Source organism: Microbacterium trichothecenolyticum, from assembly GCF_000956465.1.
Classification (GTDB): domain Bacteria; phylum Actinomycetota; class Actinomycetes; order Actinomycetales; family Microbacteriaceae; genus Microbacterium; species Microbacterium trichothecenolyticum.
Window position 1 is genome coordinate 230,687 of the sequence record NZ_JYJA01000039.1, and the last position, 104,319, is coordinate 335,005.

Annotated in this window: 104 protein-coding genes and 1 pseudogene (1 of these 105 running past the window's edge); 81 read left to right on the forward strand and 24 right to left on the reverse strand. The window is 69.2% G+C overall.

Translation table 11 applies throughout. From position 1 onward, the window contains the following. From RS82_RS16665 to rplQ, 41 genes are all read left to right on the forward strand, one after another. Window positions 1-404: the 3' portion of an AAA family ATPase gene (locus tag RS82_RS16665; RefSeq protein ID WP_045301465.1), read on the forward strand. The gene continues 562 nt to the left of window position 1, outside the view; only the last 404 of its 966 coding nucleotides appear in the window; its start codon lies beyond the left edge, outside the window; its stop codon occupies window positions 402-404. After that, entirely contained in the window at window positions 401-1,810 is a 1,410-nt protein-coding gene (locus RS82_RS16670; RefSeq protein ID WP_045301467.1) for a DUF58 domain-containing protein, read from the forward strand. Before RS82_RS16665 ends, RS82_RS16670 begins: the two co-directional genes overlap by 4 nt. Next, the gene (locus RS82_RS16675; protein WP_245619638.1) at window positions 1,807-4,368 is read left to right on the forward strand and encodes a transglutaminaseTgpA domain-containing protein; all 2,562 of its coding nucleotides are present in this window, start codon (window positions 1,807-1,809) and stop codon (window positions 4,366-4,368) included. The genes RS82_RS16670 and RS82_RS16675 overlap by 4 nt, the downstream gene beginning before the upstream one ends. Next, a complete protein-coding gene (locus tag RS82_RS21395; RefSeq protein ID WP_045301469.1) occupies window positions 4,365-6,002 on the forward strand; it encodes a DUF5684 domain-containing protein in 1,638 nt (545 codons plus the stop codon). Before RS82_RS16675 ends, RS82_RS21395 begins: the two co-directional genes overlap by 4 nt. Next, window positions 5,999-6,580 carry a hypothetical protein gene (locus tag RS82_RS16685; RefSeq protein ID WP_045301471.1) on the forward strand — a complete coding sequence of 194 codons (582 nt, stop codon included), beginning with the start codon at window positions 5,999-6,001 and terminating at the stop codon, window positions 6,578-6,580. The genes RS82_RS21395 and RS82_RS16685 overlap by 4 nt, the downstream gene beginning before the upstream one ends. A gap of 349 nt (window positions 6,581-6,929) precedes the next feature. Next, window positions 6,930-7,298: a 30S ribosomal protein S12 gene (gene rpsL / locus RS82_RS16690; protein WP_018171438.1), complete on the forward strand. Its 369-nt coding sequence runs from the start codon at window positions 6,930-6,932 to the stop codon at window positions 7,296-7,298. A 5-nt stretch (window positions 7,299-7,303) separates the two neighbouring features. Further along, window positions 7,304-7,774, forward strand: a complete 471-nt coding sequence (gene rpsG, locus RS82_RS16695; protein WP_042538706.1) for a 30S ribosomal protein S7 — start codon at window positions 7,304-7,306, stop codon at window positions 7,772-7,774. 94 nt (window positions 7,775-7,868) lie between these two features. After that, complete coding sequence (gene fusA / locus RS82_RS16700; RefSeq protein ID WP_045301474.1) at window positions 7,869-9,983, forward strand: elongation factor G; 2,115 nt, start codon at window positions 7,869-7,871, stop codon at window positions 9,981-9,983. Between the two features lie 158 nt (window positions 9,984-10,141). Further along, window positions 10,142-11,335 carry an elongation factor Tu gene (tuf, locus tag RS82_RS16705; protein WP_045301476.1) on the forward strand — a complete coding sequence of 398 codons (1,194 nt, stop codon included), beginning with the start codon at window positions 10,142-10,144 and terminating at the stop codon, window positions 11,333-11,335. A 175-nt stretch (window positions 11,336-11,510) separates the two neighbouring features. Continuing rightward, window positions 11,511-11,729 (forward strand): Rv0909 family putative TA system antitoxin, encoded by a 219-nt coding sequence (locus tag RS82_RS16710; RefSeq protein WP_045301478.1) that lies wholly within the window; start codon window positions 11,511-11,513, stop codon window positions 11,727-11,729. A 444-nt stretch (window positions 11,730-12,173) separates the two neighbouring features. Beyond that, entirely contained in the window at window positions 12,174-12,482 is a 309-nt protein-coding gene (gene rpsJ / locus RS82_RS16715) for a 30S ribosomal protein S10 (protein ID WP_018171443.1), read from the forward strand. Window positions 12,483-12,490: 8 nt separating this feature from the next. Next, window positions 12,491-13,150: a 50S ribosomal protein L3 gene (gene rplC / locus RS82_RS16720; RefSeq protein ID WP_045301481.1), complete on the forward strand. Its 660-nt coding sequence runs from the start codon at window positions 12,491-12,493 to the stop codon at window positions 13,148-13,150. Window positions 13,151-13,154: 4 nt separating this feature from the next. After that, the gene (rplD, locus tag RS82_RS16725; RefSeq protein WP_045301483.1) at window positions 13,155-13,817 is read left to right on the forward strand and encodes a 50S ribosomal protein L4; all 663 of its coding nucleotides are present in this window, start codon (window positions 13,155-13,157) and stop codon (window positions 13,815-13,817) included. Further along, window positions 13,814-14,113 (forward strand): 50S ribosomal protein L23, encoded by a 300-nt coding sequence (rplW, locus tag RS82_RS16730; RefSeq protein ID WP_045301485.1) that lies wholly within the window; start codon window positions 13,814-13,816, stop codon window positions 14,111-14,113. The genes rplD and rplW overlap by 4 nt, the downstream gene beginning before the upstream one ends. Before the next feature lie 24 nt (window positions 14,114-14,137). Further along, window positions 14,138-14,977 (forward strand): 50S ribosomal protein L2, encoded by an 840-nt coding sequence (gene rplB, locus RS82_RS16735; protein ID WP_045301487.1) that lies wholly within the window; start codon window positions 14,138-14,140, stop codon window positions 14,975-14,977. 12 nt (window positions 14,978-14,989) lie between these two features. Then, on the forward strand, window positions 14,990-15,271 hold the full coding sequence (gene rpsS, locus RS82_RS16740) for a 30S ribosomal protein S19 (protein WP_045275479.1): 282 nt from the start codon (window positions 14,990-14,992) through the stop codon (window positions 15,269-15,271). Window positions 15,272-15,293: 22 nt separating this feature from the next. Further along, complete coding sequence (gene rplV / locus RS82_RS16745; protein WP_045301488.1) at window positions 15,294-15,692, forward strand: 50S ribosomal protein L22; 399 nt, start codon at window positions 15,294-15,296, stop codon at window positions 15,690-15,692. Further along, entirely contained in the window at window positions 15,692-16,474 is a 783-nt protein-coding gene (rpsC, locus tag RS82_RS16750) for a 30S ribosomal protein S3 (protein WP_045301490.1), read from the forward strand. The genes rplV and rpsC overlap by 1 nt, the downstream gene beginning before the upstream one ends. Then, window positions 16,474-16,893, forward strand: a complete 420-nt coding sequence (rplP, locus tag RS82_RS16755; protein ID WP_018171451.1) for a 50S ribosomal protein L16 — start codon at window positions 16,474-16,476, stop codon at window positions 16,891-16,893. The genes rpsC and rplP overlap by 1 nt, the downstream gene beginning before the upstream one ends. Then, window positions 16,893-17,207, forward strand: coding sequence for a 50S ribosomal protein L29 (rpmC, locus tag RS82_RS16760; protein ID WP_045301493.1), 315 nt, complete (start codon window positions 16,893-16,895; stop codon window positions 17,205-17,207). Before rplP ends, rpmC begins: the two co-directional genes overlap by 1 nt. Further along, a complete protein-coding gene (rpsQ, locus tag RS82_RS21970) occupies window positions 17,207-17,539 on the forward strand; it encodes a 30S ribosomal protein S17 (protein ID WP_052676892.1) in 333 nt (110 codons plus the stop codon). The genes rpmC and rpsQ overlap by 1 nt, the downstream gene beginning before the upstream one ends. Then, the gene (gene rplN / locus RS82_RS16770) at window positions 17,536-17,904 is read left to right on the forward strand and encodes a 50S ribosomal protein L14 (protein ID WP_045301495.1); all 369 of its coding nucleotides are present in this window, start codon (window positions 17,536-17,538) and stop codon (window positions 17,902-17,904) included. Before rpsQ ends, rplN begins: the two co-directional genes overlap by 4 nt. 4 nt (window positions 17,905-17,908) lie before the next feature. After that, window positions 17,909-18,268, forward strand: a complete 360-nt coding sequence (rplX, locus tag RS82_RS16775) for a 50S ribosomal protein L24 (protein ID WP_045301497.1) — start codon at window positions 17,909-17,911, stop codon at window positions 18,266-18,268. A gap of 2 nt (window positions 18,269-18,270) precedes the next feature. After that, window positions 18,271-18,861 carry a 50S ribosomal protein L5 gene (gene rplE / locus RS82_RS16780; protein ID WP_045301499.1) on the forward strand — a complete coding sequence of 197 codons (591 nt, stop codon included), beginning with the start codon at window positions 18,271-18,273 and terminating at the stop codon, window positions 18,859-18,861. 155 nt (window positions 18,862-19,016) lie between these two features. After that, on the forward strand, window positions 19,017-19,415 hold the full coding sequence (gene rpsH / locus RS82_RS16785; RefSeq protein ID WP_045301501.1) for a 30S ribosomal protein S8: 399 nt from the start codon (window positions 19,017-19,019) through the stop codon (window positions 19,413-19,415). Window positions 19,416-19,421: 6 nt separating this feature from the next. Then, window positions 19,422-19,958, forward strand: a complete 537-nt coding sequence (gene rplF / locus RS82_RS16790; protein ID WP_045301503.1) for a 50S ribosomal protein L6 — start codon at window positions 19,422-19,424, stop codon at window positions 19,956-19,958. A gap of 2 nt (window positions 19,959-19,960) precedes the next feature. Beyond that, entirely contained in the window at window positions 19,961-20,320 is a 360-nt protein-coding gene (gene rplR, locus RS82_RS16795; protein ID WP_045301506.1) for a 50S ribosomal protein L18, read from the forward strand. Between the two features lie 20 nt (window positions 20,321-20,340). Continuing rightward, complete coding sequence (rpsE, locus tag RS82_RS16800) at window positions 20,341-21,006, forward strand: 30S ribosomal protein S5 (protein WP_045301693.1); 666 nt, start codon at window positions 20,341-20,343, stop codon at window positions 21,004-21,006. Continuing rightward, window positions 21,006-21,191: a 50S ribosomal protein L30 gene (gene rpmD / locus RS82_RS16805; RefSeq protein ID WP_018171461.1), complete on the forward strand. Its 186-nt coding sequence runs from the start codon at window positions 21,006-21,008 to the stop codon at window positions 21,189-21,191. The genes rpsE and rpmD overlap by 1 nt, the downstream gene beginning before the upstream one ends. Then, the gene (gene rplO, locus RS82_RS16810) at window positions 21,191-21,802 is read left to right on the forward strand and encodes a 50S ribosomal protein L15 (protein ID WP_052676893.1); all 612 of its coding nucleotides are present in this window, start codon (window positions 21,191-21,193) and stop codon (window positions 21,800-21,802) included. Before rpmD ends, rplO begins: the two co-directional genes overlap by 1 nt. Window positions 21,803-21,901: 99 nt before the next feature. Next, on the forward strand, window positions 21,902-23,224 hold the full coding sequence (gene secY, locus RS82_RS16815) for a preprotein translocase subunit SecY (protein ID WP_045301508.1): 1,323 nt from the start codon (window positions 21,902-21,904) through the stop codon (window positions 23,222-23,224). Beyond that, window positions 23,221-23,814, forward strand: a complete 594-nt coding sequence (locus tag RS82_RS16820) for an adenylate kinase (protein WP_045301510.1) — start codon at window positions 23,221-23,223, stop codon at window positions 23,812-23,814. The genes secY and RS82_RS16820 overlap by 4 nt, the downstream gene beginning before the upstream one ends. A 4-nt stretch (window positions 23,815-23,818) precedes the next feature. Then, window positions 23,819-24,661, forward strand: coding sequence for a type I methionyl aminopeptidase (map, locus tag RS82_RS16825; RefSeq protein WP_084695720.1), 843 nt, complete (start codon window positions 23,819-23,821; stop codon window positions 24,659-24,661). Window positions 24,662-24,671: 10 nt separating this feature from the next. Continuing rightward, entirely contained in the window at window positions 24,672-25,370 is a 699-nt protein-coding gene (locus RS82_RS16830) for a DsbA family protein (protein ID WP_045301512.1), read from the forward strand. A 114-nt stretch (window positions 25,371-25,484) separates the two neighbouring features. Next, window positions 25,485-25,976: a hypothetical protein gene (locus RS82_RS16835; RefSeq protein ID WP_157005651.1), complete on the forward strand. Its 492-nt coding sequence runs from the start codon at window positions 25,485-25,487 to the stop codon at window positions 25,974-25,976. A gap of 136 nt (window positions 25,977-26,112) precedes the next feature. Continuing rightward, the gene (gene infA, locus RS82_RS16840; RefSeq protein WP_018171468.1) at window positions 26,113-26,334 is read left to right on the forward strand and encodes a translation initiation factor IF-1; all 222 of its coding nucleotides are present in this window, start codon (window positions 26,113-26,115) and stop codon (window positions 26,332-26,334) included. A 64-nt stretch (window positions 26,335-26,398) separates the two neighbouring features. After that, window positions 26,399-26,515: a 50S ribosomal protein L36 gene (gene rpmJ / locus RS82_RS16845; RefSeq protein ID WP_005050492.1), complete on the forward strand. Its 117-nt coding sequence runs from the start codon at window positions 26,399-26,401 to the stop codon at window positions 26,513-26,515. A gap of 158 nt (window positions 26,516-26,673) precedes the next feature. Then, entirely contained in the window at window positions 26,674-27,048 is a 375-nt protein-coding gene (gene rpsM / locus RS82_RS16850; RefSeq protein WP_045301516.1) for a 30S ribosomal protein S13, read from the forward strand. 33 nt (window positions 27,049-27,081) lie between these two features. Beyond that, window positions 27,082-27,480 (forward strand): 30S ribosomal protein S11, encoded by a 399-nt coding sequence (gene rpsK / locus RS82_RS16855; protein WP_018171470.1) that lies wholly within the window; start codon window positions 27,082-27,084, stop codon window positions 27,478-27,480. 166 nt (window positions 27,481-27,646) lie between these two features. Continuing rightward, complete coding sequence (locus RS82_RS16860) at window positions 27,647-28,636, forward strand: DNA-directed RNA polymerase subunit alpha (protein ID WP_045301523.1); 990 nt, start codon at window positions 27,647-27,649, stop codon at window positions 28,634-28,636. Window positions 28,637-28,700: 64 nt separating this feature from the next. Beyond that, window positions 28,701-29,249, forward strand: a complete 549-nt coding sequence (gene rplQ, locus RS82_RS16865) for a 50S ribosomal protein L17 (RefSeq protein WP_045301525.1) — start codon at window positions 28,701-28,703, stop codon at window positions 29,247-29,249. 200 nt (window positions 29,250-29,449) lie between these two features. Here the strand turns inward: rplQ and RS82_RS16870 are convergent, their stop codons facing one another. Further along, window positions 29,450-31,462, reverse strand: a complete 2,013-nt coding sequence (locus tag RS82_RS16870) for an acyltransferase family protein (RefSeq protein ID WP_045301527.1) — start codon at window positions 31,460-31,462, stop codon at window positions 29,450-29,452. Window positions 31,463-31,633: 171 nt separating this feature from the next. Here RS82_RS16870 and truA point away from each other — a divergent pair, with 171 nt between their 5' ends. Both truA and RS82_RS16880 read left to right on the forward strand, forming a co-directional pair. Beyond that, complete coding sequence (gene truA, locus RS82_RS16875; RefSeq protein WP_045301529.1) at window positions 31,634-32,494, forward strand: tRNA pseudouridine(38-40) synthase TruA; 861 nt, start codon at window positions 31,634-31,636, stop codon at window positions 32,492-32,494. A 51-nt stretch (window positions 32,495-32,545) separates the two neighbouring features. Next, on the forward strand, window positions 32,546-33,142 hold the full coding sequence (locus tag RS82_RS16880) for a hypothetical protein (RefSeq protein ID WP_045301531.1): 597 nt from the start codon (window positions 32,546-32,548) through the stop codon (window positions 33,140-33,142). Here RS82_RS16880 and RS82_RS16885 read toward each other — a convergent pair. Together RS82_RS16885 and RS82_RS16890 are read right to left on the reverse strand one after the other, a co-directional pair. Further along, the gene (locus tag RS82_RS16885; protein WP_045301699.1) at window positions 33,120-34,295 is read right to left on the reverse strand and encodes a hypothetical protein; all 1,176 of its coding nucleotides are present in this window, start codon (window positions 34,293-34,295) and stop codon (window positions 33,120-33,122) included. The genes RS82_RS16880 and RS82_RS16885 overlap by 23 nt on opposite strands. Continuing rightward, window positions 34,292-35,986, reverse strand: a complete 1,695-nt coding sequence (locus tag RS82_RS16890; protein WP_052676894.1) for a sensor histidine kinase — start codon at window positions 35,984-35,986, stop codon at window positions 34,292-34,294. Before RS82_RS16890 ends, RS82_RS16885 begins: the two co-directional genes overlap by 4 nt. Before the next feature lie 190 nt (window positions 35,987-36,176). On the opposite strand from RS82_RS16890, the gene RS82_RS16895 reads away from it, so the two are divergent. Further along, entirely contained in the window at window positions 36,177-37,652 is a 1,476-nt protein-coding gene (locus tag RS82_RS16895) for a glycosyltransferase family 2 protein (protein ID WP_045301535.1), read from the forward strand. Window positions 37,653-37,964: 312 nt separating this feature from the next. Here RS82_RS16895 and RS82_RS16900 read toward each other — a convergent pair whose 3' ends face one another. The 3 genes from RS82_RS16900 to RS82_RS16910 form a co-directional block, all read right to left on the reverse strand. Then, entirely contained in the window at window positions 37,965-38,873 is a 909-nt protein-coding gene (locus RS82_RS16900) for a response regulator transcription factor (protein ID WP_045301537.1), read from the reverse strand. A gap of 124 nt (window positions 38,874-38,997) precedes the next feature. Continuing rightward, complete coding sequence (locus RS82_RS16905; RefSeq protein ID WP_045301539.1) at window positions 38,998-39,996, reverse strand: glycoside hydrolase family 6 protein; 999 nt, start codon at window positions 39,994-39,996, stop codon at window positions 38,998-39,000. 53 nt (window positions 39,997-40,049) lie between these two features. After that, window positions 40,050-40,493: a hypothetical protein gene (locus RS82_RS16910; protein ID WP_045301541.1), complete on the reverse strand. Its 444-nt coding sequence runs from the start codon at window positions 40,491-40,493 to the stop codon at window positions 40,050-40,052. A gap of 148 nt (window positions 40,494-40,641) precedes the next feature. Between RS82_RS16910 and RS82_RS16915 the strand changes: the two genes are divergently transcribed. Next, window positions 40,642-41,376: an endonuclease/exonuclease/phosphatase family protein gene (locus tag RS82_RS16915; RefSeq protein ID WP_045301543.1), complete on the forward strand. Its 735-nt coding sequence runs from the start codon at window positions 40,642-40,644 to the stop codon at window positions 41,374-41,376. On the opposite strand, the gene RS82_RS16920 is transcribed toward RS82_RS16915, so the two are convergent. After that, window positions 41,373-42,212 (reverse strand): hypothetical protein, encoded by an 840-nt coding sequence (locus RS82_RS16920; RefSeq protein ID WP_045301700.1) that lies wholly within the window; start codon window positions 42,210-42,212, stop codon window positions 41,373-41,375. The two genes, RS82_RS16915 and RS82_RS16920, sit on opposite strands and share 4 nt — an antisense overlap. 46 nt (window positions 42,213-42,258) lie before the next feature. Beyond that, the gene (locus RS82_RS16925) at window positions 42,259-43,656 is read right to left on the reverse strand and encodes an HNH endonuclease (protein ID WP_084695722.1); all 1,398 of its coding nucleotides are present in this window, start codon (window positions 43,654-43,656) and stop codon (window positions 42,259-42,261) included. Between the two features lie 173 nt (window positions 43,657-43,829). Between RS82_RS16925 and RS82_RS16930 the strand changes: the two genes are divergently transcribed. The 4 genes from RS82_RS16930 (at window position 43,830) to RS82_RS16945 (ending at window position 47,356) form a co-directional block, all read left to right on the forward strand. Continuing rightward, window positions 43,830-44,354 (forward strand): VanZ family protein, encoded by a 525-nt coding sequence (locus tag RS82_RS16930; RefSeq protein WP_052676895.1) that lies wholly within the window; start codon window positions 43,830-43,832, stop codon window positions 44,352-44,354. A gap of 497 nt (window positions 44,355-44,851) precedes the next feature. Next, on the forward strand, window positions 44,852-45,634 hold the full coding sequence (locus tag RS82_RS21400) for a hypothetical protein (protein WP_157005653.1): 783 nt from the start codon (window positions 44,852-44,854) through the stop codon (window positions 45,632-45,634). Further along, window positions 45,631-46,440 (forward strand): caspase family protein, encoded by an 810-nt coding sequence (locus tag RS82_RS16940; RefSeq protein WP_045301547.1) that lies wholly within the window; start codon window positions 45,631-45,633, stop codon window positions 46,438-46,440. Before RS82_RS21400 ends, RS82_RS16940 begins: the two co-directional genes overlap by 4 nt. A gap of 61 nt (window positions 46,441-46,501) precedes the next feature. After that, complete coding sequence (locus tag RS82_RS16945) at window positions 46,502-47,356, forward strand: universal stress protein (protein WP_045301549.1); 855 nt, start codon at window positions 46,502-46,504, stop codon at window positions 47,354-47,356. A 53-nt stretch (window positions 47,357-47,409) separates the two neighbouring features. On the opposite strand, the gene RS82_RS16950 is transcribed toward RS82_RS16945, so the two are convergent. Beyond that, a complete protein-coding gene (locus RS82_RS16950; RefSeq protein WP_052676896.1) occupies window positions 47,410-47,982 on the reverse strand; it encodes a hypothetical protein in 573 nt (190 codons plus the stop codon). A gap of 130 nt (window positions 47,983-48,112) precedes the next feature. Continuing rightward, the gene (locus tag RS82_RS16955) at window positions 48,113-49,897 is read right to left on the reverse strand and encodes a DUF4012 domain-containing protein (RefSeq protein ID WP_045301708.1); all 1,785 of its coding nucleotides are present in this window, start codon (window positions 49,895-49,897) and stop codon (window positions 48,113-48,115) included. Between the two features lie 146 nt (window positions 49,898-50,043). Between RS82_RS16955 and RS82_RS16960 the strand changes: the two genes are divergently transcribed. After that, entirely contained in the window at window positions 50,044-50,307 is a 264-nt protein-coding gene (locus RS82_RS16960) for a hypothetical protein (protein ID WP_045301551.1), read from the forward strand. A gap of 54 nt (window positions 50,308-50,361) precedes the next feature. Here the strand turns inward: RS82_RS16960 and RS82_RS16965 are convergent, their stop codons facing one another. Then, window positions 50,362-51,672: a UDP-glucose dehydrogenase family protein gene (locus RS82_RS16965; RefSeq protein ID WP_045301553.1), complete on the reverse strand. Its 1,311-nt coding sequence runs from the start codon at window positions 51,670-51,672 to the stop codon at window positions 50,362-50,364. Between the two features lie 640 nt (window positions 51,673-52,312). Between RS82_RS16965 and RS82_RS21170 the strand changes: the two genes are divergently transcribed. The 5 genes from RS82_RS21170 to RS82_RS16990 all read left to right on the forward strand — a co-directional run bounded on the left by RS82_RS21170 (window position 52,313) and on the right by RS82_RS16990 (window position 58,165). Beyond that, a complete protein-coding gene (locus RS82_RS21170) occupies window positions 52,313-53,080 on the forward strand; it encodes a glycosyltransferase (RefSeq protein WP_169748720.1) in 768 nt (255 codons plus the stop codon). Further along, on the forward strand, window positions 53,077-54,183 hold the full coding sequence (locus RS82_RS20810) for a glycosyltransferase (protein ID WP_052676898.1): 1,107 nt from the start codon (window positions 53,077-53,079) through the stop codon (window positions 54,181-54,183). The genes RS82_RS21170 and RS82_RS20810 overlap by 4 nt, the downstream gene beginning before the upstream one ends. Further along, window positions 54,173-55,633: a lipopolysaccharide biosynthesis protein gene (locus tag RS82_RS16980; protein WP_045301555.1), complete on the forward strand. Its 1,461-nt coding sequence runs from the start codon at window positions 54,173-54,175 to the stop codon at window positions 55,631-55,633. The genes RS82_RS20810 and RS82_RS16980 overlap by 11 nt, the downstream gene beginning before the upstream one ends. Before the next feature lie 78 nt (window positions 55,634-55,711). Next, the gene (locus tag RS82_RS16985) at window positions 55,712-56,746 is read left to right on the forward strand and encodes a polysaccharide pyruvyl transferase family protein (RefSeq protein ID WP_084695726.1); all 1,035 of its coding nucleotides are present in this window, start codon (window positions 55,712-55,714) and stop codon (window positions 56,744-56,746) included. Window positions 56,747-56,836: 90 nt separating this feature from the next. Continuing rightward, the gene (locus RS82_RS16990; RefSeq protein WP_045301557.1) at window positions 56,837-58,165 is read left to right on the forward strand and encodes a hypothetical protein; all 1,329 of its coding nucleotides are present in this window, start codon (window positions 56,837-56,839) and stop codon (window positions 58,163-58,165) included. A gap of 415 nt (window positions 58,166-58,580) precedes the next feature. Here the strand turns inward: RS82_RS16990 and RS82_RS16995 are convergent, their stop codons facing one another. The 5 genes from RS82_RS16995 to RS82_RS17015 form a co-directional block, all read right to left on the reverse strand. Then, window positions 58,581-60,767, reverse strand: coding sequence for an acyltransferase family protein (locus tag RS82_RS16995; RefSeq protein WP_045301559.1), 2,187 nt, complete (start codon window positions 60,765-60,767; stop codon window positions 58,581-58,583). Beyond that, a complete protein-coding gene (locus RS82_RS17000) occupies window positions 60,748-61,854 on the reverse strand; it encodes a glycosyltransferase (RefSeq protein WP_045301561.1) in 1,107 nt (368 codons plus the stop codon). Before RS82_RS17000 ends, RS82_RS16995 begins: the two co-directional genes overlap by 20 nt. After that, window positions 61,854-63,410, reverse strand: coding sequence for a sugar transferase (locus RS82_RS17005; RefSeq protein WP_045301563.1), 1,557 nt, complete (start codon window positions 63,408-63,410; stop codon window positions 61,854-61,856). Before RS82_RS17005 ends, RS82_RS17000 begins: the two co-directional genes overlap by 1 nt. A gap of 143 nt (window positions 63,411-63,553) precedes the next feature. Further along, window positions 63,554-65,017 (reverse strand): tyrosine-protein kinase domain-containing protein, encoded by a 1,464-nt coding sequence (locus RS82_RS17010; RefSeq protein ID WP_045301565.1) that lies wholly within the window; start codon window positions 65,015-65,017, stop codon window positions 63,554-63,556. A gap of 121 nt (window positions 65,018-65,138) precedes the next feature. Next, window positions 65,139-65,741 carry an arsenate reductase/protein-tyrosine-phosphatase family protein gene (locus tag RS82_RS17015; protein WP_045301566.1) on the reverse strand — a complete coding sequence of 201 codons (603 nt, stop codon included), beginning with the start codon at window positions 65,739-65,741 and terminating at the stop codon, window positions 65,139-65,141. Between the two features lie 32 nt (window positions 65,742-65,773). Between RS82_RS17015 and RS82_RS17020 the strand changes: the two genes are divergently transcribed. Then, window positions 65,774-66,538, forward strand: a complete 765-nt coding sequence (locus RS82_RS17020) for a CPBP family intramembrane glutamic endopeptidase (protein ID WP_245619639.1) — start codon at window positions 65,774-65,776, stop codon at window positions 66,536-66,538. Between the two features lie 47 nt (window positions 66,539-66,585). On the opposite strand, the gene galU is transcribed toward RS82_RS17020, so the two are convergent. Further along, complete coding sequence (gene galU / locus RS82_RS17025; RefSeq protein ID WP_045301567.1) at window positions 66,586-67,479, reverse strand: UTP--glucose-1-phosphate uridylyltransferase GalU; 894 nt, start codon at window positions 67,477-67,479, stop codon at window positions 66,586-66,588. 304 nt (window positions 67,480-67,783) lie between these two features. Here galU and rplM point away from each other — a divergent pair, with 304 nt between their 5' ends. The 4 genes from rplM (at window position 67,784) to RS82_RS17045 (ending at window position 71,368) form a co-directional block, all read left to right on the forward strand. Next, a complete protein-coding gene (gene rplM / locus RS82_RS17030; protein WP_045301568.1) occupies window positions 67,784-68,230 on the forward strand; it encodes a 50S ribosomal protein L13 in 447 nt (148 codons plus the stop codon). Between the two features lie 25 nt (window positions 68,231-68,255). Further along, entirely contained in the window at window positions 68,256-68,732 is a 477-nt protein-coding gene (rpsI, locus tag RS82_RS17035; protein ID WP_045301569.1) for a 30S ribosomal protein S9, read from the forward strand. 16 nt (window positions 68,733-68,748) lie between these two features. After that, entirely contained in the window at window positions 68,749-70,107 is a 1,359-nt protein-coding gene (glmM, locus tag RS82_RS17040) for a phosphoglucosamine mutase (RefSeq protein WP_045301571.1), read from the forward strand. 160 nt (window positions 70,108-70,267) lie between these two features. Continuing rightward, window positions 70,268-71,368 carry a LacI family DNA-binding transcriptional regulator gene (locus tag RS82_RS17045; RefSeq protein WP_045301573.1) on the forward strand — a complete coding sequence of 367 codons (1,101 nt, stop codon included), beginning with the start codon at window positions 70,268-70,270 and terminating at the stop codon, window positions 71,366-71,368. On the opposite strand, the gene RS82_RS17050 is transcribed toward RS82_RS17045, so the two are convergent. Both RS82_RS17050 and RS82_RS17055 read right to left on the reverse strand, forming a co-directional pair. Beyond that, window positions 71,328-72,965 (reverse strand): glycoside hydrolase family 32 protein, encoded by a 1,638-nt coding sequence (locus RS82_RS17050; RefSeq protein WP_045301575.1) that lies wholly within the window; start codon window positions 72,963-72,965, stop codon window positions 71,328-71,330. The two genes, RS82_RS17045 and RS82_RS17050, sit on opposite strands and share 41 nt — an antisense overlap. Before the next feature lie 85 nt (window positions 72,966-73,050). Then, window positions 73,051-74,664: a glycoside hydrolase family 68 protein gene (locus tag RS82_RS17055; protein WP_045301577.1), complete on the reverse strand. Its 1,614-nt coding sequence runs from the start codon at window positions 74,662-74,664 to the stop codon at window positions 73,051-73,053. 221 nt (window positions 74,665-74,885) lie between these two features. Between RS82_RS17055 and RS82_RS17060 the strand changes: the two genes are divergently transcribed. From RS82_RS17060 to RS82_RS17095, 8 genes are all read left to right on the forward strand, one after another. Beyond that, window positions 74,886-75,950, forward strand: a complete 1,065-nt coding sequence (locus RS82_RS17060; protein WP_245619640.1) for a LacI family DNA-binding transcriptional regulator — start codon at window positions 74,886-74,888, stop codon at window positions 75,948-75,950. 41 nt (window positions 75,951-75,991) lie between these two features. Next, on the forward strand, window positions 75,992-77,281 hold the full coding sequence (locus tag RS82_RS17065; protein WP_045301582.1) for a sugar ABC transporter substrate-binding protein: 1,290 nt from the start codon (window positions 75,992-75,994) through the stop codon (window positions 77,279-77,281). 58 nt (window positions 77,282-77,339) lie between these two features. Then, entirely contained in the window at window positions 77,340-78,281 is a 942-nt protein-coding gene (locus RS82_RS17070; RefSeq protein WP_084695727.1) for a carbohydrate ABC transporter permease, read from the forward strand. Window position 78,282: 1 nt separating this feature from the next. Continuing rightward, window positions 78,283-79,236: a carbohydrate ABC transporter permease gene (locus RS82_RS17075; RefSeq protein ID WP_084695728.1), complete on the forward strand. Its 954-nt coding sequence runs from the start codon at window positions 78,283-78,285 to the stop codon at window positions 79,234-79,236. After that, window positions 79,233-80,240, forward strand: a complete 1,008-nt coding sequence (locus RS82_RS17080; protein WP_045301584.1) for a carbohydrate kinase family protein — start codon at window positions 79,233-79,235, stop codon at window positions 80,238-80,240. Before RS82_RS17075 ends, RS82_RS17080 begins: the two co-directional genes overlap by 4 nt. A gap of 89 nt (window positions 80,241-80,329) precedes the next feature. After that, window positions 80,330-81,295: a glycoside hydrolase family protein gene (locus RS82_RS17085; RefSeq protein ID WP_045301586.1), complete on the forward strand. Its 966-nt coding sequence runs from the start codon at window positions 80,330-80,332 to the stop codon at window positions 81,293-81,295. Between the two features lie 82 nt (window positions 81,296-81,377). Then, entirely contained in the window at window positions 81,378-83,399 is a 2,022-nt protein-coding gene (locus tag RS82_RS17090) for a glycoside hydrolase family 32 protein (protein WP_045301588.1), read from the forward strand. A 230-nt stretch (window positions 83,400-83,629) separates the two neighbouring features. Continuing rightward, window positions 83,630-84,388, forward strand: coding sequence for a hypothetical protein (locus tag RS82_RS17095; protein ID WP_245619641.1), 759 nt, complete (start codon window positions 83,630-83,632; stop codon window positions 84,386-84,388). An 8-nt stretch (window positions 84,389-84,396) separates the two neighbouring features. On the opposite strand, the gene RS82_RS17100 is transcribed toward RS82_RS17095, so the two are convergent. After that, the gene (locus tag RS82_RS17100) at window positions 84,397-85,341 is read right to left on the reverse strand and encodes a Ppx/GppA phosphatase family protein (protein WP_045301722.1); all 945 of its coding nucleotides are present in this window, start codon (window positions 85,339-85,341) and stop codon (window positions 84,397-84,399) included. Window positions 85,342-85,443: 102 nt separating this feature from the next. On the opposite strand from RS82_RS17100, the gene coaA reads away from it, so the two are divergent. The 9 genes and pseudogenes from coaA (at window position 85,444) to RS82_RS17145 (ending at window position 93,492) form a co-directional block, all read left to right on the forward strand. Next, window positions 85,444-86,397 (forward strand): type I pantothenate kinase, encoded by a 954-nt coding sequence (coaA, locus tag RS82_RS17105; RefSeq protein ID WP_045301592.1) that lies wholly within the window; start codon window positions 85,444-85,446, stop codon window positions 86,395-86,397. A 92-nt stretch (window positions 86,398-86,489) separates the two neighbouring features. After that, the gene (gene glmS / locus RS82_RS17110; protein ID WP_045301594.1) at window positions 86,490-88,340 is read left to right on the forward strand and encodes a glutamine--fructose-6-phosphate transaminase (isomerizing); all 1,851 of its coding nucleotides are present in this window, start codon (window positions 86,490-86,492) and stop codon (window positions 88,338-88,340) included. Window positions 88,341-88,557: 217 nt separating this feature from the next. Further along, a pseudogene (locus tag RS82_RS17115) lies at window positions 88,558-88,911 on the forward strand (holo-ACP synthase); the annotation flags it as partial. A 104-nt stretch (window positions 88,912-89,015) separates the two neighbouring features. Beyond that, window positions 89,016-90,140: an alanine racemase gene (gene alr, locus RS82_RS17120; protein ID WP_211255955.1), complete on the forward strand. Its 1,125-nt coding sequence runs from the start codon at window positions 89,016-89,018 to the stop codon at window positions 90,138-90,140. 104 nt (window positions 90,141-90,244) lie between these two features. After that, on the forward strand, window positions 90,245-90,712 hold the full coding sequence (tsaE, locus tag RS82_RS17125; RefSeq protein ID WP_045301728.1) for a tRNA (adenosine(37)-N6)-threonylcarbamoyltransferase complex ATPase subunit type 1 TsaE: 468 nt from the start codon (window positions 90,245-90,247) through the stop codon (window positions 90,710-90,712). Then, window positions 90,709-91,368, forward strand: coding sequence for a tRNA (adenosine(37)-N6)-threonylcarbamoyltransferase complex dimerization subunit type 1 TsaB (gene tsaB, locus RS82_RS17130; RefSeq protein ID WP_045301596.1), 660 nt, complete (start codon window positions 90,709-90,711; stop codon window positions 91,366-91,368). Before tsaE ends, tsaB begins: the two co-directional genes overlap by 4 nt. Then, the gene (gene rimI / locus RS82_RS17135; protein ID WP_045301598.1) at window positions 91,365-91,868 is read left to right on the forward strand and encodes a ribosomal protein S18-alanine N-acetyltransferase; all 504 of its coding nucleotides are present in this window, start codon (window positions 91,365-91,367) and stop codon (window positions 91,866-91,868) included. Before tsaB ends, rimI begins: the two co-directional genes overlap by 4 nt. After that, window positions 91,865-92,932, forward strand: coding sequence for a tRNA (adenosine(37)-N6)-threonylcarbamoyltransferase complex transferase subunit TsaD (tsaD, locus tag RS82_RS17140; protein WP_157005655.1), 1,068 nt, complete (start codon window positions 91,865-91,867; stop codon window positions 92,930-92,932). Before rimI ends, tsaD begins: the two co-directional genes overlap by 4 nt. Next, window positions 92,929-93,492 carry a hypothetical protein gene (locus RS82_RS17145; RefSeq protein ID WP_052676902.1) on the forward strand — a complete coding sequence of 188 codons (564 nt, stop codon included), beginning with the start codon at window positions 92,929-92,931 and terminating at the stop codon, window positions 93,490-93,492. The genes tsaD and RS82_RS17145 overlap by 4 nt, the downstream gene beginning before the upstream one ends. Before the next feature lie 108 nt (window positions 93,493-93,600). On the opposite strand, the gene RS82_RS17150 is transcribed toward RS82_RS17145, so the two are convergent. Beyond that, the gene (locus RS82_RS17150; RefSeq protein ID WP_045301602.1) at window positions 93,601-94,788 is read right to left on the reverse strand and encodes a THUMP-like domain-containing protein; all 1,188 of its coding nucleotides are present in this window, start codon (window positions 94,786-94,788) and stop codon (window positions 93,601-93,603) included. A gap of 164 nt (window positions 94,789-94,952) precedes the next feature. On the opposite strand from RS82_RS17150, the gene RS82_RS17155 reads away from it, so the two are divergent. The 4 genes from RS82_RS17155 (at window position 94,953) to RS82_RS17170 (ending at window position 100,063) form a co-directional block, all read left to right on the forward strand. Beyond that, a complete protein-coding gene (locus RS82_RS17155) occupies window positions 94,953-96,119 on the forward strand; it encodes a hypothetical protein (RefSeq protein ID WP_052676903.1) in 1,167 nt (388 codons plus the stop codon). Between the two features lie 181 nt (window positions 96,120-96,300). Beyond that, on the forward strand, window positions 96,301-96,570 hold the full coding sequence (locus tag RS82_RS17160; RefSeq protein WP_045301604.1) for a hypothetical protein: 270 nt from the start codon (window positions 96,301-96,303) through the stop codon (window positions 96,568-96,570). Between the two features lie 57 nt (window positions 96,571-96,627). Continuing rightward, window positions 96,628-98,517: a dynamin family protein gene (locus RS82_RS17165; RefSeq protein ID WP_045301606.1), complete on the forward strand. Its 1,890-nt coding sequence runs from the start codon at window positions 96,628-96,630 to the stop codon at window positions 98,515-98,517. Between the two features lie 16 nt (window positions 98,518-98,533). Continuing rightward, the gene (locus RS82_RS17170) at window positions 98,534-100,063 is read left to right on the forward strand and encodes a dynamin family protein (protein ID WP_084695731.1); all 1,530 of its coding nucleotides are present in this window, start codon (window positions 98,534-98,536) and stop codon (window positions 100,061-100,063) included. On the opposite strand, the gene RS82_RS17175 is transcribed toward RS82_RS17170, so the two are convergent. The 3 genes from RS82_RS17175 to RS82_RS20820 all read right to left on the reverse strand — a co-directional run bounded on the left by RS82_RS17175 (window position 100,007) and on the right by RS82_RS20820 (window position 104,147). Next, window positions 100,007-100,639 carry a hypothetical protein gene (locus RS82_RS17175; RefSeq protein ID WP_157005657.1) on the reverse strand — a complete coding sequence of 211 codons (633 nt, stop codon included), beginning with the start codon at window positions 100,637-100,639 and terminating at the stop codon, window positions 100,007-100,009. The two genes, RS82_RS17170 and RS82_RS17175, sit on opposite strands and share 57 nt — an antisense overlap. A gap of 6 nt (window positions 100,640-100,645) precedes the next feature. After that, window positions 100,646-101,476: an IniB N-terminal domain-containing protein gene (locus RS82_RS20815; protein WP_052676904.1), complete on the reverse strand. Its 831-nt coding sequence runs from the start codon at window positions 101,474-101,476 to the stop codon at window positions 100,646-100,648. Between the two features lie 106 nt (window positions 101,477-101,582). Further along, entirely contained in the window at window positions 101,583-104,147 is a 2,565-nt protein-coding gene (locus RS82_RS20820; RefSeq protein ID WP_052676905.1) for a LuxR C-terminal-related transcriptional regulator, read from the reverse strand. Window positions 104,148-104,319: the final 172 nt, after the last annotated feature.

The following is a 104,319-nucleotide window of genomic DNA, read 5'->3' on the forward strand; positions in this document are numbered from 1 at the left end:
TCCGCATCCTGGACGGCGCCGCTGTCGCGACCGCCGAGCTGACGCCGATCATCACGCCTCAGGCGCTCGTCGGCATGGCCGATCTCGCCGCCGCCGTCTACGTCGACGCGCTCGTGCTCGACTACATCGCCCGCCTCGTCGACAGCACGCGCACGGCCGACGAGGTGCGCCTGGGTGTCAGCATCCGTGGCGCCCTCGCCCTCACGCGCGCCGCCCGGACGCGCGCCGCGTCGCAGGGCCGCACCTACGCGACCCCTGACGACGTCAAGACGCTCGCGGTGCCCGTGCTGTCGCACCGGCTGATCCTGCACCCCGAAGCCGAGTTCGACGGCGTCACGCCCGAGACCGTGGTCGGCCAGGTGCTGCTCGACGTGGCACCGCCCTCGAGGCGCGAAGCGGTATGAGCAGCCCCGAGCGCCGCGGCGGCGTCACCGCAACGGTGGAGCCGCGCATCACGCGCACCGTCCAGTCCACCGGCACGGCCGGCCGTACGCACGTGACCGCCACGGCCACGAGCGTCGGTGCGTCGCGCCGCGGACGCGCCTTCGTGCGCGCCGCCGTGTGGTGGACAGGTGCGTGGCGGGCGGCGGGCTCGGGTATCACGACGGCCGCCGAATGGGCGGCGCAGACGATCCGGCCGGCAGGAGCCCTCGTGGCCGTCGCCGCGACCGTGGGGCTCGTGCTCGGGATCGTCTTCGGCTGGGTGGAGTTCATGGTCGCGGGCGCGGCATCCGTCGTCCTCATCGTCGCCGCTGTGCCGTTCCTGTTCGGCGCCCGCGCGTACGACGTCGACCTGTCGCTGACGCACGAGCGGATCGTGTCGGGCGAGGGCGTCACCGGGCGCATCGACGTGCGCAACGACGGGCACCGCACGGCGCTGCCGGGCCGCATCGACATCCCGGTCGGGGCCGGCCTCGTCGAGTTCGGCGTGCCGCTGCTGCGACCGGGCCACGCCGTCGCGCAGCCGCTCGAGATCCCCGGCCTCCCGCGCGGCATCGTGAGGGTCGGTCCGGCGACGACGGTGCGCAGCGACCCGGTCGGGATGCTGCGCCGCGAGCACTCCTTCCAGGATGTGCACGACCTCTACGTCCACCCGCGCACGGTCTCGCTCCCGTCCACGAGCGCGGGGCTCATCCGCGATCTCGAGGGCGCGCCGACGCGCCGCCTGGTCGACGCCGACATGTCGTTCCACGCCATCCGCGAGTACGCTCCCGGCGATTCGCGCCGCCAGATCCACTGGCGGTCGACGGCCAAGACCGGGCGGCTGATGGTGCGCCAGTACGAGGAATCGCGGCGCTCGCGCATGGCGGTGGTCCTCGCGGTCGCCGAGCCCGAGTACGCGGACGCCGACGAGTTCGAGCTGGCCGTGTCGTGCGCGGCGTCGTTGGGCCTGCGCGCCGTCCACGACGCACGCGACGTGCAGATCGTGACCGGATCCGAGATCCCGCGGGTGGTGCGAGGGCGCCTGCGCGCGATCCGGCACATCCCCGCTGCGGCGCCGCGTCCCATGCTGGACGGCTTCAGCGGCGTCGATCTGCTCGAGAGCACGATGCCGGTCGGCGAGGTGTGCCGCCTGGCCGCGGAATCCGGCGAGCGGCTGTCGATCGCCTTCGTCGTGGTCGGCTCGCGCGTGCCGCTCACGAGACTGCAGCAGGCGGCGCTCGCATTCCCGTCGGACACCGCGGTCGTCGGCCTCATCTGCGACGAGCGCGCGCACCCGCGCATGCAGCCGCTGTCGGGCATGACGGTGCTCACCGTCGGCACCCTCGAAGACCTCTCGGGCCTGCTGCTGCGGGGGGCGACCTCGTGAGCGGGCCGATCCCGGTGATGGAGCGGATGGATGCCGCACCCCGCGGCGCTGCCGACACCATCGCCATGCGTACGCCCCGGTTGGGCGCTCGCGTGTGGGTCGGAGCGGCGTTCGCCGCGGTGATCGCCGTCGTCGCGGCCGCCGCCGCGTGGCCGGTCTACCGCTCGGGCACCTTCGCGCTCCTCGTGGTGGTCGGCACTCTGGCCGGTGGCGGGATCGCCGCCGCCGCGTGGTGGCGCCGCTGGAGCGGATGGACCGCGGCCGGCGCGCTGGCGCTCGCGCTGCTGATCCTCGGGGTGCCGCTCGCTGTGCCCTCGCGCCTCGGCACGCCCGAAGACGTCGTGCGCGGGCTGGGGGAGCTGGCGAGCGGACTGGTGCTCGCCTGGAAGGACCTCGTCACCGTCGAGCTCCCGGTGGGCTCGTACCGCAACCTGCTCGTGCCCGCGCTGGTCGTGTTCCTCGTCGGCACATGTACGGTGCTGCTGCTCGCCTGGCGGGAGGATCGCGCGGCCTACGCCGCGGTTCCGGTGGCGCTCGGCATGGTGACGTTCGGGCTGTTCTTCGGCCGCACGACCGTGAGCTCCCCGCTCGAGATCGGTCCGGTGTTCCTGTACGCGCCCGTCGAGACCGCGGTCGGGGTAACCGCCCTCGTCGCGTGCCTGCTGTGGCTGGCCTGGCGCACCCATGACGAGCGGGTCCGCGCGCTGCAGCGGGCCGCGGCATCCAGCGGCGTCCGCATCTCGCGCCGCCCCTCCGCGGCCGATCGTCGTCGCACGGCGCTCGGTGCGGGCATGGTCGCGGTGGCGCTCGTGCTCGCGGTGGCGGTCGTTCCGTTCGTCGCGCGCGGCGCGGAGCGCGAGGTGCTGCGCTCGGCCGTCGGTCCCGACATCGACCTCTCGGCAGAGGTGAGTCCGCTCTCGCAGTACCGCGCGCTGTTCGCCGACGCCCGCGCCGACGACGTGCTGTTCACGGTCGAGCCGGTGGTGACCGACGGCGTCGTCGGTGCGCTCCCCGAACGCGTGCGCCTGGCGACCCTCGACGCCTACGATGGCGAGATCTTCCGATCGGGCGGCGAGGGCGCCGTCGACGCCGGCCGGTTCGTCCGGGTGCCGTCGGCCCTCGACGCCGGCGAGGGCACAGAGGTCGCGGCCCGGATCGAGATCGACGCGTGGGACGGCATCTGGATGCCGACCGCCGGCCGACTCGAGGCGGTGGCATTCGACGGCGACCGCTCCGCTTCGCTGGCGGACCGGTTCTACTACAACTCCTCGGCCTCGGCCGGGGTTCAGACCGCCGGGGGAGGATTCGAGTCCGGCGACGCATTCGTCGTGCGCGGCGTCGAGCCCCCGGCTCCGGAACTCGCCGAGCTCGACGCGCCGGGAAGCCCGGGCGGCGTCGCCGCGCCCGACAGCCTCCGGACGTGGATGGACGAGCACGCGGTGGGGTCGGCCGGCTCGGCCCTCGCCGCCCTGGTCGCACTGCTGCGCGAGCGCGGCTACCTCAGCCACGGCCTCGACGAGGGTGAACAGGTGCCGGCCTGGGCGGCGGCGCTGCCCGACTACGCGTTCCAGCCCAGCGCCTCGGGCCACTCGCTCGCCCGCGTCGACACGATGTTCGCGCGCCTGCTCGAACGGGAGACGGACCCCAGGGCCGTGGCGTCCGGCAACTACGTCGCTGCGATCGGCGATGACGAGCAGTTCGCCGTCGCGGTGGCCCTCATGGCCCGCGAGCTCGGATTCCCGTCGAGGGTCGTGCTGGGAGCGCGGCTCTCGGCCGCCGACCCCGGCCTCGCGACGTGCGACGAGGGCGCCTGCCACGCGCAGGACCTCACCGCGTGGGCCGAGGTGCAGTCGGCCGCGGGCGACTGGGTCGCGGTCGACGTGACGCCGCAGCATGCGCAGTCCCCGAGCCTCGACACGACCGAGCAGCGCGACCCCGAGAACGTCACCGAGGTGCGCCCCGACTCCGTCGAGGAGGTCGTGCCGCCGGACCCCACGCAGGAGGACTCGGCGGCGGACCGCCCGGCCGACGAGGACACCGGCGCCGACCTGGCGTGGCTCTGGCCGATGCTGCGGATGGGCGGCATCGCGCTCCTCGTGCTCGTGCTCGCGCTCGGCCCCTTCCTCATCGTGATCGGCACCAAGGCCGCTCGCCGCCGGTCGCGCCGTCGCACCGGCACACCGGCGGCCCGCATCGCGGGCGGCTGGGACGAGTACGTCGACGCGGCTCTGGACAGCGGCCGCGCGGCATCCCGGGCCGCCACGCGCAGCGAGCTCGCCGCCGCCTTCGCGACGCCCGCGGGCGCCGCGCTCGCGCGGGACGCCGACCGCGCCGTGTTCTCGCACACGGAGCAGCCCGCCGACGCCGCGCGCCGCTACTGGGAGGCCGTCGATGCGGAGCGACGCGCCCTGCGCCGTGAACACGGGTTCTGGCGCGGAGCGCTCGCGACCGTATCGTTGAGATCGTTGTTCCGTCCGATGGCGCCCGAACCGGGCGGCCGCACGCGATTCGCCGAGAGGGGGAGACGACGGGCCGAGCCCGTGCGTCCCACGCCATGAACGCCACAGATGCCACTGCAGCCGTCGTCGGCACCCTGATCAGCCTGCTGCTGTTCGCGGGTCTCTACGTCTGGACCGCGCTCGCACTGTCTGCCGTGTTCCGCAAGTCGGGCGTCGAGGCCTGGAAGGCGTGGGTGCCGGTCCTCAACACCATCGTGCTCCTGCAGCTCGCGGGCCTCTCACCGTGGCTCGTCGTGCTCGCGTTCATCCCGTTCGTGGGCATCGCGTTCCTGGCGGTCTGGGCGATCGCGCTGTTCCGCGTCAACGTCGCCTTCGGCTTCGGCGCCGGCATGACAGTCCTCGGCTTCCTGCTGTTCCCGGTCTGGGCGTCGATCGTCGGCTGGGGGAGTGCGCGCTGGGTCGGCCGGGAGACGGATGCTGCCACCCGTGCCCCCTTCGGCGCCGGCGTGCGGCGCACTTCGGGCGAGACCGCGACGCTTCCCCCGCTGCCGCCGTTCCCGACTGCCGGTGCACGGACCGAGGAGGCTGCGTATCCGCCGGCGCCGACGGCCGTCCCGCCTGCGCCGACGAGTGCCGGCGCAGGCTTCGCGCCGCCGCCCGCCTACGCTCCGCCCGCACCTGCGGCTCCTGCTCCTGCTCCTGCTCCGGCGGCAGCATCGCCTGCGCCTGCGCCTGCGCCTGCGCCCGCGCCTGCGCCCGCGCAGGCGGCCGCCGCATCCGCCCCGGCCGCCGCCGCGCCGGTGGCGCCTCAGGAGTCCGCCGCCGCGGCTGACGTCGCGCCGCCCGCCGCGGGCTGGACGCCCCCGGCGCTCCCGGGGCGCCCCGTCTCCGCGGCGCCCGCCGAGGCGGGCGGCAACGGCTCCGGCGACGCGGACCCGTGGCAGGGCTTCGCGCTCGACGGGATCGACCTGAGCGCCGAGGTCACCGGGGCTGTGCCCGGTGCTCCGGCGCCGATCTCCGCCGTGCCCGCCACGCCGCTCGCATCCCTCCCGTCTGCCGCCGCGCCGCTCGCGCCTGCCGGGGCCGCCCGCACCGCCGCGGAGCCGTTCACGGCGCCCGACGCCGCGACGACCGGGGAGGAGGGCATCACCCGGCCGCCGGTCACGCGCGTGCCCGCGGCTCCCTCGACGGGCGACCAGCGTGAGCCGTGGGCTCCCGCACGCTCTCCGATGAGCGACGCCGACGCCTTCCCCGAGACCTCCGGTCCGGTGTCGGCGATCTACGGCGCGCCCGACGCCGGCTCCCCGCGATCGGCGCGGTCGTCGGTGTCGGCGTTCCACGGCAAGCCCGAGATCCCGGACGAGCAGGACATCCTCGAAGAGACGATCATCGCCCGCCGCAAGCGGACCGACTGGGCGCTCGTGCCGCCGGCCGGCGAGCCCGTCGCGCTCTCGTCGGAGGTCGTCATCCTCGGCCGCCGGCCCGCCGCCGACCCGGATCACCCGAGCGCGCAGCTCGTCTCGATCCAGGACGGCACGGTGTCGAAGACGCACGCGCGCCTTCAGCTGCGCGACGACAAGTGGTACGTGACGGACCTCCACTCCACCAACGGCGTGCTGTTCGCGACGGTGATGGGCACCGAGGTCGAGGCCCCTCCAGGTGAGGAGGTCGAGGCCGGCGACCGGTTCCTGCTGGGCGACGCCGAGGTCCGGCTGCGCCGGAGCGACGGGTGATCGATCCCGACGACGAGCGCACCGCGTTCTCCCGACGCAAGGCCGCGGCGCCCGCGCCGGACGACCACGACGCGGTGGACGAGCGGACCCACCCGTCGCAGCGCTTCTCGGTCGGAGCCGACGCGGTCGACGACACCGTCGTCTCGGCGAGATCTGCTGTCGCCTCCGACTCCGAGGTTCCCACGCAGGCCGCGACCGAGTCGGCGCCGGCCGGCCCGCGACGGACCGGCCAACCGCCGACACCCGAACCCGCGGATGCCTCCGTGGGCGTACGGCGCGCTGCATCCGGGTCGCGGCTGGACCCGGAGCCCGCCGGCGAGACAGCGGCGGTGCGCGGCCGGGTCGCCGCTGCGCCCGCACCGGCGGCGGACGCCTACCGCGCCCGCGCCGTCCCTCCGGCGACCGCGGTGCGTGCCGAGCCGGCTCGCCGCACCCCGCAGGAGCACGTCGACACGGCTGCCGTCGAGGCGATCCGCGGGCGTCGCCGACGGCGGCGGATGATCGCGGTCGCGGCTGCGGCATCCGTCCTCGTCATCGTCGTCGCGCTCGCGCTCGTCGTCCTGCTGACGACCGGCTGACGCGGACGCCCGAGGGCGATCTGGGCCGTATCGCGGCGTGTCGTCGTCCGGTTGGGGCTGCGACGTGCTTCCGCGTTTGCCCGACCCCCGAAACCCACGTATCATGGATCGGGTGTGCGCTCACGCGCGCCGTCGACCGTGCCTCGGTGCGGGAACCGGTGCGAGCGCCGCATCTCAGGGAACGGCCTGCGAACAGGCCACCCCCACGGCATACCCACCAACAAAGGCGCGACAGTCATTCTGGCGCGTCGATGGGTCAGCGTGAGCCCGCAGCGTCACGAATCGCAAGATCCGGATGCCGCGGGGGAGACCACGACGCTGTCACCGTGCAGCACAACAAGGAGAGAACGTGCCAACCATTCAGCAGTTGGTTCGCAAGGGTCGCTCGCCCAAGGTCTCGAAGACCAAGGCGCCGGCGCTCAAGGCGAACCCGCAGCAGGCGGGTGTCTGCACCCGCGTGTACACGACCACCCCGAAGAAGCCGAACTCGGCGATGCGCAAGGTCGCCCGTGTCAAGCTCCGCAACGGCACCGAGGTCACCGCGTACATCCCCGGCGAGGGCCACAACCTGCAGGAGCACTCGCTCGTGCTGGTCCGCGGCGGTCGTGTGAAGGACCTCCCCGGTGTCCGCTACAAGATCGTCCGCGGTGCGCTCGACACCCAGGCAGTCAAGAACCGTAAGCAGGCTCGCAGCCGCTACGGCGCGAAGAAGGGCTGAGAAAGATGCCTCGTAAGGGACCCGCCCCGAAGCGCCCCGTCGTCAACGACCCGGTCTACGGCGCACCGATCGTCAGCCAGCTCGTTAACAAGATCCTCGTCGACGGCAAGAAGTCGCTCGCCGAGTCGATCGTGTACAACGCCCTCAAGGGCGTCGAGGCGAAGAACGGCCAGGACGCCGTCGCCACGCTCAAGAAGGCGCTCGACAACGTGCGCCCGACCCTCGAGGTCAAGTCGCGCCGCGTCGGCGGCTCGACCTACCAGGTGCCGGTCGAGGTCAAGCCTCACCGCGCCAACACGCTCGCCCTCCGCTGGCTCGTGAGCTACGCGAAGGGTCGTCGCGAGAAGACGATGACCGAGCGCCTCCAGAACGAGATCCTGGACGCCTCGAACGGCCTCGGTGCCGCGGTCAAGCGCCGCGAAGACACCCACAAGATGGCCGAGTCGAACCGCGCCTTCGCGCACTACCGCTGGTAAGCCGCTTCGACGGGCTCAGCGACCGGCGGCCCGGTCGCTGAGCCCGTCGAAGGGCCACCCGCCCAGAACCACCTTCAACAGCTAAGGACACCCCGTGGCACAAGAAGTGCTCACCGACCTCAACAAGGTCCGCAACATCGGCATCATGGCGCACATCGATGCCGGCAAGACGACGACGACCGAGCGCATCCTGTTCTACACGGGCGTCAACCACAAGATCGGCGAGACGCACGACGGCGCTGCCACCACCGACTGGATGGAGCAGGAGCAGGAGCGCGGCATCACGATCACGTCGGCCGCCGTCACGTGCTTCTGGAACAAGAACCAGATCAACATCATCGACACCCCCGGCCACGTCGACTTCACGGTCGAGGTCGAGCGGTCGCTCCGCGTCCTCGACGGCGCTGTCGCCGTCTTCGACGGCAAGGAGGGCGTCGAGCCCCAGTCCGAGACCGTGTGGCGTCAGGCCGACAAGTACGACGTGCCCCGCATCTGCTTCGTCAACAAGATGGACAAGCTGGGCGCCGACTTCTACTTCACGGTCGACACCATCGTCAACCGTCTGAAGGCCAAGCCGCTCGTGCTCCAGCTGCCCATCGGCTCTGAGAGCGACTTCGTGGGCGTCATCGACCTCGTCGAGATGCGCGCACTGGTGTGGCCCGGCGACGCCAAGGGCGACGTGACCATGGGCGCCAAGTACGAGATCCAGGAGATCCCGGCCGACCTCGCCGACAAGGCCGCGGAGTACCGCGAGATCCTCCTCGAGACGGTCGCCGAGTCCGACGAGGAGCTTCTCGAGAAGCACTTCGGCGGCGAGGAGCTCACGGTCGCCGAGATCAAGGCCGCGATCCGCAAGCTCACCATCGCCTCGGAGCTCTACCCCGTGCTCTGCGGCTCGGCGTTCAAGAACCGCGGCGTGCAGCCGATGCTCGACGCCGTCGTGGACTACCTCCCGTCCCCCCTCGACGTCCCCGCCATCGAGGCGAAGGACCCGAAGGACGAAGAGGTCATCATCGAGCGTCACGCCGACCGCGACGAGCCGTTCGCGGCGCTCGCGTTCAAGATCGTCACGCACCCCTTCTTCGGTCGCCTGACCTACATCCGCGTCTACTCGGGTCACCTCGACTCGGGCGCCCAGGTCGTCAACGCGACCAAGGGCAAGAAGGAGCGCATCGGGAAGATCTTCCAGATGCACGCCAACAAGGAGATGCCGGTCGACTCGGTCACCGCCGGTCACATCTACGCGGTCATCGGCCTCAAGGACACCACCACCGGTGACACCCTTGCCGACAGCGCCAACCAGGTCGTCCTCGAGTCGATGACGTTCCCGGAGCCGGTCATCGAGGTCGCCATCGAGCCCAAGACCAAGGCCGACCAGGAGAAGCTGGGTCTCGCGATCCAGAAGCTCGCCGAAGAGGACCCGACGTTCCGCGTCGAGCAGAACGCCGAGACCGGCCAGACGGTCATCAAGGGCATGGGCGAGCTGCACCTCGACATCCTCGTTGACCGCATGAAGCGCGAGTTCAAGGTCGAGGCCAACGTCGGAAAGCCCCAGGTGGCGTACCGCGAGACGATCAAGAAGACCGTCGAGCGTCACGACTACACGCACAAGAAGCAGACCGGTGGTTCGGGTCAGTTCGCGAAGATCCAGTTCGCGCTCGAGCCGCTCGAGGTCACGGCCGACAAGACGTACGAGTTCGAGAACAAGGTCACCGGTGGCCGCATCCCGCGCGAGTACATCGAGCCGACCAACCAGGGCTTCCAGGACGCCATGAACGTCGGCGTGCTCGCCGGCTACCCCATGGTGGGCGTGAAGGCCATCCTCATGGACGGCGCGTCGCACGACGTCGACTCGTCCGAGATGGCGTTCAAGATCGCCGGCTCCATGGGCTTCAAGGAGGCCGTCCGCAAGGCGAACCCCGTCATCCTCGAGCCGCTCATGGCGGTCGAGGTGCGTACTCCCGAGGAGTACATGGGCGACGTCATCGGCGACCTGAACTCGCGTCGTGGCCAGATCCAGTCGATGGAGGACGCCCAGGGCGTCAAGGTCGTCCGCGCGCTGGTCCCGCTGTCCGAGATGTTCGGCTACATCGGCGACCTGCGCTCGAAGACCTCGGGCCGCGCCGTGTACTCGATGGAGTTCGACAGCTACGCCGAGGTTCCTCGCAACGTGGCCGACGAGATCGTCCAGAAGGTCAAGGGCGAGTAACCCTTTTCCGTCGGGATGCCTCGGTGACGCGGCATCCCGACGGCACAACTTCACACAGAATCACCAGAACCGTCTCTACTAAGGTGGAGATATCCCCGTAGACGACCGGCGCACACCAGCGCCCGGAACCTCTACACGAACGTCCTGAGGAGGACCCAGTGGCTAAGGCCAAGTTCGAGCGCACCAAGCCGCACGTGAACATCGGAACGATCGGTCACGTCGACCACGGCAAGACCACGCTCACCGCCGCCATCTCGAAGGTGCTCGCCGACACGTACCCGTCGGCCACCAACGTGCAGCGCGACTTCGCGTCGATCGACTCGGCTCCCGAGGAGCGTCAGCGCGGTATCACGATCAACATCTCGCACGTCGAGTACGAGACCCCGAAGCGTCACTACGCGCACGTCGACGCCCCGGGTCACGCCGACTACATCAAGAACATGATCACCGGTGCCGCTCAGATGGACGGCGCGATCCTCGTGGTCGCCGCCACCGACGGCCCGATGGCTCAGACGCGCGAGCACGTGCTGCTCGCCAAGCAGGTCGGCGTCCCCTACCTGCTCGTCGCGCTGAACAAGTCGGACATGGTCGACGACGAGGAGATCCTGGAGCTCGTCGAGCTCGAGGTCCGCGAGCTCCTCTCGTCGCAGGACTTCGACGGTGACAACGCTCCCGTCGTCCGCGTCTCGGGCCTCAAGGCTCTCGAGGGCGACGCCGAGTGGACCGCGAAGATCCTCGAGCTCATGGAGGCGGTCGACGCGTCGATCCCCGACCCGGTGCGTGACAAGGACAAGCCGTTCCTCATGCCCATCGAGGACGTCTTCACCATCACCGGCCGTGGCACGGTCGTCACGGGTCGCGCCGAGCGTGGCACGCTGGCGATCAACTCCGAGGTCGAGATCGTGGGTCTGCGTCCGACGCAGAAGACGATCGTCACCGGTATCGAGATGTTCCACAAGCAGCTCGACGAGGCCTGGGCCGGCGAGAACTGTGGTCTGCTCCTGCGCGGCACCAAGCGTGACGACGTCGAGCGCGGCCAGGTCGTCGTGAAGCCCGGTTCGGTCACCCCGCACACCAACTTCGAGGGCACGGCGTACATCCTGTCCAAGGAGGAGGGCGGCCGTCACAACCCGTTCTTCACGAACTACCGTCCGCAGTTCTACTTCCGCACCACCGACGTCACCGGCGTCATCACGCTGCCCGAGGGCACCGAGATGGTCATGCCCGGCGACACCACCGACATGACGGTCGAGCTGATCCAGCCGATCGCCATGGAGGAGGGCCTCGGCTACGCCATCCGTGAGGGTGGCCGCACCGTCGGCGCCGGCACGGTCACGAAGATCATCAAGTAAGTTCTTCGCACTGCGCAGTGAGAAGCCCCCGGGAGTGATCCCGGGGGCTTCTCCGCGTTCGCGGGCGTCTGAGGGTGCGTTCGGGCGCCGGCAGATCCGCAGGGGTACCGTCGCAGCATCCGTCCCGACAATATGGGTCGTGACGCCTCGCCGGGGGGCGATCGAAGGAGTGAGCATGGGCGGTTTCGACGACCTCGTCAACCAGGGCAAGGACCTGTACGACCAGAACAAGGACAAGATCGGCGAGTTCCTGAAGTCCGAACAGGCCGAGGACATCAGCGACAAGGTGCTCGACGGCGCCTCAGGTCTCGCCAAGAAGGTCGTGCCGGAGGAGCACCACGACACGGTGGACGACATCCGCGGGAATGTCGACGGAGCAGTCGGCAACCAGTAACGGGATCATCGAGAAGCGGCCCGGGGAGACCCGGGCCGCTTTCGCGTTCGCCTCCTGAGAAACGCCCGAGCATACCCGCGTCGCGACACGCCCGAGTTTGCGACACGCCCGGGCTGCACGTAGACTAGTGAGGTTCCACATTCCGACGCCCCTCTTGGCGTGCGTCGGATCACTGCCAGGGCAGTGCATAGGCAGCGCAACGCGCAGGGTCCTAGGCCGCGGGCAGCAGAACCACCACATCACGATTCCACCTCGGGCGGAGCTCTGCTTCGCGCGCGGGGGAGGACTGGTGCCGGGACGCGGCGCTTCGGTGCGGCACCCGGATTGACAGCAGAACAGCGGTGCAGCACGCACTGCGTAAGCGGTGCAGAAGTGCCATGGCGCTTTGCGCCACGTGCGTCCAATGCCACAGGGGTATGACGCGAGAAAGAGAGTGAGCAGACAATGGCGGGACAGAAGATCCGCATTCGCCTGAAGTCGTACGACCACGAGGTCATCGACTCGTCGGCGCGCAAGATCGTCGACACCGTGACCCGTGCGGGCGCGACGGTCGTGGGCCCCGTGCCCCTTCCGACGGAGAAGAACGTGATCGCAGTGATCCGTTCTCCCCACAAGTACAAGGACAGCCGCGAGCACTTCGAGATGCGCACCCACAAGCGTCTGATCGACATCATCGATCCGACGCCCAAGGCTGTCGACTCGCTCATGCGTCTCGACCTCCCGGCCGATGTCAACATCGAGATCAAGCTCTGAGGTTCGACATGGCTGACATCAACAACAAGGTTTCCAAGGGCCTGCTGGGCACGAAGCTCGGCATGACCCAGGTCTGGGATGAGAACGGCAAGCTCGTTCCCGTCACCGTCATCGAGATCGCCCCGAACGTGGTCACCCAGGTTCGCACCCCCGAGAAGGACGGCTACAAGGCCGTGCAGATCGGGTACGGGCAGATCGACCCCCGCAAGGTGAACCAGCCCCTCACGGCCCACTTCGAGGCCGCGGGTGTCACCCCGCGCCGTCACCTCACCGAGATCCGCACCGCGGACGCCGCTGACTACTCACTCGGTCAGGAGCTCACGGTGGACGGCACGTTCGAGGCCGGCCAGCTGGTCGACGTCGTCGGCACCAGCAAGGGCAAGGGCACCGCGGGTGTCATGAAGCGTCACAACTTCAAGGGCGTCTCCGCTTCGCACGGTGCGCACCGCAACCACCGCAAGCCCGGCTCGATCGGCGCCTCGTCGACCCCGAGCCGCGTCTTCAAGGGCATGCGCATGGCCGGCCGTATGGGTGGCGAGCGTGTGACCGTCCTCAACCTCAAGGTGCACGCCATCGACGCCGAGAAGGGTCTGCTGCTCGTCAAGGGCGCCGTCCCCGGTGCTCGCGGCCGCATCGTCTACGTCCGCAACGCAGTGAAGGGTGCCTGATCTCATGGCTGACTCGACTCTCGCGCTCGACGTCGTGAAGGCAGACGGCAAGAAGGCTGGTTCCGTCCAGCTGCCCGCCGATCTCTTCGACGTCAAGACGAACATCCCGCTCATCCACCAGGTCGTCGTCGCGCAGCTCGCGGCGGCTCGCCAGGGCACCCACTCGACCAAGCGTCGCGGTGAGGTCTCGGGCGCCGGCCGCAAGCCCTTCAAGCAGAAGGGCACGGGTAACGCCCGCCAGGGCTCGATCCGCGCGCCGCACATGACCGGTGGTGGCATCGTCCACGGTCCGAAGCCGCGTGACTACGCGCAGCGCACCCCCAAGAAGATGATCGCGGCCGCCCTGCTCGGCGCGCTCAGCGACCGCGCTCGCGGTGAGCGCCTCCACGTCGTGGAGTCGTTCGGCATCGAGGGTGCTCCGTCGACCAAGGCCGCTGCTGCGGTCCTGACCGGTCTCGGCGCCACCAAGAACGTGCTCGTTGTCGTGGACCGCTCGGACGACATCAGCGTCCTCAGCGTCCGCAACATCGCGTTCGCCCACGTGCTGCCGGCTGACCAGCTCAACGCCTACGACGTGCTCGTCTCGGACGACATCGTCTTCACCAAGGCCGCTTACGACGCGTTCGTCGCGTCGAAGAGCGCCGTCACCGAGGAGGCCTCGGCATGACCGCCGTCAACAAGGACCCGCGCGACATCATCCTGAAGCCGGTCGTTTCGGAGAAGAGCTACGGGCTCATCGACGAGGGCAAGTACACCTTCCTCGTCGACCCCCGCGCCTCGAAGACCGAGATCAAGCTCGCCATCGAGAAGATCTTCGGCGTCAAGGTCGCAGCGGTCAACACGCTCAACCGCACGGGCAAGGCCCGTCGCACCCGCTTCGGCACGGGCAAGCGCAAGGACACCAAGCGCGCCATCGTGACCCTGAAGTCGGGCACCATCGACATCTTCACGGCAGTCGGCTGACGGTCGGGATAGAGGACTAGAGATATGGCTATTCGCAAGTACAAGCCCACGACCCCGGGTCGCCGCGGCTCGTCGGTGGCCGACTTCGCCGAGATCACCCGATCGACGCCCGAGAAGTCGCTCCTCCGCCCGCTCAGCAAGACCGGTGGCCGCAACAACCAGGGCCGCATCACCACGCGTCACATCGGTGGTGGCCACAAGCGTCAGTACCGCGTCATCGACTTCCGTCGTAACGACAAGGACGGCATCAACGCCAAGGTCGCTCACATCGAGTACGACCCCAACCGCACCGCGCGCATCGCGCTCCTGCACTACTTCGACGGCGAGAAGCGCTACATCATCGCGCCGAACAAGCTGTCGCAGGGCGACATCGTCGAGTCGGGTCCCTCGGCCGACATCAAGCCGGGCAACAACCTGCCGCTGAAGAACATCCCCACCGGTACCGTGATCCACGCGATCGAGCTCCGCCCCGGCGGCGGCGCGAAGCTGGCCCGCTCGGCCGGTGCGTCGGTTCGCCTCGTGGCGAAGGACGGCCCCTACGCCCAGCTGCGTCTGCCCTCGGGCGAGATCCGCAACGTCGACGCGCGCTGCCGCGCGACCGTCGGCGAGGTGGGCAACGCCGAGCAGTCGAACATCAACTGGGGCAAGGCCGGCCGCAACCGCTGGAAGGGCATCCGCCCGACCGTCCGCGGTGTCGCCATGAACCCGGTCGACCACCCGCACGGTGGTGGTGAGGGTAAGACCTCCGGTGGTCGTCACCCGGTTTCGCCGTGGGGTCAGGCCGAGGGCCGCACCCGTCACGCGAACAAGGAAAGCGACAAGTACATCGTCCGTCGTCGCAACGCCGGCAAGAAGCGGAAGTAGGAGTAGAGGAAGATGCCTCGCAGCCTTAAGAAGGGCCCCTTCGTCGACGAGCACCTGCTTCGCAAGGTCGTCGTCCAGAACGAAGCCGGCACCAAGAACGTCATCAAGACCTGGTCGCGCCGTTCGATGATCATCCCGGCCATGCTGGGTCACACCATCGCCGTGCACGACGGACGCAAGCACATCCCCGTGTTCGTGTCCGAGACCATGGTCGGCCACAAGCTGGGCGAGTTCGCGCCCACCCGCACCTTCCGCGGCCACGTGAAGGACGACAAGAAGGGCCGCCGCCGCTGACGCGGGGGCAGAGGAGAGAGAAATGGTGGAGTCCATCGCACGCGTGCGACACATCCGCGTGACCCCTCAGAAGGCTCGTCGTGTCGTTGCGCTCATCAAGGGCAAGCAGGCTGAGGAGGCCCTGGCCATCCTCAAGTTCGCACCGCAGGGTGCGAGCGAGCCGATCTACAAGCTCGTCGCCGCCGCGATCGCGAACGCTCGCGTCAAGGCGGACAAGGACGGCGAGTACCTGGACGAGCAGGACCTGTACGTGAAGAACGCGTACGTCGACGAGGGCACGACGCTCAAGCGTTTCCAGCCCCGCGCGCAGGGTCGTGCCTTCCAGATCAAGAAGCGCACCAGCCACATCACCGTCGTGCTCTCGACCCCCGAGGTCGCGGAGACGGCGCCGGCTGCCAAGAGCAAGAAGGCGAGCAAGTAATGGGACAGAAGGTCCACCCCTACGGCTTCCGCCTCGGCATCACGACCGACCACGTGTCGCGTTGGTTCTCGGACTCGACGAAGCCCGGCCAGCGTTACGCCGACTACGTCGCCGAGGACATCCGCATCCGCAAGCTCCTGCAGACCCAGCTCGACCGGGCCGGCGTGAGCAACATCGAGATCGAGCGCACCCGTGACCGCGTTCGCGTCGACATCCACACGGCCCGTCCGGGCATCGTGATCGGTCGCCGCGGCGCCGAGGCCGAGCGCATCCGCGCCGACCTCGAGAAGCTCACCGGCAAGCAGATCCAGCTGAACATCCTCGAGGTCAAGAACCCCGAGGCCGATGCGCAGCTCGTCGCGCAGGGCATCGCCGAGCAGCTCACCGCTCGCGTGGCGTTCCGCCGCGCGATGCGCAAGGGTCTGCAGGGTGCTCAGCGCGCCGGCGCCAAGGGCGTCCGCATCCAGGTCTCCGGCCGCCTCGGCGGCGCCGAGATGAGCCGCTCGGAGTTCTACCGCGAGGGTCGTGTGCCGCTGCACACGCTGCGCGCGAACATCGACTACGGCTTCTACGAGGCGAAGACCACCTTCGGCCGCATCGGCGTGAAGGTCTGGATCTACAAGGGCGACCTCACCAACAAGGAGCTCGCTCGCGAGCAGGCCAACGCGCCGAAGTCGGACCGTCGTCGTGACGACCGTCGTGGCGGCCCGCGTGGCGACCGCGGCGAGCGTGGCGGCGACCGCCGCAACGAGGCCCCCGTGGCAGAAGGAGCGTCGGCGTAATGCTCATCCCCCGCAAGGTCAAGTACCGCAAGCAGCACCACCCCGGCCGTTCGGGCCAGGCCACCGGTGGCACGAAGGTGTCGTTCGGTGAGTTCGGCATCCAGGCCCTCACGCCCGCTTACGTGACGAACCGTCAGATCGAGTCCGCTCGTATCGCGATGACCCGTCACATCAAGCGTGGCGGCAAGGTGTGGATCAACATCTACCCCGACCGTCCGCTCACGAAGAAGCCGGCCGAGACCCGCATGGGTTCCGGTAAGGGTTCGCCCGAGTGGTGGGTCGCAAACGTCAAGCCGGGTCGCGTCCTCTTCGAGGTCGCCGGCGTCAACGAGGAACTCGCTCGTGAGGCCCTGACCCGTGCCATCCACAAGCTGCCTCTCAAGGCACGCATCATCAAGCGCGAGGAGGGCGACGCGTAATGGCGATCGGCACCAAGACGCTCGCCCCGAGCGAGCTCGACACGTTCGAAGACCAGCGCCTCGTCGAGGAGCTGCGCAAGGCCAAGGAAGAGCTGTTCAACCTGCGCTTCCAGTCGGCGACCGGCCAGCTCGAGAGCCACGGCCGCATCCGTGCGGTCAAGCGCGACATCGCGCGGCTCTACACCGTGATCCGTGAGCGCGAGCTCGGCATCCGTGCCACGCCCGCGCCGCTGGAGACCGCGACGAAGGCGAAGAAGACGAAGGCCAAGAAGGCGGATGCCGCTGACGAGGCCGCGAAGGAAGAGGCCGAGTGATGGCTGACACGAAGAAGGCCGCTGACGCGGTCGAGACCAAGGGCCACGAGTCGAGCGAGCACGATGTGCGCGACGTCGACGCCCGCGGTTACCGCAAGGCCCGCCGTGGCTACGTCGTCAGCGACAAGATGGACAAGACCATCGTCGTCGAGGTCGAGGACCGCGTGAAGCACCCGCTCTACGGCAAGGTCATCCGCCGCACCTCCAAGGTGAAGGCGCACGACGAGACCAACTCCGCCGGCATCGGCGACCTCGTCCTCATCAACGAGACCCGCCCGCTGAGCGCCACCAAGCGCTGGCGTCTGGTCGAGATCCTGGAGAAGGCCAAGTGATTCAGAACGAGTCCCGCCTCAAGGTCGCCGACAACACGGGCGCCAAGGAGCTGCTCACCATCCGCGTTCTCGGTGGCTCGAACCGCCGTTACGCGGGTCTCGGTGACATCATCGTGGCCACCGTCAAGGACGCGATCCCGGGCGGCAACGTCAAGAAGGGCGACGTGGTCAAGGCCGTCGTCGTCCGCACCGTCAAGCAGACCCGTCGCGCCGACGGTTCGTACATCAAGTTCGACGAGAACGCCGCCGTCATCCTGAAGAACGACGGGGAGCCCCGCGGCACCCGCATCTTCGGACCGGTCGGTCGTGAGCTTCGCGACAAGAAGTTCATGAAGATCGTCTCGCTCGCACCGGAGGTGATCTGACCCCATGGCCAAGATCAAGAAGGGTGACCTGGTTCAGGTCATCACGGGCAAGAAGCAGGACAAGGGCGGCGACCGCGGCAAGCAGGGCAAGGTCCTCGAGGTCCTGTCCGAGCAGAACCGCGTCATCGTCGAGGGCGTGAACTACGTCACGAAGCACAACCGTGTCGGTCAGTCGCAGCGCGGCACCAAGACGGGCGGCATCGAGACGATGGAAGCCCCCATCCACATCTCCAACGTCCAGGTCGTCGACCCCTCGACCAAGAAGCCGACCCGCGTCGGCCACCGTGTCGAGGAGCAGACCAAGGACGGCGTGAAGCGCACCGTCCGCGTGCGTTACGCGAAGAAGTCAGGCAAGGACCTCTGAACATGAGCACCACCACTGCCGTGGAGGCTGGCAAGATCCAGCCCCGCCTGAAGCAGAAGTACAACGCCGAGATCAAGAAGGCGCTGCAGGACGAGTTCGGCTACGAGAACGTCATGCAGATCCCGGGCCTGGTCAAGGTCGTCGTGAACACCGGTGTCGGCGAGGCCGCTCGCGACAGCAAGGTGATCGATGGTGCGGTCGACGACCTCACCAAGATCACCGGTCAGAAGCCGGTCGTGACCAAGGCCCGCAAGTCCATCGCGCAGTTCAAGCTGCGTGAGGGCCAGGCCATCGGCGCGCACGTCACCCTCCGTGGCGACCGCGCGTGGGAGTTCATCGACCGTCTCGTCAACCTGGCGCTGCCCCGCATCCGCGACTTCCGCGGCCTCTCGGGCGCCCAGTTCGACGGTCACGGCAACTACACCTTCGGTCTCCAGGAGCAGTCCGTGTTCCACGAGATCAACCAGGACAAGATCGACCGCGTCCGCGGCTTCGACATCACCATCGTGACGACGGCGAAGACGGACGCCGAGGGCCGCGCACTCCTGCGCGCCCTGGGCTTCCCGTTCAAGTCGGACGACGCGCAGGCGTAATTCCTGAATCGGATGCCTCGACCCGGGCGCATGCGCGCGGGTCGAGGCATCCCCAGAACCAGCAATTGAAAACTGGCACAACTGAACATGGCAATCATGGAAGGTCGTCTGCCGTGTAACGGCAGCCGATACCTCGTGAACAAAGGAATCAAGAAATGACAATGACAGACCCGGTCGCAGACATGCTGACCCGTCTGCGCAACGCGAACTCGGCGCACCACGACTCCGTGTCGCTGCCGAGCTCCAAGCTCAAGACCCACATCGCCGAGATCCTCAAGCAGGAGGGCTACATCTCCGCGTGGGAGGTCAGCGACGCCCGCGTCGGCTCGACCCTCACCCTGACGCTCAAGTACGGCCCGAACCGCGAGCGGTCGATCGCCGGCATCAAGCGCGTCTCGAAGCCCGGCCTCCGCGTGTACGCGAAGTCCACCGAGATCCCCCGCGTCCTCGGCGGCCTCGGCGTCGCGATCCTGTCCACCTCCTCCGGTCTCCTCACGGACCGTCAGGCAGAGCAGAAGGGCGTGGGTGGGGAAGTCCTCGCCTACGTGTGGTGATCTGACATGTCGAGAATCGGTCGTCTTCCGATCGACATCCCCGCCGGCGTGACCGTTTCGGTCGATGGCCAGGATGTCGCCGTCAAGGGCCCGAAGGGCGAGCTCCTGCTCACCGTGGCCCGTCCCATCGAAGTCAAGGTCGAGGACAGCCAGGTCGTCGTGACCCGTCCCGACGACGAGCGCGCCTCGCGTTCGCTGCACGGCCTGACCCGCACGCTCATCAACAACAACATCATCGGTGTCACCCAGGGCTACACCAAGGGTCTCGAGGTCGTCGGCACGGGTTACCGCGTCGCGCAGAAGGGCACGGCGGTCGAGTTCGCTCTCGGCTTCTCGCACCCCGTCCTCGTCGAGGCGCCCGAGGGCATCACCCTGACCGTCGAGGGCAACAACAAGCTCACGGTCGCGGGCATCGACAAGCAGGCCGTCGGCGAGGCCGCGGCCAACATCCGCAAGATCCGCAAGCCCGAGCCGTACAAGGGCAAGGGTGTGCGCTACGCCGGCGAGGTCGTTCGGCGCAAGGCCGGAAAGGCTGGTAAGTAACCATGGCTGTGAAGTCGAAGTCCGACGCGCGCGCGCGTCGTCACGCCCGCCTTCGCAAGAAGGTCGTCGGCACCACCGAGCGTCCCCGCCTGGTCGTCACGCGTTCGTCGCGTCACGTGTTCGTGCAGCTCGTCGACGACAGCAAGGGCCACACCGTGGCCTCTGCCTCGACCCTCGAGACCGACCTGCGTGCGTCCGACGCTGACAAGACCGCCAAGGCCCGCAAGGTCGGCGAGCTTCTCGCCGAGCGTGCGAAGGCCGCCGGCGTCTCGGACGTCGTGTTCGACCGTGGCGGCAACCGCTACGCCGGCCGTGTCGCGGCGATCGCCGACGGCGCCCGTGAGGGAGGTCTGAACCTGTGAGTGACAACAAGGAGAACATCGTGACCGAGCAGGCTGCTGCCGAGGCCCAGGCCCCGGCTGCTGATGCGCCCGCCGAGCGCGAGCGCGAGCCGCGCCGCGGTGGTCGCGAGCGCAACCAGACCCGCGGTGACCGCGGTGGTCGCGACCGCAACGAGAGCCAGTTCCTCGAGCGCGTCGTCACCATCAACCGCGTGTCGAAGGTCGTCAAGGGTGGTCGTCGCTTCAGCTTCACCGCGCTCGTCGTCGTCGGCGACGGCAACGGTGTGGTGGGCGTCGGCTACGGCAAGGCCCGCGAGGTGCCCCTGGCGATCTCGAAGGGTGTCGAAGAGGCCAAGCGCAACTTCTTCCGCGTGCCGCGCGTCGGCTCGACCATCCCGCACCCGGTGCAGGGTGAGGCCGCGGCCGGTGTGGTGCTGCTGCGCCCCGCCGCCGCCGGTACCGGTGTCATCGCCGGTGGCCCGGTGCGTGCCGTCCTCGAGTGCGCCGGTATCCACGACGTGCTGTCGAAGTCGCTCGGCTCGTCGAACACGATCAACATCGTCCACGCGACGGTGGAGGCCCTGAAGCAGCTCGAGGAGCCCCGTGCGGTCGCCGCGCGTCGCGGTCTCGACTTCGACCAGGTCGCCCCCGCCCGTCTCGTCCGTGCCGAGGCTGAGGCCGCGGCCGCTGCGAAGGCAGGTGTCTGATGGCTGCGCGCCTGAAGGTTACGCAGGTCAAGTCCAAGGTAAGCGAGAAGCAGAACCAGCGTGACACGCTGCGTTCGCTCGGTCTGAAGCGGATCGGCGACTCGGTCGTCCGCCCCGACGACGCGCAGACGCGCGGCTACGTCCGGACCGTCGCGCACCTCGTGAAGGTTGAGGAGATCGACTGATGGCTGAGAAGAACGACGCCGTCGAGGCCGAGAAGGCCCCGAAGAAGGCTGCTGCTCCCAAGGCTGCCGCCGAGAAGAAGGCCCCCGCGAAGGCTGCCGCCGCCAAGGCCGACAAGGCTGAGAAGGCGCCCGCCAAGAAGGCCGCCGCCAAGAAGGACGTCCCGGCCTCGCGCCCGGGCGTGCTGAAGGTGCACCACCTGCGTCCGGTCCCGGGCTCGAACACCGCCAAGACCCGCGTGGGTCGCGGTGAGGGCTCCAAGGGCAAGACGGCGGGTCGCGGTACCAAGGGTACGAAGGCCCGCTACCAGGTCAAGGTCGGCTTCGAGGGTGGGCAGATGCCGCTGCACATGCGCACCCCGAAGCTCCGCGGCTTCAAGAACCCGTTCCGCGTCGAGTACCAGGTCGTGAACCTGGACAAGCTCGCGGAGCTGTACCCGGCTGGTGGCGACGTCACCATCGGCGACCTGGTCGCCAAGGGTGCAGTGCGCAAGAACGAGAAGGTCAAGGTGCTGGGCACCGGCGACATCTCGGTGAAGCTCAACGTGTCGGTCGACAAGGTCTCGGCTTCCGCCGAGCAGAAGATCGTCGCCGCGGGCGGCGCCGTCAAGTAATACGCACACAGTGGGGGTCGGAGCTTGCTCCGGCCCCCACTGGGTTACCCTGGACGTCGGTACGTCTGCCGTGCCGATGCCCCCTCTGGAGGAATCCTCTTGTTCAGCGCCATCGCGCGGATCTTCCGCACCCCCGACCTTCGGCGGAAGATCGCATTCACCCTGGCGATCATCGCCCTGTACCGCTTCGGCGCGCACGTTCCTGCGCCCTTCGTCGACTTCCCGAACGTGCAGTCGTGTCTGCGGCAGTCCGCCGGCACCGAGGGCCTCCTCTCGCTGGTGAACCTCTTCTCCGGCGGCGCCCTCCTGCAGCTGTCGATCTTCGCCCTCGGCGTCATGCCGTACATCACGGCGACGATCATCGTGCAGCTGCTGCGCGTCGTCATCCCGCACTTCGAAACCCTCTACAAGGAGGGCCAGGCGGGCCAGGCCAAGCTCACGCAGTACACGCGCTACCTCACGATCGCGCTCGCGCTCCTGCAGTCGACGACGCTCGTCACCGTCGCGCGCAGCGGCCAGCTCTTCGGGACCACCGGTGTTCCCGAGTGCGAGAACCTCCTCACGAACGACGTGTGGTGGGCTCAGCTGCTCATGATCATCACGATGACCGCCGGCACCGGCCTCATCATGTGGTTCGCCGAACTCGTCACCGAGCGCGGCATCGGCAACGGCATGTCGCTGCTGATCTTCACCTCGATCGCCGCCGCGTTCCCCGCCTCGATGTGGGCGATCTGGCAGTCCAAGGGCTTCGAGGTCTTCCTGCTCGTCCTGGCCGTCGGCATCGTCGTCGTCGCGCTCGTCGTCTTCGTCGAGCAGTCCCAGCGCCGCATCCCCGTGCAGTACGCCAAGCGCATGGTCGGCCGGCGCACCTACGGCGGCACGAACACGTACATCCCGATCAAGGTCAACATGGCCGGCGTCGTGCCCGTGATCTTCGCCTCGTCGCTCCTGTACATCCCGGCGCTCATCGCGCAGTTCAACCAGCCGCAGGCGGGCGAAGAGGTTCCGGCCTGGGTCGCATGGATCCAGCTGTACCTCGTGCGCGGCGACCACCCGCTGTACATGGCGCTGTACTTCCTCCTCATCGTCGGCTTCACGTACTTCTACGTCGCGATCACGTTCAACCCGGTCGAGGTCGCCGACAACATGAAGAAGTACGGCGGCTTCATCCCCGGCATCCGTGCCGGTCGCCCCACGGCGGAGTACCTGGACTACGTGCTCACGCGCATCACGCTCCCGGGCTCGATCTACCTCGGTCTGATCGCGCTCCTGCCGCTCATCGCCCTCGCGACGGTCGGCGCCAACCAGAACTTCCCGTTCGGCGGCGCCTCGATCCTCATCATCGTCGGTGTGGGTCTCGAGACGGTGAAGCAGATCGACGCACAGCTGCAGCAGCGCCACTACGAAGGGCTCCTCCGATGACGCGACTTCTTATCGTCGGCCCGCAGGGGTCGGGCAAGGGCACGCAGGGCATCCGCATCGCCGAGGCCTTCGGCGTCCCGGCCATCTCGACGGGCGACGTGTTCCGCGCCGCCGTCGCGGACGGCTCGGACCTCGGCAGCCAGGTCAAGGCCATCATCGAAGCGGGAGACCTGGTCCCCGACGAGCTGACCAGCGCCGTGGTGCGCGAGCGCCTGTCGCAAGCGGACGCCGAGGGCGGGTTCCTGCTCGACGGCTACCCTCGCAACGTCGCACAGGTCATGCACCTCGACGAATTCCTCGAAGGACGCGACGAGGAGCTCGACGCCGTGATCCTGCTCGACGTCCCGCGCGACGAGAGCATCTCGCGCATCGCGCTGCGCGCACAGGAGCAGGGCCGCACAGACGACACCGAAGAGGTGATCGCGAACCGCCTGTCGATCTACGAGCGTGAGACCGCTCCGATCCTCGGCGTGTACGAGGCGCGCGACCTCGTGGTGCACATCGATGGCATGGGCACTCTCGACGAGATCACCGAGCGGATCGTGTCCGCCCTCGAGGCGCGCGGGCTCGTCCGCGTCCCCGTCGCCTGATCCCGTGTCGCTTCGCCGTTCGATCTACAAGTCGCCCGCCCAGCTGCGGGCGATGGTGGAGCCCGGGCTCATCACGGCCGCGGCGCTCGACGCGGCCCGCAGCCTGATCGCTCCGGGCGTGACGACGGCGGAGCTGGATGCCGCGGCATCCGCTCTCATCACCGGCCGAGGCGCGAAGTCCAACTTCCAGATGGTGCGCGGGTACCGCCACACCATCTGCGCCTCAGTCAACGAAGAGGTCGTTCACGGCATCCCCGGCGACCGGGTGCTCGCGCCCGGCGACATCCTCTCGATCGACGCCGGAGCGGAGTACAAGGGCTGGAACGGGGACTCCGCGTTCACGTTCGTCCTCCCGGACGACAGTCGACCCGAGGTGGTCGCTGCGCGGCAGCGCCTCTCGGACGTGACCGAGGGGTCGCTGTGGGCGGGAATCGCCGCGCTCGCGACCGCGAAGCACATCGGCGAGGTCGGCACTGCGATCCAGGAGCACATCGAGGCGAACTCACCGGACTCCGGCACGTACGGCATCCTGCGCGAGTACGTCGGGCACGGCATCGGCCGCAAGATGCACGAGTCGCCCTCGGTGTTCAACTACCGCGTCGCCGATCCGGGCCCCGAGGTGCGGCCTGGACTGGTGCTCGCCATCGAGCCCATGGTCGTGATCGGCGACCAGGCCACGTTCGTCGAGGACGACGGATGGACGGTCTCCACGATCGACGGCACCGCCGGCTCCCACTGGGAGCACAGCGTCGCCGTTCACGAAGACGGAATCTGGGTGCTCACCGCACCCGACGGCGGCGCCGCGGGCCTTGCGCCCTTCGGCGTGACCCCGCGCGAGATCGCCTAGGAGGCTCCACATGGCGCAGACGGCACGCAAGACCAACTGGTTCGCGATCTGGGTGACCCTGGGCGTCGTGGTGGCGCTCGTCCTCGTCACCGTGCTCGTGGTCACCTTGAACAACGCGGCCACGCCCAAGCCACTGCCGACCGAGGTGACCACGCCGTCCGCGTCGAACATCGACAGCGAGACCGGCGCGATCACCGTCGGCACCGGCGAGGACACCCTCGGCACCTACGTCGACTTCATGTGCCCCGTCTGCAACCAGTTCGAGCAGGTCTACGGCGCCGAGATCCAGAGCATGGTCGACGACGGCAGCATCACGCTCGAGATCCACCCGATCTCGATCCTCGACGTCCAGTCGAGCGGCACCCAGTACTCGACGCGCGCCGCGAATGCCGCCTACTGCGTCGCCGTCGCCGACGCCGACGCGTCGCTGCCCTTCCTGCAGGCGATGTTCGAGAACCAGCCCTCCGAGGGCTCGAAGGGCCTCACGAACAGCGAGATCCTCGACATCGCGTCGGGCGTCGGCGTCACGGGGATCGACGCCTGCGTCAACGACGGCACCTACGCCGGCTACGTCACGGCCATGACCGCCGAGACCCCGATCCAGCCGGGCTCTTCGGGCATCGGCACCCCGACCATCACCGTCAACGGACAGGTCATCGCGAACTCGTCGCTTCCGCCCGCGGGTTCGCTCGCGACGCTGTTCGAATAGGCGACGGGGTACCGGATGCCGCGGCCGGCGGCATCCGGTGCTCCGCTGTCGTCTCTGCCGACGCTTCCGGCGCGCCACCCCCGCCACTACGCTTCGGCTAGGAAGGCGGGTGGGATGAGCGGAACCAGGCGGAGGTCGTTGTTGCGCGCCGCTCTGATCGCGGCGCCCGGTGTCGAAGGCCTCGTGATCGTCCAGGGGGACGCCGACTTCACCAAGTCACCGGGTGGCACCTTCAACGTCGGCTGGGTCGGCGTCGGGTCGGGTGTGGTTCCGACGCCGGGCGAAGTGATGCTCGCGGTCGGAGGCGATCTGTCGGTCGGAGCCGGCACCGTGCTCGATGTCGGCGCCAACGCCAGGGACGCCTCGGACGAGCTCCTCGGCGGCAACGTCGACGTCGGCGGGATCACCACGCCCGACTACGAGACGGACGGCTCTCGCTACAGGCTCAACAACGGGGCGCTGCAGCAGGAACTGGGCGCCGCGGCCACGGCTCCGTGGTCGACGTGGGGCGGGCGATCGCGATGGGCGGGGGGCTGCTCATCGGAGGAGCCGTGGTCGTGCTCATCACCGTGGTGCGTCGCCGGCGATCCTGAGTGCGAGCCGTGACCGCACCGCGGCCATTTGCCGCGGCATCCACTATCACGTATGCTTGATCTTTGGTGCGTTGCGCCTTTATTGGCGTGTCGTTGCACCGATCCCATCCACCGCAGATCGACCGGTCTGCACAAGTGTTAGCGAGCGTATGGCGAAGAAAGACGGTGTCATCGAGATCGAGGGCGTCGTGTCCGAGGCGCTGCCCAACGCGATGTTCCGCGTTGAGCTCAGCAACGGCCACAAGGTCCTCGCGACGATCTCCGGCAAGATGCGGCAGAACTACATCCGCATCATCCCCGAGGACCGTGTCGTCGTGGAGCTGTCGCCCTACGACCTCACCCGCGGGCGAATCGTCTACCGCTACCGCTAGACCGGTCGAGAAGTAACACCCCAGGCTCCGGCCTGCCCGGTGAAGACAGCGAAGAGAAGAAATCATGAAGGTCAACCCCTCCGTCAAGCCCATCTGCGACCACTGCAAGGTCATCCGTCGCCACGGTCGCGTCATGGTGATCTGCAAGAGCAACCCGCGTCACAAGCAGCGCCAGGGCTGACATCAGGTCTGGACGGATGCTGCGGCTCGCGGCATCCGTCATCCCACAACTGAATACGACTACAGGCAGCGTCAGAACCTCTCCGGAGGGGACACCTCGGGCTGGGGGCCCGGGCACCGACACTGCTCCACACCTCCACCAACTCTCAGGAGAACCGCATGGCACGTCTTGCCGGCGTTGACATCCCGCGCGACAAGCGCGTGGTGATCGCCCTCACGTACATCTACGGCGTCGGCCGTACCCGCTCGAACGAGATCCTCGCTGCGACGGAGATCGACGAGAACATCCGCGTCAAGGACCTCAGCGACGACCAGCTGATCGCGCTCCGCGACTACATCGAAGGCAACTACAAGGTCGAGGGTGATCTGCGCCGCGAGGTCGCCGCCGACATCCGCCGCAAGGTCGAGATCGGCTCCTACGAGGGTCTGCGCCACCGTCGCGGCCTTCCGGTGCGCGGTCAGCGCACGAAGACGAACGCCCGTACCCGCAAGGGCCCGAAGCGCACCGTCGCCGGCAAGAAGAAGGCGCGCTAAGGCGCGGCCCCCAGGGTTTAGGAGAGCAAAGCAATGGCACAGGCCAAGTCCGCAGCGCGCAAGCCGCGCCGCAAGGAGAAGAAGAACATCGCGCTGGGCCAGGCCCACATCAAGTCGACGTTCAACAACACGATCGTCTCGATCACCGACCCGTCGGGCGCCGTCATCAGCTGGGCGTCGTCGGGTGGCGTGGGCTTCAAGGGCTCGCGCAAGTCGACGCCGTACGCCGCCGGCATGGCCGCGGAGTCCGCTGCCCGCCAGGCGCAGGAGCACGGCGTCAAGAAGGTCGACGTCTTCGTGAAGGGCCCGGGCTCGGGTCGCGAGACCGCGATCCGTTCGCTCACGGCCGCCGGCCTCGAGGTCGGCTCGATCCAGGACGTGACGCCGCAGGCCCACAACGGCTGCCGTCCGCCCAAGCGCCGCCGCGTCTGACATCCCGTAAGCCGGGGCACCGTTCGTCGGTGCCCCGGCTCCGGCACGTTTCCCACGGATGCCGCGACCGCTCGCCTGCGCGTCGGCCGCAGCATCCCGAGTAAAACTCAACACCTCACCCACCGCACGTGTCATATAGCGGGCACGTGATCGAAAGGAACACATAGTGCTCATCGCACAGCGTCCCACTCTGACCGAGGAGAAGATCGGGGAGTTCCGCAGCCGTTTCGTCATCGAGCCGCTGGAGCCCGGCTTCGGTTACACGATCGGCAACGCGCTGCGTCGCAGCCTCCTGTCGTCCATCCCCGGCGCAGCCGTGACGTCGATCCGCATCGACGGCGTCCTCCACGAGTTCAGCACCATTCCCGGTGTCAAGGAGGATGTCACCGAGATCATCCTCAACATCAAGCAGCTGGTCGTCTCCAGCGAGCGCGACGAGCCCATCACCGCGTACCTGCGCAAGACCGGCGCCGGTGAGGTCACCGCCGCCGACATCTCGGCGCCGGCCGGTGTCGAGGTGCACAACCCCGAGCTCGTCATCGCGACGCTCAACGACACCGCCAAGTTCGAGCTCGAGCTCACCATCGAGCGCGGCCGCGGCTACGTCTCGGCGACGCAGAACCGCAACGAGTACGCCGAGGCCGGCCAGATCCCGGTCGACTCGATCTACTCGCCGGTCCTCAAGGTCTCGTACCGCGTCGACGCGACGCGTGCCGGTGAGCGCACCGACTTCGACAAGCTCGTGCTGGACGTCGAGTCGAAGTCCTCGATCGCCCCGCGCGACGCCGTCGCTTCCGCCGGTCGCACGCTGACGGAGCTGTTCGGCCTGGCCCGCGAGCTCAACGTCGAGGCCGAAGGCATCGAGATCGGCCCGGCGCCGGTCGAGACCGTCCTCTCGAACGAGCTGTCGATGCCCATCGAGGACCTCGACCTCTCCGTGCGTTCGTACAACTGCCTCAAGCGTGAGGGCATCAACACCGTGTCGGAGCTCGTCGCCCTCTCGGAGACGCAGCTCATGAACATCCGCAACTTCGGTCAGAAGTCGGTCGACGAGGTGCGCGACAAGCTCGTCTCGCTCGGCCTGTCGCTGAAGGACTCGGTCCCCGGGTTCGACGGTGCGCACTTCTACGGCGGCTACGACGACGAGACCGTGTGATCGGATGCCGGGGCTCCCGGCATCCCGTATCCCCTGACCGAATTTCATCCTGGAGTAACTGAGAATGCCCAAGCCCACCAAGGGTCCCCGCCTCGGAGGCGGCCCCGCCCACGAGCGCCTGCTGCTTGCGAACCTGGCCGCCGCGCTGTTCACCCACAAGTCGATCAAGACGACCGAGACCAAGGCCAAGCGCCTGCGTCCGCTCGCCGAGCGTCTCATCACGTTCGCGAAGCGCGGCGACCTGCACGCGCGTCGTCGCGTGCTGTCGGTCATCGGTGACAAGGAAGTCGTGCACGTCCTCTTCACCGAGATCGCTCCGCTGGTCGCGGACCGTGACGGCGGCTACACCCGCATCACCAAGGTCGGCAACCGCAAGGGCGACAACGCTCCCATGGCCGTCATCGAGCTCGTTCTCGAGCCCGTGACGAAGAAGCCGTCGGCCAAGAAGGCTGCCGCCGCGAAGGCTGCTCCGGCCGAAGAGGCTCCCGCCGAGGAGACCCCTGCCGCCGACGAGGCCGCCGAGGCCGGCGCCGAATCGCAGGAGGAGGGCGCCGCCGCCGAGGCTGCTGCCGAGGAGGCCGTCGAGGCTCCCGCCGAGGAGAAGTCCGAGTAAATCGGATCCCGCCGGGCGCAGCAGCCCGGCACCCCTTGCACCGCGAGGCCCGTCACCCACTGGGTGACGGGCCTTGCTGCGTCTGCCGTCTCGTTCGTCCGTCACCTGCGCACGCCAGATCCGCCGGTCCGCGCGCACAGGTGACGAACGAACAGCGGAGGAAGGGGACGGATGCTGCGGCCCGCGCCCCGACCGGAAGCTCAGGGGGTGAGATCGGCGCTGAGGATCTCGGCGAGGCGGTCGGCGCGGGCGGCGGCGTACTCGCGGCGCTCGTCGGCGATCTCGTCCACGGCGGCCGCGACGGTGTCGGCGAAGATGCGCCCGCCGGCGGCGCCGGGGTGGATCCTGTCGGCGGCCAGGAGGTCCTCGTGGGGCGCGATGGCGCCCGACCAGTCGGCGACGATGACGTTGCGGTGGTCCTCGGCGAACGCGGCGAGCTCGGCGTTGACGCCGGGGATCCAGTCGCGCGGCGCGTACGCGTTCACGAGAACGAGGTTGCGCTTCGGTCCGACGGTGTCGGCGAGCTGCTCCAGCGTCGACGGGTCGACCGCGCCGTTCGTGCCGAGGGCGACGACGACGTACGGCCGCAGCCGGCCGGTGGCGTCGAGGTCGTCGACGATCTCGGGCGCGGCCCACATCGAGCGCGAGACCTCGGCGTCGACGTCGATGCCCGGCAGGCGCTCCACGAGCCCGCCGGCGGACGCCAGCATGACGGAGTCGCCCACGGCGCTGATCTGGTCGCCGGTGATGTCGGTCGCAGCGGGGGTGGCCGTGTCTGTCGCCGAAGGGGTCGGGGCGATCGGCGCGGGAGCCTCGCGCAGCGCCTTCTCGAGGGCTGCCCGTCCCGCCTCGACGGCGGCCTCGGCGCTGGTCTCGTCGGGCGAGACCGCGATCGCGGCGCCCGCCCCGGCGAGCACGAGCGCGCCGCTCAGCGCGACGCCGACGGTGCGCAGCCGTGCGCCGGGCCCGCCCTGCAGGCGTGTGGCGAGCATGCGCATCGAGGCGCGGAAACCATGCCGGCGCACGGGTGTCTCGACGTAGCGCAACGACAGGGCGGATGCTGCGGCCGTCGCCGCGAGGACTCCCAGGCCGATCCAGACCGGCGCCGTGGCGACGGTCGCGTCGGGCGCGAACGCCGCGACCGCCAGCACGAGCAGCGGCCAATGCCACAGGTAGATGCCGTAGGAGCGGTCGCCGATCCAGCGCATCGGCCGCACATCGATCGCGCGTCCGAACCACGAGCCCGGCCAGACGCCCGCCACGATCGCGATGGCGCTGAGCAGGCTGGCGGCCAGGAGCGCGCCGGGGAACGTCGCGGTCGAGGCGGTCTGCGGCACCATGGCGAGCGCGACCAGGCCTGCGAGCGCGAGCACCCCGGCTGCCCCGGTCACGCGTCGCGCGACCCGCGAATCGACCCAGCGAGGCCGCGCCGCCGCGAGCGGCGCACCGCCAGGCACCGTGCGCCAGTGCGGCCCGCGCGCCCCGTCGCTGGTGGTCGCCACGAGCGCGGCGGGCGCAGCATCCGTCACCCGGAGCAGGGGAGCCAGCAGGAATGCGAGGCCGACGCCGAGCAGCAGACCGAACGCGTGCGTGTCGGTGCCGAAGTAGGCGCGCGTGACGTCGCCCCCGCCCGCGACCACGACGCCCATCCACACGGCCGACGCGGCCGCCAGGGCGAACGCCGCGGCCGTGCGCGCCCGCGCCCGCGGCAGCAGCAGGAACAGCGGGAAGATCAGCGGCCAGAGCACATAGAACTGCTCCTCGACCGCGAGCGACCAGAAGTTGCGGAACAGCTCGGGCGTGGCCGCGGCGAAGTACCCGCCGCCGCCCGCGACCGAGACCCAGTTGTAGCTGAAGGTCGCGGCACCCAGCACCTGGTCGTCGAGGTCGACGAGGACGTCGCCGCCGACGATCCAGGCCAGTGCCGAGCAGACCGCGACCACCACCGCGAGCGCGGGCACGAGCCGCCGTGCGCGCCTCTGCCAGAAGTGGCCGAGCGCGACGCGTCCGGTCGAGATGTGCTCCCGCAACAGCAGGCTCGTGATGAGGAACCCGCTGATCACGAAGAACACGTCGACCCCGACGAAGCCGCCCGGCAGCACCGCCGGGGGGAACAGGTGGTAGACGACCACGAGCAGCACGGCGATCGCCCGCATGCCGTCCAGCCCGGCCAAGCGGGCGGGAGGGCGTGGGGAGGGCGCAGTCGACGTCATGGGTTCTCGCGAACGAAGGAGGGGGAACCGCAATCATACGTGGCCTCCCTGGGCATATCACGGCGCGCGGCCCGGCTCCGCCTGGCCGATGCGGCGCTCGCCGCGATCGGCGAGACGCTGCCTCGCGGCGGCTTCGTCGTCGGGTGAGGGTGCCTCGGTAGGCTGGAGCCCGTGCGGATCCGCCTCGACATCGCCTACGACGGCACGCATTTCCGCGGGTGGGCGCGTCAGCCCGGGCTGCGCACCGTGCAGGAGACTCTCGAATCCTCCCTCGCGCGGGTCCTCGGCGGCGATCCGCGGCTCGTGGTCGCCGGACGCACCGATGCCGGCGTGCACGCCACCGGCCAGGCCGCCCACGTCGACCTCGAAGAGGCGCAGCAGCAGCGCATGCTCGCACGGCACGCGCGTCCGGCCGCAGGCGTCCCCACTGCCGAAGACCGCGCCGCAGCGCTCGCTGCGCGCATGACCGGCGTGGTCGGCGCGTACTCCGACGTCGCGGTCACGGGCTCGCGCATCGCGCCCGAGGGCTTCGATGCGCGGTTCTCGGCGGTGTGGCGCCGGTACGAGTACCGCATCGGCGACACGGTGACCGGCTACGACCCTCTCGAGCGTCATCGCACCACCTCGGTGCGGGCATCCCTCGACGTGGAGGCGATGGATGCCGCCGCTCGCGCTCTCATCGGACTCCACGACTTCGCCGCGTACTGCAAGCCGCGTGAAGAGGCCACGACGATCCGCACGCTGCTCGAGTTCGACTGGCACCGCGACGCCGCCGGCGTGCTGGTCGCGAACGTCAAGGCCGACGCGTTCTGCCACAGCATGGTGCGCGCGCTCGTCGGCGCGTGCGTCGCCGTCGGTGAGGGGCGCCTCGACGTCGGCGACGTCGTCGACATCCGCGACGCGCAGGAGCGTGTGCCCGAGGTCAAGGTGCTCGCGGCGCGCGGGCTCACGCTCACCGAGGTGGGCTATCCGGCCGACGATCTGCTCGCCCAGCGTGCCGAGCAGACCCGCGCGCGGCGCGACCGCGAGTGACAAGGCCCCGCTAGACTGACCGGACGTTTTCCGGCGCGACTCGGGGGTTCTATGCGCAGGTGGGACCGGTTCGCCGGCGTCGTGATGATCTCGCTCGTCGGCATGGCGGCGCTCGCCGGCTGCGGGCCCGCACCGTGGGAGGAGGGCGCCGGCGGGAGCACGCCGACGCCCACGTCGACCACGGTTCCGACCCCGGTGCCCAACGACCTCTCCGGTGGGGCCACGCAGCGCCAGCTCGCTGCGGGCGCAGTCACCGCAACGATCGACTACTGGTCGACGCTGTCGATGGACGAATGGACCGCCGAGGCGATCAAACCTGTGAGCATCTCGCTGATCACGACGGTCACCCCTGACGACGGGCAGAAGGTCTACCTGCAGCGCGCGACGATGACCGCCGTGCCGTCGTCCCCGACGGGTGCGCTGGATGCGCTCGCTCCGCAGGTCGACTCGTCGACGGTGAGCCCCGGCTACCTCGTGCTGGATCCGTACAGCTACTCGCAGACGTTCAACGTCGGCCCGGTGCCGGCCGAGGCGACGTACGTGACGCTGCAGTTCAGCTACGACTTCCTGGTGCAGACGACGCCGACCTCGAGCGAGTACGCCAAGCAGACGGCGACCGACACGCTCACGGTAGCTCTGACTGACTGATCAGGCGGTTGACGATGGTGGCGCCGACGCGCTCCCATCGGTCGCCGCCCTTGCCGCTCGCGACCCGCGCGGCCTCGCGGCCGGTGTACACGAGAGTGTCGAGGTCGTACCCGAGCACCGAGACCGGCGCCCAGCCGGCGCTCGCCGTGGGTCGGATGGGGAGCGCGCCATGCACGTCGAGCACGGTCACGCGCTCGAGCGTCGCGCGCAGCAGATCGCGCACCACCGCATCCGGTCGGGGCACGAGCACCACGACGGCGCCCGCCGAGGGCGATCCGACGTCGGATTCGGCCGGGAAGGCGGCGCGCACCTCGTCCTCGAGACGTTCCGACAGGGTCGCGAACGCGGCTGCCCCCGCGGTCTGGCGGATGTCGGCGGCGTCATCGAGCCCGAGATAGACGACGGACCACGGCTCCGAGGTCTTCTGCGCCCGCGCGAGGCGGTCGCCGGCGGTCCGCTCGAACTGCTGCCACGCCGTCGAGACGGCCGCGGTGCGGCCGAGCCCGCTGTCGCGAGCCGTCGTGCCGACCACCGCGACCAGAGCGCAGGCCACGTACACCAGCATCCCCACCGATGCGATCAGCCGCACCAGCTCGAAATCGTCGCCGCCCGATGGCGGGTACACGAAGCCCGCGATCAAGGTGCCGACCCCGGTGACGAAGAACGCGATCGAAACGATCACGAGCGGCAGCAGCAGCCGATCGTGACGCCGCGACGAGGCGCGCGCCCAGTCGAGCACGAACAGGCCCGCGAACACGGATGCTGCGAAGAACACCGTGCGGTACGCCACGGTGAACCATGCGAGGTCGTCGACGATCGCGAGCGAGAACGCGGACACCGCGGCCATGGCCGCTCCCGCCCACACGTGCGGGCGCAGCCCCCATGCCGCGCGGAAGCCCGACCACAGGAACGCCGGCGCGCCCATGAGTGCGCCCAGCGACGCGCGACGGAGCTGCTCGATGCCGGCGATGTCCCCCGCGACGACGCCGTAGGTGGCGAGCATCGCGAGGGCGAAGGCGATGCTCCAGGAGAGCGTCGGGAGACCGGGCCGCACGAGGAACGCGATGCCGATGGTGAGCATCGTCGCCAGGGTGGTGATCACCGCCTGGGCGATGCCGAGGTCCACGCCGGCTCCGGCGATGAGATCGGTCATGCTCGTCCTTCTTTGTCGCGCCGGTCCTCCGGCCGCGCGGCCGGACGACCGGCCCGCTCGCCCGCCAGCTCGCCCGCCAGCGGCAGGCGGATCGTGATGGTCGTGCCCGTGCCCGGCTCGCTGTCGATCGACAGCGAGCCCCCGTGGGCGAGCACGATGTCGTTGCTGATGCCGAGTCCGAGCCCGGTGCCGCCGGACTTCTTCTTGGCCTCTTCGGTGCGGAAGTACGGGGTCAAGATGTTCGGGAGGTCGTCTGCGGCGATGCCGATGCCGGTGTCGGCGACCGACAGCACGACCTGGTGGTCCTCGACGGCACCGGTGATGCGGACGCGGCCGTCGCGCGGGGTGTACTTGATCGCGTTGCTCACGACGTTGTCGACGACCTGCCGCAGCCGGAACCCGTCCGCGGTGATCGGAAGGGCCTCGTCGGCGCGCACGTCGATCGAGATGTCGCCGGAGACCGCGGTCGGGCGGAACGAGGCGACCGACTCGACCAGGATCTGACGCAGGTCGATGTCGTCGACCTCGTCGCGGGCTGAGAAGCCGCGCTTCGAGGTCGTGCCCAGGCTCTGGATCATCGTCAGCATGCGGTCGCTCGCTGCGACGATCGACTCGAACCGCTCGCGCGTGCGCGGGGTGAGGTCGTCGAGTTCGAGAGCGAGTTCCGCATTGCCGATCATCACGGTGAGCGGGTGCTTCAGCTCGTGCGACGCCATGGCCGTGAACCGCTCCCGCTCGCGCTGCGCGTACGTGAGGGCGGTCACGTCGTGGACGAGGAGAAGGATGCTGGATCCCTCGTCGCCGCCGGCCGCGAGGCGCTTGGCGGTCACCGAGAGCGCGCGCCACTCTCCTTCCGCGGTGAACAGCCAGACCGAGGCATCCGTGAAGGTCTCTCCGCGTGCGGCACGCGCGAAGGGTCGCTCGGAGAACGGCACCGGCATGCCGCGGCGCCCGGTGTACTCGACGGAGCGGGCGGGCAGCGTCGGGTCGAGGGGGTCGAGGCCGTACAGGCGCGAGTAGGCGTCGTTCACGGCGAGCACGGAGCCGTCGTCGGAGATGCGCGCGATGCCGGTGTCGACGCCGTTGAGGATCTCGCTGGTGCGGCGCTCCTGGTCGGCGCGGCGCATGTACGTCGCGGTGAGGCGGCTTGCCTGACGGCGCAGCAGGCGGCGCAGCGCACGGGTCCGGCGGAGGGCGATATGCGCCGTGATGCCGATGAAGGTCAGCGACAGCAGGACGACGAACACCCGCAGCGCCGCGAGGTTGCTCGAGGTGATCGCCGAGTCGACGAGGAGGATCAGCCCGATCAACGCGAGCATCGCGGCGAGGGCGGTTGCCCGGAAATGCATCGCGACCCACATCACCGGGAACGCCCAGAGGTAGCCCAGGCGCAGCTCGGTCCCGCTGGACATCAGGCCGATGGCGATCGCGTCCGCGAACGGCACCGCCAGCACCGCCCACGCGGGCAATCGCGACCACGGCAGACACAGGGTGGCCAGCGTGAGGATGACCACCAGCAGCGTGCCGACCAGGAAGTTCCAGCGGCCGAACATCGCCGGCTGCAGAACCATCACGAGGATCGCCGTGATGAGCACGCTGGCGGCGAGCACCAGCTGCGTGAGCCAGATCGACCGGGTGCGGCCGTCGGGCGTGCCCACGACGAGTGTCGATCGTGCAGCCCCGGTAGCCATAGCCCGATTCTATTGACCCGGCCACCTGGCATTTCGACGCCGGGCCGACAGCGGGCAAACGCTCTCTCTTGCGGATGTCTTGCGGAAACCTTGCGGTTGTGTTCGCGGTGTCTCGGAGGGGCCTTGCGGTCGGTGGGAGAAGCTCTTGTTGTGCCGGAGACACCGGCCGAGAATCCGAAAGGCGACGAACGTGAGCGAGATCGTCCCCCTCACCCGCAGCCAGCGCACGCACCGCGCGGAGCCGGCCGCTGCACTTGAGGACGTCACGACCGTCCACGGATTCGCCGAGGACTTCGAGGCCGTGCTCGACGACACCTCTGTGCACCGTTCGACGATCGGCTGCGTCATCCCCGCGTACAACGAGGAGGAATCGATCGCCCAGGTGATCGAGTCGCTGCTCGGCCAGACCCGCGTGCCGGATGTCATCCACGTCGTCGTCAACAACACGTCCGACGCCACCGTCAAGCTCGCGTCGCAGTACGCCGGCCCGCACGAGGTCGTCACCGAGCTCGGTGAGCAGTTCACCGAGGTCTTCGTCCACGACATCGGCAAGAACCCCGACAAGAAGGTCGGCGCGCTCAACTACGGCTACACGCTGGTCGAGGGCTACGACTACCTGCTCGGCGTCGACGGCGACACCGTCGCCGACGCGAAGGCCGTCGAGTACCTCGAGGCCGAGGCCACCAGCGACACCCGCATCGGCGGCATCTCGGCGATCTACTCGATCGACGACAAGCCGATCAAGGGCTCGCTGGCGAAGTTCCTCACGACCGGCCAGCGCTCGCAGTTCGCGGCTTTCAACCTGCACAACCTGCTCCGCGGCCGCAACATGGCGGTTCTCGGCGGCCAGTTCTCGATCTTCTCGACGCACGCCCTGCGCGACGTCATGAAGGAGAACCACCAGTCGACGCCGTGGGTCAAGGACTCCGAGGTCGAGGACTCGCTCCTCTCCCTCCAGATCAAGAGCGCCGGCTACCTCACCAAGATCAGCCCGTTCGCCCGCGCCGACGTCGGCGGCATGACGACGCTCCGGGCGCTGGACGCGCAGCAGGTCAAGTGGACCTACGGCGCCATCGAGCTCATGTGGCCGGGTCAGCGCGGCGACACCAAGGGGCAGCCGTTCCACCCGAACCTGCGCGTCCGCTGGCTCGAGCACTTCGACATGCTCATGAACATGTTCGTGCGCATCGCGTTCGTCACGCTGCTCGCGGCGTCGCTGTCGATCGGGGCCTTCGTCTTCTCGTACTGGTGGCTCATCCCGCCGGTGGTCGCGATCGCGCTCAACACGCGTATGGCGCTCACGATGCACAACCGCAACACACGCGATGTTCTCTTCGGGCTGACGCTGCTGCCGGCCGAGATCTACATGTGGATCCGCTGCAGCCACTTCGTTCGCTCGTGGACGCGGTTCCTGTCGCGCAAGAAGGTCGACAACTGGGCGATGCAGGCCAAGGCCGAGCGCGGCGGCGGCTTCGGCCACTGGACACCGCTCATCCTCGCCGTCGCCGTCATCGTGGCGATGGTCGCGATCTGGATGATGCTGCCCGTGATGGTGCAGTCCACCGTCCTGTGGATCGGCTGGCCGATCGTCGGCGTCGTCACCGTGCTGCAGACGCTGTCCATGTTCTTCAAGCTCATCCGTCGCCATCACGGATACAAGGTCTGACCCGAACCCGAATCGGGTCAGAACTGGGGAAGCGCCGCGGCTGGGGAGCGCGGCGCGGGGGAGGAGGTGAGGGGTCCGCCTTTGGGGGAAGGCGGGCCCCCTCACCGACACAAGCACGGCGGAGAGATCCGCTCGTCCGACACGTACCCGAAGCGTGTCACCGCTGGGGAGAGCGCCGCGGCTGGGGAGCACGGTGCGGGGGAGGAGGTGAGGGGCCCGCTTTGGGGAGAGGCGGAGACACCCTCGCCGAAAGTGAAGGAGGCATCCGCTCACGTGGGGCGAGCGGATGCCTCCTTCGCTGTTCCGGGAAGGTCAGCCCTCCGAGGTCAGCCGGTACCCGACGCCGCGCACGGTCTCGATGTAGCGCGGGTTCGCGGCGCTCTCGCCGAGCTTTCGTCGCAGGTTCGTCATGTGCGCCTCGACCGCGCGTTTGTCGGCCTCGCCGACGAAATAGCTCGTCACATACGACTCCCCGCGCAGCACCAGCGTCAGGTCGGCCTTGCTGCGCACGCGCCGCTTCGACTCGAGCAGGGTCGCGAGCAGGTCGAACTCGGTGCGCGTGAGATCGAGCTCCTCGCCGCCGATGAGCACGATGCGGTTCTCGGGGTGCAGCCGCAGGTCGCGGTGCGTCAGCCACTCGCCGTTCGTGTCGACGGTGGCGGGGACGGATGCCGCACCCGCCGGCACGATCACGGTCGCGGGTGTCGCGAGGTCGCGCTCCTCGATCGCGGGGGCGGTGGGCACGGCGGTGGTCGTCGGCCGCATGCCCGGGAACGACGGACCGACGCTACCCTGCGAGGGGGCGGCGGGAGCCGGCGGCACGGCCCGCTCGGCGTCGGCGCTGCGGCGCCGCATGAGCGCTTCGACACGCGCGCGCAGTTCGCGCGGCCGGAAGGGCTTGAGGAGGTAGTCGTCGGCGCCGGCGCCGAGCCCGGCGATCACGTCGGCCTCGTCGTTCATGCCGGTGAGCATGATGATGTACGTGTCGGACTGCGCGCGGATCCGCTTGGCAGCCTCGATGCCGTCGATGCCGGGCATGTTGACGTCGATGGTCGTGAGCACCGGCTTGTAGGTGAGCACCGCCCGAACGCCGTCGATGCCGTTGCCGACCGAGACCGTCGAGAACCCCGACGATTCGAGGACCTCGGCCAGGACGTGGCGGATCTCTTTGTCGTCCTCGATGATGACCGCTGTCTTCAGCTCGTCAGAAGGGGTGCTCATTCGTGCGATCTTTCTCGGACGGTGGAACCGGTAGATGCGCCGGTTACCGACCCCAGCCGCGGCCCCCGACGCATGCGCAAAGTACTCCCGATGCTACACAACACCGGGAATGCCTGGTCGGAGATCAATCCGCGACTACGTCCCGGGTGAGCTCCACGGCGGCCTCCGGCCACCACTGCCCGGCCGCAGGCCCGCCGTTGCAGTCGCCGTCGCTCTCGCCGGGCGGCTTGATCCAGAGGTTCGTGTCGACGACGTCGTCGCCGATCGTGCCGCCAGGTTCTCCGACGAGACGCCCGGGCGGATTGCACCACTCGCCGTTCGAGCCCGCGCCGCTGCGGCCGGTGTCGATGATCGCGTGCAGTCCGTCGAGGCGTCCGGCGACGTCGTGGGCGTACGCCACCTCGTCGTCGGTCGCCTGGAAGTTCGACACGTTCGTGACGAAGCCGCGGATGCCTCGCTCCCCGTCGCCGCGGGACGCACGGTCGACGCTGTCGATGAGGTCGGCCATCTCAGCCGGGGCCAGCCAGTTCGAGTGGCCGCCGTCGACATAGATCCAGGTGCTGTCGCCGGCGAGAGTCTCGATCGCGGCGCTCAACTGCTCGACGCGCTCGTCGACGTTTCCGCACTCGGGCGCGAGGGCGAGGCTGTCGGGCTCGAGGATCACGAGGGGGGACGTGTCGGCGGCCTCGTGCAGCGCATCGCCGATCGCGCGCGTCCACTCGAGATACGCATCCCCGTCGAGACCGCCCGCGGAGTGCCCGCCGCAATCGCGTTCCGGCAGGCCGTAAACGACCACCGCGATGCGCGCGGACTGATCGCGCGCCTCCGCGGCGAGCCCGGCGATGCGCTCGCCCACGACGTCGGTGGGATCGCCCTCCGGCGTGAGCCAGACGGCCGTGGGCTGTGCGCTCAGATACTTCGCCGCGGCCTGCTCGGGGCTGCCGTCGGCGGCACGGGTCGCAGCATCCGCCGCCTTCGAGAGGTCGGAGGCGACGATCTTCGTGCCGCGACCGGGCGGCTCGGGAGCCTGCCCGACCAGGAGCACGACGGCGGCGACCACTGCGATGACGGCGACGGCGCCCGTGATCGCGAGGATCGTGATGGTCCGTCGCGAGGTGGGCACGAAGGCGAGCCTACGAGAAGTGAGCCCGAGGGCGGGCGCTCCGGCGTGTCGCGTCAGGCCGTGCGGGGCCGCGGACTGCGCACGCGTGCGGCGGGCGCGGTGCGTCCGGACGCGAGTGCGCCGTGCCGGGCCGTGCCGCCGCGCTTCGAGCCGACGAGCTGCAGCAGGGCGGCCGCGAGCGGGCTCGCGGAGGTCGCCTCGGCCTCGAAGGCGCGGGCGACGACGGATGCTGCGCGCTCGAACTCCTGCCGCTTCTCGAAGACCGCGCGGCGCTCGGCGACCACGTGGTCGGCGGCGGCGTACTCGGCGCGCAAGCGGGCGCGCTCGGACTCGTCGAGTCCGGGTCGACGCGCGGTGCGCTCGAGGGCCTCGGCGGCCCGGGAGCGCAGGGCGATGCTGCGGTGCAGCTCGCGCTCGGCGGTCTCACGGGCGATGCGGCTCGCGTCGAGCGCGTCGGCGAGCTCGGCGCGGACGGTCTTCGGGGATGCGGTGGTCATGGGGTCCTCCAGGATCGGGGTGCGGGTTCACGCTCGGATGCCGTGAACCGGCACACCACTCAAGAGCCGCAGCATCCGGTTTTCGTACATACGAGCTTCCTGTCAAGGCCATCCGCTCGCCACGTCGGCGGCATAGGCTGTGGTCGTCATGAAGGTCATCTCGTACAACCTGCGCAAGCACCGGGCGGCGGGGGAGCTCGCCCACCTGGTCGAGCGCCATGGCGCGGACGTGCTGTGCCTCCAGGAAGCGGACACGTCCGACATCCCCGAAGAGATCTCGGGGCTGCGGCTCGCGGACTCCACGCAGCGCAACCGTCTCGGGCTCGCGGTGTACTACCGCGAGAACACCTACCGCGCGGTCGAGGTGCGGGCGCTCGCGCTGAAGAAGTCGTTGCATGACCGCGTGCTCAAGCCCGCGGAGGAGCGGCTGCTGGGAGTCCGGCTGCACGACATCGACGAGAACACCGATCTCATCGTGGCCTCGTTCCACGCCGCGCCGCTGACGGCGCTGAACTCGCTGCGCCGCCACCAGATCCGCACGGCGCTCGGCGAGCTGCAGCAGCTCGGCGAGGGGCTGCCGGCGCTCATGGTCGGCGACTACAACTACCCGGTGTTCAAGGAGCGGCTGGGCCAGCACATCCGCGAGCAGGGGTACGAGCTGAACCTGTCGGACTCGCGCACGTACACGCGCTACCGCTTCTTCCGCGGTCACTACGACTTCGCGACCTCGATCGGCTTCGAGATCGACCGCGTGCGGACGCTGCCGCAGGGCCTGAGCGATCATCTGCCGATCCTCGTGACCGCCCACCCCGCCGCGGGTGTGCGCCGCGTGGTCGAGATCGGCGACCCCGAGACGGCGGCGGCAGGCAGCGGCGCTGCCTAGAGGAGCGACGGGTCGGGGTCACTCCATTTCTCGATCCCCTGCACCACCCAGAACACGAAGAACAGCGTGAGCGCGATCGCCTCGACGATGAGGACGATGGGGATGCCGGAGCCGCCCGCCTGCGGGAGCAGCACGACAAACGCCACGAGCACCAGCACGAGCCCCACCGCGATCGCGGTGTACAGCACACGGAACACCGGGGCAGGGGGCGGGCCCTGCCGAGGGAACGCGCCTCGCACGGCGACCGCCGCGAACAGTGCGAAGAAGGCCGTCGTCGCGATGAAGTGCGCGTTCTGCAGGAACGCGTCTCGCGCGAATGCCCACGTGAGCCCCGTCGCGGCGATCACGACGGCCGCGATCAGCAGCGACGGCCACACCGCTGCGAGCGAGACCTGGCCGAGCGCGCCGAGCACCAGCGCGACGAGGAGCAGCAGAATCCCGAGCACGAGGTAGACGACCACGCCGTTCGCGACGTCCGCCTCATACGCGGGCGGGAAGCAGCGTCCCGTGCACGGGACGCTGACGCCGGGCACGGCGTCGGGTGCGAGAGTCGTCGGCACCAGGGCGATCAGCGGCGCGAACAGTGCGGCGGCATCGAGGAGAGCCCGCTCCGCTCCGCGTCCCGACAGGGCGAACAGCGCGAGGGAGACTGCGATCAGCGCCCCGACGAACACATCGCGGGCGGGCGTGTAGAAGTAGTCGCTGACGGAGGTCAGCCAGCCGTACGTCGTCGCCGCCTGGGCGATCGCGACGAAGATCGCGATGACGGTGCCGGCCAGCCCGATCCGCAGGTAGCGGTAGGTGCGCTCGAGCGACGTCGACCCAGCGGATGCCATGGCGATCACGATAGCGGCCTGCCCCGACGACCGTGCCCCGCCTGGGTCAGGCGGCTGCGAAGTCGTAGCGGGCGCGTCCGCCCAGGCGTGGAGTGCGCGCGGGGTCGACGTAGACGGGTGGGATGAGCCACACCCTGGCCTTTCGACCGGTGCCTTCGACCTGTATGTCCCACCCGTTGTCATGTATCCGGTGGTGGCACGATTCGCAGAGCAGCACGCCATTGTCGAGGTCGGTGGGGCCGGCGTCTCGCCTCCACCAGCGGATGTGATGCACCTTCGTGAATTGGGGCGGAAGCCCGCACCCGGTGCACCCACCGTCGCGCTCGCCGAGGGCGAGTTTCTGGGACCTGGAGTAGAGCCGCCGCTCGCGACCCCAGTCGAGGATCTCGCTGTCGCCGCCGAGCACGCAGGGGATCACGGAGGCGCTGGACGCGAGCTTGCGGGCCGCCGAGGCCGAGATGGGAGCGTCTATGCCGTCGATCTCGGCCGTGCCGGTGCCCTGGCGAAGGGTCTCGAGGTCCATGCGCACGACCACCGTCACCCCGTTCAGGGGGAGGTCCTTCTCGTCACAGCCGAGGGCGTGCTCGCAGATGCTCACGAGCGCGTCGGCCTGCATCTGCGGGATCGTGCGGCGCTCAGCATCCGTCGTCTCATCGAGCAGGGGCGTCGCGGGCGCATCGGGCGCGGGCGTGGCGCGGGCGTTCTCGACGTCGCGCTGGGCGCGGAGCTTCGCAGTGACCATGCCTTCGAGCGCGGTCACGACCGGCGCGCCGCTCACCGGGTCGAACTTGCCGTTGATGATGATCACGCCGGAGCGATCGCGGCGGATGGTCAGCCCCGTCTCGGCCGCCAGGTCCGCTTCGCGGGGCTCGACACCGTCGGGGTCGAGCCAGGCCTCGGCGCGGAGAATGAGCTTCGACAGGGCGTCGAGGGGGAGCCCGGCAGCCTGCGACACGAGGAGCTTCTCGGCTTCGTCGACCTTCTCAGCTCCGGCGCGGATCGCGACGCGGTCGAGCATCGCGATGATCGCCGACGCCGCCTGCGCTCCGATGCGGCCGTCGCTCAGACCCTGCCCGACGTGCGGATGCCGGGCAGGTGCCTTGTCGCCGGAGAGCAGCATGCGCGGAGTCGTGGCCTCGCCGACCTTCACGAGCCGGGCGGCGTCGCCGGTGGTCGTGCCCATCGTCGCCGCGATGAACTGCGTGGGGTTGCGGAAGCCCTGGATCTTCGCGAGGCTGTCGGGCCCGAGCTCGGGCCGTGACTGCCGCTGGATCTCGGATGCCACCAGCGCTTGAACGCTCTCGGCAAGACGTTTGCCGCGCCCGATCTGCTCGTTGAGAGCGATCAGCTCGGCCGGCGAGAGCGACGCGATGTCGCGCTCGTCGGGCAGGATTCCCCGCGCAACGTCGATCGCCTCGGCGAGGGACGACAGTGCGCTGGTCATGCATTCAGCGTAGCGGAGGCGAGCACGAATGTCAAAGATTTGTTCGAATAATTAAGACCACCGCTCGCGAAATCGCCCCTGATTCTCGGCCATCGCCGATCTTCAGGTTGAATCCCTATCGTTACCATCGAACATCTGTTCCCTACGCCGGTGCGCACTCTCGCTCGAACGCGGTGCCGAGTAGAATCGCCGCACTGCGCGGCAGCGTCGCGGCGCCCGACCGAGGGGAGCCCGCCATCACCGACGCACCCGCTGTCGCGCCCGCGCAGCCCTCCACCGCGGCCGTCGCCACCTTCCACCTGCGTCGCACGCAGGGGCGAGGCATCCGTCTGCTCGTCGTCTATGGCGTGATGCTCGCGCTCATCGCGTTCTGGCCGACCCCCGTGGATCGCGGAGCGTCAGCCCCTCTCCACGCGATCACGCGCGCCGTTCCCTGGCTGACCTACGAACTCATCGAGACGACGGCGAACGTCGCGCTGTTCGTGCCGTTCGGGGTGCTGCTGGCGCTCGTCCTTCCGCTGCACCGCGGACTCGTCGTGCCGATCGCCCTCGCGACGACGCTCGTGATCGAGTCGGGGCAGGGGCTGCTCCTCTCCGAGCGCACGCCGAGCCTGCGCGACATCGTCGCCAACGTGCTGGGCGCCACCATCGGCCTTGCGATCGTGCACCTGATGGAGCGGCGCAGGATTCCGGATTGACGGATGCTGCGCCCCGCCCCGCGTCCGGTCGGACGGCGCCGTTGCGGCCCCTTGTGCGGCGGTATCCGCAGCGCTAGCATCCGGGCATCGGTTGCCGGGGGGAACGCGCAATCGGTTCGGGTCCAGCGCGAAGGCGCGGCTGTTTCGCCGTGCCGGTTCGACCGGGGGGCGAGACCATGAACGACGCTCAGAACAACGAGCCTGCAGCAAACGGCGCCGATGCGGATGCTGCGGCAGCAGCTCCCCCAGCGCCGGTGGCGAATGCGCCCGAAGGGGAGAAACCGCCCGTGCCGCCGCGAGGGGATGGCGAACCGGTGGCGCCCGCGCCACCCGACCAGGCTCCGGCGCCGGCCCCAGCGCCCGCGCCGGCCCCAGCGCCCGCGCCGGGCCCGGCCCCCGCGCCCGGAAAGCCGGTGCTGACCCTCGCCGCAGTCGTGGCTCCGAAGCAGCCGGTAACCGCGCCCGCGCCGCTCGCAGCAGTGCCGCCGGGGGCGCCCGTGAGGTTCACCGTGACGTCGACGGTGGCGATCCCCGCTCCATCCCTGAAGTCGGGCACAGTGCCGATCGCAGCGACGTTCGCCAACGCGGCCCGCTCCGCCACGGCCACCGAATGGAACGCGAACGTTGTGTTCACCGCGCAGCCGGCCGCCGAGGTGCATGCCTCGGTCGGCGCAGGAGCCGACGAGGTCGTGTCGGCGCCGATGCGGATCACCCTCACCATGGGCCCCGTCACGGGGCAGCCTCCCGGCAACGGAGGCGGCGGGGACATCGTCGGCCCTGCCGAGGTCGCAGTCGGCGAGTACGACGCCGACTTCGCCCGCCGCACGGGCAAGGTGTTCCGGGGGCTCGCCTTCGTGTTCGCGGGTCTCGCCGCCTGGATGCTCCTGTGGATCCTGCCGATGGGCGGCCTCGACGACACCGAATCCGACCTCACCGAGCGGGTCATCGCGGCGGCGAGCACTGTCGCGCTCGCCGCCGGAGTCATCGCGATCCTTGCGGGAGTCTGGATGGCGCTGCTCGAGGCGAGAGGCCGACAGCGCGCGCGGGTGGCCATCGCTGCAGGCGGCTCGAGGGGCGCCGGGGGCCTGGGCATGAGCATCGCCGACGTCGAGAAGCTCGCGGCGGCGCTGAGCAAGGTCCGCGGAACCATTGCCGCATTCGTCATCGGCGTGCTGCTGATCGTGCTCTCGCTGACGGCGCTGACGGTCGGACAGGCCATCCCCGATCCGCCCGCGACCACGCAGACCGACGACGGGCAGTCGACGACTGGTGACGAATGAGCGAGGTGCACGCGGTGCTGATCGGCGTGGCCGCGCCGGCGCCGGTGCGGTGGTCCGACAACGACGGAAGGTTCGTCACCGCCACCGAGCCCTACCAAGACGGTGACTTCCGATTCGCTGCGCTGGAAGGCGTGAGCACCGATCTCGCGTCGTACACGAACATGGTCATCGACGCCGCGCCCGACGCGGTCATCTCTCGACTGGAGAGCCCCGAAGACACGACGCTCGCGGCGGTGACCGCCGAACTGGAAAGGCACGTGCGTCGGGAGATTCCCTGCACCTGCACGTCGCTGGTGATCGTTCTCGTAGGGCACGGCTTCCAGGTGCAGACGTGGGATCCCGAGGAGCCTGACCGCATGGACGAGCTGTTCGCCCTCTCCGATCTGCCCCTCATCGACGACTGGTGGGTGCCGTTCTGGCGCGAGGCGCGCCGCGACCTCACAGCGACGATCGTGGTCGACTCCTGTCACTCCGAAACGATCGTGCGCGGCCTTTTCGTGCCCGATCCGGTCATCGTGCGCGAGCGCGTGAACGATGGGCCGCGGCGCCTGATCATCTCCGCGTCGATGGACGCCCAGCTCGCCTATGAGCATTCGATGGGGGGCCAGACCCAGGGTGTCCTCACGCACGGGCTCGAGCTGGCGTGGGCGTTGCCCGATAACCGGACGAGTTACGAGGCCTGGTTCGCTTCCGCGTCCTCGATCGTGAACCGGACGATCCTGCAGACCGCCGTCATGCGCATCATCGATCCCGAGCAGACCGTCCAGCTCGTTCCCCCGTTCACGGCCGGAGCGCCGGCGGGGTAGGTCCGACTTCCCTCGCGGCGGTGCGCGTCGCTAGCCTCGGGACGTCGAAGGGAGAGCCAGGGTGGCTGACGCGATCGTGGCAGGTGTGACAGGTAGACCGGTGCGGCAGCGGGTCGCCGACTGGGCGGCGGGTCGCGCGGCGGCCACCGGGCGCGATCTGGTGCTCGTGTCGGTGGTGGGCGGGGCGGTCGGCGCCGTGGGCGAGGACGAGGTGCTGCAGCGCGCGCTGGACGACGCCCAGGCGCTAGCCGACGGGGAGGTCGCGCGCCTGCAGGGCGCCGACCTGGACGTGCGCACGGTCGTGTCGCACGGCAACCCGACCGAGGTGCTGATCGAGCAGTCCGCGGATGCCGCGCTGCTCGTGATCGGCAGCGACCTCGGCGGCGAGGGACACGTGCGGCGGGGGCCGCATGGCCGTCGCATCGTCGCGGGTGCGCACTGCACGGTGATCGTCGTCCCGGATCTCGACCTCTCGGATCGCCGCGGCGTCGTGGTGGGCGTCGACGGGTCGGACGTGTCGCAGCGGGCACTGGAGTTCGCCGCGGCGGAGGCCGCAGCATCCGGCGACGCACTCACGGCCGTGTCGGCATGGATCCCTGTGAGTGCCGGGGCCGACTACGCGATGGGCGGAAGCGTCTCGTTCCACCCCGACCTCTACCTGACAGACCTCCAGGCTCAGACCGAGCGATCCCTCGACGAGCTGTTGGCCGACGTGCGCCGGACCCACCCCGACCTCCGCATCGAGACCTACGTCGCCGAGGGCGATCCGGGTTCTGTCATCAACGAGGTGGCGGCCACCGCGCGGCTGGCGGTCGTCGGCACCCATGGCCGCACCGGACTCGCGCGGCTGCTGCTGGGCTCGGTGAGCGAGCACGTCCTGGCGGAGCTGGTGACGATCACCGCCGTGGTGCGCTGAAACGAGAAGGACCCTCCGGCCCGAGAGCCGGAGGGTCCTTCTTTTTCGTTCGATCAGGCCGTGACGCGTGCGCGGCTGTTGCGGCGGACCGCCGCGACGACGGCGAGTGCACCACCGGCGAGGACGAGTGCGCCACCGCCGATCCAGACACCGAGCAGCGAGGCGCTGTCGGAGCCGGTCGCGGGCAGGACGCCGCCGCCCGCGCCGCTGCCGGCCGCAGCCGCCGTCACGGTGGCCGACACGCCGCCGCCCGCCGAGGGCGAGATCGCGGTGATCGTGTACGGACCGCTCGCGTCGGCCGGGAAGCGGATCGAGATCGGGTCGAGACCGCCCTGGGCGTTGGCCTCGAGCACGCCGAGCGTCTTGGTCTGCACGGCGAACTTGACGAAAGCGAGCGACGCGCCGCTCGCGTTCTCACCGGTCAGCGTGACGGTGACGGGCTCGCCCGGCTCGAAGATGTCGTTCGCCACCGAGAAGGTGACGGTACCGCCAGGAACGACGGTGGAGCTGGAGACGGTGCCCGAGCCGGCGGGCGGGTACGTGCTCGCGTTGGCAGCGAGGGGAAGTGTGGTCAGCGCCGCCGCCAGAAGTGCGACGGCAGCTGCGCGGAAGATGTGACGTTTCATGGAATTCACCCGGTTCTATTCGTTCGGTCGTCGCAACCATTGGCGCGATGTCTCCCCAGAACACCGATGTGCATTTTTCCCAGTAGAAAGGCGCCCACCGAGGTTCTTCGATGAACGCCTTCTCATCTGATTATTGGGCAGATTCGCAGGAAGATGCAACCGCGCCTGTTTCTGCAGCGTTAATGGTGGGTGACAACTCGGTGCCGAGCGCGGGAGTCCGTGGGGTGCGCACTACGAATGTCGCCGTGGACTGCTCGCCCGGAGCCAGTTCGCTGGTCCACATCTGCACGAGACGGCCCGCGTGCATGCCGCCGCCGAAACCCGCGAAATCTGCGTCATCGCCTACACCCGAGGCGACGAGCTCGGCTCCTTGGGGGAGGTAGATGTAGGCGACGGTGCGGGCGCTGCCGCGCGGAACGCCGTAGTTCTCCGCGCCGGTGATGTAGGCGGGAAGGGAAGCCGCATCGGCAGGCGCGTTGTTACGCAGCGTGACGGTGAGCTCGGCCAGCGAGTCCGAGTCCGGGCCCGTGCACCAGCCGACGCCGGCCGTGAGCTCCGTGTAGTAGTCCATCTTCGATCCGGTGCCGTCGTTGACGTACACCCCGAATCGCGTGGTCGTGGCGTCGGTCACCGGCAGTCGACCCTGCAGTGTCGTGCCGTCGAGCAGCGCCTGTTCGTCTTCGTGCGCGTTCCAGATGAGCAGGCGACGCTCGCCGCCCGCCCGGGCGAGCGCGCCGATGAGGGTCGTCGGGTCGGACTCCCCGTCCACGAGCGCCGTGAACACCGCGGCGGATGCTGCGGCGAAGAACGCGTCCTGATCCGCCGGCCGTGCGTACCGGAGGTAGACCTCGTTCAGCAGCAGGTCGACGGCGTTGTCGGCCGTGAGCACGTCGCCGGTGGGAAGGTTCACCGGGCCGGTGGCGGTGAGCAGGTACGACAGCGTCACCGGGTCGATGGTGAGGACGCCATCCACCGACGTGCCGAACTCGCGCGCCCACATCTCTCGTGCGATCGGGGCGCTGACCGTGAAGTCCGGGATCTGCGTCGCGTTCTGGATGTAACGCGCGGGGCGCTCTCCGAAGAGCGCCAGGGTCTCCGCATCCATCGGCACGACCGCATCGTCGAACCGGGTGAAGTCGGCCGTCGAGCCTGTCGCGGTCAGCGTGAGGCGGCCGTCGTCGGCGTGCAGCACGACCATCGCGCCGACGATGCCGCCGAGCGAGCGCCACTCCGCGTTGTTCTGGACGAGCACGAGGTAGTCGCGCGGGCTCTCGGCGCCGAGCATGGCCGGCAGGAGCGCGGTCGCGCGGGCGAGCGCGTCGGCGGCGGGGGCGGTGTCGCCGAGCATGCGGCTCATGTCGTCGACCGCCGAGCGCAGCGGCGCGACGAGAGCCGTCGAGTCGATCGATGAGACGGATGCCTCGGCCCGGGCGATCCCCGCGGCTCCCTCCGCGGCAGCGGGGTGCAGTGCGGCGATGGTCTCGAGGTCGAATCGGCCGTCCACCGGGCGGAGGGCGTCGAGTGAGAGTCCTCCGGCGGCGTCGGCGAGCGGCTGCAGTGACGTGGCCGCGAGGTCGTCGACCGCGGCGGCTACGGTCGAGACCGCCGCGAGCTGGGGTCCGACCCAGGGGAGGGACTCCGACGCCTTCCACACCGGGTCGCTGGTGAGGTCGTGCGCGGCGGCGGTGTCGGCTTGCAGATCGCCGAGCCGTTCCGTCACGGCCGCGGGATCGTCGAGACCGTCGCGGATCGTGGCGACCTGAGAGCGCGCCGCTTCGAGGTGCTGGTAGGCGAGAAGGCCTCGGACGCCGAGCCAGCATGCCGCGGCGAGCATGAGCAGCAGAATGCCGCCGAGGACCCACGCGATCACGGCACCCGCACGGCGGGCGGAGGAGGGGAGCACGGGTCGGGTCACGCGCTCCACCTTAAACGCGGCTCGAGAATGGAGTGCGCCGGCCGATTTGCGGCGCTCTCAGCGATGCGGCCAGAATGTGGGAGCGGCCGGGGGGCGCGTCGTCGACGTGCGTTCGATCCGATCGGGACCGCGGAGGGGACGGCGAAGTGAACAGCGCCGCCTCGTCGCGCGCGCAGCGTCGTGCGCAGGCCGCGTTCCGCGAAGCGTACCGGCGCGACGTGCTGGGAAGCGCGACCGCACGGCGGCGCGTGATCGCGAAATACCGCGGTGACGACGGGTGGCAGCCGGTCAAGGGTGTGCGTCTGGATGACGAATCGGCCCAGGCGTTCATGGCCGACGGCGTCACGCTCGTGCGCGTGCGTCGTCGTGGGCGAGAGATCGAAGTGGGCCTTCGCCGCTACCTCGGCTGAGCTCGCGTCGGGCGAGCACGCGCCCGCCCGACGTCGTCGGTGCGTCATGAGGTGTCAGGGGCGTCCCATGCCGAAGTACTCCCAGCCCGCAGAGCGCCAGGCGGCGGCATCGAGGCAGTTGCGTCCGTCGACGATGACACGGCCGGCCACCAGGGAGGCGGCGTGCTCGGGCGGCAGCTGGCGGCGGTACTCGTCCCATTCCGTGACGACGATCACACCGTCGGCGCCGGTGAGGGCTTCGTCGCGGTCGGCGACGTAGTTGAGCTGCGGATGCCGCGCCCGCGCGTTGTCGATCGCTTCAGGGTCGGTCACGGTCACGATGGCGCCGAGCCCGTGGAGCGCGACCGCCACGTCGAGCGCGGGGGAGTCGCGGATGTCGTCGCTGTGCGGCTTGAAAGCGGCCCCCAGCACCGTGATCTTCTTCTCGAACACCGAGCCGCCCAGGGCGTTGACGGTGAGCTGCACGGCGCGCTCGCGGCGCCGCAGGTTGATCGCGTCGACCTCGCGGAGGAAGCTGACCGACTCGCCGCGGCCGAGCTCCTCGGCACGTGCCGAGAACGCGCGGATGTCCTTCGGGAGGCAGCCGCCGCCGAACCCGATGCCGGCACCGAGGAAGCGGCGGCCGATGCGCGCGTCGTGGCCGATGGCATCGGCGAGCTGGGTGACGTCGGCACCGGTGACCTCCGCGATCTCGGCCATCGCGTTGATGAACGAGATCTTCGTCGCGAGGAACGCGTTGGCCGCGGCCTTGACGAGTTCTGCGGTGGCGAGATCGGTGACGATGAACGGCGTGTTCTTCGCGACGGCCGTGTGGTAGACCTCGCGGAGCACGTCGGCGGCACGCTCGCCGGCGTCACCCGCGGGCACACCGGCGACGAGGCGGTCCGGATCGATCGTGTCCTGCACAGCGAAGCCTTCACGCAGGAACTCGGGGTTCCACACCAGGGTGGCGCCAGTCGGCGTCACCCGCTCGGCCAGCTCGGCCGCGGTGCCCACCGGCACGGTCGACTTTCCGGCGACGACGTCGCCCTCGCGGAGGTAGGGGATCAGGCCGTCGACCGCGGCGTTCACGTACGTGAGATCGGCGGCGTAGCCGTCTTTCTGCTGCGGGGTGCCGACGCCGATGAAGTGCACGTCGGAACCGTGCGCCTCGGCCATGTCGGTGGTGAATCGCAGGCGACCCGACGCGATCCCGTCCGACAGGATCTGCTGCAGACCGGGCTCGAAGAACGGCGCCTGGCCCTGCGAGAGCGACGCGATCTTCCGCTCGTCTACATCGATGCCGATCACCTCGTGACCGATCGAGGCCATGGCGGCGGCGTGGACGGCACCGAGGTAGCCGCAACCGATGACTGACAGACGCATGGGGACTCCTTGTTGTTGGAAGCTCGCTGCTCGTGCGTCATTGCCAAGCGTCGCTCGTGAGGCGGACTCGGTTATTTCCTACCAGATCGAGCGGGCACCGGTGGCCCACGTGGCCCGGTGAAACGCCTCCGGCACCGCGAGGTCCTCGTGTGACAAAGCCTGTAACACGAGGGTGCTATCGTGTCCCCGGCAGCTGGGGATCTGCATATTTCGGAATGGAGTGTAGTCCCGCTTGCCCCTAGAGAATGACTTCCCTTACGAGTCGTCAACGAAGTCAGACTCTTTCACTTCAGGCACCAGCCCGGCCAATAGCACGCGCGTATACGTCCACCTCGACCACGGTCGAAGTTTCCAGGCATGGAGCGACCGACACCTCCGCGGGGAGGTATGGGAAGCGACCCCGTATGGATACGGGGGCGCGGCGGGCATGGTCGACTTGACGTCGTCAAGTGACGCTGCAGAGTCGCGGGTCGGACGGTTTCTCCGCCGAGCGACCACTTTTCTTCTCGGATTCGACTACGTTCACGCCTGGCGCAACCGAAGGACGTGGCGTGAAGCAGATGTCGTGTGGACGCACACAGAGCACGAACATCTCGCTATCCGTGCGGTCGAACGAGTTCTGAGGTGGGAACCGCGGCCGATGATCGCGCAGAGCGTGTGGCTGTGGGACCGCTGGCCGTCCCTCGGCCGATTTCGACGGGGTCTTTACCGTTCACTGCTTCAGGGGCCGAGCCTCCACACCACTCTGAGCCGCGAGAATGCGGAAATCGCCCGCGCGCAGTTGCAGCCCGCCCCCGTCGCCCTGATTCCGTTCGGGACCCAGGACATCTCCTCCCCTAATCCTCACTCGGGCGGCTCCGGGGTCGTGGCCCCGGGAAACGATCGTCACCGCGACTGGCAGACACTGATGACCGCGGTGTCAATGCCGGCTCCAATACCTACTCAGATCCTGACTCGGCGGCTGAAGCAGAGTGACACGCAGAACGCACCTAGTGTCAATATCCAACAGTCCCGATCGACCGCTGAGATGGCTGCGGCCTATGCCCGAGCCGGGGTTGTGGTGGTGCCTCTGCACTCGAATCACCACGCATCCGGAATCACGGTCGGCCTTGAGGCCATGAGTCTCAGCAAGCCACTCGTGATCGCAGACATCGGCGGAGTGCGGGATTACTTCGAGGGCTACGCCGAGTTCTATGCCGCTGGCGATGCGTCTTCGCTTCGCACGGCCGTGGGGCGAGCCGCCGAGGGGGTTGCTGCGGATGCGCCCTCCAAGGCGTCGCGCGGCTTGACCGCGGACGACTACGTGCACCGTCACCTCGCTGCGACCGCATGGCTGCTGCGAACCGAGGGCTCACTGGCGGACATCGAGCGATTCGCCCCTTTCCGCTACGCCGGGGTCACGTCATGAAGACGTCGATCACCTTCATCACCCACACAGCCACTCCAGGTGGTGCCGAGCTCGCCCTTGCGCGCTACATCGAGGGCGCGTCGGATGTGGACGTCGAGGTGATCACGTTCGAAGACGGGCCGCTGTGGCGCGATCTCGAATCGTCAGCCTCCGCGAAAGTCATCGTCTTGCGCGGCGGGCTCCTCGGTCAGCTGCGGGAATTGCGCGCTGCGATGAAGCGGCGACGCGACCGCATCTTCATCGGCAACTCCATGCGCGGCTCGTTCTACATGGCGCTTGCGCAGGACCGGTTGACGACCTCGCTCTACTGGGCGCGCGATCAGCTCGTCGCGAGCTCAATGTCGCGCGTCGCCGTCGCGCTCACCCGTTGGGTGACGCTCACGCGAGTCAGCGGATGCCTGGCCAACTCGATCTCGACCGAGCGCACTGTGCGCACCCTGAAGCCACGGCTCGATACTCGCGTCGTCTACAGTCCGTCGGGGATCGCTGCGGATGACACCCAACACAGCCGGCAGTTCGCAGCCCGACCGACCAGGCTGGTGTTCCTCGGGAGGCTGGCCCCTTGGAAGGGGCCCGATCTCGCCGTCCGTGCCGTTGCGGCGCTCATTGCTCAGGGCCACAGCGTCACGCTCACCGTCGCTGGCGGACCTCTCTTCGGGGAGGAGGCGTTCGACGACAGCCTGCGCGCTCTCGCCGAAGAACTGGGGGTTTCGAAGTCTGTCGAATTCCTCGGCCATGTTGCCGAGGTGAGGCCTCTTCTTGACCGGCACGACGTTCTTCTGCATTGCTCCACTGTCCCGGAACCGTTCGGTCAGGTGATCGTCCAAGCGATGGCGGCCGGACTTGTGGTCGTTGCAGCGGACTCCGGTGGTCCGAAGGAGATCATCAGCGATGGGGTGAACGGCTTCCTGTACGCGACAGGCGATCTTTCGGCCCTCACCGCGACGGTCCGATCAGCGCTGGAAGGCGAACCGAGCGCGCTGCAGTCATTGTCCGATGCCGCGCGCGAGAGGGCGCGTCACTTCGACGACGCGCATTGCATCACCGAGATCACACAGGCGGTCGTCGAACTGGGGCTCAAGGAGGCGGCGCTTGTCCGCTGACCAGACGAATCTCGCAGGGGCGGCCGCGCGCGGCAGCGGTGTGACGCTGCTCGCTCAGGCCCTGCGCATCGGCATTCACTTCACTTCGATCTTCGTGCTGTCACGGCTGCTGACGCCGACGGATTTCGGAATGCTGGCCATGGTGACGGCGGTGGTAGGCGTCTCGGAGATTCTTCGCGATCTCGGGTTGTCGATGGCGGCAGTTCAGGCGGCGACATTGTCGCGCGCTCAGAAGTCGAATCTGTTCTGGATCAACACGGCTTCTGGAGCGCTCTTCGCGACAGCCGTGTTCCTGCTCGCCGAACCACTTGCCGCGCTCTTTCGAACCCCCGAACTCGTCGCCATCACCCACGCCGTCGCTGTGATCTATCTGATCAACGGGATCTCTGCGCAGTTCCGAGCCGAGATCAACCGCAATCTTTGGTTCGTACGCCTCTCTGCGGTCGATATCGTGCCGCAGCTGCTGGGACTGGCGGCAGCGATCATGCTGGCCATCGGCGGTGCGGGATACTGGGCTCTTGTCGCTCAGCTGATCATCTACTCGGCCGGCGGCTTGGTGCTAGCTGTGGTGTTCGCCCGATGGTGGCCGGGGCTGCCGGCGCGCCGCGCGAATATGCGGGGACTGATCACGTTCGGCATCAGCGTGACGGGCACACAAGCGATCAACTATCTCGTAGGCAGCGTACCGACGGTTGCGCTAGGGATCGCGTGGAATGCATCGGTGACCGGTCTCTACAACCGTGCGTATCAGCTGGCGATGGCGCCGTTCGCGCAAGTGGCCGCACCCCTCACGCGAGTCGCAGTTCCCGTCATCTCGCGGGTCTGGAATGCGCGCCCGCACGCCTTCGAATCGACGTTGGGAAAGGCCCAACTCGTCGGGTCGTACGTCGTCGCGCCGCTCTACTTCCTGCTCGCGGGCCTGGCGCCCTCCGTGATCGAAATCGCCCTGGGGCCGCAGTGGTCTGCTGCCGGCCCGATTTTCCAGGCGATGTGCATCGGCGGCGTCTTCAGGGCGCTCACCCAGATCTCCTATTGGGCGTACCTTTCGAGGGGCGAAGCGGCGACGCAATTCAAGGTCTACATGTGGTTCCAGCCGGTCATCGTCGTCTGCACGCTCGCCGGGCTGCCGTGGGGCGCCCTCGGCGTAGCGATCGGCGGCTCAGTCGGCCTCTTCGCCTACTGGGTGATCTCCCTCATCACGGTCGGGCGCAATCTCCGCCTCGATGGCCTGCTGCTGCTGCGCCGCGCGGGACTGTCCATCCTGCTGGTCGGCTTGCCGATCGGCATCATCGGCTGGGTGGTTGAATTCGCGATCGACCAGCCACTCCTGGCGGTCGGCACTGGCTTGGCCGCCTCTGCCGCCTACCTCGGTGTGCTCGTGCTGCTGAGCGGACGAGCGCGCGGGGATCTGAAAGTGATCGTGGGCTTCATGCGGAGGGCCTTCGCGTGACCGAATCATCCTTTGTCGCTGCGCGACCCTCCGGGGTGCGGATGCAGCCGAGAACGACCCTGAGATCGGAGTCAGATCATGCACAGCGCTGATCGGGAGATTTTGCAGAGCATCCGCAACGACACCAGCCGTACCTGGACATCGCTCATCGGCGACGCCAGCGATGTCGTACTGCTCGATGTACCGAGCCACCGGAATGCTGGTGATTCGATGATCTGGGGGGGCGAGGTCGAATATCTGCGCCAGATCGGCAAGCGAGTTGCGCTCTCCTCCGATCTCCGGCGCTACAGCGCGGATGTCATCAACGCAAAGTCGTCCGAGGACACGCCGTTGCTCTTGCACGGTGGCGGCAACTTCGGAGACGTCTGGCCCGTGTTCCAGCGAGGGCGTGAAGAGGTCGTACGAGACTTCCCTCGACGCAAGATCATCCAGCTGCCGCAGTCGATCAAGTTCGAGACGGCGGAGAGCGCCGCGCGCGCCAATGCGATCTTTGGTGCGCACGCTGACTTCACGCTGATCGTGCGCGACGAGCAATCCCTGGAGCGCGCGTCCCGTGGCCTTCCCGACGTCCGGACCGTCCTCTCGCCTGACGCCGCGCTCGGCTGGTCGCCCGCGGCGCCTGACATCGATGCGCGCGGCGTTCTCGCGCTGCTCAGAGAAGACCACGAAGCCCTCCACCCCCTGAAGACGGCGATCCTGCCGTACCTAGGCGCAGACGACGAGGCGACCGATTGGCACATAGGCTGGCCGACCGTCGCAAAGTGGCATCTCCTGAAGACGCCGGGACGCGTCACCAGCGTCGTCCCAGCGCTGCGCAACTCGCCCTCTTACCGTCGTGTGCTCGAGTCCGCCGGCAACGCGCTGCTCGAGATGAATCTGGATTCCGCAGTGCGGCTCTTTGCGGGCCGTCCGCTCGTCGTGACCGACCGTCTTCACGCCCATGTGCTGGCGACTTTGTTGGGTATTCCGAACATCGTCTTCGACAACTCATACGGCAAGATCTCGGCAATCGTGCGTGCGTACACGGGACAGTTCTCGACCACGAACTTCGTGAGCAGTATGGAAGAGGGACTCGATCTCATCTCCGACTTCCGCGAGCCCGCACAGAGGTGACGCGATGAAGAGGTTGACGGTTCGAGTGCGGGAGTCTTCCCTAGGTATCTGCGTTTGGTCCGTAGGATGCAACTTTGATCGAGCGAACCTATGACGGTGCTCGGCGTTGGATTTGCGGTCGCTGTCGTCGTCGCCGCGATTGCCCGACGGGGTGTCCTCCACGTAGTGATGCTGTCAGCCGCGTTTCCCACCTCGGTCGCTGTTTCAATCGGCAACAACGGGTTGCCGGTGTTCTACTGCACCGCCGCCGTCGGGCTCGTCGCGTCTTTGGCGACTGGCGCTCTGAAGGGAGCCGTGCATGCATCGCGCCCAGGGCGCAGCGCCCTGATACTCTTTGCGAGCTGGTCCGCGATCGTGACCGCTTTGTCGCCGATCGTGTTTGCGGGGATTCCCGTGCTTGCGCCGCGCGGTGGCACAGACAGCGAAGTATCAGATCCGAGCGCGCTGACGCACACGTTCTCGAACGTCGCCCAGGTGTTGTACGTCGTCATTGCAGTCGCGCTCGTCTTGTATGTCGCCTCGCGTTCGGTAGACCCGATGCCCGCGCTTCGGGCTGCTGTGCTTTTCGCAGTTGCCCTGAACATTGGCCGGTATATGGCACGAGAGGCTGGAGTGACGTGGCCCGGTGACCTCTTCGACACCGCTGTTGCGGTCCGATACATCGATGTCGCGTACGGCGGCGCACAACGCTTCCGTGGAATGTTCCCCGAACCCTCCCAGCTTGCAGCCTTCGCACTCACCGCCTTCGTGTTTCTTGCGCTCTGCAGCTACACCAGGAGAGGCCGCGCAGGGTGGACTTATGCTGGCATGGCTGGGAGCATCTTCCTCGCTGCGGTGTCCACTTCCAGCACAGCGCTCGTCGCGGGAATCTTGATCGGTACCATCCTCTCGGCCGCTGCGGGTGCGCGGTGGTTACAGACGAACCGAATCCCCGTCGCGGCCGCAATTCTGCTTCCCTGGGTTCTTGTAGCCGTCATCTCCGTTGGCGGCACGGTCTGGGACTATGTCAACAACTCGGTTGATTCCAAGCTACTCACTACTAGCTTCGCGAACCGCACAGCGGCCGACGCCTTCTCCCTAGGTGTGCTGACCGACACTTGGTTTGTCGGAGCAGGGCTCGGCAGCAATCGACCGTCAACTTTCGTCCCTATGCTTCTTGGCACGGTGGGCATCGTTGGGATGCTCCTCTATGCGTTCTTCGCGATCGCAGTCCTAGCCCGCGCCTTCCAAGTCACCGCAGCCCTGCCTGCCGCTTGGGCAGCCGTAGCACTGCTCGTATCGAAAAGTGTCGCTGGTCCCAATCTCTCAGAGCCTTGGCTGTGGCTGACATTGGCGGTTTGTGCGTGGTATGCCTGGGGAAAGCGCGATCAGGTGCCCGCGGGGGAAGTTGCGCAGTTGCCCCGTGTTAACGCAGCGTAGTGCGTATCGCGACTTCTCGCTCCCCGAACGATGGCTTGGGACACTGTCGACGGCGGTTGAGAACGGGGCCATAGCCACCGAGTGATTTCCGATGGTCCTCGCAATGAGGACCGTAGGGAAGGGGTTGTCAAATGTCATCTTGTCGTCTTGCGAAGAGGCCGTCGCGGCCGTCGCCTGATGACGCTGAAGCGGTGGCGGTATCTGGGCAGCTACGAGAACGCCTAGAGCGCGAGGTTGGCTTGCCTTCGCGGAAGCGCATAGTGAACCGACACCGTGTCTACGATCGAAGGCAAGTCCCTCTCGAGGACAAATAGGCAATATCAGCGAGCGCCATCAACCGATTCGCTAGCGTTGTCGAAGCGGGAGTATGAGGGGTGACGATAGCGCCCTGTCACGCATTCAAGCCAGAGGCCACTCAATTCAGTTGCGGCACCGACTCCTCGAGTATTGCTCTCACTGAGGGAGCGATGAAGCGCATGTACGCCTCCGTGGCATGGGTTACGTCTGCGCGGACGACGAACCCTGCAACCTGGATCGGGCATGTGCCAGACGCGCAAAACAGCGAATCCGTTTGGACCAACGTCGCGCCACCTGCGGCGCGGCTCAACAGCGACGTCGCGGAACGATGCTCCTCGGGAACCGGCCGGTTGCAGTTCGCTGGGCTACCTGCCGCCGTATAACAGTCGCCGAGCGCAACCGTTCGAGGCAGGGCTGGCAATACCACGACTGATCGCTCGGTTGAAGCGAACGACTTCAGCGTCGACGCGACCGCCGCCTGTAGCTGAGCCTGGCCTCCCTCTGCTACTCGCGCCGCTGTCGAATCGGTCTGCGAGGCAACCACGAGTTGCGGATTGAGGCGGGCGATCTCGGTTGGCACCCATGAGTGATACTCATCGCATTTCGGATGGGCTGAGCCATCGCTCGTCGTAAGCGAGATGTTTGCGAATCCGCACTGCTGCATTGTGAGAACGTGGATCTTCCACCCCTCGTTGGTGAGGGCATCCTCGAGGGCGGGGAGCCAACTGATGGCGACGGAGTCACCGACGAGAACGGCTGTCTTAGGCGCATTCGCGTCGCCGTACACGCATCTCGCTGCGACGGAGGTGAAGTCTGCTTCGGCCCCGCGCTCACCCGCCAGACACCCATCCTGCACCCACGCATCGACCTTCGAGTTCGATCCGATCTCGTCGATAGACGGGGTTAGCGATGGCCACGTCGTCGCGCGGGATGCCGCTACGATCTCAGCTGTCAACGCGTCGGCCTGGGTAGAAGGCTCTGATGCGGAAGCGTCGGCGAAGTAGTCTTTCGGTTCGTAGGCGATGGCTGGTCGCGGAGTCAGCAGTGGTGTGAGCGCAAGAGCAACGAGCGCGGCGGTGACGACGCTGGCCCCTGCCAGCAGCCCCAGCCCGGCTTCCCGCGCATTCTCGCTCCGCCATGCCTTCCACGCCCGATGCCCACGGCTTACCCAAAGCGGAGACTTCCAAAGCGGGCGCTCGACAGTGTGGTACGCGGCAATCGCGAGGCCAAATCCAACGATGGCGATTCCGAAGTACACGGCCTCGCCCGCACTGGGGAATAGCGCGATGCCAAAGACGATGACGGGAAAGTGCCACAGGTAGAGGCTGTAGGAGATGTTCCCTATGTAAACGGAGACCGGATTGGTCAATGGCCAGAGGAAGCGAGACTCAGCGCCAACACCTGAAGCGATCACGAGGGTGGTAGCGAGCGTGGGCAGCAGGGCCCACGGGGCCGGCCACACAGTCTCAGGGGTGATCACGAAACAAGCCGCGATCATGGCAGACAGCCCGACGTAGGCCATCACGACACGAGCCGCTCCTGCTAGCCGCGAGAAGATGGGCGCGGCAACGGCAAGCAACGCGCCGATTCCGAGTTCCCACGTTCGGGTCACCGTCGAGAAGTAGGCGAGCGTCGGCGAGGACACCGACTGTACGAGCGCCCATCCAAAAGACGCGACGGAGATGGCCGCGATGGTTGTGCCTGCGATCGCCCGCGTACGCGCGCTGGACTTTTTCCCGAACCCGGCAAAGACCACAAGCAGTCCGAGAAGCAGCCATGGCCAGACGAAGTAGAACTGCTCCTCGACGGACAGCGACCAGTAGTGCTGCAACGGCGAGACCGCGCTTCCTTGCTGGAAGTAGTCCGTCCCCTCCAGGGCGAAGTTCCAGTTCGCGAAGAAGAAGAAGCTCGCCACCGCGTCCCAGGCAATACTCCACGCGCGTTGACCGGAAAAGGCCAGGAACGACAACCACACCGTGACGACGAGCACTAGCGTCGCGGCGGGCACGATCCGCTTGGCGCGACTGATATAGAACTTCTTCGCCGAGATGTGACCCGACTTGTCATACTCGCGAAGAAGTAGGCCGGTGATCAGGAACCCTGAAATCACGAAGAACATGTCGACGCCGACAAAGCCGCCTGTCGGCCAGCCGATCATGTGATCGAGGAAGACCACTAGGACCGCGAGCGCGCGAAGGCCTTGGAGGTCTCGGCGAAAGCTCGATGGGCGCGCGGTGCTTGATCGCGTGTTGCGCACGCGAGACGACAGGACCGCTGTCGACGCCTCAGGAGCCAACGTGCTCATCGACCCAGGAGCGGATCTCCTCGTCGAAGCGCTCCGCGCTGAACTCGCGCGCTCGTGCAGCGACGGCTGACCGATCGACTGCCGCGGCCACCTCGACGGCCCGGCGCAGCTCCGACGCGTCCTCCGATTCGAAGAAGGTTCCCGCCACCGGGGCAGCGACGCTTTCTCGCGCACCACCGATGCTGTTGACGATGACCGGTGTGCCCGTCGCCATCGCCTCGACGGGCATGATGCCGAAGTCTTCGATGGGTGGGAACACGAAGACGAGGGCGCGCTGGTACAGGGCGTACAGCAGTGCGTCACTGGGCCGATGCACGAAGTGCACGGGTACCCGCGCCTCCGCCGCGCGGGCACGCAGCGAATCCTCGTCGGGTCCCGTGCCGGCAAGGACGACGGGAACATCGGCAGCCTCACCAGCCGCGATGACGAGGTCGAGTCGCTTGTATGAGACGAACCGCGAGGCGCCGAGCACGTACTGGGGAGGAAGCGCCTCCAACTGGGCGGCTTCCTCGGCGGTCAGCTCGTCCGCCCAGTCCGTGATCGCCTGGATGCGGCTGGTCTCGACCGGCGGGTAGATGACAGTGGCGTCCCGGTGCCAAGCCTCGCGAATCCGACCTGCGATGAACTCGCTGTTGGCAGCGATGCTCGTCGCAGATGTGGCGCGCTTGCGGTCGATCGGCTTGAAGAGCGCCCCGATGGCGCGCGCGGGGAGCGACGCGCCGCGCAGGTCGAGGTCCGGCGCCCAGATGTACCGAGCCGGAGTGTGCACGTAGACGAACTTCGGTACCGGGCCGGAGCTGAGAGTGATCTGGTGGGCGAACAGGTGCGAGCTCACCAGCATCCAATCAGCGGACTCCTTGCGATTGCGCCACGTGGCGGGCATCAGAGGAAGCGCCGCCGCCTTTCGGCCACGCAGTGGCGAACCGGCCAGCCAGGTCTCCCGCGTGCGCGCGGGATCGAAGCGATGCGGTGCGTCGTTCCAAAGGCACAGAAGGTCGGCATCGGGGTAGATGTCCGCCAGCCGCGCGAAGACGTTCTCGGATCCACCGTTCTTGGCGATCCATTCGTGGACGAGCAAGCCTTTCATCAGTGCGCCGTCTCCCCGGGGGACAGGACCGCTTTCACGGTCTTGAAGAGGATGCCCAGGTCGCCGACGAGCGACCAGTTTTCCACGTAGTAGAGGTCCAGTCGAACGGTCTGCTCCCAGTCGAGGGTGCTGCGGCCGCTCACCTGCCAGAGCCCCGTGATGCCGGGGCGGGCGAGCAGGCGCCGGCGGGCGGCATCCGTATAGAGCGCCACCTCCGCGGCGATCTGCGGGCGCGGGCCAACGAGGCTCATCGAACCGCCGAGCACGTTGAACAGTTGGGGGAGCTCGTCGAGCGAGTACTTGCGGATGAACTTGCCGACCGGCGTGATGCGCGGGTCGTCCTTCACCTTGAACAGCGGCTGCTCGCTCGTGCCCTGCGCCTCGAGGAGCGCCTTGAGCTCGGCATCCGCCCCGACGCGCATCGAACGGAACTTGTTCATCTTGAACGGTTCGCCCCGCAGCCCGATGCGCTCCTGGCGGTACAGCAGCGGGCCCGGGCTGGTCGCCTTGACGCCGATGGCGACGGCGAGCAGCACCGGCGAGGCGAGCAGAATCAGCAGGCTCGACGACACGATGTCGAACGTGCGCTTCACGACACGCTGGCCGCGCGTGAACCGCGGCGTCTCGACGTGGATCAACGGCAGACCCGACACCGGCCGGGTGTGCACGCGCGGCCCCGCGATGTCGATGATGCTCGGCGCCAGCACCAGGTGCTGACGGCCGGCCTCCAGACCCCACGAGATCTCTTTCACCTTGTCGATCGGCAGTTCGTCGGTGCTCGTCACCACCACGGTGTCGGCATCCGTCGACGCGAGCGCCCGGTCGATCGCCGACACGCTTCCCATGATCGGGATGTCGGTGCCCTCGATCGTCGCCGCGATCCGGCCGCTGGGAACGCACGCGCCGACCACGTGGTAGCCCGCCCACGGGGTGCGCCGCAACTCGTTCGCGATCTGCACCACCGACTGCTCAGAGCCGACGAGAAGAACGCGGGCCGAGTACGCGCCGCTGAGGCGCTGCGAGACGAGCCACTTGCGCCACAGCCAGCGCACGAACAGCAGCACGGCGATTCCGGCTGGAAGGCTGATGAGCAGGTAGCCGCGCGCGAGGTCGATCTGGAACAGGAACGCGAGGATCGCGATCGAGCCGAACACGAGGTAGCTCGCCCGCACCACCCGCACGTACTCTGTCGGCCCCGTGCCGATGACGCGGTCGCTGCGCGAGTCGATGAGGCTCAGCGCCCACATCCAGACGATGACGAGAACAGCGGAGAACATCCAGTACGACACGTCGCTGAGCCGCGCATCAGCCCGGATCGACACTTCGGCGTTGCCGAAGCCGAACCAGGCGATCTGGGTGCCGTAGACCACCCAGATCAGCACGAGCAGATCGGTGAACCACACGTTGCGCGCGTAGCGGCGACGCCAGTCCGCGCGCCCTTGCCGGCGTGTGGCCGCTGGCGGCGGCGATGCGGGCGCGCCGGAGGAAGCGGGCACGGACGAGTCCGCTTCGTTCTGCGACGACATCGTCGCGTCGAGTTCGATGTTCGACGTCACAGGTTGCCCCCCGGCAGCTGTTCATTTGTGTGTAGGGACGGATCGCACCGGGGCTCACACCCCGCCGCATTCCTTTCGGCACCGTCGCCGGAACCGATTGCCGACCGCGAATTCCCGAGGCGGACGGCTACCGGTCGTTCGTGTCAGACCGACGTGCGCCGACGCGCCCCGCGCGGCTCGTCGTTCTTCGCAGCCTTCTTCGCCTTCGTCTTCGCCTGGTTCGGCGCCTTGCCGCGCTCGACGGCGTGCCCGTAGCCATAGCCGTACCCATAGCCGTACCCGTAGCCGTACGAATCGGGTCCGCGCGTGGGGACCATCGACAGCACGACGCCGGCGACCTTCGCTCCGACCGTGGAGAGCGCGTCGAGAGCGCCGTTCAACTGATGGCGGTTGGTCCGCCCGGCGGCCACCACCACGAGCGCGCCGCTGGTGGCCTTGGCGAGGATCGCCGCATCGGTGACGGGCAGCAGGGGAGGAGCGTCGCACAGCACCACGTCGAACTCCTTCTCGAGCGACTGGAGAAGATCGTGCATGCGCTGCGAACCGAGCAGCTCGCTCGGGTTCGGGGGGATGCGCCCGGCCGGCAGCACGAACATGCTGCGCTGACCCCACGGGAGCATCACATCGCCGACCTGCGCGCGGCCGATCAGCACATCGGTGAGCCCCGCGCCCCCCTCGATGCCGAGATACTCGGCCACCTTCGGCTTGCGCAGGTCGGTGTCGATGAGCGCCACGCGCTTGCCGGCGTCGGCGAGCGCGATGGCGAGGTTGATGGTCGACGTCGACTTGCCCTCGCTGGGAAGGCTCGACGTGATGACGAAGCTCGCGCGGCCGCCCATGTCGAGGAACTGCAGGTTGGTTCGCAGCGCCCGGAAGGTCTCGGCGCGCGGGCTGGCCGGGTCGTCGTGGACGATGAGCGGGCGGTCCTTGGCCTTCGGATCGAACGCGATCGCACCGATGATCGGGGTGTCGGTGACCAGCTCGATGTCGCGCGGGGTGCGGATGCGCGTGTCGAGCACCGAGCGCAGCACGGCGATGCCGATGCCGAGGGCGAGGCCGACCAGGCCGCCCAGCGCAAGGTTCAGCGGGATGTTGGGGCTGGCGGGAGTCTGCGGCGGCAGTGCATCGCGCACACGTGAGAGGCGAACCGGGCTCGTGGTCGAGTCGGCGGGGGTCTCGAGCTTCTCGACGGTCTCGGTGAGGCTTGCGCCGAGGGCATTCGCGACATCGGCGGCGAGCACGGGATCAGGATCGGTCACCGTGATCGTGATCAGCTGCGTGTTGAGCGTGTTCGTTCCGCTCACCACACTCGCCAAGCCGCTGGCCGACGTGTCGAGCCCGAGCTCTGCGATCACCGGGTTCATCACCACCGGCGTCGTCACGAGGTTCGCGTACGTCGTCATGCGCGACTGCGTGAAGGACGAGCCCTGCTGCAGCTCCTGCACGGTGCCGCTCGTCTGTGTCGACACGAAGACCGTGCTCGATGCTTCGTACATCGGGGTGCGAGTGTAGGAATACGCCGCGGCCACGCCGATACCGAGAATCGTCGCAAGGAGTATTACGAGCCAGTTCTTGCGCAGAATTCGGATGTAGTCGCTGAGTTCCATGGGGCCTTTTCGTCGCTGCTGTGGTGCAGGTTCTCGAACTCCCCAGCTTCCGAACCGCACTCATCCTTACACAAAGGAATTACGCGTACGTCCGCTTTGCGTGACGAGCATGTGAACTGCGTCACTTTGTGACGAGTGCGGCCGCGAGTACGCGCACCGTCTCGTCGATCGCAGGGGTCAGCTGGGCTGCCGACAGCTCGTATGTCTCCCACGAGCGTCCGTACGGATCGATGACGTCGTCCTCAGCAGGGTCGGGCGGCGCAGGGTCGACACCGCGCCGCGCCGCGATCAGCGCGACCGTCGCGCGAACGCGGGTCGCGGCATCCGCTCCCGTCGCAGCCGCGGCGCGGATCTCGTCGTCGGTGAGGCCCGCCGACAGGCGCGCGAACTCGCGGACCGTGAAGGTGGAACGCACTCGGCCGGGCGCGAGTTCGACGACCTTCCGGCGATGATCGCGCGTCATGGCCAGCGTCAGCACCAGATCGGAAGAGCCGAGGTCGGCCTCTGTGAGGAAGCGGGAGCGGTGTGCGGCCGAGTCGTCCGCCGGCACGCCGAGACGCGTGGCGAGCGTCACCGACTCCGCGGTCATCGGAGCGGCGTTCAGGCCCCGGGTACCCGCACTGCGCACCCTGGCACCGAGCGGCGTGAGCCGTAGACGCAGCAACTGCTCGGCGAGCGGCGAGCGGCAGATGTTGCCGGTGCACACGGTCAGGATCTCGAACAAGGGGTGGCCTCCGGGTCGGGTAGCTTGGGCTCGTGACGGGTCACTCTATCGATGCCACGCGGCCGGCTGACACCGGCGCGGAGCATCGTTCGCGCCGGCCTCGACGCACCGATTGGAGGCTCGGCGGCAGCACGGTGCGCCGCTGGCGCGAGTCGCTGCTGGCGGTCGCCATGATCGGTCTGGGACTCGGGATTCTCGTCGGGCTGGCAGCGGCGACGTGGCTGGGCGCGGCGGGAAGCGTGGTGTCGACGATCGCGCTGTGGGCCGGTATGGCCGTGCCGGTGGTCCTCGCTCTCAGCCGTTCGAGGCCGATGGGCCTGCTGAGATTCCGGGCCATCGACCTGCTCTGGGGCGTCGGGCTCGGGCTGATGCTGCGACTCGTCCAGGGGTGGATCGAAGGAGCCGACCGGCTGCCGGCGATTGCGACCCTCGACGGTCGCCTGCCGGACGGCTGGTGGTGGTCCGAACTCATCGCGCCGGTAGTGATCGCGCCGCTGACCGAGGAGTTCTTCTTCCACGGGGTCGTCCTGGTGACGGTGTACTCGATGTTCCGGCGTTCGGTCGGGCGACTTACGGCCGGCGGTGCGGCGATCGTCGGCAGCGCCGCGCTGTTCGTGCTGGCGCACAGCATCGTCGGCACGCTCGCGCCCGGCGAAGTGGTCGCGCTCGCGCTCGTCGGCCTCGTCGGCGGCCTTCTGGTCATGCTCACGGGGCGCATCTGGCCGGCAGTGCTCCTGCATGTCGTCTACAACGCGGTCGGTGTGATGCTGCTGATCGCGGGCACGATCCTCGCCTGAACGGACGGATGCCTCGGGTCGCAGCATCCGTCCCGCTTTCACTGTGGTCAGGGGAGGGTCGGGGCGAGTTCCTTGATCCACGCGGCCAGCTCGGGGCCGAGGTCGTCGCGGTCGAGGGCGAGCTGGATGCTGGACTTGAGGTAGTCGAGCCGGTCGCCGGTGTCGTAGCGGCGACCGCCGAACACCACGCCGAGCACGGGTCCCGCAATCTGCTCGTCGTCGGCGAGCACCTCGAGCGCATCGGTCAGCTGGATCTCACCGCCCTTGCCGGGTTCGGTGCGCTCGAGCACGTCGAAGATCTCGGGCTTCAGGACGTAGCGGCCGATGATGGCCAGGTTGCTCGGGGCCTCTTCTGCGGACGGCTTCTCCACCAGGGCCTTGATCTTCACGAGGTCGGACTCGTCGGTCGTCTCGACATCGGCGCACCCGTAGAGGTGGATCTGGCTCGGGTCGACCTCCATGAGGGCGACCACGGTGGCCGCTTCGCGCTGGGAGACCTCGATCATGCGCGAGAGCAGCGGGTCGCGTGCGTCGATGAGGTCGTCGCCGAGCAGCACGGCGAACGTCTCGTTGCCCACGTGCTTGCGAGCTCGCAGCACGGCGTGACCGAGACCGCGCGGGTCGCCCTGGCGGACGAAATGGACGTCCGCGAGCGAGCTCGGGTGCATCACGCGCTCGAGCTTGCTCAGGTCGCCCTTGCGGTGGAGCGTGTCTTCGAGCTCGGTGACCCGGTCGAAGTGATTCGCCAGGGCGTTCTTGTTGCGGCCGATGATGACGAGGACGTCGTCGATGCCTGCGGCCACCGCCTCCTCGACGACGTACTGGATGGCGGGCTTGTCCACGACAGGCAGCATCTCCTTCGGCATCGCCTTGGTGGCGGGAAGGAAGCGGGTGCCGAGCCCGGCGGCGGGAATGACTGCTTTGATCGATGGTGCGTTCATGAGGAGAAGATTAGAGAGCCTGTGTGAACCCCGTGCTAAGGATGTCACAAAGTTGTGACATCTGAGACGAGGATCTCGACGGGATCGGCGTGGCGGTGCCCGCGCCGTGACGCCGCGGGGTAAGGGGGCTGGTTTGGTCGAGGCATCCGCGTCGCGTACTATTGATCTTTGGTGTCCGGCTCAGCTGACCCGGCACCGCGAACGTGAGCCCTCCACTGGCGTGTTCAGCCTCTCATCGAGAGGGGAACCACCCCGGAGTGGGATTCACGAACCTCTCCGTTCGAATCAAGAAAGCAGCACTACTGTGACGCGCACTTACACCCCCAAGGCTGGCGAAGCCCAGCGCGAGTGGCTGGTCATCGACGCGACTGACGTCGTCCTCGGCCGCCTCGCCTCGCACGCTGCCGCGCTCCTGCGTGGCAAGCACAAGGCGACCTTCGCCCCCCACGTCGACATGGGCGACTTCGTCATCATCATCAACGCCGAGAAGGTCGCCCTCACCGGCCAGAAGCTCGAGCAGAAGAAGGCCTACCGTCACTCGGGCTACCCGGGCGGCCTCAAGTCGGTCACCTACTCGGAGCTCCTCGAGAAGAACCCGGTCCGCGCCGTGGAGAAGGCCGTCCGCGGCATGCTCCCGAAGAACACCCTCGGCGCCAACCAGCTGTCGAAGCTCAAGGTGTACCGCGGTGCCGAGCACCCGCACGCCGCGCAGAAGCCCACCGCGTACGTTTTCGACCAGGTCGCCCAGTAAGCGCCGCACAGAACAGGACACACTGATGGCGAACATCGAAGAAACCCCCACGAGCTACTCCACTGAGACCGCGATCGACGAGACCGTCGTCGCCGCCGAGCGCCCCGTGCTCTCGGTCTCGGGCGCCGCAGTCGGTCGCCGCAAGCAGGCCATCGCCCGCGTGCGCGTCATCCCCGGCTCGGGCACCATCACGGTCAACGGCCGTGCGTTCGAGGACTACTTCCCGAACAAGCTCCACCAGCAGCTCATCACCGACCCGTTCACGGTCCTCAACCTCACGGGTGCGTACGACGTCATCGTCCGCATCTCGGGTGGTGGCCCCTCGGGCCAGGCCGGTGCGCTCCGCCTCGGCATCGCCCGTGCGCTGAACGAGATCGACGTCGAGAACAACCGTCCGACCCTCAAGAAGGCCGGCTTCCTCTCGCGCGACGCGCGCGTCATCGAGCGCAAGAAGGCCGGTCTCAAGAAGGCCCGCAAGGCGCCGCAGTACTCGAAGCGCTGATCGGCTTCCACTCCGTATGCCGATCTTTGGCACGGACGGGGTGAGGGGGCTGGCCAACGGCCCCCTCACCGCCGATCTCGCACTGTCCCTGGCCCAGGCGACCGCCGTCGTCCTGGGCCAGGGCCGTTCCGCCGAGGCGCGCCGCGCTGCGGGCAAGCGGCTGACCGCCGTCGTCGCCCGCGACCCGCGCGTCTCCGGCGAGTTCCTCTCCGCCGCGGTCGAGGCCGGCCTCGCCTCGTCCGGCGTCGACGTCCTCGACGCCGGCGTGCTGCCGACCCCCGCGGCGGCGTTCCTGATCGCCGACATGGATGCCGACTTCGGCGTCATGGTCTCGGCATCCCACAATCCCGCTCCCGACAACGGCATCAAGATCTTCGCCCGCGGCGGCGTGAAGCTGCCCGACATCGTCGAAGCGCGCATCGAGGCCGCCATGGCGGGTCCGAAGCTGCTGCCCACCGGCGCTGACGTCGGCCGCATCCGCCGGTTCGCCGACGCCGAGGACCGCTATGTCGTGCACCTGCTGGGCTCGCTGCCGCACAGCCTCGACGGACTGCACGTGGTGCTCGACTGCGCGCACGGCGCGGCATCCGGAGTCTCGCCCGAGACGTTCCGCGACGCCGGCGCACGCGTCACCGTCATCGGCGCAGACCCCGACGGCTGGAACATCAACGACGGCGTCGGCTCGACCCACCTCGACCAGCTCGCCGAGCACGTGGTGCGCGTCGGTGCCGACGTGGGCATCGCTCACGACGGCGACGCCGATCGCTGCCTCGCGGTCGACGCGACCGGCAAGGTCGTCGACGGCGACCAGATCATGGCGATCCTCGCGGTGTCGATGAAGAACCGCGGGCAGCTCAAGGACGACACCCTCGTCGCCACCGTCATGAGCAACCTCGGACTCCACCGCGCGATGTCGGCGCACGGCATCCACGTCGAGACCACCGCGGTCGGCGACCGCTACGTGCTCGAGCGCATGAACGAGCAGAGCTTCTCGCTCGGCGGCGAGCAGTCGGGCCACGTCATCATGAGCGACTACGCGACGACCGGCGACGGCCTGCTCACGGGCCTGCACCTGGTCGCCGAGATGGCGCGCACCGGCAAGACCCTCGAAGAGCTCGCGTCGATCATGACCGTGTACCCGCAGGTGCTCGTCAACGTGAAGGACGTCGACCGCACCCGCGCCGCGACCGACGAGGGAGTTCAGGATGCCGTCGCCCGCGCATCCGCCGAGCTCGGCCTCTCGGGGCGCGTGCTGCTGCGCCCGTCGGGCACCGAGCAGCTCGTGCGCGTGATGGTCGAGGCCTCCTCCGAGGATGAGGCCCGCCGCCACGCCGACGAGCTCGCCGGCGTCGTGCGCGAGCGCCTCTCGCTGTAGCTCCGGGCGCGGCGACACCTTCGATCGGACGCGGCGGGCCTTCGGGCCCGCCGCGTTCGTCGTTCCGCCGGCCGGGGTATGTCACGGCCGCCGTCTGTTCGCCGTCGTGCGCTGACTCCGATTTCCGGATCGGCCACGCCGCGCGCCATAGGCTGGGCGTATGTCTGGCAAGACCGGCCCTCGCGCGCGCGTCAGCGACGTGGCCGCAGCCGCGGGTGTCTCGGCGACGACGGTCTCGCACGCGCTGAGCGGCGCGCGGGCGGTGAACGCCGAGACCCGTGAGCGGATCCTCGCCGTCGCCCGTGAGCTCGGATACGTCCCCGACCGGGTGGCCAGCGGTCTGCGCCGCCGACGCACCGGCGTCGTGGGCCTCATCGGCGACGACCTCGCGGCGACCCCTTTCGCGGGCCGCATCATCGAGGGTGCCCGCCGAGCCGGGCTCGAGCGCGACGTGCTGCTGATGGTCGCCGAGAGCGGCGGCGACGCCGAGGCGGAGCGCGACCTCGTCGCGCGCTTCCTCGCCCAGCGGGTCGACGGCATCCTGATCGCTCGCATGTACCACCAGCGCGTCGAGCAGCCCGACGTCCCCGAGGGCGTGCCCGTCGTGCTCGTGGATGCGGCGCCGCAACCCGGCTGGGAGGTCGACGCCGTCGTGCCCGACGAGGCGCAGATCGCGGCCCTCGCCTGCGAGCGGCTCACGCGCGAGGGGCACCGCGACATCGCCTATGTCGGAACCACCGACGAGTCCCGCGCCGCCCGAGGCCGCCTCATCGGCGTGCGCTCCGCCTTGGGCGACTCGGGCATAGCCCTCGCTGACGGTCGCCTCGATCTCTGCACGTCCGATGCGGCAGGCGGTCGGGAAGCGGGAGGGCGACTCCTCGACCAGCCCGTCCCGCCCACGGCGGTGATCTGCTTCAACGACCAGATCGCCATGGGCGTGATGCAGGCCGCCGCGCGGCGGGGCATCCCCGTCCCGGAGGGCCTGTCCGTCGTGGGGATCGACGATCTGCATCCCGTCGCCGACGCACTCGACCCCGGGCTCACCACGATCGCGCTGCCGCACGACGAGATGGGGCGGTGGGGGATGACCCGCCTGCTCGACCGGATCGACGGGACGGCACCGCCGATCGGTGACGGCATCCATCTGCTGCGGGGGTGGCTCGTCGAACGGCAGTCTGTCGCGGTGCCCCCTTCTCGCCGGCCGAGTGGGCTCGGGGCCCTCAGTGCTCCCGCTCGACCGGCGCCACCCGCAAGGGAGTGAGACTGGCGCCCGTGACGGCGACCTGCTCCCGCGCGCCCTCGAGACGCAGGCCGCGCTCGCCGGCCTTCCCGAACGTGGCCATCGTGAGCGCGGCACGCCCGCCGCCTGCGAAGACCTCGATCGAAGCGGCGTCCACCACGATGTCGAGCTCGATCCGCCCATCCGCCGGTTCCACGGCCGCTGTGCGCACTTCGCGGTACGCCTCGGGCATCGTATCGGAGACCGCGTCGGCGTCCCGTGCGACGAACACCGACCGCGCCTCGAAGTCGTAGCCGACCGTCGCGAAGCTGCCGTCGCCGGTGAGCACCTTGACCCTCAGCTCGCCGGCCCGGCTCGCGGCATCCAACCGCAGTCGATACGCGCCAGATGCCGGCACCGTGACGTCCACGGCTTCGCCGTCGCCCAGCCGCGCATCGTCGAGGTTCTCGGCCTCGCCTTCCAGCGAATCGAGCTCGGGTGCCGGCACCGAGTGCAGCGTCGCGCGCCCTTCGTCGTCGCTCAGCGTGATCTTCCGCACGAGGGAGTCCGACCCGCCGTGCCAGTCGTCGGTCGGGAATCGGCCCGCGTAGGCCCAGTTGTTCATCCAGCCGATGCCGTACCGCGAGGAGAGGCGGTCGTGCTCTTCCAGCCGGGGGTCGTCCCAGGTGACCGCCGCGTAGTAATCGGAGCCGTGGTCCAGCCACTGGTGGCCGGGGCCGTCGGCGGTGAAACGCTCGCCGTCCCATTCGCCCACCCAGTACGCGGTGCCCGTGGTCATCCCCTCTGCGGCGCCGTTCGCGCCCGCGACGAGCACCCACCGCACATCGTCGGGATCGCCGTCGACCGCCATGGGGAACAGGTCGGGGCATTCCAGCACGCCGAGGTCGGTGGCGACGAAGTCCGAGGAGTAGGTCCAGTGGCGAAGATCCGGCGAGGTGTAGAACCCGATCCGGTCGTGCTCGGCGAGGGCCATCACCCAGCGCCCGGCCGCGTCATCCCAGAACACGCGCGGGTCGCGCCAGTCCGCGACGCCGGGGTTCTCCATGACGGGATTGCCGTCGAACGACTCGAAGCGGAAGCCGCCGTCTCGCGATACGAAGAGGGACTGGCGCTGCACACCGTCCACCTGCTGCGTGACGAGCGCGATCACCGCGCCCTCACCGAACCCGGCGGTGCCCTTCTCATCGACGACCGCCGTGCCGGTCCAGATGTCGCCGAGGCCGTTGGTGTACTTGTCGATCGCGACGCCCTCGTCCTTCCAGTGCACGAGGTCGGTCGAGGTCGCGTGGTACCACGCGGTGCCGTTCCCGTCCGGGTAGTCGGCGTTGTAGAGGTAGTAGTAGTGCCACACGCCGTCGAGGAGGAACGGCTTCTGCGGATCGTTCATCCAGTCCTTCTCCGGTGTGAGGTGCACGCTCGGCCGGTGCGGAGACCAGTCGGCGGGACGTTCGAACCCGTCGGTCGTCGCGGACGGCGAGGGCGCGGCATCCGTCCCGCCCCTCTGCGACAGGGCGACGGCGATCGCCGCCACGAGCACGATCGCGGCCGCCGCTGCGGCCGCGACGACGAAAAGGCGGCGCCGCCGGGGCGACGCGGATCGGGTGTTCTGCGTGTGCATTCGGTCTCCTTCTCGGCTCGGGACGGGATGAACGGATGCCTCGGCACGGGGCCGTGCCGAGGCATCCGCTCGACTGTCGATCAGGTCAGGGCAGCGGCGTGACCTTGCCGCCCGGGTTGACGTTGATGTTCGCCGGGATGTCGGCGTAGCCGCCGAGCCCGCCGTCCCCGTACGCGTAGTCGACCGCCGACGAGGCGCCGTCGATGTCGATCTTGACGGTCGGGGCGAGCGTCCCGCCGCGGCGGAAGTCGCCCTCCGTGCCGACCGTGTCGATGAACGACTGCACCAGTCCACCGGGCATCACGTAGTGCGAGTACGCCTGGAAGTGCCCGATCGGCTGGTTGAAGTCCGGCGCGAACGGCTGCCCGCCCGCGAAGTTCAGGTTCGTCGGGTTGCCCAGTGCCAGGCCCGAACCGGAGTTCATCGGCTGGTAGTCGCTGCGGATGCCGTCGCCGACGAACCCGTAGACGCCCTCGGGGCCATCGATGCCGTTGGCGAACGTGCCACGGTGGCTGATGGTGAAGAGGTAGTACTTGCCGTCCTTCATGTAGATCTGCGGACGCTCGGTCTGGTCGGTGACGCAGTTCGCCGACAAAAGGGGCGGCAGGAACTCCCACTCGGTGAGGTCCTTGTTCTTCGCCTTGGCGAGGCCGACGTTGCCAATCTGGTACGTGGCGCCCGAGGCATTCACCTGCTCGACCGATTCTGCGAAGGGATCCCCCTCGCGGTAGCCGAGGTCCTCTTCGTTGCATGTCGCCGTCTCGCGCGGCATGGCGGAGTTGCCCTCGAAGACCATGTAGGTCTCACCGGGGTGGGCCGGGTCCTCGAACGTGAACGGGTCGCGGAAGTTGAAGAACTCGTTCTGCGCGCCGGTCTGGTAGTACGTGCCATCGGCCTGCAGCAGGTCGGTGACCTTGTCGAATCCGGTCAGCTTCACGCCGTTCTTGTTGGCGTGCACCTTGCCGACGCTCAGTGCGATGCGCGGGTCGTAGGGCTTGCGGTTGCTGCCGTCCTCGTTGCGGTAGAACGCGACGTCCGTGAAGAACAGCTTGATCTGGCCGCCCTTCGAGATGCGCGCCGAACCCGACCACTGGGTCTGGTGGCTGTACGACTGGTCGGGGAAGATCTTGCCGGTCACTCCTTCGTCGAAGACGAGGCCGCCATACGTCCAGCCGCCGTTCTCCGGACGCTCATCGGCGGGGACGCCGGCGGGGCGATAGAAGTAGCCGATCTTCGCGAACACGTGGCGCTCGTCGAACACGAGGTTGCGGTCGGCCACGAGCGAGAAGATGATCTCCTGGCCGTTGACGCTGTACTGGTTGGCGTTCTCATCGGTCAGCGGCCAAGAGTCCCAGACCCACACCTGCTCGTTGCTCATGTCCGGGAAGTCCTGCGCAACCGCGGGCATGGTGAGCTCGGTGGGCATCGAGTTCTGCTTCGAGCCCGCGGTCGGATCCGACAGCCGCTTGAGCTGCCGGGCGTCCGCGCGGGTCCACTTCGCGGTGAAGTCGTCTTCGGGGGCGTACGCCTGCTGGGTGTGCGCGGTCGGCTGGGGGCCGTCCTGCAGTTCGGGCGCGGCCGGTGCGACGGGTGCCGCGACGGCTGCCGCGGGCAGGCCGATGAGCACGGAAGCCGCGACCGCCGCGGCGGTGAGACTGCCGGTCAGGACGCGCCTGACCTTCTTCGGGGGAGTGTGCATTTCTGATTCGCTCCTTGGATTCTCAGTGATGCAAATCGATTTGCATCGGGAACTCATAGTTGCAGGTGCGAGCGGATCCCGCACATGCGGATGCAGGCGCATGGAGTTCTCCGAACGCAGCACTTGACGGTTCACCATCGATCGGTCCATAATCGGATCCGCTCGATAAATCGATTTAACACGAGGGAGTGTCACTGATGGCGAGGGCCCGGATCTCAGACGTGGCGGCAGTGGCCGGCGTCTCGGTGACCACGGTCTCGCTCGTCATGAACGACGTCGAATCGCGCATCTCGCAGGAGACTCGCCAGCGCGTCCGCGAGGCGGCCCGTGCCGTCGGCTACGCGCCCAGCTCGGTGGCACGAGGGCTCCGCACTCAGCGCACGCGCACGGTCGGACTCATCTCCGACCAGATCGCGACGACGCCGTTCGCCGGTCGCATGCTCGCCGGCGCGCAGGACGCGGCGCGCGACGCCGGGCACCTCGTCTACCTCCTCGACACCGGTGGCGACGCCGCGATCGAGCGCGAAGCGATCGACGCGCTCACCGCACAGCAGGTCGACGCGATGATCTACGCGTGCATGTGGCACCGGGTGGTGGATGTCCCGCAGGGCGTCCTGCCGAAGACGGTGCTGCTCGACTGCCGGCCCGTGAACGGCGGCTACCGCAGCGTCGTGCCCGACGACCGCGCCGGGGGAGCCGCCGCCGTGCGCGAGCTCGTCGCCGCCGGCCACCGGCGCATCGCCTACCTCGACACGGATGACCCCGGCCCGCTCGCGTCGCGACTGCGCCACGAGGGGTACCTCGAGGCGCTCGCCGAGGCCGGGATCACGGCCGACCCGGCGCTGCACGTCAGGGGCGAGACCTCCGCCCACGGCGGTCGCGCCGCGGCCGAGGCTCTGCTCGACCTCCCCGACGACAAGCGCCCCACCGGCATCTTCTGCTTCAACGACCGCATGGCGGCCGGCGTGTACATCGCCGCGCACCGCCGCGGCCTCGACATCCCGCGCGATCTGTCCGTCGTCGGCTACGACGACCAGCAGCTGATCGCCGCGGAACAGGATCCCCCACTCACCACCGTCGCGCTGCCCCACTACGCCATGGGCCGCTGGGCGATGGAGGTCGCGCTCGGCGTCCGCGCGGAAGGGGATGAGGACGCCACGCACCTCATGGAGTGTCCCGTCATCCGACGAGACTCCGTAGGCCCGCCGCCGGCGCAAGTCGCCAAACCGAACCGGCGACGGGCTTCACACACCGAGCGGCCGCCAGAGGCGGCCCCCGATCGGTGACCCACGCGGGCGTGAGTCACCAAGAAAAGGAAACCACAACAATGCGCACAAGGACCCCGATCCTCGTGTCCGCGGGCCTGGTCACGGCGATCGCCCTGACCGGGTGCGGGCAAGCCGGCCAAGGTGACACCACCACCGCGGACGGCCGCACCCAGTTGACGATGTGGACCCACTCGGCGGGCAACCCGGCCGAGCTCGAGGTCTACGAGCAGATCATCTCCGACTTCAACGCGTCGCAGGACGACTACGAGGTCGTGCACGAGTCGTTCCCGCAGGGCGCCTACAACGACGCGATCGTCGCGGCCGCGGCATCCGGTGATCTTCCCTGCCTTCTCGACCTCGACGGCCCGATCATGCCGAACTGGGCATGGGCGGGCTATCTGCAGCCGCTCGATCTGCCCACCGAGATCACCGACGCGCTGCTGCCCACGGCCGTCGGCGTCTGGGACGACGAGATCTACTCGGCCGGCTACTGGGACGCCGCGCTCGGCATCTTCGCCCGCAAGTCGGTGCTCGACGCCAACGGCATCCGCATCCCGACCGTCGAAGAGCCGTGGACCGCCGACGAGTTCGGCGCGGCTCTCGCCACGCTGAAGGGCGCCGGCTACGAGACGCCGATCGACATCGGGGCCGAAGACACCGGCGAGTGGTGGCCGTACGCCTACTCGCCGTTCCTGCAGGGCTTCGGCGGCGACCTCATCGACCGCGACTCCATGCTCTCGGCTGACGGTGCGCTGAACGGACCCGAAGCGGTCGCGTGGGGCGACTGGTTCGCGGGCCTCTTCGCCGACGGGTACGCCGGCAACAGCGGCACCGTCGGCAACCAGGAGTTCATCGACGACGAGGTGGCGCTCAGCTACACCGGCGTCTGGAACGCCGTCGCCGCGCTCGACGCTGTCGGCGACGACCTGCTGATCCTGCCCCCGCCGGACCTCGGCAACGGCCCGAAGATCGGCGGCGGCTCGTGGCAGTGGGCGATCTCGTCCAAGTGCAACGACGCCGACGGCGCCCGCGCGTACCTCGAGTTCAGCTTCCAGGACGAGTACATCACCGAGTTCGCCGACAAGCAGGTGGTCATCCCGGCGACGGATGCCGCCGCCCAGGCGTCGGAGTACTTCGGCGACGGCGGTGCCCTGCGCCCGTTCGTCGAGTTCTCGCAGAAGTACGCCGTGCTGCGCCCCGAGACGCCGGCGTACGCGGTCATCTCGACGACGTTCGAGACGGCGGCGAAGGACATCATGAACGGCGCCGACGTCCAGGAGACGCTCGACCGCGCGGTCTCCGAGATCGACGCCAACATCGAGTCGAACGACGGCTACGGCTTCCAGTGATCCACCGCGCCGGCGGGGGCCACCGGCCCCCGCCGGCGCACTCCCCGAGAGATCTGTCATGACTGTCACCCCTCCGACGGTCGCCGCCGAAGAACCTCGGCGCGCCTACCGTCGCTTCCGCTCCATCAAAGGTCGCGAGACCTGGGCAGGGCTCGGGATGATCGCCCCCGCGGGCGTCCTCCTGGTGCTGTTCCTCGTGATCCCCGTGATCCTCGCCTTCGCGCTCTCGTTCACGAACGCGCGTCTCATCTCGCCGAACCCGCCGCGGTTCGTCGGCTTCGACAACTTCATCCGCGCCTTCACCGCAGATCCGGTGTTCGTGCAGTCGGTCGGCAACACGGCGGTGTTCGCGCTGGTCGTCGTCCCGGTGCAGGCCGCGCTGGGGCTGCTCCTCGCGGTGCTCGTCAACCGGCGTATGCGCGGCGTCACGGCGTTCCGCGTGATCTTCTTCATCCCCGTCGTGACGTCGATCGTCGTCGTCTCGATCCTTTGGAAGTTCATGTACCAGAAGGACGGCCTGATCAACGCCATGTTCGACGCGCTCACCTTCGGAGCGTGGTCGAACGTCGACTGGCTGAACGACCCGAAGACGGCGCTCGGGGCGATCATCGTGCTGTCGATCTGGCAGGCCGTCGGCTTCCACATGATCATCTGGCTCGCGGGCCTGCAGACGATCCCCGAGGAGCTCTACGAGGCCGCCAAGATGGACGGCGCGAGCCCGTGGCGGCAGTTCACGAACGTGACGTGGCCCGGGCTGCGCCCCACCATGGTGTTCGTCCTCGTCACGATCACCATCGCCGCCCTCGGCCTGTTCGTGCAGGTCGACGTCATGACCCAGGGCGGGCCGGTGAACTCGACCTCGACCATCGTCTTCCACGCCGTGCGCAAGGGCTACGAGCAGCAGGAGATCGGCTACGCCGCGGCGATCTCGCTGATCTTCTTCGTCGCCGTCCTCGCCATCGCGCTCATTCAGCGCCGGCTCACGCGAGAGAAGGACTGACGTGACCGCTACCCAGACTCTGACCACGGCACCCGCCGACCCGCGCCGTGCCGCGCGCCCTGCGCCGGCTCGCAGCGAGAAGTCGCAGCGAATCAGGGGCAAGATCTTCCTCTACATCGCCCTGTCGCTGTTCGGGATCATCTTCCTGTTCCCGCTGGTCTTCATGTTCGTGTCGAGCCTCAAGCCCGACAGTCAGATCCTGCAGGACATCGACTCGCCCGCGGCCTTCCTCCCGGTCGGCGACATCAGCCTCGACAACTACTTCGGGGTGTTCGACCGCGTGCCCGTCGCACAGTTCCTGTTCAACTCGATCCTGGTGACGGTGCTCACCGTCGGACTCGGGCTCATCGTGAACTCGATGGCGGGCTTCGCGCTCTCCCGGCTGGCATGGAAGGGGCGGATCGTCGTGCTCGCGCTGATCATCGCGACGCTGATCGTCCCGTTCGAGACGATCGCGGTGCCGATGGTCTATTGGGTCGCGCAGCTTCCCACCCTCGTGATCGAGGGCGGCGTGCTGAAGTATGACTTCGGCTGGCTCAACACCTACGAGGTGCAGATCGTGCCGTTCATCGCGAACGCGTTCTCGATCTTCCTGTTCACGCAGTACTTCTCCACGATCCCGAAGTCCCTCGACGAGGCGGCGCGCATCGATGGCGCGAGCTGGTTCACGATCTATCGGCGCATCCTCGTGCCGCTGTCGGGTCCGGCCTTCGCGACCGTGGCGATCCTGACGTTCCTGCCGGCGTGGAACCAGTACCTCTGGCCGCTCATGGTGGTGCAGAAGGAGGAGCTGCGGCCGGTCATGGTCGGCATGCAGTACTTCTTCCAGCTGAACACCGCGTGGGGCGAGGTGATGGCCTACACCTCGCTCATCACGATCCCGGTGCTGATCGTCTTCCTGGTGTTCCAGCGGGCGTTCGTCAGCAGCATCGCGGCGAGCGGGGTGAAGGGATGACCGAACGGATGCCGCGCATCGTGGTCATCGGCGAGGCCCTGGTCGACATCGTCCATCGTGCCGACGGCGCGGTCGAGGAGGCGCCCGGCGGCAGCCCCGCGAACACCGCGTTGACGCTCGGAAGGCTGGGACGGCGTCCGACGCTGATCACCAGCCTGGCCCGGGATGACCGGGGCGGACGTGTGCGGCAGTGGCTCGAGGAGTCCGAGGTCGAGGTGGTGGCCGTCGCGTCGGCGCGCACGTCGACGGCCGTGGCCCACCTGGACGCGGGCGGTGCCGCCACGTACGCCTTCGATCTCGCGTGGGATCTCGGGGCGGACGCCGCCCGACTCGAGGAACTCGCAGGCGCCGCCGACGTCGTTCACGTCGGCTCCGTGGCCGCGGTGCTCGAACCCGGCGCCGGCCACGTCGCGGCACTCGTGCGATCGGTGCGCGGGCGGGCGATCGTGACCTACGACCCCAACATCCGGCCGTCGCTGGTCGACGACCCGGACCGCGTCCGAGAGCGCGTCGCCGGACTGATCGAGTTCGCCGACGTCGTGAAGGCGAGCGACGAGGACATCCGGTGGCTCCACCCGGGGCGGGACGTCCGGCACGTCGCGCGCGAATGGGTCGACCGCGGCCCGCGACTCGTCGTGGTCACCCTCGGGTCGGACGGTGCGATCGGCGTCACCGCCGACGGCGAGGTCACCGTGCCCGCCGTCGAGACCAGGGTGGTCGACACGGTCGGGGCCGGCGACACGTTCATGGGCGTGCTCATCGACAGCATCGTCGGCAGCGACGAACTGCGCGAGTCGCTCGCGACCGCGGGCGGCAGCTGGGCCCACGCGGCCGGAGGCTCCGCGCGACGCGCCAGCGGCGCGGGGAGAGGCCGTGGGGACCGCTCCTCCGTCGTCGAATCCTTGCTCGAGCGCTCAGCGCACGCGGCGGCGATCACCGTATCGCGTCCGGGCGCCGATCCTCCCCGTCGTGCCGAACTCCCAACCCCGGCGACGGCACGGTAAGCCGCATCCGACACTCGCGCTCCCCGCCCGCCGGGCGGAGGGCCACTCCATCGCGCGATCCACCGCGCACGACTCTTGAAGGAACTCTCGTGTTCGACCTCCCCGATTCCTGGGTATGGGACTACTGGTTCGCCGACGACGGCGAGCACTACCATCTCTTCTTCCTGTACGCCTCGCGGGCGCTCCACGACCCCGAAGCCCGCCACTACCGCGCCTCGATCGGGCACGCGGTCTCGACGGACCTCGTCGAGTGGACGCAGGTGGCCGATGCCCTCGTGAGAAGCGACGCCCCCGCTTTCGACGAACTCGCCACCTGGACCGGTTCGGTGGTGCGCCACCCGGACGGGACGTGGTTCATGTTCTACACCGGAGCGACCCTCGCCCCCGACGGGCAGAACGTGCAGCGGATCGGCTACGCCACGTCGCCCGACCTCTTCACGTGGACGAAGGCCGGCGGGCCGGTGCTCGAAGCGAAGGAGCCCTGGTACGAGAAGCTCTCGAGCGGCGCGTGGCACGACGAGGCCTTCCGTGACCCGTGGGTGTTCGCCGACCCCGATGGGAACGGCTGGCACATGCTCATCACCGCTCGAGCGCCCGAGGGGCCGGTCGACGGGCGGGGCGTCATCGGGCACGCGTGGTCGGCGGACCTGCGCACGTGGGAGCTGCGCGAACCGCTCAGCGCGCCCAGCGTCGAGGGCTTCGGGCAGCTCGAGGTGCTGCAGGCGGAGATCGTCGACGGGCGTCCGGTGGTGATCTTCTCCTGCCTGAAGGAGCAGAGCACCGACTCCCGACGCGCCGCCGCCGCCGGCACGTGGGCGGTGCCGGCGGAGAGCCTCGTCGGGCCGTTCGACATCGACGCCGCGTATCCGCTGACCGATGAGCGCCTGTACGTCGGGCGCCTGCTCCAGCGCCGTTCGGACGGCGAATGGCTGCTGTTCGCCTTCCGGAACATCGGCGAGGACGGACAGTTCGTGGGCGGGGTCACCGACCCCATGCCCGTGCGGTGGGATGGAGGGCGGCTCGTCCGTCATGAGGCGGTGGCTGTCTCCGCCTGAGGTTCGAGGCCGGGGCTTCGCGGACGAGCCCCGGCCGGCCCGCCCTCCGGCGGGCGGTGTCCGCGCCAAGAGAAGGATGACGATGAAGTCAGTTTTCAAGGGACGCTCCGTGCGTCTGACGGCGGGTGCGCTGGCCGTGATCGCGGTGGGGGCGGGGTCAGGAATGGCGGGAGGCATCGGCGATGACGCCGCGGCAGCCGATTCCGCCGACGACTACCGCGCGCAGTACCACTTCACGGTGCCCGACCACTGGAAGAACGACCCCCAACGGCCGGTCTTCGTGGACGGCAAGTTCCACTACTACTACCTCTACAACCGGGACTACGACGCGGACCCCGCCGCCAACTTCGGAACGGAGTGGCGGCTCGCGACCTCGTACGACGGCGTCGTGTTCGCCGATCAGGGGGTCGCCGCGCCCAAGGAGACCAACGCGAACTACGACCTCTGGTCGGGGTCGACCGTGGTCGACGAAGCGAACACCGCCGGGTTCGGCGCCGGCGCCGTCGTGATGCTCGTGACGCAGATGGACCATCCCACGCCGGCTCAGCAGGCGAACGCCTCGGGGCCGCAGGCGCAGTTCCTCTGGTACTCGACGGACGGCGGCCGAAACTTCCGACCTCATGGCGATGAACCGGTTATCGCGAACGGCGGGCGCGCGGATTTCCGCGACCCGAAGGTCGTGTGGGATGCCGAGCGCAGCCGGTGGGTGGCGTTGATCGCCGAGCGTGACAGGGTGAGCTTCTACACGTCGCCGGACCTGAAGACGTGGGCGCGCACGTGGGAGTACGTGAATCCCGGCATCGGCACGATCGAGTGCCCGGACCTGTTCCGGATCCGCGCCGACGACGGCACCGTGAAGTGGGTGTTCGGCGTCAGCGCGAACGGGTACGCCACCGCAGAGCCGGCGACCTTCGCGTACTGGACGGGATCGTTCGACGGCACGTCGTTCACCTTCGACCAGAGCGCCCCGCAATGGCTCGATCACGGGTTCGACTGGTACGGCGCGGTCACGTGGGAGGATCCCGCCGCCCCGCTGGACCGCCGCTACGCCGTGGGCTGGATGAACAACTGGGATTACGCGCACTCCACCCCGACCTGGACGGCCGACGGCTTCAACGGCACGGACTCGATCACCCGCCAGATCCGCCTCGAGAGGTACGGCTCGGCGTTCAGCCTGGTGTCGCAGCCGGTGGCAGCCCTCGCCGACATCGCGACGGCTCGCACGGAGCTCGGCGACGTGACCGTGGACGGGTTCCTGCCGCTCGCCTTCGAGGGTGACGCGTACCAGGTCGAGGCGGACGTGACGTGGGAGATCGCGACCAACCTCGGCCTGCAGCTGCGTCGCTCCGCCGACGGGACGCGCCATGCCGATGTCGGCGTGACCGGCACCTACGCCTATCTGAACCGCGGCCAGACCGGCTATCCCGCCGGCACCTGGAAGACCGAGAGCCGCACGCCCTTCGACGGCGGCGCCGGCAGGGTGCATCTGCGCATCCTGGTCGACCGCACCACGATCGAGGTCTTCGTCGACGAGGGGAGATACGTGCAGTCGAGCCAGGTGTTCGCACCGTCGGGTGACGAGGGCATCGCTCTCTACTCCTCGGGGGGCCCGGCTGTGTTCCACGATCTGACGATCACCGAGTTCGGCAGCGTCGTGCAGCGGCCGGCTCGGGCGATCGGCGATTTCGAGGGCGACACGTGGGGGCAGGCCTGGACGGCGACGGGCAGCTTCATCGGCGCAGGACCGAGCGCGGCGGACCTGCGCGGACGGGTCGGCGCGCGGGTCGCCGACACGTTCGTGGGCGGGGGAGATCCGGCCACCGGCACGATCACCTCGCCGGAGTTCACGATCGACAGGAACTTCCTGCACTTCCTCATCGGCGGCGGCGATCACCCGCTCGGCGGGGAACCCGCCACGTCGGTGCAGCTGCTCGTCGACGGACGGCCGGTCCGCACCGCGACCGGCGCGGACTCGGCGGACCTGCGGCACGTGCAGTGGGACCTCCGCGACCTCGCCGGGCGCACGGCACAGTTCCAGATCCTGGACGACGCGACCGGACAGTGGGGTCATCTCATGGTCGACCAGGTCGTGCTCTCGGATTGAAGAGGAGCGTGCGGGCCGCGCACTTCCGGGTCGACTTGAGATATGAGACTTCCAGTCTCTAGTCTGGAACGCGTGCACGAGTCGGGGGGCTCATGCACGCCGATCTTGCCGGCGGCCCCATGCCGTCCTGTTCGATCTAGTCGGTGCCGGGTTCTGGGGACCCGGCACCGCGAGTTTCTGCGGAGGCGAAGGGGCCTACCGGACAGCGCGCCGAGGACGATAATCGAGTGGTGGAGCAACCCGAATCCCGCTCGCGGCGGCCCGCCGGCGAAACGCGAGCCCTCATGCTCGCCGTCGCCGTCGACCGCGTCAAGGAAGAAGGTCTCCTGCTCGATTACGCCAACATCGAGCTCGAGGACCTGATCCGAACGGCCGGCGTGCCGCGCTCGACCGTCTTCCGCATCTGGCCCGACCGCGTCGCCTTCGTCGCCGATCTCGTCCGCGCGCTGTTCGAAGCGGACCCGGGCTTCGATACCGGATTCGACGGCGAGACCCTCCAGCACCTCGAGCAGGCGGTGGCCGGCGACCCACAGGCGATGAGCACTCCCGAGGGGCGGCAGATCGCGCTCCGCGAGGCGCTGCGGGTCACCGTGTCGCACAACATGACCGCCGTCGAGCACACCGTGGCGTTCCGGGCGTACCGCGCGATGTCGGCCGCGCTCTCGAGCGGCGACGCCGTGCCCGGCGGGGCGGAGGTCCGTGCGCTGCTGTCGGAGCTCGAGGACCGCTACCTCACACGCATGGCCGAGACGTACCGGGGGCTCAACGCCGCGTTCGGGCTCCGCATGCGCGAGGGCCTCGACGAGCGCGACCTGGCTGTGGCCATCATGGCGATGGTCGACGGCATGAGCGACCACCGCCGCATCAACCCGATGGTCGACGCGCCTCGTGTCACCGCCCTCGGTCCCGAGGGCCCGCGCGACTGGCATCTCGCCGGCATCGCGGTCTACGGCATCTACACCACGTACACCGAGGCGATCGAGGCGTAGCCGCGGGTTCAGGCGCTCGGCGCGCTCCAGCTGAGCGACTCGATGTAGCGCAGCAGCACGCCCTCGCGGAGCGCCCACGGCGAGACCTCGAGCTCGTCCACGTCCATCGCGCGCATCGCCTCGTGCAGCACGACGGCACCGGCGACGATCTGGAACGTCCGGTCCGGCGTGATGCCGGGCAATTCCTGACGCGCCGACGCGGGGATGCGCGCCAGGCGCGGGATCCACGAGCCGAGGGCGGCGCGGGGCAGCAGCATCCGTTCGATTCCCGACCAGCCCGGAACCGGATACCCGACGAGCTTCGCGAGGGACCGGATCGCCTTCGACGAGCCCACGACGTGGTCAGGCCTCGCGAGGGAGCCGAACGACGCGGCGACCGGGGCGAGGGTGGCGCGCGCGTGGTCGCGCAGGTGCTCGACGGCCGCTTCGCCCGGCGGGTCGTCGGGAAGGAACTGCACCGTCATGCGCCCCGCGCCGAGGGGGACGGATGCTGCCTGTTCGGGCAGTTCGTCGGCTCCGGCCGCGATCTCGAGCGAGCCGCCGCCGATGTCGAACAGCAGGATCTGCCCGGCCGCCCACCCGAACCAGCGGCGCACCGCGAGGAACGTGTACCGCGCCTCGGTCTCGCCCCCCAGCACCTGCAGCGGCTGGCCCAGCGCCTCTTCGATGAGGGCGATGACCTCGGGTCCGTTCTTCGCCTCGCGGACGGCGCTCGTCGCGGTGGCCAGGAGCTCGTCCACCGACTCGGCCGATGCGATCTTGCGCGCCTCGGTCACCGCGGCGACGAGCGCAGTGACACCCTCCTCTGTGATGGAGCCGTCGGGTGAGAGGTAGCGCATGAGGCGCAGCACCGTGCGCTGACTCGTCGTGGCGAGCGGCCGGCCGCCGGGGCGGACGTCGGCGACCAGCAGGTGGACGGTGTTCGAGCCGATGTCGAGAACTCCGAGGCGCACGAAAGAAGAGTAGCGGCACGGATGCTGTGCACCGGCGCCCGCGCGGAGCGCCTGTGGACGCAGCATCCGCCATCTCCCGTGCCAGCGGTTACGATGGGCGCGATGTCCGCCGACGAAGCGACCACTGTCGCCCCCGCACTCTCGCTGTACCGCGAGATCGACCGTGCCGACTGGGCGCGACTGGCGTCAGGGATGACGCAGCCGCTCTCCGAGACCGAGATCGTCCAGATCCGCGGGCTCGGCGACCGCCTCGACATGGCCGAGGTCGCGCAGGTGTACGTGCCGCTGTCGCGCCTGCTGTCGCTGTACGCCGAGTCGACCAAGCGCCTCGGGGCGGAGGAGTCGGGGTTCCTCGGCGAGGCGGACTCCACCACTCCCTTCATCGTCGGCGTTGCGGGCTCGGTGGCCGTGGGCAAGTCGACGATCGCGCGCCTGCTGCGCGAGCTCACCTCGCGCTGGCCGGGGACGCCCCGGGTGGAGCTGGTCACGACCGACGGCTTCCTCTACCCGAACGCCGAGCTCGAGCGCCGAGGCCTCATGGATCGCAAGGGCTTCCCCGAGTCGTACGACCGCCGCGCGCTGGTGTCGTTCCTCACCGAGGTGAAGAGCGGCGCCCCCGAGGTGAAGGCGCCGTTCTACTCGCACATGCGGTACGACATCGTGCCCGACGCGGTCATCACCGTGCGCCGGCCCGACATCGTCATCGTCGAGGGCCTCAACGTGCTGCAGCCGCCGCCCACCCCGAACGACGTCGCCGTCAGCGACCTGTTCGACTTCTCCATCTATGTCGATGCGGATGCCTCCCACATCGCGCAGTGGTACGTCGACCGCTTCCTCGCCCTGCGCCGGGCCGCGTTCAGCAACCCGAAGTCGTTCTTCAACGTCTTCGCTCAGCTGTCGGACGAGGAGGCCGTGGAGCGCGCGCTCGGCTTCTGGAACTCGATCAACCTCCCGAACCTCGAGGAGAACGTGCTCCCGACGCGCCACCGCGCGAACCTCGTGCTGCAGAAGGCGGCCGACCACACCGTGGAGACGGTGCTCCTGCGCAAGCTCTGACGCGCGTGGGCGCAGGATCCGTTCTCCGCCGTGAACGGGGAGTTCGGATTCGTAAGGATTCCTAGCGAAACTCGCCGCCTACCATTGAGCGCATGTGTGGAATCGTCGGATACGTGGGCCCGCGGCAGAGCCAGGCCGTCCTGATCTCGGGACTTTCGCGCCTCGAGTACCGCGGCTATGACTCTGCGGGCATCGCCGTGATCGACGGTGGCGGCGCACTGGGCATGCGCAAGCGCGCCGGCAAGCTGAAGGTGCTGCGCGACGACCTCGCCGCCCACCCGCTCGCCGACGGCACGACCGGCATCGGCCACACCCGCTGGGCGACGCACGGCGGGCCGACCGACGGCAACGCGCACCCGCACCTCGCCGACGACGACAAGCTCGCCGTGATCCACAACGGGATCATCGAGAACTTCTCCGAGCTGAAGGATGAGCTTCTCGCCGACGGGTTCACCTTCCGCAGCGAGACCGACACCGAGGTGGCCGCTGTGCTCCTCGGCCGCGAGTACCGCCGCGCCGGCGACCTGGAAGAGGCCTTCCGTGCCGTCGTCTCGCGCCTCGAGGGCGCCTTCACGCTGCTCGCGATGCACGAGGACCAGCCGGGACTCGTCGTCGGCGCCCGCCGCAACTCACCGCTCGTGATCGGCCTCGGCGAGGGGGAGAACTTCCTCGGGTCGGATGTCGCCGCGTTCGTCGAGCACACCCGCAACGCGCTCGCGATCGGCCAGGACCAGATCGTCGCGATCACCCCCGGGGCCGTCACCGTCACCGACTTCTCCGGCAACCCGGTCGAGGTCGAGCCGTTCGAGGTGACGTGGGATGCGTCCGCCGCCGAGAAGGGCGGCTGGTCGTCGTTCATGGCGAAGGAGATCTCGGAGGAGCCCGAGGCGGTCGCCAACACGCTGCGCGGGCGCGTCCGCGACGGTGAGGTCGTGATCCCTGAGCTCGACGGACTCGACGAGCTCTTCGCCGGCGTCTCGCGCATCATCGTCATCGCCTGCGGCACCGCGGCGTACGCGGGACAGGTCGGCAAGTACGCCATCGAGCAGTGGACCCGCATCCCCGTCGACGTGGAGCTCGCCCACGAGTTCCGCTACCGCGACCCGGTGATCGGCCCCGACACCCTCGTCGTCTCGATCAGCCAGTCGGGCGAGACGATGGACACGCTCATGGCCGTCAAGTACGCCCGTGAGCACGGCGCGAAGACGCTGTCGGTGTGCAACACCCAGGGCGCCACGATCCCGCGCGAGTCCGACGCGATCGTCTACACGCACGCCGGCCCCGAGGTCGCGGTCGCCTCGACCAAGGCGTTCGTCGCGCAGATCACGGCGCTGTACCTCATGGCCCTGCACATCGGTCGCGTCCGCGGCGCGATCAGCGCCGCCGACGCCGCCGACCACGTGCGCGAGCTCGAGGCGGTCCCCGGCAAGATCGCGCAGATCCTCGAGCGGGAGCAGGCGCACATCGAGCAGTTCGCCGGCTGGATGGCCGACACCCGCTCCGTGCTGTTCCTGGGTCGCCACGTCGGCTTCCCGATCGCCCTGGAGGGTGCGCTCAAGCTCAAGGAGCTCGCCTACATCCACGCCGAGGGGTTCGCCGCCGGCGAGCTCAAGCACGGCCCGATCGCGCTCATCGAGCCCGGCCAACCCGTGTTCGTCGTGGTCCCGTCGCCCCGCAAGTCGTCGGAGATGCACAAGAAGGTCATCTCGAGCATCGAGGAGATCCGCGCCCGCGGCGCCCGCGTCATCGCGATCGCCGAAGAGGGCGACGCGGCGGTGCTGCCGAAGGCCGACGAGGTGCTCCGCATCCCGCTGGCCGGCCCCTTCTTCGAGCCCCTCCTCGCCGTGGTGCCGCTGCACATCTTCGCCATGGGCCTCGCGACGGCCAAGGGCCTCGACGTCGACCAGCCCCGCAACCTCGCGAAGTCCGTCACGGTCGAGTAGACGCTCGGGCCGAGGCATCCGTCCGTCTCTCGCGGCCATCTCGCGGATCCGGCGATCGGACTTTGCGACGGTATCCGGGGGCGCGCAGGTCTGCCGATCCGGAAACGCGACGAGAATCCGAATTCCGGATCGCGGGAAGAGGCGCCACGCCCGGGGGGCGATCGGGACCGCGCGATAGGGTGGCGGATGCTGCGGCTGCAGCACGCAGGAGGACCACATGATCGTCGGTATCGGCGTCGACCTCGTCGACATCCCTCGGTTCGAGCGGACGATCGAACGTACCCCGCAACTGCTGCCGCGCCTCTTCTCGGAGGCGGAGCAGCAGCTGAAGCCGCACTCGCAGGCCGCGCGGTACGCCGCGAAAGAGGCCCTCATCAAGGCGCTCGGCGGCTCGGACGGGGTGCACTGGACCGAGATCGAGATCGCGTCGGAGCCGTCCGGTCGTCCGGTGTTCTCGCTGTGCGGGTCGACAGCCGCGGTCGTCGCGGAGCGGGGCATCACTGCGCTGCACCTGTCGCTCTCGCACGACGCGGGCCTCGCGACCGCGTACGTCATCGCCGAGGCCGTGGCCGGCGCGCCGAACCGGGGGTTTCTTCGCGAGACCGAGGACGACACCCTCGATCTCGGCCAGAATCCCCGGTCTCGCGAAGGCAGCGCGGCCGAAGGAGCCGACGCGTGAGCCGCCTGCCCGCCGGAGCCCTGCGCGAGGCGCTGGTCGACGTCGGCGCGATCGAGGACAACGTGCGGCACCTCCGCCGGCTCACGGGCTCGGAGATCATCGCGGTGGTCAAGGCCGACGGATACGGGCACGGCGCGGTGCGCTCGGCGCTCGCGGCGCTCGCCGGCGGCGCGTCGCGGCTCGGCGTCTCCGACATCACCGAAGCGCTCGCCCTGCGCCGCGCCGGCATCGACGCGCCGATCGTCGCGTGGCTGCACGCGCCGGGCGCCGACTTCGCCGAGGCCGCTGCGCTGGGGATCGAACTCGGCATCTCGAGCCTCGAGCAGCTGCAGAAGGCGGCGGCCGCGGCATCCGCCGATCGTCCCGTCGGGGTGCACCTGAAGCTCGAGACCGGACTGTCGCGCAACGGCATCGCGCCCGAGCACTACCGTGTGGTCTTCGCCGAGGCCGCGCGCCTCGAGCGGATCGGGCGCATCCGCGTCGTCGCGCTGTTCAGCCACCTCTCGAACGCGTCGGCCGACGACGATCGCGCGGCGCTGCGCGCCTTCGAGGAGGGCGTGGCCGCCGCTGCCTCGCTCGGCCTCGCGCCACCGCTGCGGCACATCGCCGCGACGCACGCCGCGATCGACCTGCCCGAGTCGCGCCTCGGCTGCGTGCGCATCGGCATCGGCATCTACGGACTCTCGCCGTTCGACGACCGGACCTCGGCGGATCTCGGCCTGCGTCCCGCGATGACCCTGCGCGGCGCGGTCGCCGCCGTGCGCCGCGTGCCCGCGGGCAAGGGCGTGTCGTACGGCTACGACTACCGCGCCGAGCGCGACACGATGCTCGCGCTCGTGCCCCTCGGCTACGCCGACGGGGTGCCGCGCCAGGCGTCGGGCGCCGGGCCCGTCGTGATCGGGGGACGCCGGTTCACCGTCGCGGGCCGCATCGCGATGGACCAGTTCGTCGTCGACGTGGGCGACGCGCCCGTGACAGTGGGCGACACGGCGGTGCTGTTCGGGGACCCGACCCTCGGCGCGCCGTCGGCGACCGAATGGGCGGAGGCCGCGGGCACCATCAACTACGAGGTGGTCACGCGCATCGGAGCCCGCGTGCCCCGCCGGCAGGTGTCGGAGTGAGCGGGAACGAAGGCGACACCCCGGTTGTTGCACCGGGCGTGGACACGCAGACCCAGGGACTGGACGCACTCGTCGGCACGCGCGAGATCACCTCGCCCGACGCGATGGAGGCACTCGGCGAAGAGATGGGACGGATGCTGCGCCCCGGCGACATGGTGGTGCTCACCGGTCCGCTCGGCGCGGGCAAGACCACGCTCACGCGCGGCATCGGCCGTGGGCTCGACGTGCGCGGACCCATCCAGAGCCCCACGTTCGTGCTCGCCCGGACGCACCCATCGCTGTCCGACGGAGCGCCGCTCGTGCACGTGGACGCGTACCGCCTCGGCTCCGCCGCCGAGCTGGACGACCTCGACATCGACTTCGACGGCTCCGTGGTGATCGTGGAGTGGGGCCGCGGTCTCGTCGACGGACTCCGCGAGCAGTGGTGGGAGGTCGAGCTCGAGCGGGAGTGGCACGGCCGCGGCGTCGACAACGCCTGCGGCACCATCGCCCACGAGGCCGACCTCGACGCCGACACCCCGCGCCTGGTGAAGATCACGCGCCACGGGGCGCCGACTACCCTGGAAGGGTGATCCTCGGCATCGACACGTCCCTCGGCTCCGCGGTGGCGGTGGTCGAGCCGGACGGCGTGGTCCGCTCCCAGGTCGAGAGTGCAGACCCCCGGGGCCACGCCGAGGTGATCGGCACACTGATCGAGCGGGCGCTGGCGGAGGCATCCGTCTCCCCGTCCGACGTCACGCATGTCGCCGCGGGCATGGGACCCGGACCCTTCACCGGGCTGCGCGTCGGCATCGCTGCCGCGCGCACGTTCGCCCTCGGGCGCGGTGTGCCGGTCGTGCCGGTCGCGAGCCACGACGCTGTCGCCCTCGAGCTGCTCATCCACGATGCGCTGACGGGCGGATACGAGGATGCCGGCGACGAGACGTTCGCGGTCGTCACCGACGCGCGCCGCCGCGAGTTCGCCTACACGCTCTACCGCGGGCTCGACGAGGACGGCCTGCCCGTGCGCGTCACGGGGCCCGCGCTCGCGCCCCGCGACGACCTCGATGGTGTGCTCGCCAACGCCGGGGCCGCGCGCCGCGACGCCGACCGCATCCCCGCGGGCATGCTCGCGCTCGCCGCGGCCCGCGCGCTCGCCGCCGGACGCACGATCGGCCCCGCCGACGCGCTCTATCTGCGCTCGCCCGACGTGACGCTCCCGCACGCGCCGAAGCGGGTGGGTTCGTGACCCTCCGCGCTGCGACCGGCGAGGACCTGGCCGCCATCATGACACTCGAGCGGGCGTCGTTCCCGACCGACGCATGGTCCGAGGCCATGATGCGCGAAGAGCTCGCGTCGCCGCACGGCTGGTACGTCGTCGACGACGAGGCGGGTCGCCTCGTCGGGTACGCCGGACTCCGCGCGGTCGCCGGAGCGCGGGATGCCGACGTCCAGACGATCGCGATCGCCGAGGTGTCGCGGGGCCGCGGCCGCGGTCGCGCGATGCTGCGCGCGCTGTTGGAGGAGGCCGCACGCCGCGGCGTGACGGACGTGTTCCTCGAAGTGCGGGCCGACAACCCCGTCGCCCAGGCGCTGTACGTGTCGGAGGGCTTCGCCGAGATCGGCCGCAAGCCCCGGTACTACCAGCCCGACGACGTCGACGCCGTGGTGATGAAGCTCGACCTGCGCGGGTGGGCTCGCGCGTCGACTGGCTCAGCGACCGGATTCGACGGAGGAGTGTGCACGTGAACCGCGCTGAGCCGCTGGTGCTGGGCATCGAGACGAGCTGCGACGAGACCGGGATCGGGATCGTGCGCGGCCGCACCCTGCTGTCGAACACGATCGCGAGCTCGATGGACGAGCACGCCCGTTACGGCGGTGTCGTGCCCGAGGTCGCCGCGCGGGCGCACCTCGAGGCGCTGCAGCCGTCGATCGAAGCGGCGCTCGCCGAGTCGGGTGTCGCGCTCGCCGATCTCGACGCCGTGGCCGTCACGTCGGGGCCGGGGCTCGCCGGCGCGCTGATGGTCGGCGTGGGCGCCGCGAAAGCGCTGTCGGTCTCGCTCGAGAAGCCGCTCTACGCCGTCAACCACCTCGTCGGGCACATCGCCGCCGACATCCTCGACGCCGACGCGCCGCCGCTCGAGTACCCGACTGTCGCGCTGCTCGTCTCCGGCGGGCACACCTCGCTGCTTCTCGTCCGCGACCTCACGACCGACGTCGAGCTGCTCGGCGAGACGATGGACGACGCCGCCGGCGAGGCCTTCGACAAGGTCGCGCGCCTGCTCGGTCTGCCGTATCCCGGTGGTCCCGAGATCGACCGGGCCGCAGCATCCGGTGATCCGAAGGCGATCCCGTTCCCCCGCGGGCTGTCGCGCGCGTCGGACATGGCGAAGCACCGCTACGACTTCTCGTTCTCGGGACTCAAGACCGCAGTCGCCCGCTGGGTCGAGCAGCGCGAGGCGGCGGGGGAGTCGATCCCCGTGGCCGATGTCGCCGCGAGCTTCCGCGAGGCCGTCGTCGATGTGCTCGTGACGAAGGCGCTCGCCGCGTGCCGCGACTACGACGTGCCGCGCCTGCTGCTGGGCGGCGGCGTCATCGCCAACCGCCGGCTGCGCGACGTCGCTCTCGAGCGCGCCGCCGCCGAGGGCGTCACCGTGCGCATCCCGCCGCTGTCGCTGTGCACCGACAACGGCGCGATGATCGCGGCGCTGACGTCCGAGCTCATCATGTCGGGCCGCGCGCCCTCGACCCTCGAGTTCGGCGCCGACTCGACGCTGCCGGTCACGGAGATCCAGGTCGCGGAGTCGGCATGACGGATGAACGGATGCCGCAGCCCGGCGATCCCGAGATGCCCGACGCCGATCCGGCCGAGGTCGATCCGACGCCTGCGGAGGCCGCGGCATCCGTCCCTTCCGATGCCGCGGCGTCGCCCCCTGCGGGCCCGACGGTGACGTCGGTGTCACCCGACGTCGACCTCGCGCAGGACGCATCGCCGCTGCCGGGGACTCATCGCGGAGGGTTCCACCGGCTGCCGACGGCGCCGGTCGACGTCACGGTGGAGACCGCACCGGCAGAGCCGGGAGGCGAGTTCACGCCCGATGCCACGTCGTGGACGGCCTCGGATTCGGCGTTCCACCGCGGGCTCGCGGGGTGGGCGCTCGGATTCGCGATCCTCGGCCTCCTCGTGTCGATGTTCGTCGGCTGGGGCTTTCCGATCGGCCTGGTCGCGGTCGTGTCGGCGATCATCGCCCTGCGCCGCCCGCTGGAGAGCCGGGCGGTGGCCGTCTGGGCGATCGTGCTCGGCACGCTGTCGATCGTCTACAGCGCCGGCTGGCTCCTCTACGCCGCCGCGCGCGCCGACATCATCGGCTGATCCAGCCCGCACTCGACGCGGCCGGTGCGTCGTGCCGGCCGGAGATGCCGCTGGGCGGCGGGGATGCGGGAGCACGGGCCGACTGCGCCACAGGCCCGAGTGGGGGGTTCAGACCCGGTCGGCGAGGATCGCGGTGCGACGGGCGCCGATGCGCGTGAGGAGGAGGGTCGCCGACGCCGAGCCCCGAAGCTTGAGCCGGGTCCGCAGGGCGGCGGGGTCGACATCCACGCCCCGTTTCTTGATCTCGAGGCGGCCGATGTCGCGCTCGCGCAGCGCCTTGCCGAGCACCTTCTCGTCGGCGGGCAGGACCTCCCTCACACGGAACGTCGACACGAACGGCGAGGTGAGGGCGGCGTCCGAGGTGAGGTAGGCGATGTGCTCGTCGAGCATCCCCGCCTCGAGCGTGCGTGCGACGTCGCCGATGAGGCGCGCGCGGATGACGGCGCCGTCGGGCTCGTGCAGGAAGGCGCCGAGTTCGCGCGCGGGTTCGTCCGCAGCATCCGTCTCCGCCGTCACCTCGTGAGCCTGGTCACCGCGGATGACGAGCGCGGCGCGGCGGACGCCTGGTCGTGCGAGGGCCCGCGACCAGAGCACGAGCTCGATCGTGGACCCGTCGGCGCTCACCCACTGCGCCTCGACATCGTCGGGGATGAGGGCGCGGTCGAGTCCGGGGCCGAGCTTCACACCGACGGGCAGGCGTCGGGCCAGATCGAACACCCAGTCCAGCGACGGCGACCAGTCGCCGGGGCGGGTGCGGGAGGTCTCGGAGTGCCCGGGCGTGCGCCGTGCGGGGTCCAGCCACACGGCGTCGACCCCGGTGAGGTCGGCGTCCTCTGCGGTGCCCAGGCGTACCTCGGCATCCGCGCCGAAGGGGGCGAGGTTGTACGCGGCGATGCCGGCGGTCACCTCGTCGGCGTCGACGGCAGTCACTCGCAGCCCGAGCCCCGCCAGGCCCAGCGCGTCGCCGCCGATCCCGCAGCCGAGGTCGGCCACGCGGCCGAATCCCGCCTCGCGGAACCGCGCCGCGTGGCGTGCCGCGACGGGCAGGCGCGTCGCCTGCTCGAGCCCGGCCCTCGTGAACAGCATCCGTTCGGCCAGATCACCGAACTTCGCCCGGCCGCGCGTGCGAAGCCGCGCCTGGCCGACGACAGCGGAGACGAGATCGGGGGAGTGCCCGTCTCGGCGCAGCCTCGTCACGGCTCGCGCGACGTCGTCGGCGGAGTCCACGGGCGGCATCGTGTCGAGCAGACGCAGCCCCTCGGCAGTCAGGAGCGCTTGGAGTTCGGGCAGTTCCACCCGCCGAGCCTACGTCCATCGCCCCTCCGCGCCCCCGATAACCCCTATCGGATCCCCCTCCCGGCATCGGGGAAGTGCGGGATCCTCCCCGATGCCCGGGTGCGCGCGCAGCAGCACACTCGGATCAACAGCCGACCGGCACCTGTCAAGTGAGGAAGATCATCATGGCCGACGACAACAACAACCTGCTGGGTCTTCAGACGAACGTCGATCTGGCGGACTCGCTGAACGACAACTCCGACAACTCCGACAACTCGGACAACTCGGACAACTCGGACAACTCGGACAACTCGACCGACAGCTCGTCGAACAACGCGGCGGTCGGCATCGGGAACCAGTCGGACAACTCCGACAACTCGGACAACTCCGACAACTCGGACAACTCCGACAACTCGGACAACTCGGACAACTCGGACAACTCCGACAACTCGGTCGACACCGACACCGACACCGAGGACTCGTACAACGACAACTCCGACAACTCGACCGAGACCGAGGACTCGTACAACGACAACTCCGACAACTCCGTCGACAACTCGATGGAGACCGAGGACTCGTACAACGACAACTCGGACAACTCGGACAACTCGGACAACTCCGACCACTCGACGAACGTCTCCATCACAGACTCGTTCAACACCCAGACGCTCAACGACCACTCGATCTCGACCGGTGTTCGCCAGTACCAGACGGGCTTCCGTGACCTCAACCTCGGCGGCGGCGCCGGCGGCGCGGGCCTCGCAGCGGGTGCCGGCGGGTTGACGATCGACAGCCGTACGTCGATGTTCGACCAGTCCGTGAACCAGAACATCTGGGCCGACGGCTCGGTGTCGCAGGTCTTCGGGCAGACGGGCGGTCTGGCCTCGGGCGACGGCTCTGCGGCGGCAGGAGACGACGTCGACATCGACAACTCCACGAACTGGGACGTCGACATCGAGGACTCGTTCAACCCGATCGACGTCTCCATCTCCGATGCGTTCAACGACAACTCCGACAACTCGGACAACTCCGACAACTCGGACAACTCCGACAACTCGGACAACTCCGACAACTCGGACAACTCCGACAACTCGGACAACTCGGACAACTCGATGAACTGGGACCTCGACACGGACATCTCCGACGCGTTCAACGACAACTCGGACAACTCCGACAACAGCGACAACTCCATCGACACGGATGTCGACATCGACGACTCGTTCCAGGACAACTCGATGTCGGCGGACCTGGACGACTCGTTCAACGAGTACGACACGGACGTGGACGTCGACCTCGAGAACGACGGCATCGTGAACAGCCCCGATGCCACGCAGGCCGACTTCGACATGTAGGAGTGCTGCTCGGTTCGGTCGGCCGCCCACGCGCGGCCGGCCGCACCGCATCCGCTGACGGTGTCGCGGGACTGGGGGAGCGCGCCCGGCCGTTCACACGGCCGGGCGCACGCCGGTATCCGCGGCAGGAAGGCTATCGGCGACGGCGCCGCAGAGGGATACTGAGAGGGAGGGGAGCGCAATGGCGGATCGCGCTGACTGGGACGACGCCGACGGCATCACCGTCGACGCCGGGCCCGCCTTCGCCCCGGGGCCCGAGGACGCCGTCGCCGACTGGGCGCCGACGGACGTGATGGTCGATGACGATCCGTTCGCGAACGCGTTCACCGACGAGATCGCGAACGTCACCGCATCGGACTGGGATGTCGATGCCGACGTGCTGTGGGGCGACGATGCCTCACCCGACCTGGGCATCGACCCGGGCGCGTCGGCGTTCGACTTCCCGGCCTGATCCGACGCAGAGGCGAGACGAGAGGCAACAGAGTCGTTGACTGACGAGAACAGCGGAATGGTCCCGCGCGCGGACATCCAGCCGGGCGATCCCGCACCCGCCGGTCGAGACGTCGCCCTCTTCGAACTGGTCGACAAGGTCGGAAGGGTCGCCGCCCAGGCAGGGCGCCGCGATCTCGTGCGCCGGCTCGTCGACACCCGCGATCGCCTGCGCGACCCGCACGTCCGGGTGATCGTCGTCGGCGAGTTCAAGCAGGGCAAGAGCAAGCTCGTCAACGCGCTCGTCAACGCGCCTGCCTGTCCGGTCGACGACGACGTGGCGACGACCGTGCCCACGATGGTGGGCTACGCGCCCGAGCCGTCGGCGACCGTCCTCGTGCAGCCCGAGGGCGAGTCCCGCGGAGAGCTGCGCCGGCAGGAGATCCCGCTCGGGGAGCTGGCCGACTACGTGTCGGCGAAAGGAAACCCCGACAACGTGCGTCGCATCGTGTCGGCCGAAGTGCTGCTGCCGCGGGAGATCCTGCGCGGAGGACTGCGGCTCGTCGATTCCCCGGGCGTCGGAGGCCTGGACTCGCGCAGCGCGCTGCTGACGCTGTCGGCGCTGTCCAGCGCCCACGCGGTGATCCTGGTGTCTGACGCGTCGCAGGAGTACACCGAGCCCGAGATGCAGTTCCTGCGGCACGCGATGCGCGTATCGCCCAATGTCGCCGCGGTGCTGGCCAAGACCGACCTCTACCCGCAGTGGCGGGACATCGAGGCCATCGACCGCGGTCACTTGACCAAGATCGGGGACATCCCGATCTTCTCCGTCTCGAGCGACCTCCGGCTGATGGCCGCGGAGCAGCGCGACGCGGAGCTCAACGACGAGTCGGGCTTTCCCGCGCTGGTGACCCACCTGCGCCAAGACATCCTCGAGCGCGCCGAGCTGATCCACGAGCGCAGCGCCGTCCACGACCTCGCCTCGGTCGTGGACCAGCTGACGATGGCCCTCCGCGCGGAGCTGACGGCCCTGGTCGAGCCCGAGGTCACGCCGCAGCTGCTCGTGCAGCTGGAGGAGGCGAAGACCCGTGCTGACGAGTTCCGGAGCCGGTCGTCGCGGTGGCAGGTGACCCTCACCGACGGCGTGGCCGACCTCATCTCCGACATGGAGCACGACCTGCGCGATCGCCTGCGCAAAGTGCAGCGTGAGGCGGAGGCATCCATCGAGGAGGGTGATCCCGGTCCCATCTGGAACCAGATCACGGAGTGGCTCGACGAGCGGGTCTCGGCAGCCGTCTCGGAGACGTTCGTGTGGACCGACGAACGCGCACGCTGGCTGTCGGAGCAGGTCGCCGAGCTCTTCCTCGAGGGGGAGGAGAGCATCCCCTCGATCGACGTCGCGGACGCCGCCGGCGTGCTGGATCCTGTCGATGCGATCGCCGACCTCGACGAGGGGCGCATGAGCGCCGCCGAGAAGATCTTCATCGGCGTGCGCGGGTCCTACGGCGGTGTCCTCATGGTGGGTCTCATGACCGGACTCATCGGACTGCCGCTGATCAACCCGCTGTCGCTGCTGGCCGGGGTGATCGTCGGTCGCCGCGCCTTCCGCGAGGACATGGGCAATCGTCTCGCCCGCCGTCAGGCGGAGGCCAAGAACATCGTGCGCCGGTATATCGACGAAGTCGTCTTCCAGGCCGGCAAGCAGCTCAAGGACCGCCTCCGACTGGTCCAGCGGGCGGCGCGCGACCACTTCGGCGCCATGGCCGACGAGTTGCACCGCTCCTTCACCGAGGCCGTGAACGCCGCCAAGCAGGCCGCGACGGTGGAGAGCGGCAAGCGGGAGGAGCGCGTCAAGCAGCTGCGGATGCAGCTGCGGCAGATCGACGCATTGCGCGCGGAGATCGCACCTGCCCGGCCGGCACCGCAGGCCGTCTCGGCGATGCCTGCTCAGCTGGGGACCGGAACGTGAGCGGAAGCAGCAGCGGATGAGGGAGCCGGCTCTGGCGGATGCGCGTCGCGTCGCGCGCGAGGCATTGGAGCTGTACGCGGACGACCCGGCGACCACGCAGGCGATCCGCGCTTTCGACCTCCGGCTGCAAGGGCCGTTGCGCATCGCCCTCGCCGGCATGGTGAAGGCCGGCAAGTCGACGCTGCTCAACGCCCTGCTCGGGGAGGAGCTCGCCGCCACCGACGCCGGCGAGTGCACCCGCGTCGTCACCTGGTATCGCCGCGCCGACACCCCGAGCATCACGCTGCACCCGCTCGAAGGGGAGCCGCGGCGCCTCCGCTTCCACCGGGAGGACGGTCGGACCGTCCTCGACCTCGGCGGTGCGAACGCCGACGAGGTGGCATGGATCGACGTCGGCTGGCCCTCGGAGGCCCTTCGATCGGTGGTCCTCATCGACACGCCGGGCATCGCCTCGCTGTCCACCGACGTGTCGGCCCGCGCCCACGGGTTCCTGACCCAGCGCGGCAGCGCGTCGGCGCCCGACGCCGTCATCTACCTCATGCGTCACCTGCACGCCTCGGACCGCGGGTTCCTGGAGTCGTTCCGCGACGTGGCGGTGGGCGACGCGCTCACCGTCAATGCGATCGCCGTGCTGTCGCGCGCGGACGAGGTGGGCTCGGCGCGCATCGACTCGCTGGTCTCGGCGGGGCAGGTCGCACGGCGCTACGCCGAGGACGCCGACCTGCGCGCGCTGGTGCTCGATGTCGTCCCTGTCGCGGGTCTGCTCGCCGAGACGGCCCGCACGCTCCGCGAAGACGAGTACCGCGCGCTGGCCGAGGTCGCCCAGCTCGAGCGCAGCGCACGCGAGCGCCTCCTCGTCTCGGCGGACCGGTTCGCCACCCTCACGGGTGTGATCTCGCTGGCCGATTCGCGCCGACGGGCACTTCTCTCGCGCTTCGGGCTCTACGGCATCCGTCTCTCGGCCGCTCTCATCCGCGGTGGCGCGTCCTCGTCGACCGCTCTGGCGGAAGGGCTGGTCCAGCAGAGCGGGCTGACCACGCTGCAGGCGCTCGTGCGCGATCACTTCCGCGCGCGGGCCGACACCCTGAAGGTGTACGGCGTGCTGCCGGGGCTCGAGCAGCTGCTGCGGGAACGGCCGCGGCTGGGCTCCGATGCGCTGCTCGCCGAGATCGAGCGCATCTTCGCCACCACCCACTCCCTGCGCGAGCTCGACGCGCTGTCGCGCACGCGGGCCGGCGGCTATCCGCTGCCGCCCGAGCGGATAGCGGAGGCCGAGCGCATCGTCGGCGGGGGCGGCAGTTCGGCAGCGGCTCGCGTCGGACTCGACGACACCGCGGACGCCGCCGCCGTCGGCGCCCGCACCGAGCGGCTCCTCGCGCGCTGGCGTGCGCTCGCCGAGTCGCCCCTCACCGAGCGTGCCGCGGTCGGGCTGTGCCACGTCGTCATCCGCAGCCTCGAGCAGATCGCCATCCGGCCCGGGTCGGCGTCCTCACCGAGCGGCGCGGGCGTCGACCTGCTGGCGGACGACGTCGTGCTGCCTCGCTGACCAGGCCAGCGCCTTGGGCATCACGCTCGCCAGCAGTGCCAGCAGCACCAGGCCGCACTGCGCGGCGAGGATGAGGCGCAGGGGTGCCGCACGTTCGCCCGTCAGGGCGATGTCCAGTGACACCGCCAGGGTCGCGACCTGGACCACCCAGGTGAGCAGCTGCCACCACCTCATCTGCGGCCGCCTCGCCATGAACGAGACCAGGAGGGTGATCTGCAGCAGCAGCATCGCCACCATGACGCCGAACACCGACCAGAAGATGATGTCAGAGGCCGTCGAGTACGTCTGGTCGCTGCGCGTCGCGTCGACCGTGCGGACCGCGTCGGAGATGAGCGGCAGCTGCTCCTTGCGGATGACGAAGAAGTAGACCACCGCGAAGCCGCCGGCGAAGAAGCTGAGGATCCAGCACAGCTCGCTCACGCGCACCGAGAAGGGCGGCGTCAGCTTGGTGAGCACAGGGGCCGTGTTGGGGTTGTGCAGCGGGGGCCGCTGTGGAGGCGCTTTCGCCGACCCGGCCGCGGCGCGCGCGGTCGGTTCGGGGGCGGACTGTTCGGCCCGCGAAACGGGGTCTGTCACCGTCGGCTACTGCTCCTCGCCGAGTTCATCCGGGTAGGCGACATCCTCGACATCGACGGTGTCGACCGGCTCGCTCCACACGGCGTCGTCGACCTCGGCCGGTGGTGCCTCGTACGCTGCGGGAGCGGTCGACGCCTGCTCGGGAATCGTCGTCGCATCGTCCACGACCGCCGCCGTCTGCTGCGGGATGCCGGCATCCTGGGCAGCGGCCGCCACCTCGTCGCCGGGCTGATCGGCGACCGGCGCCGCCGCGTCGTCGGCGGTGGATCCGGCGTCGTCGGCGAGCGCCGATCCGGCGTCGGATGCCACGGTGCCCAGGCCCGCCGTGATCTCGTCGAGGCCGGCTGCGGCCTCGTCGGGGAGGCCGGGAACGTCCGGCAGGGTCGGCGTCTCGTCGGCGTCGTCCTCGGGTGTGCTCCCGATGTCGTCGCCAGCGGCCACCGAGCCGTCGCCCGAGGCGACGCCCGCCGTCTGGTCGAAGACCTGGGTCACGTCGCCGCCCTCGGTCCAGATGTTCTGATTGACCGACTGGTCGACGATGGTCGATCGGCTGTCGATCGTCGTCCAGTTGTTGGTGATGCGCGTGATCTCGTTGAGGACGTCGTTGTGAGTGCTGTGCGTGGAAGGCGTGGGTGTGCTGCGCGGCACCACGTCGTGCCGGTCGTAGATGATGGGGGCCACCGCCCGCACGTCGTCGGCGCAGATCCCGGCCACCTTGCTCTTGGCGAGGGTGGCTTCGGGGTCGTTCTCCAGTTCGGCCAGTGCTGCGGGATCTCGCAGCAGGCTCAGGATGAACTCGATGATGGAATTGGCGACTTGCACCAAGGGCGTGGTCATGTGACGACACCTCCGCACTGAAGGTCGATGGCATTTTCAGGGTAGGCCGCGGTGTGAGCGGTGGCATCGGGGTTTCGTCCGATGAAGTGGGGGTCGGGGTGCGGGGTCATCCCCTCCGCCCCCCTCGTTCCGTGTCGGGCGTGACCTGCGTGCCGCCCTCGAGTGCGATGCGGAGCTTCGAGAGCAGGTCCGATCGCGAGGTCGCGTTCAGCCGGCGCCGGATGTGGGCGATGTGGTGCTCGGCCGTGCGCGGCGAGATGAAGATGGCGGCACCGATCTCCGCATAGGTCTTGCCCTGCAGCACCAGCTCCGCGACCTCCCGCTCGCGTTCGCTCAGCGGACCCTCGGCCGTGAGGTCGCCCGTCGCCGCATCCTGACCTTCGTCCGACGGCCGCGCGGTCTCGCGCGGATGCAGCTCCCGGGCGCACGCGAGCAAGTGGGCGATCACCTTTCGGTCGTCGGACCGGCTCGCGCCGTGCCCGGCGAGACGGGCGCCGTCCCATGCCAGCCCCACCGCCGCGAGCCCTCGTGCGGCGCCCTCGACCGCGTCGGGGTCGACGGTGCCTGCGAGCACCGCGGTCCACACCTTGCCGGCGTGGGCCATGCGCGCGGCGAGCCGGTTGTGCGCCGCGGCGGCCACGAGGGCGCGGGCGTGCGGGGCGAGGGCGTCGGGATGATTGAGCAGGATGCCGCGCTGGATGCCCGCCCAATGCAGCGGCGCCGACCAGATCGGCGGGTCTCCCAGGGTTCCGACGAGCTCCAGCGCGCGCTCGAAGGCGGGCTGCATCGACACCGCGTCGCCGAGCCGTGCGGCGGCGATCACCAGCTCCGACAGTGCGAGGAGGGAGAACAGGTCGGGCTCGGCGCGCGAGATGCGCGGCCGCGACGTGCGCCACTCTGCCGCGAGTCCCGCGGCATCGTCGTAGCGCCGTGCCAGGCCGATGGAGATGGTGGCCGCGAGCGCGTCGTCTCGCGGGGTCAGCGCCCGTGCCGAGGTCGCGCGGGTGAGGGCGGCGCGCGCGGCGTCGGGCCGCTCGCGCTGCAGCGCGATCCACGACGACCACAGTTCGAGCCGCGCGCGCCGGTTGACTCCGCCCTGCCCGCCGTGCAGAGCGGTGTCGACGATCGCCTGTGCGGTGGCAGGGTCTCCCACGCCGATGGCCGCCGCCGCCGCGATCACGGCCGGCAGCTCGACCGAGGGAGATCGGTCGGCGGAGGCGGTGTACAGCTCCGATGCGCGCTGAAGGTCGCTCACGGCGGCGTCGGGGGCGTTGTCGAGCGTCGCGGTCAGCCCCCGATCGAGCAGCGTGTGCGCGGTGCCGAGCGTCGAGGGCGGGGAGGTGACCGCGCCGCGGGCATCGGGTGAGATCTCGGCCGACGCAGCGGACGGATCCCCGGCGGCCAGCGCTGCGATCCGCTCGTGGATGTCCGGACCGGTGTGCGCGGGCCGGTTCAAGCGGTAGGTGTCGTGCGCGAGGGGCATCATGCCGCGCTCGGCCCAGACCGCCGCTGCGAGGTCGACGACCCGCCCGCGCGCGCCGTCGCGGTGGGCGAGCAAGCCGTCCAGCAGCACACCGGCCTCGTCGAGCCGCCCGGCGGCCCAGGCGGCCCACGCGCGCTCTTCGGCCAGTGCGGATGCCTCGGCACCGCACGCGACGGCGAGGTCGAACAGCCGGGCGGCGAGGTCGGCGTCGCGGGGCGCCTCCTGCCGTGCGCGCGTGACGAGCGCGTCCGCGGCGTGCGGGTCGGGGATGCCGGCGAGCCACGCGGTCAGGTGCCCGTCGCGCAGGGTGTGCGGCGATGCCGCGCGGATGACGTCGGGGAGCCGGGTGACCGGCGTCATGGCACGCGCGGTCTCGGCGATCGCCGGTGCCGGGCGGCCCTCGCCCGTGAGCAGGCCTTCGGCGTATCCCTCGGCGAGCAGCGCGCCCGGCTCGTCCGTGGGCGCGGCATCCTCCGTCGGGAACAGCCCGAGGGAGAGGTCCTCGACGAGGCGCCGCAGCCGCGGTGATGCGGACTCGAGGCGATGGCGGACGCGGGGGCGGATCGCACGCTGAAGGGCGAAGTGGCCGGGGTCGCAGCAGTCCGCGGCGTCGTGGGCGGCGGCGCACTCGTGGACCAGCCAGGCGATGCCTCCGGTCAGCCGGAGGATGTCATCGTCGCACGCGCCGAAACCCACGCCGGGCTCCTCGCGGAGGCGCGACGCGCTCACTTCGCCCAGCAGCAGGGCGGGACGAGTGCGCTCCAGCAAACGGCCGAGTGTCGTGAGATCGGGGCGGGCCGGCCAGCTGCGCAAGGCCACGACCAGGCCCGCGTCGGGGTCCTCGGCACGTGCGATCAGGGCCGCCACCTGCGCCTGGCTCAGCAGGTGGGCGTCGTCCACGAGCAGAACGCTCTCGCGCGAGACCGAGGGGACGTCGGTGCCTGCGCGCAGCCCGATCGTCGCGGTCCCCTCTGCGGCGAGAAGGCCGGCCAGGTGATGCAGCAGCACGGTCTTGCCCGATCCTGCGCTTCCCGACACGACCAGGCGCAGGCTCCGGCCGGCGAAGCGGAAGGCATCCAGCTCCACCGAGCGCGCGGCGGCGACCAGGACGGGCGTCACCCGGGAAGCCGGGCCCGCGGGCGTCGGCACGGAGTGATCGATGCGCACGACGTTGGTGATCGCCGACATCACCCGGGCTCCGGGGTCGACGAGGGCTGGGGCTCGGGTGCCGGCGGCTCCGGTGTCGGCTCAGGGGCCGGCGGTTCGGGCTCGGGCGCGGGGGGCACGGGAGTGGGCTCCGGTGCGGGCGTCTGCGGGTCGGGTGTGGGGTCCGGGGTCGGCTCGGGCGTGGGGTCCGGGG

Excerpts from the sequence above, each read along its gene's own strand:
- RS82_RS16670 (WP_045301467.1), top strand. The coding sequence starts at position 401 with ATGAGCAGCCCCGAGCGCCGCGGCGGCGTCACCGCAACGGTGGAGCCG.
- RS82_RS21395 (WP_045301469.1), top strand. The coding sequence starts at position 4,365 with ATGAACGCCACAGATGCCACTGCAGCCGTCGTCGGCACCCTGATCAGC.
- rpsG (WP_042538706.1), top strand. The coding sequence starts at position 7,304 with ATGCCTCGTAAGGGACCCGCCCCGAAGCGCCCCGTCGTCAACGACCCG.
- RS82_RS16710 (WP_045301478.1), top strand. The coding sequence starts at position 11,511 with ATGGGCGGTTTCGACGACCTCGTCAACCAGGGCAAGGACCTGTACGAC.
- rpsJ (WP_018171443.1), top strand. The coding sequence starts at position 12,174 with ATGGCGGGACAGAAGATCCGCATTCGCCTGAAGTCGTACGACCACGAG.
- rplC (WP_045301481.1), top strand. The coding sequence starts at position 12,491 with ATGGCTGACATCAACAACAAGGTTTCCAAGGGCCTGCTGGGCACGAAG.
- rplD (WP_045301483.1), top strand. The coding sequence starts at position 13,155 with ATGGCTGACTCGACTCTCGCGCTCGACGTCGTGAAGGCAGACGGCAAG.
- rplW (WP_045301485.1), top strand. The coding sequence starts at position 13,814 with ATGACCGCCGTCAACAAGGACCCGCGCGACATCATCCTGAAGCCGGTC.
- rplB (WP_045301487.1), top strand. The coding sequence starts at position 14,138 with ATGGCTATTCGCAAGTACAAGCCCACGACCCCGGGTCGCCGCGGCTCG.
- rpsS (WP_045275479.1), top strand. The coding sequence starts at position 14,990 with ATGCCTCGCAGCCTTAAGAAGGGCCCCTTCGTCGACGAGCACCTGCTT.
- rplV (WP_045301488.1), top strand. The coding sequence starts at position 15,294 with ATGGTGGAGTCCATCGCACGCGTGCGACACATCCGCGTGACCCCTCAG.
- rpsC (WP_045301490.1), top strand. The coding sequence starts at position 15,692 with ATGGGACAGAAGGTCCACCCCTACGGCTTCCGCCTCGGCATCACGACC.
- rplP (WP_018171451.1), top strand. The coding sequence starts at position 16,474 with ATGCTCATCCCCCGCAAGGTCAAGTACCGCAAGCAGCACCACCCCGGC.
- rpmC (WP_045301493.1), top strand. The coding sequence starts at position 16,893 with ATGGCGATCGGCACCAAGACGCTCGCCCCGAGCGAGCTCGACACGTTC.
- rpsQ (WP_052676892.1), top strand. The coding sequence starts at position 17,207 with ATGGCTGACACGAAGAAGGCCGCTGACGCGGTCGAGACCAAGGGCCAC.
- rplX (WP_045301497.1), top strand. The coding sequence starts at position 17,909 with ATGGCCAAGATCAAGAAGGGTGACCTGGTTCAGGTCATCACGGGCAAG.
- rplE (WP_045301499.1), top strand. The coding sequence starts at position 18,271 with ATGAGCACCACCACTGCCGTGGAGGCTGGCAAGATCCAGCCCCGCCTG.
- rpsH (WP_045301501.1), top strand. The coding sequence starts at position 19,017 with ATGACAATGACAGACCCGGTCGCAGACATGCTGACCCGTCTGCGCAAC.
- rplF (WP_045301503.1), top strand. The coding sequence starts at position 19,422 with ATGTCGAGAATCGGTCGTCTTCCGATCGACATCCCCGCCGGCGTGACC.
- rplR (WP_045301506.1), top strand. The coding sequence starts at position 19,961 with ATGGCTGTGAAGTCGAAGTCCGACGCGCGCGCGCGTCGTCACGCCCGC.
- rpmD (WP_018171461.1), top strand. The coding sequence starts at position 21,006 with ATGGCTGCGCGCCTGAAGGTTACGCAGGTCAAGTCCAAGGTAAGCGAG.
- rplO (WP_052676893.1), top strand. The coding sequence starts at position 21,191 with ATGGCTGAGAAGAACGACGCCGTCGAGGCCGAGAAGGCCCCGAAGAAG.
- RS82_RS16820 (WP_045301510.1), top strand. The coding sequence starts at position 23,221 with ATGACGCGACTTCTTATCGTCGGCCCGCAGGGGTCGGGCAAGGGCACG.
- RS82_RS16830 (WP_045301512.1), top strand. The coding sequence starts at position 24,672 with ATGGCGCAGACGGCACGCAAGACCAACTGGTTCGCGATCTGGGTGACC.
- RS82_RS16835 (WP_157005651.1), top strand. The coding sequence starts at position 25,485 with ATGAGCGGAACCAGGCGGAGGTCGTTGTTGCGCGCCGCTCTGATCGCG.
- infA (WP_018171468.1), top strand. The coding sequence starts at position 26,113 with ATGGCGAAGAAAGACGGTGTCATCGAGATCGAGGGCGTCGTGTCCGAG.
- rpmJ (WP_005050492.1), top strand. The coding sequence starts at position 26,399 with ATGAAGGTCAACCCCTCCGTCAAGCCCATCTGCGACCACTGCAAGGTC.
- rpsM (WP_045301516.1), top strand. The coding sequence starts at position 26,674 with ATGGCACGTCTTGCCGGCGTTGACATCCCGCGCGACAAGCGCGTGGTG.
- rpsK (WP_018171470.1), top strand. The coding sequence starts at position 27,082 with ATGGCACAGGCCAAGTCCGCAGCGCGCAAGCCGCGCCGCAAGGAGAAG.
- rplQ (WP_045301525.1), top strand. The coding sequence starts at position 28,701 with ATGCCCAAGCCCACCAAGGGTCCCCGCCTCGGAGGCGGCCCCGCCCAC.
- RS82_RS16870 (WP_045301527.1), bottom strand. The coding sequence starts at position 31,462 with ATGACGTCGACTGCGCCCTCCCCACGCCCTCCCGCCCGCTTGGCCGGG.
- RS82_RS16880 (WP_045301531.1), top strand. The coding sequence starts at position 32,546 with ATGCGCAGGTGGGACCGGTTCGCCGGCGTCGTGATGATCTCGCTCGTC.
- RS82_RS16885 (WP_045301699.1), bottom strand. The coding sequence starts at position 34,295 with ATGACCGATCTCATCGCCGGAGCCGGCGTGGACCTCGGCATCGCCCAG.
- RS82_RS16890 (WP_052676894.1), bottom strand. The coding sequence starts at position 35,986 with ATGGCTACCGGGGCTGCACGATCGACACTCGTCGTGGGCACGCCCGAC.
- RS82_RS16900 (WP_045301537.1), bottom strand. The coding sequence starts at position 38,873 with ATGAGCACCCCTTCTGACGAGCTGAAGACAGCGGTCATCATCGAGGAC.
- RS82_RS16910 (WP_045301541.1), bottom strand. The coding sequence starts at position 40,493 with ATGACCACCGCATCCCCGAAGACCGTCCGCGCCGAGCTCGCCGACGCG.
- RS82_RS16915 (WP_045301543.1), top strand. The coding sequence starts at position 40,642 with ATGAAGGTCATCTCGTACAACCTGCGCAAGCACCGGGCGGCGGGGGAG.
- RS82_RS16920 (WP_045301700.1), bottom strand. The coding sequence starts at position 42,212 with ATGGCATCCGCTGGGTCGACGTCGCTCGAGCGCACCTACCGCTACCTG.
- RS82_RS16925 (WP_084695722.1), bottom strand. The coding sequence starts at position 43,656 with ATGACCAGCGCACTGTCGTCCCTCGCCGAGGCGATCGACGTTGCGCGG.
- RS82_RS16940 (WP_045301547.1), top strand. The coding sequence starts at position 45,631 with ATGAGCGAGGTGCACGCGGTGCTGATCGGCGTGGCCGCGCCGGCGCCG.
- RS82_RS16950 (WP_052676896.1), bottom strand. The coding sequence starts at position 47,982 with ATGAAACGTCACATCTTCCGCGCAGCTGCCGTCGCACTTCTGGCGGCG.
- RS82_RS16965 (WP_045301553.1), bottom strand. The coding sequence starts at position 51,672 with ATGCGTCTGTCAGTCATCGGTTGCGGCTACCTCGGTGCCGTCCACGCC.
- RS82_RS21170 (WP_169748720.1), top strand. The coding sequence starts at position 52,313 with ATGATCGCGCAGAGCGTGTGGCTGTGGGACCGCTGGCCGTCCCTCGGC.
- RS82_RS20810 (WP_052676898.1), top strand. The coding sequence starts at position 53,077 with ATGAAGACGTCGATCACCTTCATCACCCACACAGCCACTCCAGGTGGT.
- RS82_RS16985 (WP_084695726.1), top strand. The coding sequence starts at position 55,712 with ATGCACAGCGCTGATCGGGAGATTTTGCAGAGCATCCGCAACGACACC.
- RS82_RS16990 (WP_045301557.1), top strand. The coding sequence starts at position 56,837 with ATGACGGTGCTCGGCGTTGGATTTGCGGTCGCTGTCGTCGTCGCCGCG.
- RS82_RS16995 (WP_045301559.1), bottom strand. The coding sequence starts at position 60,767 with ATGAGCACGTTGGCTCCTGAGGCGTCGACAGCGGTCCTGTCGTCTCGC.
- RS82_RS17000 (WP_045301561.1), bottom strand. The coding sequence starts at position 61,854 with ATGAAAGGCTTGCTCGTCCACGAATGGATCGCCAAGAACGGTGGATCC.
- RS82_RS17010 (WP_045301565.1), bottom strand. The coding sequence starts at position 65,017 with ATGGAACTCAGCGACTACATCCGAATTCTGCGCAAGAACTGGCTCGTA.
- galU (WP_045301567.1), bottom strand. The coding sequence starts at position 67,479 with ATGAACGCACCATCGATCAAAGCAGTCATTCCCGCCGCCGGGCTCGGC.
- rpsI (WP_045301569.1), top strand. The coding sequence starts at position 68,256 with ATGGCGAACATCGAAGAAACCCCCACGAGCTACTCCACTGAGACCGCG.
- glmM (WP_045301571.1), top strand. The coding sequence starts at position 68,749 with ATGCCGATCTTTGGCACGGACGGGGTGAGGGGGCTGGCCAACGGCCCC.
- RS82_RS17045 (WP_045301573.1), top strand. The coding sequence starts at position 70,268 with ATGTCTGGCAAGACCGGCCCTCGCGCGCGCGTCAGCGACGTGGCCGCA.
- RS82_RS17050 (WP_045301575.1), bottom strand. The coding sequence starts at position 72,965 with ATGCACACGCAGAACACCCGATCCGCGTCGCCCCGGCGGCGCCGCCTT.
- RS82_RS17055 (WP_045301577.1), bottom strand. The coding sequence starts at position 74,664 with ATGCACACTCCCCCGAAGAAGGTCAGGCGCGTCCTGACCGGCAGTCTC.
- RS82_RS17065 (WP_045301582.1), top strand. The coding sequence starts at position 75,992 with ATGCGCACAAGGACCCCGATCCTCGTGTCCGCGGGCCTGGTCACGGCG.
- RS82_RS17070 (WP_084695727.1), top strand. The coding sequence starts at position 77,340 with ATGACTGTCACCCCTCCGACGGTCGCCGCCGAAGAACCTCGGCGCGCC.
- RS82_RS17080 (WP_045301584.1), top strand. The coding sequence starts at position 79,233 with ATGACCGAACGGATGCCGCGCATCGTGGTCATCGGCGAGGCCCTGGTC.
- RS82_RS17090 (WP_045301588.1), top strand. The coding sequence starts at position 81,378 with ATGAAGTCAGTTTTCAAGGGACGCTCCGTGCGTCTGACGGCGGGTGCG.
- coaA (WP_045301592.1), top strand. The coding sequence starts at position 85,444 with ATGTCCGCCGACGAAGCGACCACTGTCGCCCCCGCACTCTCGCTGTAC.
- glmS (WP_045301594.1), top strand. The coding sequence starts at position 86,490 with ATGTGTGGAATCGTCGGATACGTGGGCCCGCGGCAGAGCCAGGCCGTC.
- tsaE (WP_045301728.1), top strand. The coding sequence starts at position 90,245 with ATGGAGGCACTCGGCGAAGAGATGGGACGGATGCTGCGCCCCGGCGAC.
- RS82_RS17145 (WP_052676902.1), top strand. The coding sequence starts at position 92,929 with ATGACGGATGAACGGATGCCGCAGCCCGGCGATCCCGAGATGCCCGAC.
- RS82_RS17155 (WP_052676903.1), top strand. The coding sequence starts at position 94,953 with ATGGCCGACGACAACAACAACCTGCTGGGTCTTCAGACGAACGTCGAT.
- RS82_RS17160 (WP_045301604.1), top strand. The coding sequence starts at position 96,301 with ATGGCGGATCGCGCTGACTGGGACGACGCCGACGGCATCACCGTCGAC.
- RS82_RS17165 (WP_045301606.1), top strand. The coding sequence starts at position 96,628 with ATGGTCCCGCGCGCGGACATCCAGCCGGGCGATCCCGCACCCGCCGGT.
- RS82_RS17170 (WP_084695731.1), top strand. The coding sequence starts at position 98,534 with ATGAGGGAGCCGGCTCTGGCGGATGCGCGTCGCGTCGCGCGCGAGGCA.
- RS82_RS20815 (WP_052676904.1), bottom strand. The coding sequence starts at position 101,476 with ATGACCACGCCCTTGGTGCAAGTCGCCAATTCCATCATCGAGTTCATC.
- RS82_RS20820 (WP_052676905.1), bottom strand. The coding sequence starts at position 104,147 with ATGTCGGCGATCACCAACGTCGTGCGCATCGATCACTCCGTGCCGACG.